This window comes from Moraxella sp. VT-16-12 (genome assembly GCF_002224245.2).
In the GTDB taxonomy this organism is placed as follows: domain Bacteria; phylum Pseudomonadota; class Gammaproteobacteria; order Pseudomonadales; family Moraxellaceae; genus Moraxella.
Genome location: NZ_NKHK02000007.1, coordinates 55287 through 140208, shown reverse-complemented (window position 1 = coordinate 140208; position 84922 = coordinate 55287). Strand labels below are relative to the sequence as shown.

79 protein-coding genes, 2 tRNA genes and 1 pseudogene (1 of these 82 running past the window's edge) are annotated in these 84922 nt (G+C 44.2%); 38 read left to right on the top strand and 44 right to left on the bottom strand.

Translation table 11 applies throughout. The features are described from left to right. Positions 1–197: 197 nt before the first annotated feature. Positions 198–2042 (top strand): glutamine--fructose-6-phosphate transaminase (isomerizing), encoded by a 1845-nt coding sequence (glmS, locus tag CEW93_RS07965; protein WP_089540790.1) that lies wholly within the window; start codon positions 198–200, stop codon positions 2040–2042. A 48-nt stretch (positions 2043–2090) separates the two neighbouring features. Here the strand turns inward: glmS and epmA are convergent, their stop codons facing one another. The 7 genes from epmA to CEW93_RS07930 all read right to left on the bottom strand — a co-directional run bounded on the left by epmA (position 2091) and on the right by CEW93_RS07930 (position 8554). Then, positions 2091–3056 carry an EF-P lysine aminoacylase EpmA gene (gene epmA / locus CEW93_RS07960; RefSeq protein WP_089540789.1) on the bottom strand — a complete coding sequence of 322 codons (966 nt, stop codon included), beginning with the start codon at positions 3054–3056 and terminating at the stop codon, positions 2091–2093. After that, the gene (locus tag CEW93_RS07955) at positions 3046–4110 is read right to left on the bottom strand and encodes a 4-phosphoerythronate dehydrogenase (protein WP_089540788.1); all 1065 of its coding nucleotides are present in this window, start codon (positions 4108–4110) and stop codon (positions 3046–3048) included. Before CEW93_RS07955 ends, epmA begins: the two co-directional genes overlap by 11 nt. Beyond that, entirely contained in the window at positions 4107–5225 is a 1119-nt protein-coding gene (locus CEW93_RS07950) for an AI-2E family transporter (RefSeq protein WP_089540787.1), read from the bottom strand. Before CEW93_RS07950 ends, CEW93_RS07955 begins: the two co-directional genes overlap by 4 nt. A gap of 39 nt (positions 5226–5264) precedes the next feature. Then, complete coding sequence (locus CEW93_RS07945) at positions 5265–5732, bottom strand: DUF188 domain-containing protein (RefSeq protein ID WP_089540786.1); 468 nt, start codon at positions 5730–5732, stop codon at positions 5265–5267. A gap of 150 nt (positions 5733–5882) precedes the next feature. Further along, a complete protein-coding gene (locus CEW93_RS07940; protein ID WP_089540785.1) occupies positions 5883–6977 on the bottom strand; it encodes a 5-(carboxyamino)imidazole ribonucleotide synthase in 1095 nt (364 codons plus the stop codon). Between the two features lie 33 nt (positions 6978–7010). Next, positions 7011–7550 (bottom strand): 5-(carboxyamino)imidazole ribonucleotide mutase, encoded by a 540-nt coding sequence (purE, locus tag CEW93_RS07935; RefSeq protein ID WP_089540784.1) that lies wholly within the window; start codon positions 7548–7550, stop codon positions 7011–7013. A gap of 50 nt (positions 7551–7600) precedes the next feature. Then, on the bottom strand, positions 7601–8554 hold the full coding sequence (locus CEW93_RS07930; protein WP_089540783.1) for a metallophosphoesterase: 954 nt from the start codon (positions 8552–8554) through the stop codon (positions 7601–7603). 104 nt (positions 8555–8658) lie between these two features. On the opposite strand from CEW93_RS07930, the gene CEW93_RS07925 reads away from it, so the two are divergent. The 5 genes from CEW93_RS07925 to CEW93_RS07905 all read left to right on the top strand — a co-directional run bounded on the left by CEW93_RS07925 (position 8659) and on the right by CEW93_RS07905 (position 13810). Then, the gene (locus tag CEW93_RS07925; RefSeq protein WP_089540782.1) at positions 8659–9114 is read left to right on the top strand and encodes a YcgN family cysteine cluster protein; all 456 of its coding nucleotides are present in this window, start codon (positions 8659–8661) and stop codon (positions 9112–9114) included. Positions 9115–9475: 361 nt separating this feature from the next. Further along, a complete protein-coding gene (gene petA / locus CEW93_RS07920) occupies positions 9476–10060 on the top strand; it encodes a ubiquinol-cytochrome c reductase iron-sulfur subunit (protein WP_089540781.1) in 585 nt (194 codons plus the stop codon). A gap of 23 nt (positions 10061–10083) precedes the next feature. Next, a complete protein-coding gene (locus CEW93_RS07915) occupies positions 10084–11301 on the top strand; it encodes a cytochrome bc complex cytochrome b subunit (RefSeq protein ID WP_186727939.1) in 1218 nt (405 codons plus the stop codon). Beyond that, complete coding sequence (locus tag CEW93_RS07910) at positions 11301–12020, top strand: cytochrome c1 (protein WP_089540779.1); 720 nt, start codon at positions 11301–11303, stop codon at positions 12018–12020. Before CEW93_RS07915 ends, CEW93_RS07910 begins: the two co-directional genes overlap by 1 nt. A gap of 107 nt (positions 12021–12127) precedes the next feature. Further along, positions 12128–13810 carry a formate--tetrahydrofolate ligase gene (locus tag CEW93_RS07905; protein WP_089540778.1) on the top strand — a complete coding sequence of 561 codons (1683 nt, stop codon included), beginning with the start codon at positions 12128–12130 and terminating at the stop codon, positions 13808–13810. Here CEW93_RS07905 and pgsA read toward each other — a convergent pair. Further along, the gene (pgsA, locus tag CEW93_RS07900; RefSeq protein ID WP_089540777.1) at positions 13807–14457 is read right to left on the bottom strand and encodes a CDP-diacylglycerol--glycerol-3-phosphate 3-phosphatidyltransferase; all 651 of its coding nucleotides are present in this window, start codon (positions 14455–14457) and stop codon (positions 13807–13809) included. The two genes, CEW93_RS07905 and pgsA, sit on opposite strands and share 4 nt — an antisense overlap. A gap of 130 nt (positions 14458–14587) precedes the next feature. On the opposite strand from pgsA, the pseudogene CEW93_RS07895 reads away from it, so the two are divergent. Further along, positions 14588–15806 (top strand): annotated as a pseudogene (locus CEW93_RS07895) (NAD(P)/FAD-dependent oxidoreductase). A 68-nt stretch (positions 15807–15874) separates the two neighbouring features. Further along, the gene (locus CEW93_RS07890; protein ID WP_089540776.1) at positions 15875–16225 is read left to right on the top strand and encodes a beta-lactamase hydrolase domain-containing protein; all 351 of its coding nucleotides are present in this window, start codon (positions 15875–15877) and stop codon (positions 16223–16225) included. Here CEW93_RS07890 and CEW93_RS07885 read toward each other — a convergent pair. Together CEW93_RS07885 and CEW93_RS07880 are read right to left on the bottom strand one after the other, a co-directional pair. Continuing rightward, complete coding sequence (locus tag CEW93_RS07885) at positions 16222–17283, bottom strand: DNA polymerase beta superfamily protein (protein ID WP_089540775.1); 1062 nt, start codon at positions 17281–17283, stop codon at positions 16222–16224. The two genes, CEW93_RS07890 and CEW93_RS07885, sit on opposite strands and share 4 nt — an antisense overlap. Before the next feature lie 9 nt (positions 17284–17292). Then, positions 17293–18048: a DNA polymerase beta superfamily protein gene (locus CEW93_RS07880; protein ID WP_089540774.1), complete on the bottom strand. Its 756-nt coding sequence runs from the start codon at positions 18046–18048 to the stop codon at positions 17293–17295. A 156-nt stretch (positions 18049–18204) separates the two neighbouring features. On the opposite strand from CEW93_RS07880, the gene CEW93_RS07875 reads away from it, so the two are divergent. Further along, entirely contained in the window at positions 18205–19059 is an 855-nt protein-coding gene (locus tag CEW93_RS07875; RefSeq protein WP_089540773.1) for a hemolysin family protein, read from the top strand. Between the two features lie 456 nt (positions 19060–19515). Here the strand turns inward: CEW93_RS07875 and rpsI are convergent, their stop codons facing one another. From rpsI to CEW93_RS07855, 4 genes are all read right to left on the bottom strand, one after another. Continuing rightward, positions 19516–19902: a 30S ribosomal protein S9 gene (gene rpsI / locus CEW93_RS07870; RefSeq protein WP_089540772.1), complete on the bottom strand. Its 387-nt coding sequence runs from the start codon at positions 19900–19902 to the stop codon at positions 19516–19518. 9 nt (positions 19903–19911) lie between these two features. Further along, entirely contained in the window at positions 19912–20343 is a 432-nt protein-coding gene (gene rplM, locus CEW93_RS07865; protein ID WP_089540771.1) for a 50S ribosomal protein L13, read from the bottom strand. Between the two features lie 204 nt (positions 20344–20547). Beyond that, positions 20548–20634 (bottom strand) — tRNA-Leu (locus tag CEW93_RS07860). Positions 20635–20640: 6 nt separating this feature from the next. Then, positions 20641–20714: transfer RNA gene (locus CEW93_RS07855), tRNA-Cys, on the bottom strand. A gap of 372 nt (positions 20715–21086) precedes the next feature. Between CEW93_RS07855 and CEW93_RS07850 the strand changes: the two genes are divergently transcribed. The 3 genes from CEW93_RS07850 to CEW93_RS07840 are packed head-to-tail and all read left to right on the top strand — an operon-like array spanning position 21087 to position 27396. Next, positions 21087–22649 (top strand): efflux RND transporter periplasmic adaptor subunit, encoded by a 1563-nt coding sequence (locus tag CEW93_RS07850; protein WP_089540770.1) that lies wholly within the window; start codon positions 21087–21089, stop codon positions 22647–22649. An 8-nt stretch (positions 22650–22657) separates the two neighbouring features. Next, on the top strand, positions 22658–25807 hold the full coding sequence (locus tag CEW93_RS07845) for an efflux RND transporter permease subunit (protein WP_146416655.1): 3150 nt from the start codon (positions 22658–22660) through the stop codon (positions 25805–25807). Further along, positions 25804–27396, top strand: a complete 1593-nt coding sequence (locus CEW93_RS07840; RefSeq protein ID WP_089539326.1) for an efflux transporter outer membrane subunit — start codon at positions 25804–25806, stop codon at positions 27394–27396. The genes CEW93_RS07845 and CEW93_RS07840 overlap by 4 nt, the downstream gene beginning before the upstream one ends. 45 nt (positions 27397–27441) lie before the next feature. Here the strand turns inward: CEW93_RS07840 and CEW93_RS07835 are convergent, their stop codons facing one another. Genes CEW93_RS07835 through mrdA form a run of 4 tightly spaced genes read right to left on the bottom strand, consistent with a single transcriptional unit; the run spans position 27442 to position 31930 of the window. Next, entirely contained in the window at positions 27442–27882 is a 441-nt protein-coding gene (locus CEW93_RS07835) for a GNAT family N-acetyltransferase (RefSeq protein WP_089539327.1), read from the bottom strand. Further along, positions 27875–29335 (bottom strand): DUF3482 domain-containing protein, encoded by a 1461-nt coding sequence (locus CEW93_RS07830; protein WP_255504030.1) that lies wholly within the window; start codon positions 29333–29335, stop codon positions 27875–27877. Before CEW93_RS07830 ends, CEW93_RS07835 begins: the two co-directional genes overlap by 8 nt. A gap of 40 nt (positions 29336–29375) precedes the next feature. Then, positions 29376–29933, bottom strand: coding sequence for a 16S rRNA (guanine(966)-N(2))-methyltransferase RsmD (gene rsmD / locus CEW93_RS07825; protein ID WP_089539329.1), 558 nt, complete (start codon positions 29931–29933; stop codon positions 29376–29378). After that, on the bottom strand, positions 29930–31930 hold the full coding sequence (mrdA, locus tag CEW93_RS07820) for a penicillin-binding protein 2 (protein WP_089539371.1): 2001 nt from the start codon (positions 31928–31930) through the stop codon (positions 29930–29932). Before mrdA ends, rsmD begins: the two co-directional genes overlap by 4 nt. A gap of 183 nt (positions 31931–32113) precedes the next feature. Here mrdA and CEW93_RS07815 point away from each other — a divergent pair, with 183 nt between their 5' ends. The 12 genes from CEW93_RS07815 to CEW93_RS07760 all read left to right on the top strand — a co-directional run bounded on the left by CEW93_RS07815 (position 32114) and on the right by CEW93_RS07760 (position 48153). Next, positions 32114–33421 carry a DUF445 domain-containing protein gene (locus CEW93_RS07815; protein ID WP_089539330.1) on the top strand — a complete coding sequence of 436 codons (1308 nt, stop codon included), beginning with the start codon at positions 32114–32116 and terminating at the stop codon, positions 33419–33421. Positions 33422–33557: 136 nt separating this feature from the next. Next, positions 33558–35558, top strand: a complete 2001-nt coding sequence (locus CEW93_RS07810; protein WP_089539331.1) for a heme lyase CcmF/NrfE family subunit — start codon at positions 33558–33560, stop codon at positions 35556–35558. Continuing rightward, a complete protein-coding gene (locus CEW93_RS07805) occupies positions 35559–36140 on the top strand; it encodes a DsbE family thiol:disulfide interchange protein (protein ID WP_089539332.1) in 582 nt (193 codons plus the stop codon). Continuing rightward, positions 36137–36619: a cytochrome c-type biogenesis protein gene (locus tag CEW93_RS07800; RefSeq protein ID WP_089539333.1), complete on the top strand. Its 483-nt coding sequence runs from the start codon at positions 36137–36139 to the stop codon at positions 36617–36619. The genes CEW93_RS07805 and CEW93_RS07800 overlap by 4 nt, the downstream gene beginning before the upstream one ends. Further along, entirely contained in the window at positions 36616–37878 is a 1263-nt protein-coding gene (gene ccmI, locus CEW93_RS07795) for a c-type cytochrome biogenesis protein CcmI (protein WP_089539334.1), read from the top strand. The genes CEW93_RS07800 and ccmI overlap by 4 nt, the downstream gene beginning before the upstream one ends. A gap of 61 nt (positions 37879–37939) precedes the next feature. After that, positions 37940–38593, top strand: a complete 654-nt coding sequence (gene adk, locus CEW93_RS07790) for an adenylate kinase (RefSeq protein WP_089539335.1) — start codon at positions 37940–37942, stop codon at positions 38591–38593. Between the two features lie 318 nt (positions 38594–38911). Beyond that, a complete protein-coding gene (trpS, locus tag CEW93_RS07785; protein ID WP_089539336.1) occupies positions 38912–39979 on the top strand; it encodes a tryptophan--tRNA ligase in 1068 nt (355 codons plus the stop codon). A 15-nt stretch (positions 39980–39994) separates the two neighbouring features. Next, the gene (locus CEW93_RS07780) at positions 39995–40846 is read left to right on the top strand and encodes a ScpA family protein (protein WP_089539337.1); all 852 of its coding nucleotides are present in this window, start codon (positions 39995–39997) and stop codon (positions 40844–40846) included. An 18-nt stretch (positions 40847–40864) separates the two neighbouring features. Beyond that, positions 40865–42001 (top strand): Mrp/NBP35 family ATP-binding protein, encoded by a 1137-nt coding sequence (locus CEW93_RS07775; RefSeq protein ID WP_089539373.1) that lies wholly within the window; start codon positions 40865–40867, stop codon positions 41999–42001. Between the two features lie 160 nt (positions 42002–42161). Further along, positions 42162–43688 (top strand): acetyl-CoA hydrolase/transferase family protein, encoded by a 1527-nt coding sequence (locus tag CEW93_RS07770; protein ID WP_089539338.1) that lies wholly within the window; start codon positions 42162–42164, stop codon positions 43686–43688. Positions 43689–43908: 220 nt separating this feature from the next. Further along, positions 43909–46374: a hypothetical protein gene (locus tag CEW93_RS07765; protein ID WP_089539339.1), complete on the top strand. Its 2466-nt coding sequence runs from the start codon at positions 43909–43911 to the stop codon at positions 46372–46374. 18 nt (positions 46375–46392) lie between these two features. After that, positions 46393–48153, top strand: a complete 1761-nt coding sequence (locus tag CEW93_RS07760; protein ID WP_089539340.1) for a hypothetical protein — start codon at positions 46393–46395, stop codon at positions 48151–48153. A 48-nt stretch (positions 48154–48201) separates the two neighbouring features. Here the strand turns inward: CEW93_RS07760 and dapF are convergent, their stop codons facing one another. Next, positions 48202–49098, bottom strand: a complete 897-nt coding sequence (gene dapF / locus CEW93_RS07755) for a diaminopimelate epimerase (RefSeq protein WP_089539341.1) — start codon at positions 49096–49098, stop codon at positions 48202–48204. 87 nt (positions 49099–49185) lie between these two features. Continuing rightward, positions 49186–49818, bottom strand: coding sequence for a hypothetical protein (locus tag CEW93_RS07750; protein WP_143822758.1), 633 nt, complete (start codon positions 49816–49818; stop codon positions 49186–49188). A 188-nt stretch (positions 49819–50006) separates the two neighbouring features. Between CEW93_RS07750 and CEW93_RS07745 the strand changes: the two genes are divergently transcribed. Then, entirely contained in the window at positions 50007–50447 is a 441-nt protein-coding gene (locus CEW93_RS07745) for an HIT family protein (protein ID WP_089539343.1), read from the top strand. Continuing rightward, a complete protein-coding gene (locus CEW93_RS07740) occupies positions 50444–50935 on the top strand; it encodes a pyrimidine dimer DNA glycosylase/endonuclease V (RefSeq protein WP_089539344.1) in 492 nt (163 codons plus the stop codon). Before CEW93_RS07745 ends, CEW93_RS07740 begins: the two co-directional genes overlap by 4 nt. Here CEW93_RS07740 and CEW93_RS07735 read toward each other — a convergent pair. The 3 genes from CEW93_RS07735 to CEW93_RS07725 form a co-directional block, all read right to left on the bottom strand. Continuing rightward, entirely contained in the window at positions 50932–51552 is a 621-nt protein-coding gene (locus tag CEW93_RS07735) for a murein L,D-transpeptidase family protein (RefSeq protein WP_089539345.1), read from the bottom strand. The two genes, CEW93_RS07740 and CEW93_RS07735, sit on opposite strands and share 4 nt — an antisense overlap. Positions 51553–51629: 77 nt before the next feature. Next, positions 51630–52028, bottom strand: a complete 399-nt coding sequence (locus tag CEW93_RS07730; RefSeq protein WP_089539346.1) for a hypothetical protein — start codon at positions 52026–52028, stop codon at positions 51630–51632. A 79-nt stretch (positions 52029–52107) separates the two neighbouring features. Next, positions 52108–52881: a ferredoxin--NADP reductase gene (locus CEW93_RS07725; RefSeq protein ID WP_089539347.1), complete on the bottom strand. Its 774-nt coding sequence runs from the start codon at positions 52879–52881 to the stop codon at positions 52108–52110. 161 nt (positions 52882–53042) lie between these two features. Here CEW93_RS07725 and tsaA point away from each other — a divergent pair, with 161 nt between their 5' ends. Then, complete coding sequence (gene tsaA, locus CEW93_RS07720; RefSeq protein WP_089539348.1) at positions 53043–53753, top strand: tRNA (N6-threonylcarbamoyladenosine(37)-N6)-methyltransferase TrmO; 711 nt, start codon at positions 53043–53045, stop codon at positions 53751–53753. On the opposite strand, the gene ruvA is transcribed toward tsaA, so the two are convergent. The 12 genes from ruvA to CEW93_RS07660 form a co-directional block, all read right to left on the bottom strand. Further along, the gene (ruvA, locus tag CEW93_RS07715; protein ID WP_089539349.1) at positions 53742–54374 is read right to left on the bottom strand and encodes a Holliday junction branch migration protein RuvA; all 633 of its coding nucleotides are present in this window, start codon (positions 54372–54374) and stop codon (positions 53742–53744) included. The two genes, tsaA and ruvA, sit on opposite strands and share 12 nt — an antisense overlap. A 68-nt stretch (positions 54375–54442) precedes the next feature. Beyond that, positions 54443–55480 carry a class II fructose-bisphosphate aldolase gene (gene fba, locus CEW93_RS07710; RefSeq protein ID WP_089539350.1) on the bottom strand — a complete coding sequence of 346 codons (1038 nt, stop codon included), beginning with the start codon at positions 55478–55480 and terminating at the stop codon, positions 54443–54445. Between the two features lie 85 nt (positions 55481–55565). Then, positions 55566–55778, bottom strand: a complete 213-nt coding sequence (locus tag CEW93_RS07705; protein WP_089539351.1) for a hypothetical protein — start codon at positions 55776–55778, stop codon at positions 55566–55568. 5 nt (positions 55779–55783) lie between these two features. After that, complete coding sequence (gene fdx / locus CEW93_RS07700) at positions 55784–56122, bottom strand: ISC system 2Fe-2S type ferredoxin (RefSeq protein ID WP_089539352.1); 339 nt, start codon at positions 56120–56122, stop codon at positions 55784–55786. Positions 56123–56155: 33 nt separating this feature from the next. Continuing rightward, entirely contained in the window at positions 56156–58015 is a 1860-nt protein-coding gene (gene hscA / locus CEW93_RS07695; protein WP_089539353.1) for a Fe-S protein assembly chaperone HscA, read from the bottom strand. A gap of 120 nt (positions 58016–58135) precedes the next feature. After that, on the bottom strand, positions 58136–58681 hold the full coding sequence (hscB, locus tag CEW93_RS07690; RefSeq protein ID WP_089539354.1) for a Fe-S protein assembly co-chaperone HscB: 546 nt from the start codon (positions 58679–58681) through the stop codon (positions 58136–58138). Between the two features lies 1 nt (position 58682). Continuing rightward, complete coding sequence (gene iscA / locus CEW93_RS07685) at positions 58683–59003, bottom strand: iron-sulfur cluster assembly protein IscA (RefSeq protein WP_089539356.1); 321 nt, start codon at positions 59001–59003, stop codon at positions 58683–58685. 26 nt (positions 59004–59029) lie between these two features. Beyond that, positions 59030–59416, bottom strand: a complete 387-nt coding sequence (gene iscU / locus CEW93_RS07680; protein ID WP_089539358.1) for a Fe-S cluster assembly scaffold IscU — start codon at positions 59414–59416, stop codon at positions 59030–59032. A 21-nt stretch (positions 59417–59437) separates the two neighbouring features. Next, on the bottom strand, positions 59438–59827 hold the full coding sequence (locus tag CEW93_RS07675) for a RidA family protein (RefSeq protein WP_089539359.1): 390 nt from the start codon (positions 59825–59827) through the stop codon (positions 59438–59440). Between the two features lie 18 nt (positions 59828–59845). Beyond that, a complete protein-coding gene (locus CEW93_RS07670; RefSeq protein WP_089539361.1) occupies positions 59846–61069 on the bottom strand; it encodes an IscS subfamily cysteine desulfurase in 1224 nt (407 codons plus the stop codon). After that, on the bottom strand, positions 61066–61575 hold the full coding sequence (locus CEW93_RS07665) for an Rrf2 family transcriptional regulator (protein ID WP_089539363.1): 510 nt from the start codon (positions 61573–61575) through the stop codon (positions 61066–61068). Before CEW93_RS07665 ends, CEW93_RS07670 begins: the two co-directional genes overlap by 4 nt. A gap of 216 nt (positions 61576–61791) precedes the next feature. Continuing rightward, positions 61792–63459, bottom strand: coding sequence for a BCCT family transporter (locus CEW93_RS07660; protein ID WP_089539365.1), 1668 nt, complete (start codon positions 63457–63459; stop codon positions 61792–61794). Between the two features lie 361 nt (positions 63460–63820). Between CEW93_RS07660 and gyrA the strand changes: the two genes are divergently transcribed. Together gyrA and CEW93_RS07650 are read left to right on the top strand one after the other, a co-directional pair. Then, positions 63821–66526 carry a DNA gyrase subunit A gene (gene gyrA, locus CEW93_RS07655; protein ID WP_146416654.1) on the top strand — a complete coding sequence of 902 codons (2706 nt, stop codon included), beginning with the start codon at positions 63821–63823 and terminating at the stop codon, positions 66524–66526. 111 nt (positions 66527–66637) lie between these two features. Further along, positions 66638–67306, top strand: coding sequence for a glutathione S-transferase (locus CEW93_RS07650; RefSeq protein WP_089539013.1), 669 nt, complete (start codon positions 66638–66640; stop codon positions 67304–67306). 10 nt (positions 67307–67316) lie between these two features. Here CEW93_RS07650 and CEW93_RS07645 read toward each other — a convergent pair whose 3' ends face one another. Then, on the bottom strand, positions 67317–69251 hold the full coding sequence (locus CEW93_RS07645) for a DNA primase (protein ID WP_089539014.1): 1935 nt from the start codon (positions 69249–69251) through the stop codon (positions 67317–67319). A gap of 2 nt (positions 69252–69253) precedes the next feature. After that, positions 69254–70288 (bottom strand): outer membrane protein assembly factor BamD, encoded by a 1035-nt coding sequence (locus CEW93_RS07640; RefSeq protein WP_089539015.1) that lies wholly within the window; start codon positions 70286–70288, stop codon positions 69254–69256. 226 nt (positions 70289–70514) lie between these two features. On the opposite strand from CEW93_RS07640, the gene CEW93_RS07635 reads away from it, so the two are divergent. The 4 genes from CEW93_RS07635 to CEW93_RS07620 are packed head-to-tail and all read left to right on the top strand — an operon-like array spanning position 70515 to position 73603. Next, positions 70515–71531, top strand: a complete 1017-nt coding sequence (locus tag CEW93_RS07635; protein ID WP_089539016.1) for an RluA family pseudouridine synthase — start codon at positions 70515–70517, stop codon at positions 71529–71531. A 17-nt stretch (positions 71532–71548) separates the two neighbouring features. Continuing rightward, complete coding sequence (locus CEW93_RS07630) at positions 71549–72346, top strand: polyphenol oxidase family protein (protein ID WP_089539017.1); 798 nt, start codon at positions 71549–71551, stop codon at positions 72344–72346. Between the two features lie 6 nt (positions 72347–72352). Further along, positions 72353–73276, top strand: a complete 924-nt coding sequence (locus CEW93_RS07625; RefSeq protein WP_089539018.1) for a bestrophin family protein — start codon at positions 72353–72355, stop codon at positions 73274–73276. A gap of 36 nt (positions 73277–73312) precedes the next feature. Then, entirely contained in the window at positions 73313–73603 is a 291-nt protein-coding gene (locus CEW93_RS07620) for a YeaC family protein (protein ID WP_089539019.1), read from the top strand. Positions 73604–73651: 48 nt separating this feature from the next. On the opposite strand, the gene CEW93_RS07615 is transcribed toward CEW93_RS07620, so the two are convergent. The 7 genes from CEW93_RS07615 to CEW93_RS07585 all read right to left on the bottom strand — a co-directional run bounded on the left by CEW93_RS07615 (position 73652) and on the right by CEW93_RS07585 (position 78939). Beyond that, complete coding sequence (locus tag CEW93_RS07615) at positions 73652–74116, bottom strand: hypothetical protein (protein ID WP_089539020.1); 465 nt, start codon at positions 74114–74116, stop codon at positions 73652–73654. 7 nt (positions 74117–74123) lie between these two features. Then, positions 74124–75761: an AarF/ABC1/UbiB kinase family protein gene (locus CEW93_RS07610; RefSeq protein ID WP_089539021.1), complete on the bottom strand. Its 1638-nt coding sequence runs from the start codon at positions 75759–75761 to the stop codon at positions 74124–74126. A 2-nt stretch (positions 75762–75763) separates the two neighbouring features. After that, positions 75764–76150 (bottom strand): hypothetical protein, encoded by a 387-nt coding sequence (locus CEW93_RS07605; protein ID WP_089539022.1) that lies wholly within the window; start codon positions 76148–76150, stop codon positions 75764–75766. A 2-nt stretch (positions 76151–76152) separates the two neighbouring features. After that, complete coding sequence (ubiE, locus tag CEW93_RS07600) at positions 76153–77031, bottom strand: bifunctional demethylmenaquinone methyltransferase/2-methoxy-6-polyprenyl-1,4-benzoquinol methylase UbiE (RefSeq protein ID WP_089539023.1); 879 nt, start codon at positions 77029–77031, stop codon at positions 76153–76155. A gap of 146 nt (positions 77032–77177) precedes the next feature. Beyond that, the gene (locus CEW93_RS07595; RefSeq protein ID WP_089539024.1) at positions 77178–77549 is read right to left on the bottom strand and encodes a hypothetical protein; all 372 of its coding nucleotides are present in this window, start codon (positions 77547–77549) and stop codon (positions 77178–77180) included. 9 nt (positions 77550–77558) lie between these two features. After that, a complete protein-coding gene (locus tag CEW93_RS07590; protein ID WP_089539025.1) occupies positions 77559–77945 on the bottom strand; it encodes a hypothetical protein in 387 nt (128 codons plus the stop codon). 49 nt (positions 77946–77994) lie between these two features. Then, positions 77995–78939 carry a LysR substrate-binding domain-containing protein gene (locus tag CEW93_RS07585; RefSeq protein WP_089539026.1) on the bottom strand — a complete coding sequence of 315 codons (945 nt, stop codon included), beginning with the start codon at positions 78937–78939 and terminating at the stop codon, positions 77995–77997. 293 nt (positions 78940–79232) lie between these two features. Between CEW93_RS07585 and CEW93_RS07580 the strand changes: the two genes are divergently transcribed. The 5 genes from CEW93_RS07580 to CEW93_RS07560 form a co-directional block, all read left to right on the top strand. After that, positions 79233–80834: an MFS transporter gene (locus CEW93_RS07580; RefSeq protein WP_186727937.1), complete on the top strand. Its 1602-nt coding sequence runs from the start codon at positions 79233–79235 to the stop codon at positions 80832–80834. Further along, positions 80831–81664, top strand: coding sequence for a peptide chain release factor N(5)-glutamine methyltransferase (gene prmC / locus CEW93_RS07575; protein ID WP_089539027.1), 834 nt, complete (start codon positions 80831–80833; stop codon positions 81662–81664). The genes CEW93_RS07580 and prmC overlap by 4 nt, the downstream gene beginning before the upstream one ends. Continuing rightward, entirely contained in the window at positions 81657–82415 is a 759-nt protein-coding gene (locus CEW93_RS07570) for a HesA/MoeB/ThiF family protein (protein WP_089539028.1), read from the top strand. The genes prmC and CEW93_RS07570 overlap by 8 nt, the downstream gene beginning before the upstream one ends. 15 nt (positions 82416–82430) lie before the next feature. Further along, on the top strand, positions 82431–83708 hold the full coding sequence (locus CEW93_RS07565; RefSeq protein WP_089539029.1) for an AarF/ABC1/UbiB kinase family protein: 1278 nt from the start codon (positions 82431–82433) through the stop codon (positions 83706–83708). Positions 83709–83909: 201 nt separating this feature from the next. Next, positions 83910–84922 carry the 5' portion of a DASS family sodium-coupled anion symporter gene (locus CEW93_RS07560; RefSeq protein ID WP_089539030.1) on the top strand. Its footprint extends 430 nt past the window's final position, so only the first 1013 of its 1443 coding nucleotides appear in the window; its start codon is at positions 83910–83912; its stop codon lies beyond the right edge, outside the window.

Sequence of the window (84922 nt, the reverse complement as noted above, 5' to 3'; positions counted from 1 at the left end):
ATACAACCCAGTCCTTGGTCGTAAGACAAACCCCTGCCTGATGGTGGGGGTTTTGGTGTGATGGGGTGCTTTAAAAATCTATTTGGATAAATGAGCATGCTGGGCTATAATGAGATGTTCATTTGAACACAGTCGCCAATAAAAAGCATAAGTGATATTGGTGGATTTTATTAATTTTTTGATACTAAGGAACGTCTATGTGCGGTATCGTTGGGGCTATTCGTAGCCAAGCAAATGTGGTGGATTTTTTAACTGATGGATTAAAACGCCTAGAATATCGGGGCTATGATTCATCAGGAATTGCTGTGTTTAGTGAGCAAGAAAATAAAATCAAGCGTGTACGCCGAGTTGGGCGTGTGGCATTGATGGAAGAAGCGGTCAAGCAAAAAGGACTGACAGGTCATATCGGCATTGGACACACTCGCTGGGCAACACACGGCGGTGTTACTGAGCCAAACGCTCATCCACACATCTCAGGTGGGCTGATTTCGGTTGTGCATAATGGCATCATTGAAAATTTTGAAGCTGAGCGTACACGATTGCAGGCACTGGGCTATGAGTTTGAGTCGCAAACAGATACCGAAGTCATCGCCCACAGTGTTCGCCATGAGTATGATAATAACAGCAAAAATTTGTATCAAGCGGTGCAAACGGCGTGCAGTCGCTTTCATGGCGCGTTTGCCATTGCGGTGATGTGTCATGATGACCCCGAGCATATGGTGGTGGCTCGTATGGGTTGTCCGCTATTGGTGGCGTTTGGTGATGATGAGACCTTTATTGCTTCTGATGTGTCGGCGGTGATTGCTTTTACTCGCCGTGTGAGTTATTTGGAAGATGGGGATATTGCCCTACTGTCTGCAAATGGCATTGAGCTTTTGATAGATAAAGATGGCAATCAAACCAACCGTGTGGTCAAAACTTCTGAGCTGTCTTTGGCAAGTTTGGAGTTGGGTGGATATAGCCACTTTATGCAAAAAGAGATTAACGAGCAGCCCCGTGCGGTGGCAGATACCGCAGAGATATTTTTGGATGGTGGTTTTGTGCCACAAAACTTTGGCGAGACTGCACCAGAGATTTTTAAACAGATTAACAGCATTAAGATTTTGGCGTGTGGCACGTCCTATTATGCTGCTTTGACAGGCAAATACTGGCTAGAATCCATCGCCAAAATCCGCTGTGATGTGGAGATTGCCAGCGAATATCGTTATCGTGATGTCATCGCTGACCCCAATGAGTTGATTGTTACAATCAGCCAATCGGGCGAAACACTAGACACCATGGAAGCGTTAAAATACGCGCAACAGCAAGGACATGAGTATAGTTTGTCCATTTGTAATGTGATGGAGTCGGCTTTGCCACGAGCAAGTACTTTGGCGATTTATACCCGAGCAGGGGCAGAGATTGGTGTTGCTAGTACCAAAGCATTTACCACGCAGCTTGTGATTTTGTTTGGGCTTGCAGTTACTTTGGGTAAAATGCGTGGCTTGGTCAGCGATGATGAGATGGTAGGATATGCCGATGATTTGCGTCAGTTGCCCGGTAGCATTCAGCACGCCTTAAATTTAGAGCCACAGCTTGCCACATGGGCAAAAGCCTTTGCTACCAAGCCATCAGCCCTGTTTTTGGGGCGGGGCATTCATTATCCGATTGCCTTAGAAGGGGCATTAAAGCTCAAAGAGCTGACCTATATTCATGCTGAGGCTTATCCAGCAGGGGAGCTAAAACATGGACCTTTGGCATTGGTGGATGAAAACATGCCTGTGGTGGTGATTGCCCCCAATGATAAACTGCTAGATAAGGTCAAAGCCAACATGCAAGAAGTGGGTGCAAGGGGTGGTGAGCTGTTTGTGCTGTCGGATTTGGACAGTGATTTTCATGAATCTGATGGCGTGCATATCATTCGTACACCACGTCATATCGGTGTGTTGTCGCCGATTGTACATACCATTGCGGTACAATTACTGTCCTATCATGTGGCACTGGTGCGTGGTACCGATGTGGATAAACCCAGAAATCTTGCCAAGTCGGTTACGGTGGAATGATGGTGAAGTGCAATCAAGCATTTATTGCTTGATTGCGTTTTGTTGTAGTTACGCCTTATCTGTGATAAACATCACTGCTTGACTGATGTCATCGAGCTTTTCACGCACCATAAACAGTCTATCAATCCCTAAGGCAATTCCGCTACATGGTGGCAACTTATCACACGCATGGATTAAATTCATGTCAATCGGCATGGTTGGCAGTCCCAAGTTGTTTCGCTCTGTGTTGTCTTGTAAAAAACGTGCCAATAATTCATCGCCATTGATAAGCTCATCATAGGCATTGGCAATCTCCAAGCCATTGATATACAGCTCAAAGCGTTTGGCGACATCAAAGCCATCATCATCGGTGGCGATTTTTGCCAAAGACGCTGTCGCCACAGGATAATCGGTGATGAGTGTGGGCAAATCAAATCCCAATTTTGGCTCTATCAAATGGCTAAATAACAAATCCAGCCAACCTTGTTTGTCATTACCCATATCTAAGCGGATGTTGTGTCTAAGAGCGGTCGCTTTTAGTGTGGCAATATCAGCACCAAATGGGTGTATGCCAAGTGTGTCCATAAAGGCTTGGGCGTAGCGATAGCGTTTAAAGGGCAAACTTTTGCCAAGTGTGATGCTAAGTAGCTCGCCAAGCTCATCGCCCAAATTTTCCAAACTAAAATTTGGGCGATACCATTCAAGCATGGTAAATTCTATATTGTGCCTATGTCCTTTTTCATTATCACGAAATACTTGGCAGATTTGGTAAATGGGTACCTGATAGTTTGCCAAAACTCGTTTCATGGCAAATTCTGGCGATGTGTGTAAATAGCCTGTTTTGGCTTGACCTTGATGGCAAAATTGAGCTGACACACTTTGAATAAACACATCGGTATTGCCTGCGTGTGATAAAATCGGTGTGGTGATTTCTAACACACCCTTTTTGGCAAAAAACACACGAATATCAGCAAGCATTTGGGCTTTTTGAATGGCAATGTCTAGGCTCATACTGGGGCGATGGTCATGATGCATAAATCCATTCTCTTTTTAGTAGGTAGTCTTTTCTTAAACGGTCAAAATCTGTACCAAGCACTTGGTCAGTGCAGGCATTTCTTAATGCCATATCATCACTTAAAATATCATAATAAGTGCTAAGCATATCAGGATTATCATATAGTGATACTTTTAGCTTTTGCCAATGATGGGGATTGTGGGGTAGTATGCCATCTAGCGTTTGTGTGATGGGCAGTCCAAAATACTGACAAAATGCTTGATAAGTCATATCCGTGCCACGCAATTTACCATCTAGGGTATAGCCTGCGATGTGGGGCGTGGCGATGGTAAGTTTATCCAGTAAAGATTTGTCAATGCTTGGCTCATGGGGAAACACATCCAAGATTGCGTCCAAGTGTTTATCATCAATGGCATTGATAAGAGCGGTTTGGTTGATAATCTCACCACGGGCGGTATTGATGAGTGTGGCGTGGTCTTTGATTTTGTCAAAACAGGCTTGGTCAAATAGCTGATGAGTGGGATACTCACCTGTTTTGGTGAGCGGTGTGTGAATGCTGATGATGTCGCTTGTGGCTAATAGCTCATCAAACGTGCTGTTATTGATGTCCGACTGTGCCAAATAAGGGTCAAAACCCAAAACGTGCCAATGTAAATCATGAGCATAGCTAGCAAGTGTGCTACCAATATTGCCCAAACCGATGATACCAAGGGTGATTTTTTGGTGCAATAGGTTGGGGTTTTTGGTGAGTAGGGCAGTGATGACGTATTGAGCAACCGAATGTTTGCTTGACCCTTTGGCGTTGGCAAAACAAATACCATGACTGTTTAAAAAGTTTGTATCCACATGGTCAGTACCAATTGTGGCAGTACCAACAAAGCGGATATTTTTGGTGTTGGTGATGGTGCCAGCGTTGATGGGTGTTACTGAGCGAATCAGCAGTGCATCAGGGTTGTGGGCATCTATGGCAGCTTGGGTGATGTCTCGTCCTTTGAGTTTAATCAAATTAAAATTGCCAAAATAATCATCTAAATGGGCAATGTTTTCATCCGCCAAAATGCTAAGTTTGTTCATGGATTTTCCGATTTTGTTGTGTTTGCTGTGGGCAGGTTGTTTTTGGTGGCAAAAATCTCGTTTTTGTGCTGACTTATCCATTCACGCCATACCGCTAAACCAATCGCCAACACCACAGGACCGATAAACAGCCCAACAAAACCAAATGCCGTCAGTCCACCAAGCACACCAATAAAGATGATGATAAAAGGAATTTGGGTGGCACCACTAATCACGATGGGGCGAATTAGGTTGTCCACCCAGCTAATCACCAGTGTCCCCCATAAGGCAAGCCCAATGCCTTCTGCGGTATGCCCTTGTGATAACAGCCAGACCGCCACACCACCCCACGCAAAAGGCGTACCAAAAGGCACCATGGCAATGACAAAGGTCAAAATGGTGAGCAAAATGGGATTTGGTACACCAGCAAAAATATAACCAAGCCCTGCCAAGATTGCCTGAGCCAATGCAGTCAGCCCAATGCCATAAACCACCGCTTGTGTGGTTGCACCTACCGAATCCAAATAATCATCAATCCTATCACCGATGATGTTACGCAAGGCTTGGCGGATTTGGCGAATCAAACTTTTGCCATCACGATAAAAGAAAAACAAGGTCATCAGTGCCATACCCAGTTTGGCAAGATTTTTTAGCACCACATCAAACGCCACTTTACCATAATATAAATGCGACTGTACCCACGCCCGCACGGCTTCCATGGTGGCCTCAGGATTTTTATTAATCTCCCATAGGGTGTCTTTGATGACTTGTCCTACTACGGGCAAATCTTTGATTTGTTCAGGCAAATCCACATAGCCAGCTTGCAGGCGACGAATTGCCATAGATACAAAGCTGACAACTTCATGTTGCAGATAAAAAATACCTAAAATCAAAGGAATACCAATCATTAGCGAGATACTAAACGTCATCAAAAAAGCACTAAAACTTGGGCTTAATCTGACTTTTGTATGAAAAAAAGTATAGACAGGAAAGGTAACGTACGCCAAAATCGCCGCCCATAATGCAGGTACAATAAAAAACTGCACCACTTTAAAACACAGGACAAACAGCACCACAAGCAAGCTAAGGGCAAGCAGTCGTTGTAGGATAAATTCTTTATTCCATTGTTCAATCATGTTGGCAAGTTAGGTTAAAAGTAGAATGATGTTAAATGCCTACTTATTGGGCAAATTGGGTCGTACAAGGCGATTTAGTCCATTGGCAAAGGCGATTTTGTCTTTTTCGCCATAGGGTTTTTGTCCGCCCATGCTTTTTGGGTCAAGTAGGTTGGTGCCACGCAAACTTTCCATAAAATCACGAGTGTTAAGTTTGGGTTTGATGTTATCAAGGGTAAACACTTCACCCCGTGCTGTCAAAACTTTTGCTCCTTTTTCTAGCACGTCATTTGCCAAAGGAATGTCGCTGGTAATCACCAAGTCGCCAACACCCACATTATCTACAATATAGTTATCTGCCATATCAAAGCCTTGGGACACCACCACTGATGTCAGATAAACAGACGGTGGTAGTTTAATCAAGCCATTTGCCACAAAAACGGCAACTGTCCGAGTGCGATTGGCAGTTTTGATAATCAGCTCTTTGGCGATGGTGGGTAGGGCATCAGCGTCTATGTAAAGTTTCATGAATGGTATTGGTCAAGTGCCTAAATGGTGGTGTGGACGTATGTTTGTCATGATGTTTGACAAATATTTTTAACAAGGACAAAAAGCCTTGATGTGATAAAAATTATGCCAACAACTTGATATTGATAGACAGCCTACAAAAACACAAGTTTATCTCAACAAACTTTCTACCTGTTCAATCGTTTTATCAAGCTCATCATTCATCACTGTGATATGTCCAATCTTGCGACCTGCTCGCTCATCTTTGTGGTAGTGGTGAAAATGCACACCTTTGATGGTAAGCAGTTCATTAATATTTGGGTATTTGCCAATGACATTAAGCATGACAGATGGTTTGATAATGCCTGTATCACCAAGTGGCAACCCCAACACAGCGCGCACATGATTTTCAAATTGACTGGTATTTGCCCCTTCAATGCTCCAATGTCCAGAATTATGCACACGTGGGGCGATTTCATTGGCAATCAGCCCAGTCTCCGTAACAAATAATTCCAGTGTCAGCACGCCAACATAGTCCAGCTTTTCCAAGATTTTTTTGATGTTGTGCTGAGCGTCTTGGGTTAAATGTGCCACATTTGGGGCGGGAGCAACTGTCTTGGCAAGAATGCCTTGGTGGTGAGTATTTTCCACCAATGGATAATAAACAATCTCGCCATCACGACCACGCACAGCAATGAGTGATACTTCTCGCTCAAAATCAATAAACCCTTCGGCAATTAAAGGGGCAGGCATCTCTTCATGTGTGGTGGCTCTACCAAGCTCATCCCAAGCGGTGCTGATGTCATCTGCTGTGCGTAGTACAAACTGTCCTTTGCCATCATAGCCGCCACGACTGGTTTTAAGCACCAGTGGCAAGCCAAGCTCATCACAAGCCAATGCCAGCTCATCTGGCGAATTGACCGCACGATAAGGCACGGTTGGCACGTCTAGCTCATTAAATAAGGCTTTTTCTTTTAGGCGGTCTTGGGCGATGTGTAGGGCATTTGGCGGTGGATAAATGCCTGCTTTTTGATTTGCCAGATGACTGGCGATAGCAACAGGGGTATTTTCAAATTCTAGGCTAAAAATGTCGCTGTCTGCAATAAACTGCTCTAACTGGCTACTGTGATAAACTTTGCCATACAAACTGGCAGGCGGGTTGGGGGTGTCTTCTAAAAAGACACATTGATGTCCTAATTGTAAGGCGGATTGGGCGAGCATCATGCCAAGCTGTCCGCCACCTAAGATACCGAGTGTTTGGGTCATGTCAAAACCGTTCAATTAAAAATATCAGAAAAATCAGGAATTTATAATGCCGGGGATTGGGCTGTTTAGGATGGTCTGAGTTTGGGTGTGGCGAAATTCATCAAGTTTGCTTGCAAGCTCATCATCATGCAACGCCAGCATTTGTACTGCCAAAAGCCCAGCATTAAACGCCCCTGCCGTCCCGATGGCGAGCGTGCCTACTGCCACACCTTTTGGCATTTGTACGATGGACAGCAGGCTGTCCCAACCAGAGAGCGTGCTGGATTTGACAGGCACACCAAGCACAGGCAGGGCGGTTTGAGACGCACACATACCCGGCAGATGAGCTGCACCACCTGCCCCTGCGATGATAATTTGTAAGCCACGAGCTTTGGCATTTTTGGCATAATCAAAAAGTTTGTCAGGGGTGCGATGGGCTGAGACCACTTCACATTCAAATGCCACCCCAAACTCTGCCAAAATCTGTGCTGTTTCATTCATGGTTGCCCAATCAGACTGACTGCCCATGATGATACCGACTTTTGGTGTGCCATCTGGTGAAACAATGGGGGCAGGGGCGGTAGTGCTTGACATGAAAAATCCTTAGAGATGATAAATTAAAGATGGCGTATTATAACAGATTTTCACCCAACTGGTGAAAGTGGCTCTATATATTGTATAAAATTGTTCGCCGATAAAGTTGGGTTGGTGGTATCAAAGCGATAGGCGGTCAGATGTCCGTCTTTGCCTGCTGAATAATCTGTGCAGACCACTTGTGATGACAATGGGGCGGGCGTATCATGTAGCCAGTAATGTCCGATAAAGATGGGTTTTGTGGTGTTGATATAAAAATTTGCCAGCATGTCAGATAAACAAGCTAGGGGCGTATTTGGCAAATCATCAGCAAACAGCACTTGACTCATGGGCTGATGTTGCCAGTCATTAACCCACCATTTGATGCGAGCATTTGTACGAGTAATGCCAGTTTTGTCGGTCATGGTCATGCCTTGGGGTAAGGTGGTTTCAAGCCCTTTTAACAAATGCTCTATCGCCAAAAAAGACGGCGTGCGATGTCTGCCAGTTGCTTGCAGAGCATCAGGTGTGAGCTGATTTTGTGTTGTTAAATAAGGTTTAAGAGCGTCAATGGCACGAGTATCATAGCAGGCATGAATAAAAATGCAGTCATCTGTTTCTAGCCAAAGTGGTAATTCATAAAAACGATTTAACCAATATTGATGTAAAGATGACCCAAAAGGTATCTCATCTAAAAAGGCTTGATGTCCAATGGTGTTGTGTAGGCTGTGCGGTCTAAGATAGCCACCTGTGGGGTTGTGAATGTCAGGTGTGGCATAGGCTAGGGCGTTGTATTCATGATTGCCCATGACCGCTTGGGCGTGGTGGTTGTCTAGCATGGCAAAGACGATTTTTAGGGTGTCTAACTGACGGCTGCCCCTATCCACAAAATCGCCAATAAATATCGCCTGATGACCTTTTGGGGGAACATGGCTTGTGCCATCGTGGTGATAGCCAAGTTTGTTTAACAGTCCGATGAGTTTGTCAGCTTGTCCATGTATGTCGCCGATGATGTCGTAAATCATGATAAATCATCAAAAAATTGCATAATAACCAAATTTTACCAATTTTTCACGATGATTTTTTATAAATTTGTTACAATAAATGTTTTTTGCATAAGATTAAGACAATGACCACACTTCGCCCCAATTTTTGGCAATTTGCGTTAAACAAGCTGACTAATGATGAATGGGAAGCTTTGTGTGATGGCTGTGGCGTGTGTTGCTTGATTAAATATCTTGACGATGATGATGTGGCACTGACTGAATATACGGACGTTGCTTGCCAACTGCTAGATTGTACCACAGGGCATTGCTCAAACTACCAGCACCGCAAACGCCATGTGCCTGACTGTATCCGTTTGACGCCAGAGATGGTGCCTGACATGATGTGGCTTCCTAGGCATTGTGCTTATAAACGTCTGCATTTGGGGCAAGGTTTGCCATCTTGGCATTATTTGGTGGCAGGACAGGCACGCCATGATAAGGCGATGGATAAAGTGGGTGTGCGTGGTCGTTGTGTGTCTGAAAAGGGGCTAAGCGATGATGTGATAGAAGAGCGTATTGTAACATGGGTAAAAATTTAGAAATAAACATATTTATACAATCATATTTTTCATAAAAATATCTTTAATCATTACTAAAAGTTAGAATTCTAATAAAAAACACCCAATTGATTTAGGTGATTTTTTATCAATATAAAATATAACGATAATCATTTATTAAAAATCCTTAGAAAGTAACGGGATTTTTTACACTTTTGTGAATTTTTTATAACTTTTTTGCAGAAGTTTGTACGATAAGAATTTATTTTATGTCAAAAATAGCTTAAAATAGACAGGTTAGTAAAAATAGGCACAGCAAATGTGGATTTTTTGATAAAGCTGTTTTATCATAGCCACACACCCAGTATGGGATTAGCCCATTCATTTTCTGGAGGAAGTTTTAATGAGCCATGCCGAAGGCGTGAATGTTAAACGCCGTAGAGTCCTGATTGCATCTACTGCCGCCATTGGTGCGGTCGGTGTCGGTGCGATAGCCACCCCATTTGTGCGTTCTTGGTATCCAAGTGCCAAAGCGGAAGCCGCAGGTGCTGCCGTTGTTACCGACATTAGCGGTATTGAAAACGGTCAGATGATTACAGTTAAATATCGTGGCAAGCCTATCTTTGTCGTTAAGCGTACCGAAGAGATGGTGGCAAATTTAAGTAAAATTACATCAAAACTTGCCGACCCTGAGTCTAATGGGTCTGTTCAACCTGAAAATTGCAAAAATGAGACTCGTTCTATCCAGCCTGAGGTTTTGGTGGTAGAAGGGGTGTGTACGCATTTGGGTTGTGCACCGCTATTTCGCCCAGAAGTGGGAGCGGCAGACTTAGGTGGGGCGGACTGGATGGGTGGCTTTTTCTGTCCATGCCACGGCTCAATGTACGACTTGTCAGGTCGTGTATATAGTGGTATGCCTGCCCCTTTAAATTTGCCAATACCTATCTACAAGATTGAAGACACCATCTTGACCGTTGGGGAGACATAATCATGAGTATTGCTAAGAAATTTATGGGTTGGGTAGATGCTCGCTTCCCTGCGACTGAAACCTATGAATACCATATGTCAAAGTATTATGCACCAAAAAACTTCAACTTTTGGTATTTCTTTGGCGTATTATCTATGGTGGTCTTGGTAAACCAGCTCGTTACAGGGATTTGGCTGACCATGATGTTTAACCCCAGTGCCGAAGGGGCGTTTGCGTCCTTAGAGTACATCATGCGTGATGTCAAAGGTGGTTGGCTCATTCGCTATATGCACTCCACAGGTGCGTCCGCATTCTTTGTGGTGGTGTATTTACATATGTTCCGTGGTCTGATGTACGGTTCATACCGCAAGCCCCGTGAGTTGGTTTGGATTATCGGTATGGCGATTTACCTGTGCTTGATGGCAGAAGGATTCTTTGGTTATCTGTTGCCTTGGGGCAATATGTCATTTTGGGGTGCTCAGGTGATTTTGAATTTGCCTGCTGCCATTCCTTTCATCGGCGATGGCTTGGCTGAGTGGGTTAAAGGCGACTATATCATCTCTGGTATTACGCTAAACCGTTTCTTTGCTTTGCATGTTGTTGCCATTCCATTGGTGTTGGTGGGCCTGGTGTTTATGCACTTGGTGGCATTGCACCATGTTGGTTCAAACAACCCAGATGGCGTTGAAATCAAAAAGCTCAAAGATAAAAATGGCGTACCACTAGATGGCGTACCTTTCCACCCTTACTATACTGTGCATGACATGGTAGGTATTGTGGTGTTCTTTATCTGCTTCTTTGCGGTGGTGTTCTTTGCCCCAGAAGGTGGCGGTTATTTCCTAGAAAAACCCAACTTTGAAGTGGCAAACGCTCTAAAAACACCTGCTCACATTGCACCTGTTTGGTATTATATGCCATTTTATGCCATGCTTCGTGCCACACCTTCTATGTTTGGCTCAGCTTTACCAGGGGTGATTGTGATGTTTGGGGCGATTCTTATCTTGTTTGTGTTGCCTTGGCTTGACCGCTCACCAGTAAAATCTATCCGTTATAAGGGTGCTTTATCAAAAATTGCTTTGGTGATTTTTGTGATTAGCTTCTTGATTTTGGGTTATTTAGGTGGTGTGGCATCTTCACCTGTAAATACCATTGTTGGTCGTGTTTGTACTATTTTATACTTCTTGTACTTTATCCTAATGCCATTTTATACATCAATGGAAACGTGCAAGCAACCGCCAGAACGTGTTACAGGAGGCCACTAATGAAAGCATTTAATCTAAAAACGCTTGGTGCCAGTCTTGTTTTGGCAACAGGTGTGATGGCAAGCTCATCCGCTTTTGGTGCAGGTGGTCATGGTTGTGGCGAATATACCGAAGCTGATGGCTCAAAAGTTACTCTAGAATGTAGCAAAGCTCCCATTGATTTGACCAATAAAGGTTCATTGCAACGTGGTGCTAATATGTTCATGAACTACTGTGTTGGTTGTCATTCAGCTCAGTATGTGCGTCATTCTCGTATTGCCCAAGACCTTGACATTCCACCAGAGTTGGTGGCAAAGTATCTGATGGTAACAACCGACCAAATTGGCGACCACATTACTGCCGATATTGACCCTGAATTGCAAGGGGCTTGGTTTGGGGCTGCTCCACCTGACCTATCACTAGAAACTCGTCTGCGTGGTGATGACTGGGTATATACTTATCTGTTATCGTTCTATGAAGACCCAAGCCGTCCTTGGGGTGCAAACAACCTAGTGCTTGCTAACGCTGCTATGCCACACGTTTTGCACAATCTACAAAAAGATTTGGGCAAAGAAGAGTACGAAGCTCGTGTGGGTGATTTGGTGAATTTTATGGCGTGGATGGCAGAGCCTGTCCGCCATGAGCGTAAAATCTATGGTGCGTTTGTGCTGTTATTTTTACTTGTGTTGCTCATTCCGGTATATCTTCTCAATAAAGAATTTTGGAAAGACGTTAAGTAACATACCAGCCAAAAAAAGCCGACTTTATGTTGGCTTTTTTTGTTTTTGCTCGTCAGATTATGATAAGATAGGGCGTTATGTTTTATTGTATTAATAAAGGATGAATGATGATTACCGATGAACAAATCGCCAAAAAAGCCCTAACTCATGCGGCAAGCATCGGACAAATTGCCCAAAAATTAGGCTTAACAGATGACATGATAGAGCATTATGGACGTTATAAAGCCAAAATAGACACAAATAAACTTTGTCATCTGCCCAATAAAAACGGCAAATTAGTTCTCGTAACTGCCATCAATCCTACCCCAGCAGGAGAAGGTAAAACCACCACCAGCATAGGTTTGGCGGATGCTTTGGCTCATCGCTTGGCAAAAGATGACAAAACAGCCATGATGGTGTTGCGTGAGCCATCTTTGGGGCCTGTATTTGGTGTCAAAGGCGGAGCAACAGGGGGCGGGCAAGCTCAGGTCATTCCAATGGAAAGTATCAATTTGCACTTTACGGGAGATTTTCATGCCATCAGCTCTGCCAATAACTTGCTGTCAGCGATGATTGATAATCACATTTATCAAGGCAATGAGCTGGGTATCAACCCCAAAAAAGTCGTGTGGAAGCGGGTTTTGGACATGAATGACCGCCAGCTTCGCCATGTATTAAGCGGTATTGGTAAGCCGACAGATGGTGTGATTCGCCCTGATGGTTTTGATATTGCGGTGGCAAGCGAAGTGATGGCGGTGTTTTGCTTGGCGAGTGATTTGGATGATTTAAAAAAGCGACTGGGTGAGATGGTGGTGGCATATCGTTTTGATAACACACCTGTTTTTGCCAAAGACTTGCACGCTCACGGGGCGATGACTGCTTTGTTAAAGGACGCATTTTATCCAAATTTAGTACAGAGCATGGCTCAAACCCCTGCATTGATACATGGTGGTCCATTTGCTAATATCGCTCATGGTTGTAATTCGCTTGTTGCCACAAAAACCGCCATGCACTTAGCGGATGTGGTGGTTACCGAAGCAGGCTTTGGGGCAGATTTGGGGGCAGAGAAGTTTTGTAATATCAAGTGCCGTATTGGTGATATTTCCCCTGATGTTTGTGTGGTGGTGGCGACTGTCCGTGCCTTAAAATATAATGGTGGCATGGTTAAGGCGGATTTGGCAGATGAAAACTTAAATGCCCTAAGTGATGGTTTGCCAAATCTATTAAAACACGTCCATACCATGCAACAAGTCTTTGGTTTGCCTGTGGTGGTGGCGATTAACCGCTTTATCACTGACAGTGATGATGAGCTTGCCATGGTTTTGTCAGCGTGTGAACAAGTAGGTGTTGATGTGGCTTTATGTGATGTGTGGGAGCAGGGCGTGGCAGGGGGTTTGGCACTTGCAGATAAAGTATTGCAAGCCATGGATAAACCCAAATCCTTTACATTTAGCTATGATGAGAGCGATACTATTGAACAAAAAATAACCAAAATCGCCCAAAATGTCTATGGGGCAAAAGGCGTGCAGTTTGGGGCGGATGCCTTGCGTGATATTAAGCGTCTTTATAAGTTTGGTTTTGATAAACTGCCGATTTGTATGGCAAAAACCCAATACTCTTTATCAGACAATCCCAAGCTTTTAGGTTGTCCATCAGATTTTGACATCACGGTGCGTGAGTTGGTGGTGGCACATGGGGCAGGTTTTATTGTGGTGATTTGTGGCGACATCATGAGAATGCCAGGGCTACCAAAAAGTCCTTCTGCCCAAGCGATAGATGTGATTGATGGACAAATTGTGGGGCTATTTTAGTTTTGTTTCAGGTAGGGCCAAGCCGCTTTTAGATAAATCATCATGGACCATAAAGTCAGCACCACTGCCACCAACATAAGGGCATAGCCAATGAGTTCTAGGCTTTGCCAGTTTAGTAGTAGTACGGTGATGGCGACCATTTGAAAAGCGGTTTTGAGCTTGCCCACATAAGAGACCGCCACAGACGTACGTTTGCCAAGCTCTGCCATCCATTCACGTAGGGCAGATACGGCGATTTCACGAGAGATGATGACGATGGCACTGATTGCCATGACGATATTGGCGTGCCACTGCACCAAAATAATCAGTGCGGCCGCCACCATCAGCTTATCTGCCACAGGGTCCAAAAATCGCCCAAAGGCAGATGTGATACCCATTTTGCGAGCCAAAAACCCATCAAGCCAATCGGTAATTGCCGCTAAAACAAAAACCAAAGTCAGCAAAAAATGCCGTAGCGTATTATCACTATACGCCATCATGCCAAATCGTGCGATGGCATTATCAGTGATGGCAGGCACACCAATCCCCAAAGCAGGTGGCCAATAAGCAATCGCAATAAAGAGCGGTATCATCAAAATGCGAGCGATGGTCAGGTTGTTTGGTAGGTTAAAGATGGTGCTAGACTGATGGTGATTTTGGTCAGACATGGCAAACGTGGTTTAAAATTTGTGGATATGATACCGTAAAATTAGCAATTTTTATACCTAAATCACACGAAAATTGCCTTTTTGGGGGATTTTTGAGTACAATACCACCATTTTTTATCAAAGACGGCTTATGACGACCAAAAACTCACAGCACAATCATGATGTTATCATCATCGGAGCGGGAGCATCAGGATTATTTTGTGCCATCAATATTGCCAAACACGGTAAAAGTGTATTGGTTATAGACCATGCCAACAAAGCAGGCAAAAAAATTTTGATGTCAGGGGGGTGGGCGTTGTAATTTTACCAACATGGACGTTGGGGCATCTCATTTTATCAGTCAAAATCGCCATTTTGTGCGTTCGGCATTATCACAATTTACGCCCCATGATTTTATGGCATATATTTACAAGCACAACATTGCCTTTCATGAAAAAACGCACGGTCAGCTATTTTGTGATGATTCATCAAAAGATATTTTAAATATGTTACTTGATGAATGTCGCACCCATCACGCCACTATACAGCTTAATACCACCGTACATACCATCACGCCTTGTGATGATGGATTTTTATTATCTACCCAAACAAGTCAAACCTTATCAGCACGCTCTTTGGTGATTGCCACAGGTGGGCTGTCCATCCCAACCCTTGGGGCAAGTGGTTTTGGCTATCAATTTGCTGAGCAGTTTGGACACAAAATCATACCCACCCAAGCATCCTTAGTGCCATTTACCTTTACAGACAAAGTGGGCGAGATGATAAAGTCGTTAAGCGGTGTCAGTCTTGATGTGGTGGCGTTTAATGATAAAATTCGCTTTGAGCTGCCCATGCTGTTTACTCATCGTGGACTGTCAGGACCTGCCATGTTGCAGTTGTCTAATTATTGGCAAATTGGTGAGAGCATTTGGGTGGACTTATTGCCACAGACAGACATTGGTCAGTTATTGTTATCGCACAAAAAATCTCACCCAAAACAAAAGATACGCACCGCTTTAACGCCATATTTTGCCAAAAATCTGCTGGTTGCCCTAGAAGGTCATTTTTGGCAGTCATTGGCACATATTGAGCTTGCCAACATTAAAGATAAAGAGCTTATCCAAATCGGTCAAAGCATGAACACATGGCAACTTAAACCATCAGGCACAGAAGGCTATCGGGTGGCGGAAGTAACCAAAGGTGGTGTAGATACCAAGGATATTTTTGGTAACACCATGCAAAGTCGCTTGCACGATGGTTTGTATTTTATTGGGGAAGTGTTAGACGTTACAGGACATTTGGGGGGTTATAATTTTCAGTGGGCATGGTCATCTGCCTTTGTATGTGCGATGGACATTATCAAAAGATGAGATAAAAAGGTTGTATCATCATCAAAATATGAGTAAACTATCTTATTTATTTTACATTAGGAGAAGCCATGAGCGATGTCGCCCCTGAATTTACCATCACCATCTCAGGACAAATCACCCCTGATGATGTCGCTACCCTTGCTCAGACGGGCGTAAAATCCATCGTCAATAACCGTCCTGATGGTGAAGAAGCAGGACAGCCTACGTCCGATGAGATTGCCCAAGCATGTCAAAAACATGGCATTGCTTATGGATTTATTCCTTTTGCAGGTGGTATGCTAGACATGAATCATGTCCAAGTCTTTGCAGATTTTTTTAATGATACCGAGCGTCCTTTGCATATGTTTTGTCGCACAGGCAACCGCTCAAACACCATTTTGGCGGCGGCTCGTGAAAGAGATTTGTTGGACGAAAACTAAGAACAAGACGCATACAGCTCATCACGCACGTTGATGAGTGTGTTTATGATGGCGGTGGTGTTTGGTGTATCTGGCAACTGACTTTTTGTAAATGCCATCTGTACATCAGCCATCAGTTCATCAGCTTTGATGAGTAATTCATCATAGTCAAATTGCCCTGATTTGATGGCAAGCAGTTCATCACGATTATCCCTTTTGGCAATCACTTTGCCTGTGCGAGCAATATCCAAAGCGGTGTATAGTAGCCGAAAAGTGTGCATGATGTTTTTGGCATCATAGCCTTTGCCATGCGTGATGGTGGATTGGTAGCGTTCATGATTGCGGTTATCCACCCATTGCCAATAGTCTTTATAGTCTTGACAGTATTTAGAATATCCCATTTTATTAAACGACAAATAGCCAACTGCCACCGAACCTTTTGGGATTGAGCTTAATGACACGTCATTGGCTTTGTCATCACTCATCACACCACAAAATTTATCACCAACAAACATGGCATACATATCACGGCTATGTGCCATTTTGGATAAGCCAATTTGTTGTTGGGTCAAATGATTTTGTGCCAACCAATCCATTAAAGAGATGCTTTTGTGATTATCAAACACCACACAAAATGCCAAAATATTCTTTTTGTCTTTACTTATGGGATTGACAATCTTTTTATTTAAGCCACGAGATTTTTTAATTTGGCTCATGGCAAATCCTGCAAAGGTTTTTTGGCATAATTTGCTCACAAACCAATCAGGATTAAATCTCTCCATCAGTGGGTGTTTGTACAGAATGTCATCATCAGAGCTGGCAAGCAGTTCCATCATATTGGGATTGTTTTGTAACAACAGCGCCACATATCGCCCAAGCTCATAGTAAACAATGTCATTGGTGGCATTGCTGATTTGGGGGATATAGTCGCTGTGTAGCCCATAATAATGGGTTTTTGGCAGATAAAATACGCCTTTAATGTCTGTATCCGATGTTGGCGTGGCAAGGTTATAAGCACGACTGCCAGAGAGACATTCTAATAAAATAAGACGGTTGTTTTTTAAATATGTGATGTCCATGGTGTGGTTTTATTTATCAAACGCCAATTTTTGAAAGATGTGGTTTAACAACTCAACATCGCTTTTTGGTTTTTTGTCAAATTTTAAATGCTGGGTATGTTGCCAAAGCTGATGGGTTAATTTTATCATGGGCTTGGGTAACTGATAAAGATGGCTTTCATGCTGATGTTGTTTGACATCAACGATGTGTTGTAATTCGTTTTGTTCATCATGACCTAGCAGGTGAAACATCTTTGTGATTAATACAGGTGGCATGGTTTGATATTCTTTGAGCCATAAACTTGCCAGCAAAGCACGAATAAGATAACACCATTTTTTAAGATGAATGGGCTTGGTCAAATCCATGCCTGCATTTATCTTTTTTGCCAAACCTTGATAGTGATGATAGATGGCTTGTGGGTTAAAAAACTCTATTAAAACAGGATGGATGGCATAGATAAACTCATCATCACAATGATAAATTATGGGTGAATATAGCCACTCAAAGATGACTACATTGGACTTGTGAATATGAATGAGTGCTTTTTTAATGTCCCAACCACCAACATCAAATGGCACATCAAATAAATCATGCGTGATAAATTCAAGGGTGTCTTTATTTTCATAAATGGACATATACCAATCAGGTGTGTGCTTATAAATCATTCGCACGTCAAAATCACTGTCAGAACTGGCAAATCCCCACGCACGACTGCCACTTTCACACGCATATAAGGGAGTGATGGCATGTTTTTGACAATTGGCATATAAAGTTTGAGCAATCATGGCGTTTATGATAAAGTTTGTATGTCATTCATTTGGTTATTGTAAAAACGTCCATGTGCCTTGTCAAGGCTGATGATTTTATAAAAAGGGCTTGAATATTTTGCATAATTGGGCTAAATTAAGTGAAATTTTATGGTTTTATAGGAACAAATTTTCATGTCTGATGACAATCCTAGTGGCTGGCGACGTGGCTTAAAACGCTGGCTTTCTACTGCCCCTGAAACCCGTGATGACCTACTAAATTTGGTTCAAAATTCTCGGCAGTTTTTAGATTCTGATATGGTGGATATGTTAGAAGGCGTGTTGGATTTGCCTGCCACCCAAGTGCGTGAGATTATGACTCCACGCCCACAGGTAAAAGCCATCGGCAGTGATGATGATTTGGCGGACATATTGGCATTGGTGCTAGACAGTGAGCATTCTCGCTACCCTGTGTTTGACACTCATGATGATAATACCGTGCTTGGGATTTTGTTGGTCAAAGATTTGATAGGGATTTTACAACAAAAACTGACAGACACAGATGTGCCACTGTCTTTGGATAAATTGGTGCGAAAGCCATTATACATTGCCGAAACTGCCCGTGCTGATACCTTGCTTCGTTCCCTACAAAAAGCTCAGGTACATATGGCGATTGTGGTTGATGAATTTGGTTCGGTGGTCGGTGTGGTTACGATGGAAGATTTGCTAGAAGAGATTGTCGGCGACATCGTGGATGAGCATGATGACATAGAAGAAGACAGTACCATCAACAACATCGTCCCCCACCCAAATCAAGAGCATACTTGGCTTGTGCAAGCATCCACGCTCATCAGTGATTGTAATGATGAATTGGGTACTGCATTTGATGATACAGACGTGGACACCATGGGTGGGTTGGTTATGCAGGCACTGGGGGCGGTGAGTTATTTACAAGGTGAAAAAGTAACGATTGATGATTGGCAAATCACGGTGGTGGATGTGGAGGGGCGTTTTATTCGTTTGTTGGAGCTGACACATCATCAGGATTGAGCATACAAAAGAAGATGGTTGATGTATATTGCCATAGGTGTTGTTGGTGAGTGTGTATTTGAGTTTGTAGGCATTTGCTCAAATATTATAGCTATCTTTAACCTTGATAATTAGGTAGGGTTACCTTAAAAAATGGCGTAAAACTGCCTACTTATCAAGTGTCTTTATTAAGGATTAGATGATATAATTTAGCCCAAAATAGTATATTAATAAAAGTCTAAGTCAAATAACGAGAGCTGTTACGACTGTGGTATTGTGTTGTCAGCCATGATTTTAAAGAAGCAGATGGGCTTGACCAAGAAGATTATAGTGGCAATGTTCAATATTGGAACATTTTACCAAAAATTAATCTGATGGACATTGTACGCAAAGTGGTCTTGCTATTTTGATATTATACCACCCCAATTTTAGCCAATAAAAAACCCCGCTAAAAGCGGAGTTTCAAGCGATAAGGAATTAACGCTTTGAGAATTGTGGGCGTTTACGAGCTTTGCGTAGACCCAACTTTTTACGCTCAACTTCACGAGCATCACGAGTAACAAAACCAGCCGCTTTTAGGGCAGGCTTGACAGTTTCGTCAGACTCAATCAAGGCACGAGTAATGCCATGACGGATTGCACCTGCTTGACCGCTAGCACCACCACCTGTTACGGTGATATATAGGTCGTATTTGTCAATAGCTTCTAGTAGTTCCAAAGGCTGACGCACAACCATACGAGAAGTTTCACGACCAAAGTATTCATCTAGGCTTTTGCCATTGATGACGATGTTGCCTGTGCCTTTTGACAAGAAGACACGAGCGGTAGAAGTCTTGCGGCGACCAGTGCCGTAATTGCGTTCCATAATGTCTCCTTAGATGTCTAGTACTTGTGGCTGTTGAGCGGCATGTGGGTGTTCTGTGCCAGCATACAGCTTTAATTTTTTAATCATGGCATAACCAAGAGGACCTTTTGGCAACATACCTTTTACCGCCTTATGTAGCACATCTTCTGGCTTGTGAGCGATAAGTTTGGTAAAATTAGTTTCCTTGATGCCGCCTGGATAACCTGTATGACGGTAGTACTTTTTATCTTGGGCTTTTTTGCCAGTAACTGCCACTTTGTCAGCATTGATGACGATGATGTAATCACCAGTATCAACATGGGGCGTATAAGATGGCTTATGCTTGCCACGCAAACGTGATGCGATTTCGCTGGCTAGGCGACCTAGCGTTTTGCCTTCTGCGTCCACAACATACCAGTCGTGAACCACGTCAGCAGGTTTTGCACTTACAGTAGTAGTCATAATAAACCTTTAAATCATTGAGTTTGAGAGTAGAACAAATAAAAAAATTCAAGCAGTTGCTTGATTTTATCTGTTTTAAGAGTGGGGAAACGAAGGCTCTCAAAAAACACACAATATTATACGAACTTTTTTTATAAAAAGCAAGGGTTAAAAGCACGTCTAAAAATAAAAACCCCTAACAAGGTTAGAGGTTTAAACTAAATATGGTGCCCGGGGCCGGACTTGAACCGGCACGCTCAAAAGAGCGAGGGATTTTAAATCCCTTGTGTCTACCAATTTCACCACCCGGGCAAACAATGGAGGCTGAGGTCGGAATCGAACCGGCGTACACGGAGTTGCAGTCCGCTGCATGACCACTCTGCCACCCAGCCATGTAAGTGGGTGCTATGATAGCAAAAATTTTTTAAAATGCAAGCATATTTTTAATAGTTTTAAGTGATGATAATATATTTTACATTTTAGCAATATTTTAGAAATAAAATGAGCAAGTTTATCCCAGCGGCTAAATTTTTGGTTTTTGGCGATGATGAGTGATGTGTTGTGTTTTATGTTTTGGGCGATAAATCCATAATTTTGTACACATTTTATTCATAAAGTCAAGCAGGAAAGATGAACCGTATGAGCAAAAATTTACAAAAACAACCTTTAAAAATGGTTTATAATAACTAACTTTTACTTTTTATTGCTTGTGTTGCAGGATTTTACATGAAATCACCACAAGCCAACAAAATAAAGGCGATTTTATGAACCAAAAACTAAAAATACTAAGCGTCATGTTGATGATGGCGATGGGTGTCGGTTTGGTTGCTTGTAATAAAAAGCAAAATGCTGAACAAGCCGCTGCCCAACAACAAATGCCACCAACCACCGTTGAGGTGCAAGTGGTGGAGCTAGGGATTGTGCCTTTAATACAAAATTTTTCTGGTAGGGTGTCCGCCATTGAGACATCGCAGGTACGTCCACAGGTGGGCGGTATTATTGATGAAGTGTTATTTAGAGAAGGCAGTTACGTTAAAAAAGGTCAAGATTTATACCGCATTAACCGCGATAATTATGTCAGCAGTGCCAACACGAGCCTTGCAGCCATTCATACGGCTGAGGCAAGTTTGGTGCGTGCCAATTCTGAGTTAAATGCACAACAAGCCAGCTTAGGTGCACAAGAGGCGAATTTAACCGCCGCCCAAGCCAATCTGACTTCTGCCCAAGCCACATTAGCCCAAGCCCAAGCGGATTTGGCCAGAGTGCAAAGTTTGGTGAGTATTGATGCGGTATCAAAACAAGTCCACGACCAAGCAAAAACCGCTGTAAAAACTGCCCAAGCAGGGGTGCAATCTGCTCAAGCGGGCGTAAAATCTGCCCAAGCAGGGGTCAATACAGCACGAGCTAATGTTGAATCAGCACGAGCCAATGTTGCCCAAGCCCAAGCATCTATTAACAGTGCCAAAGCGGCTCATGATGCCAGTTTGTTGGACATGAGCCGTACTGTTGTTAAAGCACCCATTTCAGGTCGGATTGGGATTTCAGCAGTAACCGCAGGGGCATTGGTGTCAGCATCTCAAACAAGTGCTTTGGCAACCATTTCTCGCACTGACATGGTGTATGTGGACATTCAGCAATCATCATCACAAATGCTCCAATTACGCCAACAGATTATGTCAGGCAAAGCAGGTCAAGGCTCACCAGAGGTGCAAATTATTTTAGAAGACGGCACAGTATATCCGCTTATTGGTCGGCTTGCCCTAGAAGATGCCAAAGTAGATGAAGCGACAGGTTCTGTTGTGTTGCGGGCGGTATTTGCCAACCCTGATGGCGTGTTAATTCCTGGTATGTACGTCAATGCCAACCTTGCCCAATCGGTGGTAGAAAATGCCACGATATTGCCAAAAACTGCGGTCAGTTTAACACCCAAGGGCGAAGCTCAGGTATATGTGGTTAATCAAGATAACAAAATTGAAGTGCGTCCAATCAAAACATCAGGCACACTTCAAGGTCAATGGGTGGTTACTGAGGGTTTAAATGCAGGCGATAAAGTGGTGGTGATGGGTGCTGCCAAGGTAAAACCTGACCAAGCTGTTGAAGTGCGTGTGGTGGCAAATCCCCACTTGCAAGGTGAGCAGTCGCAAAATGAACAGCCACAAGATGAGCAATCACCAGAACAAACACCAGCCACCCAAGCCCAAAACCAACCAAACAACCAAGCACCACAACAAGGTCAAAACAGCGTGATGGCACCTGCAAATCCAGCGACATCAGACGCCCAAAGCGAAGCTGAGGCTTTGGCAGACAGTGCAGAAGCTGGTAACTAGGGGGCGGTATGTCTAAGTATTTTATTGAACGCCCGATTTTTGCATGGGTGATTGCCATGCTCATCATGTTGGTGGGGGTCATCGCTGTGCGTAGCCTACCGATTGAGCAGTATCCACAGATTGCACCACCAACCATCTCTATCAATGCCATTTATCCGGGGGCAGATGCTGAGACAGTAGAAAACACCGTAACCCAAGTCATTGAGCAACAAATGAAAGGGCTTGATGGTCTGGCGTATATGTCATCTAACTCATCATCGTTTGGGACAGGTTCAGTTACTTTGACCTTTGATAATTCGGTCAATCCTGATACTGCCCAAGTTCAGGTGCAAAACAAGTTACAATCTGCCATGAGTAGTCTGCCTGCTGATGTACAGCGTCAAGGGGTAACAGTAGAAAAATCCAGCAGTAGCTTTTTGATGGTTGTATCATTTTTCTCCGAAGATGGTAACATGGATAGGTCGGACATTGCTGACTATCTAAATGCAAGCGTGGTAGATAGCATTAGCCGTGTCAATGGCGTGGGTTCTGTGAACGTGTTTGGTTCGTCTTATGCCATGCGTATTTGGCTAGACCCTGCCAAACTGGCTTCTTATTCGCTCATGCCATCTGATGTGTCAGCCGCCATTCAAGCCCAAAACGTACAGGTGTCAGCAGGTCAGCTTGCCAACACACCAAGCAATCTTAATCGTCAAGTCATCAACGCCACAGTCAGTGTACAAAGCTTTTTAAAGGCCCCCGAAGAGTTTGGTAATATTTTGGTAAAAACCGACTCATCAGGGGCTAAGGTGCGTATCAAAGATGTGGCAAAGGTGGAGCTGGGCTCTGAAAGCTATGCAGTAGAGACTTTTTATAATGGTCAGCAAGCGGCAGGTATCGGCATCATGCTGTCATCAGGGGCAAATGCCCTAGAAGTGCGTGAAGCGGTAGAGCAACGCCTAAATGAGCTGTCTGTTGGCTTTCCTAAAGGGCTAAAAACCGAAATACCATACGACACCACGCCATTTGTCAAACTGTCTATCAAACAGGTGGTGATGACGCTACTAGAAGCGATTGGACTGGTATTTTTGGTCATGTTCTTGTTTTTACAGAGCTGGCGAGCAACCATCATTCCAACGCTGGCTGTGCCTGTGGTGATTTTGGGTACGTTCGCTGTGTTGTCGGCGTTTGGTTTTACGATTAATATCTTAACCATGTTTGCGATGGTGCTTGCCATTGGTCTTTTGGTGGACGATGCGATTGTGGTGGTAGAAAACGTAGAGCGTATCTTAGAAGAAGACCCAAGCATCTCTGTTAAAGATGCCACCATTCAGTCTATGAGTGAGATTAGTAAAGTGGTGATTGGCATTGCACTGATTTTATCGGTGGTGTTTGTGCCAATGATTTTCTTTGCTGGGTCGGCAGGCGTGATTTATCGTCAGTTTGCTGCCACGCTCATCACCAGTATGTCGCTGTCGGCGATTGTCGCACTTGTCTTTACGCCAGCACTTTGTGTTACGATTTTAAAACGTCAAGCCCACAAGGACATTCATACCCAAAAAGGCTTTTTTGGCTGGTTTAACCGTTTGTTTTTTAAAGCAAGTCGTGGTTATGAAAACTTTGTTGGCAAAACCTTTAATGCCAGATGGCTTTTTGCCATTGCTTATGCGGTGGTGATTGGTGTGATGGTGCTGACGTTTAGAGCTTTGCCATCGTCTTTTGTGCCCGAAGAAGACCAAGGTTTTGTGATGACGTTGGTGCAACTGCCGGCAGGCTCAACGCTTGACCAAACCAAGCAAGTCATGGAAAAAGTGGACCATTATTTCCGTGAACAAGAAAAAGACAAAGTTGAGAGCGTTTTTGCCATCTCAGGATTTAGCTTTATGGGCAGTGGGCAAAACATGGGCATGGCGTTTGTGCGTTTAAAAGATTGGAGTGAGCGTACCACCCCTGACAGCTCTGCCAAAGCAATCGCTGGTAAAGCCATGGCTTTAAACATGATGATACCAGAAGCGACTTTGGTGTATCCACTTGCTCCGCCTGCCATTCAAGGCTTTGGTAATGCAAACGGCTTTGATTTGCGTCTTCAAGACATCGGTGGTGTGGGTCATGACAAACTACTAGAAGCTCGCAATATGCTGCTGGGTATGTCTGCCCAAAATCCCAATGTTGCAGGCGTGCGTCCTAATGGTCAAGAAGACGCCCCAAAACTTAAAGTCAATATCAATCAAGAGCAAGCGGCCGCCTATAATCTAAATATGGCAACGATAAATACCACAATCGCCCAAGCCTTTGGGGGCAGTTATGTCAATGATTTTATTGACCGTGGACGTATCAAAAAAGTCTATATGCAGGCAAACCCTGACAGCCGAGCCACCCCAGAAGACATCAACAAATGGCATGTGCGTAACGCCAACGGTCAGATGATTAGTTTTGGGGCATTTGCCACGAGCGAATGGCAATATGGTAGCCCAGGACTTGACCGTTACAATGGTTTGTCATCAATGAGTATCCAAGGTCAAGCCGCTCCCGGTAAATCCACAGGAGAGGCCATGCTGGCGATGGAAGAGATGATTGCCAAGCTTCCTGATGGCATTGGTTATGAATGGACAGGACTGTCGCTAGAAGAACGTAAAACAAGCGGTCAAGCCATGAAATTGTACATCGTTTCTATGGTGGTGGTGTTTTTGTGTTTGGCAGCATTGTACGAAAGCTGGTCTATTCCATTTTCGGTCATGCTGGTGATACCGCTTGGTGTTTTGGGAGCGGTTTTGTTTACCGCCAGTAAAGGCATGGCAAATGATGTGTATTTGCAAGTGGGTTTATTGACGGTGATCGGTCTTTCTGCCAAAAATGCCATTTTGATTATTGAGTTTGCCAAAGAACTCCAAGAATCAGGCAAAACGCTCAAAGAAGCGGTCATGCAAGCTGCTCGTATGCGACTGCGTCCCATTATCATGACGTCTTTGGCATTTGGTATCGGCGTTGTGCCGTTGATGATTGCCACAGGGGCAGGTTCAGGCAGTCAAAACGCTGTTGGCACAAGTGTGGTTGGTGGGGTCATCACAGCGACATTCTTGGGCGTGTTCTTTATCCCGATGTTTTATGTGTGGGTGCGTTCAGTATTTCCCTATAAGCCTGCCAAAACCACCGACGCTGTCAGTCAGGAGAAATTATGAAAATCATGCGTTTATTTGCGTTATCTGCTTTGAGTTTGGCGGTGGGGGCGTGTAATGTCATACCCCCAAAAGCGCCCCTAACGGTGGTCGCCAAGCCAAATATTCCTGTGGATGAAAGCTATGAAGTTTTGGACAAAGAAACCATCAGCACGCCCCAAAGCCCAAGCGTTGCGGCTGTGCGTTGGCAGGATTTTTATGCTGATGATAAGCTAAAATCTTTGATTGAGATGGGTTTGGCACATAACAAAGATTTAGAACAAGCACTACTTGCCATTGAATCAGCCAAAGCCAGATACCAAATCGCCCATGCAAATATGTTTCCTACGGTGGCAACATCAGCAAGTGCGTCTCGTTCAGCAAGCCCCCAAGACCGCAATCCTAGCTCAGGTTATACGGTTGGTCTGGGTATGTCTAGCTATGAGTTGGATTTTTGGGGTAAGGTTGCCAGTGCTAAAGAATCGGCATTGCATGAGTATTTGGGTAGTAATGCCAACAAAGATATTGTACAAATATCACTCATTTCTAACATTGCCCAAGGCTATGTCAATCTAAGCTACGCCATCGCCCAACGTCAGCTCGCCCTAGAAACGCTAAAAACTCGTGAGCACTCGCTGTTTATCAATAAAAAGCGTTTTGAAGCAGGTATTGATGCCAAAAACCCCAGTTTGCAAGCCGAAGCGTCCTTAGAAGCGGTGCGATTGGATATTTATAAGGCGGACACGTCCATTTTGCAGTTGCGTAATGCGTTGCAGTTATTGATTGGTTCGCCTGTGCCTGTGGAGCTGATGCCTGATATGGCGGTAAACAAAATCACCAGCCCATCAGTATTTAGTGCAGGATTGCCAAGCGAGCTGTTGTATTATCGCCCTGACATTGTCAAAGCAGAACACGCCTTAAAGTCAGCAGGGGCAAATATTAACGTGGCTCGTGCCAGTTATTTTCCGTCCATCAGGCTGTCAGGTGAGCTGGGTTATCGTTCATCTGGTTTGAATGATTTGCTGTCATCATCTGCTTTTGGTTGGTCTTTTGGACCTGCCATCAACTTGCCGATTTTTGATGCAGGTCTTCGCCGTGCCAATTATGAAGTTGCCCAAGTTGCCCAAAAGCAAATGCTCTCTGCTTATGAAAAAGCCATTCAAACGGCATTTTATGAAGTAAACGATGTGCTTGCTGCTCGTGCTACCATCGGTCAGCAGTTGCAAACGCAGTACCGCTTACAAAAAAACTATCAAGAGACTTATCAAATCGCTCATGCACGCTTTCGTTCAGGGTTGGATAATTATCTGAATGTGTTAGATGCCGAGCGTTCATTGTTTGCCAATCAACAAGCGATTTTGGCATTAGAACAACAGCAGGTCATCAGTCAAATTCGCCTATATCAAGTGTTGGGTGGCGGGGCAAGTTTGACCGCCGAGCAGGTGGCTGAATTTCAAAAACAAAGACAAGCCATGCAAACTGCCAGTCTTGCCAGTGAGCATGATGTGGTGGCAAGCCCTGCCGATACAGACGATGGTGTAAAACTGGTGCAGCCCAAGCCTGATAATGTGGCGGTGATTGAGCCTGCCAATGACGATGGTATTGCCAAATAGTTAAGTCGCCATTTTAAAAGCACCTATTTTGGGTGCTTTTGTGTTTTATAAAGGGCTTTTAAATAACATCAGCCCTTGTTCATCAGGTGCATGACATGGTAAAAATCCGCTTGGGTGAGTGCTGCCTGTGAGTGATAAAGTTAAGGCGTGAATGCCACGGCTTTTGGCATGGCGAGTAGCAAAGGTGCGTATGGCACTTAGCATGGTGCGACCAATCCCTTTGCCTTGCAGGTGTGGCAGTACAACCCAAGGATAAATGTGAGCATTGCCATCACAAAAAACCACCCCCACGCACGCCATAGGCTCTTTGGTAGCGGGGTCATCAACACAAAAGACGTAGCCTGATGTGATGAGCTGATGTAGTGTGTCCAAATGCTCCGTGCTACTTGGGTGGCAAGCGTGGATAAGTTGGTTTAATGCACTGATGTCGTTGGTATCGGCACGTCTTAGGCGGATATTTTGGGCGGTGATGGAGGAATTAGTCATGTGATTTTTCCAAAGTGCTAAGATGAGTATCTAGTATGATGGCAAGTTTGTCAGCAAGCTCGGCTCTTAGGGATTGATGGTCATCATAATTTGTGTCTAGGCTTGAATAATGTGGGTAGGCACGAGCTTTTTTAAGTGGGGCTGGCAGTTTGTCCGATTGCCAAGGTAGGGCGGTATCGCCATCTAAATGAATGACATCAAGACTGGCATGACCACGATGTCGCAAGGTGTGGTGCAAGTATTGTGATTGGGCAGACAGTAGCGTTAAGGTTTCATTGCTGATGGTGAGTGTTTTTATGCCCATGGCTTTGTCTTTGATGGTGCTACTGTTGGGCAGTAGCCCGCCAATCACACCCCCAATGGCAGTGCCCAGTCCCAAACTTGCCCCAAAAGTCGCCACATCAATCCCAGCACCGATAATCATACCTGCCACGCCCCCACCAACTGCCCGAATGCCATAGCGAGCCAGCAAGTCATTATCAAAAATGTCTTGGTTGCTGCCTTGTATGCTCATGGGTGTATCATCAATGTCAGCATGATAAAATTTATACAATTCAAGCAGGCGATGCTGCATGATGGTAAAGGCTTGGCGGGTGGCTTCTTGCATGGCGAGTAACACGCCTTGTTCATCATCACCATCTGAGATTTTTTTGCTAAAACTGGCAACATTAATCAAAAAATCAGCGATAATCATACTGCCTTCTTCTGCCATGTCATGCCAAATCTCTGTGCGTTCTGATTGAAGGGTTAAAAAACAAGGGGCGGACGTTAATGTGCCAAGATTTGCCCAAAGATTCATTTCTGCTTCAAAATCAAACGCCACCGTGTCAAAGGCGTTAATCACGTGCAAGGCTCGCCGAGAGAGCATTTCTTGCCATGATTGAGTAAAGGGACTGTTTGATTTGATAAAATTAAACACAGGCAGTACAGGCGTACCAGAGCTTGCCAAAATCGCCAGTTCATCTTTGTATTTGGACAACACAGGCTCACGCACGTCTATCACATAAATGGCGATGTCCACAGTCAGCAGTGTACTGACGACTTTGGCTTCTTGGGAAAAATCGCCAAGTAAGGCTTGGCTGTTGTTTTGGACGGCTTGCAAAAAAACATTGAGACGCTCTACGCCATCATGGCGGGGGTTGGTGTGCTCTTGTAAATAATCCATCACACCTGTGGCATCTTCTAAGCCGGGGGTGTCATAGAGCGTTACCAAAGGAGCACCGTATTTATCTAAGATTTTTACCGTTTCTACATGACGAGTGGTGGCAGGGGCGTTTTTGACTTCGCCAAAATCACAGTCTCTAAGCAGTGTCCGCATGAGTGAAGTTTTACCCGTGTTGGTGTGCCCGATGATGGCGATGCTGACCACGTCATTAAAATACATGGATTGGTGTTGTTGTTGCCATACTTGGGCTTGATGGGGGTTTGTGGGATTGAAACTTCTTTTTAGCATAAGTTTTTCTCGTCTTGTGGATTATGGATAAGGCGATGAGCTAAGGCTCAAAAATCCCTGCATATACTTGCCCAACTTTGGTGGTTTTGATGGGCGTGAGCGTGTGGCAGATGTCATCAAGCGGACGGTCGCTTTCTAGATAAATTTGAGTGTTGGCATGCACAAGATGGTGCTGTTTAATGAGCGTGATAAAGGTCTGCCATAGGTTTAGGGTGTATGGGGGGTCTATAAAAATAATATCAAAAGGCTCTGACAGTGTGGGTAGGGCGTTTTGGGCGGTGGCGTTGATGATGGCATAATCATCATCATTTAAATGTAAGCTTTTGGCACTTTGGCATAAGATGGTGGCTTGGGCGTGGTTTGACTCTATAAAAGTGGCGAATTTTGCCCCACGAGATAAAGCTTCAAAGCCTAGTACGCCTGAGCCTGCACATACATCTAGCACACGAGCATCTAAGGTGTCTGCCATTAACCAATTAAAAACCGTCTCTCTTAGGCGGTCAGGTGTGGGACGCAGACCATCGGTATCTATAAATAACAACTGACGGCGTTTAAATTTGCCACCGATGATACGCACTTGGTTGGTTGTTTTTTTCATGATTGGGTTTTTGGTTTGTTATCTTGGCTTGGTTTTTGCTGAGTCTGTTGGGCTTCTTTGGCTTTTTGCATGGCATCTATCTTGGCTTGCAAGATGGCGTGTTTTTCGGCACGCAATTTTGCCATTTCTTCTTCATTTGGGGGTTTGATGGGGTTTTTGTCCTTATGGAGTACCCAATAATCAAACAACGCTCGCCCAATGGGGGCGGCGACTTTACTACCACCACCGCCATTTTCTACAATGACTGCTAGGGCGATTTGGGGGTCTTCAACAGGCGCAAAACCTGTAAACCACGCATGGTCCCAATGGCGAGAATCCAAAGCAGCTTTGTTATAGCTTTTGCCTTGGGCGATGGATTTGACTTGGGCGGTGCCTGTTTTGCCAGCGATACGATAGACGGGTGTATAAATGCCCTTGGCTGTGCCACGTTTGACGGTATCTTCCATGGCGGTGTGCATATTTAGCCAGTCTTCTTCTGTGCCATTAAAGTCAATCACGCCATCAGGTTTGTCAATGATTTTAACAGGTGCTTCACCTTTGGAGCTTTTTAGAATATGAGGGGTTAGGTGCTTGCCTTTAATGGCAGTCATGGCGGTGGCGTTGGCGACTTGTAGGGGGCTTGCCAAAAATGCCCCTTGACCGATAGATACCGAAATGGTCTCCCCAGGTAGCCAGTCTTTGTTGTAGGTTTTTTGTTTCCACTGGGGAGATGGCATGATGCCTGCTTTTTCGTTGGGTAAATCAATGCCTGTTTTTTGACCAAAACCAAAACGGCTCATCCAGTCATGAAGTTTATCAATGCCCAAGCGATGAGCGTTTTTGTAATAATAAGTGTCCACACTCATGATGATGGATTTGCTCATATTGACCGTGCCATGACCGCCTTTTTTCCAATCACGAAAACGGTGGCTATCCCCTGGTAGGCTAAAATACCCAGGGTCAAAGATGGTGTCATTCCAGCCCATGATGCCATGATGTAAAAACCCCATGCTCTCAAAGGGCTTGATGGTACTGGCGGGCGGATATAAACCTTGCAATGCTCGATTATAAAGTGGCTGGTCAATGTCATCACGCAAAGCGGCATACATTTTTGATGAAATGCCAGAGACAAAAGGGTTGGGGTCATAGCTTGGATTGGACACAAAGGCAAGCACATCACCATTTTTTGGGTCAAGTGCCACAATTGCCCCACGCCGTCCAGCCAGTTGGTCTTGGGCGACTTTTTGCAGACCATAATCCAGGCTCAGGTACAAATCATTGCCTGCGATGGGGGCTTTGGTGTCCAGTTTACGTAACACATCGCCATGAGCATTGGCTTCTACGGATTGATAGCCGGGTTTACCAAGCAGCACTTCTTCGTATTGCTGTTCTATGCCAAGTTTGCCGATTAAATCGGTGCCTGCATACAAATCTTTTTTGATGGGGTCAGCTTTGATGGCTTTGGATTCTTTATCATTAATACGCCCCACATAGCCGATGACGTGAGCAAACAGTTCATCATGCGGATAAACTCGTGTCAGCTTGGTCTGAATGCTCACCCCCCGAAAAAATGGCTTACGCTCGCTAAATTTGGCGATTTGCTCTTCAGTTAAGTCCATTTTGATGGTAACGCTGTCGTTTTTTGATTTGTCAATCCGTGCCAAAATGTCAGTAATGTCTTCTTCTGTCAGCTCAAAAATTGGCGTTAAAAGACGCAAGGTATGAGCAGGGTCATCTATTTCATCAGGGCTGATGACGGCGGTAAAAACAGGCGTGTTGTCAGCAAGCAAAATGCCATTTCTGTCATAAATATAGCCACGAGAAGGCGGGTCAGAGATGAGTTTAATGCGGTTGTTTTCGGCGTTGGTGCGGTATTTTTCGTATTGGGTGATTTGTAGGTAGCCATAGCGTACAGCAAGCCCAAGCAGTCCTAACAAAATTAACAAAACTGCGATGATGATTCGTCTGTGAAACGTGGCGGTACTTTGGTCGGAGTCTTGTGTTAAAGGCTGGTTCATGAAACGGCGACAAATTGGCTGATGATAAATGTTAAATTTTACCACAATTTTTAAAAACAAAAGATTGATTTTGTTAATTTAAGCACACCTATCAGTTATGACAGTAAAAAACGCATGATAAAACAAGTCATTTGATGAATTTTGTGGTAAAATTATTGCCGTTTTTGCTGATAAATAAAACCCATGTTTGCGTCTTTGTGGCAACTGCTAAGCCAGCACCCTGAATTTATCGCCATGCTCACCATACCGCCTGTTACTGCTTTTGTAACGTGGGCTCATGTGTGGATGGCGTTAGAGATGTTGTTTCGCCCTATTAAGTTTTGGGGCATTGGTATTAAAAATATGCCTTGGGGCTTACAAGGTTTGGGCTGGCAAGGCATCGTTCCTGCCAAAGCAGGTAAAATATCAGGGGTGATTGTTGACCAAACGCTCTCAAAACTTGGCTCGCTTGATGAGTTTTTTCGGGCAATGGAGCCTGAGGAGATGGCAGAATTTATCACCGCTACGGTGGATAAAAATCTAGAAAGCTTGATTGATGAGATTATGCTTGAACGTTATTATGTGTTGTGGAGCAAACTGCCTTATGCCATCAAACGCAGAATTTACGCCCACGCTCATGATGAGCTGCCCCATATTATGAAAGCTTTGGTGCTGGACTTGACCTATCATGTGGAAGATTTGGTGGACATGCGTCAAATGATTGTCAGACGTATGGAAAACGACCGCAAACTCATGGTAGATATGTTTTTAAAGGTTGGCAAAAAAGAGATTAAATTTATCTGGAAAATCAGTGCCATCATTGGTTTTGGTTTTGGGATTATCCAGATGGGGATTTTTTATTTTGTGCCACAGCATTGGACAGTGCCATTTTTTGCGGCGATTTGGGGGGCATTAACAAACTGGATTGCCATTTGGATGGTGTTTAATCCTGTTGAGCCACGTCCTGTGTGGTTTTTGCGGTTATTTCGTTATGAACATGGGCGGATTGTTTTGATGTTTCCCCACATTCATCGCTATTTGTGGCAGGGTGGTTTTATGAAACGTCAAGATGAAGTCTCTACGGTGTTTGCCAATATTGTTGTCAAAGAGTTGGTTACCTTGGAAAATGTCATGCACGAGATGATGTACGGCACAAGAGCGGACAAGACACGTGAGCTGATGAAATCACATTTATACGAAATGCTAGAATCCCCTGTGGTTGCCACCACATTAAAAATGGGCATGGGCGACAGCTTAGATGAATTTAAAGACACCATCATAGATAAGTCCATAGATGCGACCATGGTGCCAATACGAGACCCTGAGTTAAACACTTCTCGTGCGTCTAAGATTTTTGGTTTGTTTGAAAGTCGCATTCGTGCTTTGACCCCCCATGAATTTCAAAATTTACTCCGTCCTGCCTTCAAAGAAGATGAGATGACCCTTGTGGTGCTCGGGGCGATTACAGGACTGCTGGCAGGCTGGCTACATTTGGTGGTGGTGTTCTTTTAGTTTTTATTATTTAAAATTTTAATCATTACAAAAAGTATTATTTGATAATATCAATTTATAAACTTGCTATACTACCGCATTGGCTGTCATGATTTTAGATGTTGATGGCGTGTTTTATTTAGGTTAAGGTCGTTTTATGCTCATCACAGAACTTGGGTACTTTGCTCTTTTGCTTGCATTGGTGCTTGCCATTTTACAGGCGGTATTGCCAACTTTGGGCGTATTAAAACACCAAGTGCCATGGCAACGTCTTGCCCCAAGTTTGGCGGTGGCAGGCTCTTTGGCGATGGGGTTGTCCTTTTTGGGGTTGGTGGCAGGCTTTTTGTATAACGATTTTAGCTTGGTTTATGTTGCGTCTCACTCCAACAGCTTATTGCCTTGGTATTATAAATTGTCGGCAACGTGGGGCGGTCATGAAGGCTCGCTGCTGTTGTGGGTGTTGATTTTGGCGACGTGGGGCATGATGGTGGCGGTGTTTAGCCGTGGTTTGCCACTTGACATGAGAGCCAGAGTGCTTGCTGTGCTTGGCATGGTACAAACGATGATGCTTTTAATGCTTGTCTTTACGTCCAGCCCCTTTAATCGCACCTTGCCAAATTTGCCTGTGGACGGAGCAGATTTAAACCCACTGCTACAAGACCCAGGGCTGATTTTTCATCCGCCCATGCTGTATATGGGCTATGTGGGGCTGGCAGTGCCATTTGCGTTTTGTATGGCGGGGCTATGGGCAGGTCGGATAGATGCGGTATGGACAAGATGGAGCAGACCTTGGACGGTGTTGGCGTGGGGCTTTTTAACTTTGGGGATAGCCATTGGGTCTTGGTGGGCGTATTATGAGCTTGGCTGGGGCGGTTGGTGGTTTTGGGACCCAGTAGAAAATGCTTCTTTGATGCCGTGGCTTGCCAGTACGGCACTCATACACTCGCTGGCTGTTACTGAAAAACGGGGAGTGTTTAAAGCATGGACGATGATGCTTGCCATTTTTGCCTTTGCTTTGTCTTTGCTTGGCACCTTTCTTGTGCGTTCAGGGGTCATCACATCAGTGCACTCGTTCGCTGCTGACCCAACACGGGGCATGGCGATTTTAGCCATCTTGGCGGTCATTATTGGTGGTGGATTACTTATGTTTGCGTTGCGTGGTTGGCGATTGACCGTAGAGAGCAGTTATCGTTTAAAGTCCAAAGAAACCTTGTTGGTGGTCAATAACATCGTCCTTTTGATTGCAACGTTGGTGGTGCTATTGGGTACGCTATATCCCATCATTGCAGATGCCTTTAAGCTTGGTCAAGTGTCAGTAGGACCGCCATATTTTAATGCTTTGTTTGTGCCTTTGACGTGGCTGATTTTGGCAGTCATGGGCGTGGGGGCGATGATACGTTATAAATCAGACAACCGACCTTTTTTTAAACTGCTCGTGGTTTGTGCTTTACTTAGCCTTATCATTGGGGCGGGCATGACTTATCTTATTGCACGGCTGGGCGATGGGGCATTTCATGGGTCTATTTATATCACGTCCGTTTTGTCAGTATGGGTGCTGGTGCTGATGGTTTATGACATTAAAGATAAAATCCGTCATGCCAAAGGTTCACGGTTTGCCAAATTTATCAAACTTTCACCAAGTTATCATGGCATGAATATCGCTCATGTGGGCGTTCTGATTACTGCACTGGGCGTGGCAGGCGTGAGCAGTTTGAGTGTAGAAAAAGACGTGGCAATGATGGTGGGTGATAGCACACAAGTGCAAAACTATGAGTTTTATCTGCAAGAGTTTAGCACCATCACAGGCAGTAATTACGATGCCACTCAGGCAACGATTAACGTCAAAAAAGACAAGACTTTTGTTACCACATTGTACCCACAAAAGCGTAATTATGTGGTCTCCATGATGCCAATGACCGAAGTAGGACTGTATCCTAGCTTATTTAATGAGATTTATGTGGCATTAGGTGAACCGATTGTTAAAGATGGCAAAACAGATACTTGGGCGGTGCGGGTGTATATCAAACCGATGGTGCGTTGGCTGTGGTTGGGGGCAATTATTATGAGTTTGGGTGGACTGCTGGCAGTATTAGATAAGCGTTATCGTTTGCAAGACAGACGCACCATGCCCAACCAAACTCAACAGGAGATAAAATAAATGACCGCCAAAAATAAAAAAATGCTCATGTTTTTGTTGCCCTTGGTGGTGTTTGGGCTGTTGATTGTGATGTTTTTATTTCGTTTGGGTAAGCCGACGGATGTGGTCATCACAACCAGCATGAACAAACCCTTGCCCGCCATGAGTTTGCCACTGCTGTCAGACCTTAATCGCACCATGACCAATCACGATTTGCCAAAAACGCCTTTTATCCTAAATGTGTGGGGGTCGTGGTGTCCATCTTGCGTGATAGAGCATCCATTTTTGATGGAGCTGTCTGGTCAAGGTGTGCCCATGGTGGGCATCAACTACAAAGATGAGCTACCAAACGCTTTGGCGTATTTAAACAAACACAAAGACCCTTTTGTGTACTCGGTGCAGGATTTAGATGGTAAATATGCCTTGGATTTGGGATTGACAGGAGCGCCTGAAAGTTTTGTGGTCAATGAAAAAGGCGTGGTTTATAAGCACATTGTTGGTGTGATTGACCAAAATAACTGGCAAAATGACATCAAACCTTGTCTTGATGCTCTAAATAACCCATCGCTTGATGACACCAAAAAAAGTGAGTTGTGCCAATGAAGCGTTTAGCCTTTGTGTGTTTGCTGATGGCATTGAATGTGCCAAGTTTTGGGGCGATTGAGATTTATGAGTTCAAAACTGCCGAAGATGAAGCTCGCTATAAAGCTTTGATAGAAGAGCTGCGGTGTCCCAAATGCCAAAACCAAAACTTAGCAGGCTCAGATGCACCCATTGCGGTGGATTTAAAAAACCAAACCTATCAGATGATTAATGATGGACGGAGCGATACCGAGATACGGGCGTATATGTTTGAACGCTATGGGGATTTTATCAGTTATAAGCCACCTGTGCGACCATCTACATGGATTTTGTGGATTTTTCCGCCCATTTTGCTGATTGTGCTACTGATGGGTTGGTTTTATAAAGCCAAACAGGGTCGCAAAATCAGTGAGCAGGTGGACGCATTGAGCGACAGTGAAGAAGCTCAGCTTAAAGCCATCTTAAAAAATCATCAAACACCTGATAAGGATTCACCATGACCCCAAGTTTGCTGTTGTTTTTTAGTGTGTGCGTACTGATGTGCGTGCTGCTGGCTTTTGTGGTGGTGTTTCCTTGGCTCAAAGGCAAAAAAGCAAGCGATAATCGCCTAATGGCACTTAATGTGCAAATTTTTCATGAGCGTTTGTCCGAGTTAGATGGTGATAGACAATCTGGTCTGATAGATGAAGCCACTTATACCTCTCAACAGACCGAGCTAAAACGTCAGCTCATCAATGCCCAAAGCCAAGAAGATGCGTATAAGGCGGTGGGTATCAAGGGTCGGCTGATTGTCATTGTGTGGATTTTGGTATTGACGGTGCTGGCGTATTTGACAGTTGCTGACCGTACGCCTGTGTTTAAACTTTGGACAGCCCAAGACACGGTAGGGCAGGTGGCAGATGATTTATTAACAGGCAAAATAGATACGCCCCCCCAATGGGCAACCGCCGATAGTACAGCACTCATCAGTGCCATGCAAGCAAACGTGCATTATCATGCTGATGACCCACAACGCTGGTTGAGATTGTCTGAGCTGTTTATGGCACTAGATGCCAAACCCCAAGCCTTAGAAGCATTGTCTCGGGCTTATCGGTTAAATCCCACCAATGAAGAGATTGTTTTGACTTATGCTCAAACGAGCTTTTTTGTCAATAACAATGCCCTAGATGCCAATGCCAAAAACGCTTTATTGGGAATTTTGGCAACCAACCCTGACCACGAAGGGGTGCAGATGATGATGGCGATGGGTGAGATGAGAGCAGGCAACTTTACCAATGCTAAGGCATGGGTGGCACGTTTGCGTTCTAGTATCGCCAAAAAGTCAGGCGATAGAAGCCAAGCCCTTGCCAGTCTTGATGAACTGCTTGCTAACATTAACGCCCAAGAACAAAAAGCTCAGCAAGGCGTTAATATTACCATTGGCGTATCAGACACGCTTATCCCCCAAATCAGTGAGACAGACGTGGTGTTTGTTTCTATATCAGGTGCTGATGGACAAGCCCCTTATGCGGTTAAACGTTTGCCTGTGAGCGAGATTAAAAATGGAACATTGATGGTAACGTTAAGCGACCTTGATGCTATGATGCCAAGTCGCACGCTATCGGCGGGAAGGGTGGATAACGAGACGTTGATGGTCAATGCTCGTATCAGTCGTACAGGTAATGCCATCAGTGAGTCTGGCGATTTATCTGCCAACCCTGTGGTTTTGTCAAAGACAGCAAATCAGGCGGATTTAACCATTTCACAGATTGTTCCTTAAAACAGCTTGAATAATGGGCAAATGTGGTTTATAGTGTAGTTTATTTAATTTGGAGAAAGTTATGCGTATTATTTTGTTAGGGCCACCGGGGGCAGGTAAAGGCACACAAGCCAAGCTCATCTCTCAAAAATTTAATATTCCTCAAATCTCCACAGGCGATATGCTCCGCTCAGCGATTAAAGCAGGCACACAGCTTGGTCAAACTGCCAAAGCCGTCATGGAAGCAGGTCAATTGGTTTCTGATGAGCTGATTATTAATTTGGTCAAAGAGCGTCTTAATGAGCCTGATTGTGCCAATGGTTGTATTTTTGATGGCTTTCCACGCACCATTCCCCAAGCCCAGGCCTTAGCAGATGCAGGCGTGGACATTGATTATGTGGTGGAAATTAGTGTGCCAGATGCGGACATCATCTCTCGTCTGTCGGGCCGCAGAGCACATTTGCCATCAGGTCGCACATATCACATCATTCATAATCCGCCAAAGGTGGCAGGCAAAGATGATGTTACGGGCGAAGAATTGGTGCAACGTGATGATGATAAAGAAGAAGTCATCAAAGACCGTTTGTCTGTTTATCATGCTCAGACCGCCACTTTGGTGGGGCATTATCAAGATGTTGCCAAGTCAGGTGAAAATGCCCCAAGTTATCACCAATTTGATGGCACCAAAGACATTAATGCAGTGCGTGATGAGATTTTTGCGGTGCTAAACGCCTGATATACACCAACAGACACACCCAATCAATTTGGGTGTGTTTTTTATGCCAATTTTATTTAACATAATCTTTTTACTTGCTATATGATTTATAAATAATCCATAGGGCAGTGCAACCAATTTACTCATCAGCACTTAACAAATCATTATATGTTTTTTATTAAATGGTGTATAATAATTCAAATTGCTAACAAAGCAATAAATAGCACCAAATTTGGCAATATGAATAATTTGACCACACATCACCATTAAAACTCTACCCCAAAGCATCATTTATCTTTGGGGTGATTTTATCGTTTTATCAATCAATTAAGGTCAGTCATGACAACCCAAACTTCTACCAAAAAACGCATTTTAACAGGCATTACCACCACAGGCATTCCCCATCTTGGCAATTATGTTGGCTCTATCCGTCCCGCCATTGCGTCTGCTAAGCAGGCTTTTGCTGATGATAGTGGTGATGCTTTTTTCTTTTTGGCGGATTTTCACGCACTTATCAAATGCTTTGACCCTGATGAGATTCATCGCTCCACACGAGCCATTGCCGCCACTTGGTTGGCGTGCGGTCTTGACCCTGAGCAAGTTATCTTTTATCGCCAGTCAGACATTGCCCAAATTCCAGAACTGTCATGGATTTTGAGCTGTTCGTGTGCTAAGGGGCTGATGAACAGGGCTCACGCTTATAAGGCAAGTGTGGACATGAACCTAGCAAAGGGCGATACTGACCCTGATTTTGGTATCAGTATGGGGCTGTTTAGTTATCCTGTTTTGATGAGTGCGGACATTTTGATGTTTAATGCCACTCACGTTCCTGTTGGCAAAGACCAAATTCAGCACATTGAGATGGCACGAGACATCGCAGGCACATTTAACCACAAATACAAAGAGCTGTTTACACTGCCTGTGGCGGTTACAGATGAAAATACCCCACTATTAACAGGACTTGATGGTCGCAAAATGAGCAAATCCTATGGCAATACCATACCACTATTTGGTGATGGCAGCCCAAATATTGACCCCCAAAAGGCACTAAAAAAAGCGATTGCTCAAATTGTAACCAATTCCCAAGCCCCCGAAGAGCCAAAAAACCCTGATGAGTGCAATATTTTTGAGATTTATAAGGCATTTGGCTCACCAGATGAGATAAATGAGCTTGCCGAGCGTTATCGCCGTGGCATTGGCTGGGGTGAAGCCAAAGACATTTTATTTCATAAAATCAATGATGAAATCGCCCCAATGCGTGAAAAATACCTTCATTTGATGAATAATCCCAAAGAGCTAGAAGAGATTTTGCAGATGGGTGCGGTTAAAGCAAGACGATATGCTGACAAACAGCTTGATAAAACACGCAGAGCAACAGGGATTAGACCACTCGCCAAACTAAAATAACACATCAAGGCAGTTATGGCACAAACTGGGCAAAACAACCACGACACAGGCGTTCGCATTTTTGATACGCCTGTGGTAAGTCTGCCAGATGATTTGTACATACCTCCCCATGCGTTTGCGGTGTGGTTGGAGCAGTTTGCAGGCCCTTTGGATTTTTTATTGTATTTGGTAAAAAAGAACAATTTTGATTTGGCGGATACTGCCATTTTGCCAATTACCGAGCAATATTTGAACTATATTCGTGAGTTGGACGACTCATATTTTGAATTGGCTGGCGATTATTTGCTCATGGCAAGCACATTGATTGCCATCAAAAGTGAGTTACTTTTGCCACAAAGCAAACCATCAGGCGATGAAGATAATCCCAAAGCACGACTCATTAGGCGACTAGAAGAATATGCTCAAATCAAAGAAGCCAGCATTCGCCTTGATGGACTGATTCGTTTTGAGCGTGATGTGTTTGTGGCATTTACCAGCTTGCCAAGTGTAGAAACCATGCAAGACCATTGCCATAAATTTTCAGCCGACATATTGGTAAACAGCCTTGTGGCAATGCAAATCAAGCCTGATTATCAAATGCACCACATTAAAACCGACCCTGTGCCGTTGTCTGAGCGTATTGCAAAAATCAGTCGGATTTTAAGTAAACAAGGTGGGGCGACTTTTCATGAGTTGCTGGATAAAACACAAGGGCGTGTGGGTGTGGTGGTGAGTTTTGTGGCGGTGTTGGAGCTGATGAAACGTGGGCTGATTGGTTTTGCTGATGATGGCGTAGATGTGGATTTAGCCATGACCAAAAATTTACCACAACATTCTACCAGCTCAGATGATGATATTGGCGGACAGATGTTGTATTGGTTGTGTTAAAGTAAAATGGGCGGTGTTATGTTTTCATTATTTAAAAAATCTAAGATTGATGTGAAAGCCGTAGATGAGATATTGGCTAATACCAAATTGTTTGGCAAGCCAATCACGTCTTTTATTACCGACAAATCTGCCCATGAAGATGTGCTTGATGTCTCCTTAAAGATAGACAATGCAGCAGATGAGCGTGAGCTTGAACGCAGTTACCATGCCTTACAAAGTCAGCTACAAGGCGTGGGCGTGGGTGAGCTAAATTTTCATGTGTCAAAAACTGCCAAAGTTTCATCAGCCAAAACATTTCACCCCAAAGAAACCACGCCTGCCAACAGCCCCCAAAAAACTGCTCCCACCCAAGATGACATTGCTCCCCACCCACGCATTCGCCACACCATCGTGATAGCGTCAGGTAAAGGGGGTGTAGGTAAGTCCACCACGGCGGTCAATGTGGCGTTGGCATTGCAAAGTTTGGGTCATAAAGTGGGTATGTTAGATGCGGACATTTATGGGCCTAGTGTGCCTGACATGCTTGGTGTGGCAGGTGTTAAACCAATTGTAGAGCATGAGCAATTTGTACCCATTGATGCTCATGGGCTTGCCATACTGTCCATTGGTAGCTTGCTAGATACCAACAGCACGCCTGTGGCATGGCGTGGGATTAAGGCAACAGGGGCGTTGATGCAGCTTTACAACCAAACCAACTGGCCAAACTTAGATTATCTTATCATAGACATGCCCCCCGGCACAGGCGACATTCAGCTCACTTTGGCTCAGCGTATTGCTGTTACAGGAGCAGTCATTGTAACCACGCCACAACACATTGCACTGCTTGATGTCAAAAAAGGTGTTGAGATGTTTGCCAAAACCCACATTCCCATCATAGGTATTATTGAAAACATGGCTTTACATACCTGCACCAACTGTGGACATACCGAAGCCATATTTGGTACAGGTGGGGCAGATGAGATGACCAAAAATTATGGCGTGCCATTTTTGGGGCGACTGCCTTTGGCAAGTGCCATTCGTGAAAGTGTGGATAATGGCGTACCAAGTGTTATCCAAGGTGATGATTTTGCTCATTTTTATTTGGACATTGCCAAAAACATAGAGGATAAGATTGGACAATATGCTAAAGTGCGTAATGACGGCAGAATTTTTTAAATGGTTTATTTTGTTGTCAAAATACCCAAATGCTTTGATTTAAAAAAATCATGATAAAACAACAATCGGCTATTTATTTTGTGGGTAATCGGTGTTAAAATCTTAATACTTGTGCAAATGATTATTTGCTAAGTTTTCATTTATTGGATAAGGAATGATTATGTCTATTGACCGTATTCGCCACGCAGGTTTGCGTGATAAAGTGATGAGTGCTGAGCAGGCGGCAGAATTTGTAAAAAACGGCATGATGCTTGCCATCACAGGCTTTACAGGGGCTGGATACCCTAAGGCTTTACCAACTGCCATTGCCAATAAAGCCAAAGATTTGCACGCCAAAGGCGAAAAGTTTAGCATTGGTATGGTAACAGGTGCGTCCACCGCTCCTGAGTGTGATGGTGTGCTGGCAGAAGCGAAAGCCTTGCATTTTCGCTCGCCATTTCAATCTGACCCAACCTTGCGTAACGGCATTAACGCAGGCGAGATTGCTTATCAAGACATGCACTTATCGCACGTTGAACAGCAAATGCGTCAAGGTTTTTATGGTAAATTTGACATTGCCATCGTAGAAGCTACCGCCATCACCGAAAACGGCGAGCTGGTTTTTGCCATGGGTATTGGTCATGGCGTAGAAGCGGTCAAAAATGCCGATAAAGTCATCATTGAGATTAACGCTGCCCTAAGTGCAGGCTTAGAAGGCATGCACGACATTTATGGCGAAGTGGGTCTGCCACCGCACCGCAAGCCCATTCCTATCACAGGAGCATTTGACCGTATCGGCACAGCAGGTCTTACCATTGATACCGATAAGGTTGTGGCGATTGTGCTGACTGATGCTGGCGACCGTAACTCTAAATTTGCTGAGCCTGACGACGTTTCTAAGCGTATCGCTGCCCAAGTGATTGATTTTCTTGACCATGAAGTCAAAGCAGGTCGCTTGCCCAAGAGCTTATTACCACTTCAATCGGGCGTAGGTAACGTTGCCAATGCGGTGATGGCAGGTCTTTTGGATGCACCATTTGAAGATTTGGTGGGCTACACCGAAGTACTCCAAGACGGTATGCTTGATTTGATTCTTGCCAAAAAGATGAAAACAGCGTCTGCCACCGCCTTGTCATTTAGCCCAGATGCCCTAGCTCGCTTTAACGAAAACATTGAGTTTTTAAAAGATAAAATCATCTTGCGTCCGATGGAAATCAGTAACAACCCTGAGATTATCCGCCGCTTAGGTGTGATTGGCATGAACTCTATGATTGAAGCGGACATTTATGGCAACGTAAACTCCACGCACGTCATGGGCACTCGCATGATGAACGGCATTGGCGGCTCTGGCGACTTTACGCGTAATGGCTTTTTCTCATTCTATGTCAGTCCATCAACCGCCAAAGGTGGTGCAATCTCTGCCATTGTGCCTATGGTCAGCCACCATGACCACACCGAGCATGATGTGATGTTTATTGTTACTGAGCAGGGCATGGCAGATTTGCGCGGTAAAGCACCAAAAGAGCGTGCCAAACTTATCATTGAAAACTGCTCGCACCCTGATTATCGTGATATGCTGCGTGATTATTATGACCGTGCCTTGGTGGCAAGCCAAAAAGCAGGTGGTATCCACACGCCACACATTTTGCTAGAAGCTCTGTCATGGCATCAGCGTTTTGTTGAAACAGGAGATATGCGTATCAAATAATCTTTTGATACAGTTATCCCAACCAGCACCCAAGATTATCTTGGGTGTTTTTTTGTGTAAAATGATGAATATTGGGGGTGTGATTAAATCGCCATCAAAAGTTTGTCAAATGATGAAAAAATGATGAATTAATTAACCGTCATATAAAAAAATCTTTTTTCGTTTTAAAAATTGTGTATAATTGCTGTGGTTATTGTTACTGATATTTTATGGAAATCTGATGTCAAAATTTTATTTAAAACCTGCCGTGTTGTCAGTGGCAATGGTGCTTCTTACTGCCTGTCAGCATACGCCTGATTTGACTGTCGCACCGACGACCACAAGTGTCATTCCCCCAAGTGCCAAAGCATTTTTTGATGAAACATCACCATCTGCCACCGCCAAAGCACAATTTACAAAAGCCATTAACGAATATCTGCTCAAAGAACGTCATACGGTTTCCACGCATTATTCACAGGTCATGCCACTATATGCTGATGACAGCCCAAATAAAAATGCAGACCCATTTTGGGGCAGTTTTGTTAAGGTGCAAGAGTTTCAGCGTAACCACCAAGACATTAATCACCAACCTTATCGCACCGAATCTGAATATTTAGATGAAGGCATGAGTGATGATGTCGCCATGGTTGATTTACCTTATTTGCGTTATAATGACCAAGATGACCGCTCAACTGTTGGCAGAACTGTGGCGATGACCGATGATACTTATTTGCAAGTAAATCATCAAATTAATGGGTTGGTGCAGGCTACTAATGAGACCATTAGCGATTTGGATGATGAAATTTTATCTGCCATCGCCGCCCGACGTGTGAGTGAGAAAGATGAAACAGGCAAAAACATCTTATCATCACTTAATCAGCTAAAAAAAGAGCATGATGCCGAACATAACGAGCTAAAAAAATCTGCCCAAGGTTATCAAATCCAAGATTTAAATGACACAAAAGCGTGCTTAGGTGATTATGAGACAGGGGTGCGTGAACTTTTAAAAAAATCTATCAGTGCAAGCGATGAACAAACAGTTCAGTTACTCTACCAAAACTACACCGTTTGTACGGTTGGTTATGGTTTAAACAAAACCATCACGCCTGCCACATATATTGCCAACGGTTATACAGAACATCATCTTAACGTTACAAAGGACTTATTGGCCTGTCAAAAGCAAGCAATACAAGGACAGCGTGCTTTGCGTGCATCAGGTCGTACTTATGCCAATGATGATAAAGCGTATTTGGACAATTATGTGGATTTTGCCAAATGTGCTGGTGAGCATTTGGGCGTTGATGATGAGATTGTTGATTTTGAAAGTGCCAAATATGCCACCTATCCCATGAGAAACGTGCGAGATTATGGTGAGTTTGATGAGTACCACACCCGAGTGGACAAATATCAAGGTTTATCTGGTTGGTTGCAAGCTTACCGAGACATGAAACAATACGGTCAAAATACAGACAGTAAGCCCAATGATGAGCTGTCTGTTTTAAACAGGTTTGGCATATATGGCAGTATGATGGCAAGCATGCTAGATTATATCAAACAAACACCTGAGCAGCTGACTGCCAAAAATCTTTATCAGTACAATAACACCACCATCACCAGCCTGAGTCATCATAATCCTGCCAATCGTCAGGCAACGATATTGTGGTCGCTAGATTTTGAGTCGCCCACCGCTCGTCAGTCAGCACAACTGCCCATACAGACAGACTTTGGAACGGGTGTGGTGAATGCGGACGTATCGGCGTTGTTGCCTTTGGCGGCAGCGATTGTGCCTAAATATGCACCTTTACCAAAAGATGTACCAAATGGTCAGATGTATTTTAAAGCACCCCATGAGCTTGCCCAAAAAATACCCAGCCATGTTATTTATGATGCCATCAGTCGTGGTGTGGTTGTGGCGATAAAAGAGCTAGACAGTGAGAGCTTTACCCCTGTGGCAGGCCAAGACGATTTTGCCAAACAAATTCGTGCCAGCCATACCATCAAAATTCATCTTGGTACTCAGCAGATGGGCGAGATGTACGCCACCATTGCCAAAATGGTCGTGCAAGATTTAAATGCTTATGTGGACGCAAACCCTGATATTTATCCTGACATCATCGCCACCAAGAACGATAAAAACAAAGGCATTAAAAAGGGTGAACATACCGCCGATACTGTCAAAAAAGCCATCAAGGACTTTGCCACGCTAACCATGGCTCATCGCAGCAGTGATGTTGGTGGATTGTTGCAGGCGATAGAAGGGTTTTTGCCTTTTAGCATGAATACTGCAAGCTATGTGTATTTAAGTGCTGATGGTAAACTATTGGGCTCACAAAGTGTGATGGAGTTGCGTGATGAGTTGCATGATTATCGCCTAAAAAATATCACCCAAACTCGCCACGACAAAGCCTTTTTTGATAGTCATGTTTTGTCAGGGCAGTTTTATCAGGCATTCAGTGAGCCTACTTCTGTTGATGGTGTGGCGTTGATAAAATCATCTGTTGATGATTATCGTTTTAAAAAGACCGCCCAGTCTGTCCGACAAGAATATGCTTTTAGTTTAGATGCTGTCAGCAATGACGATACGTCTAATGTTTCTAATCTTTGTATGCAAAATACAGACAACATCACAGAAACTGCTAACGATGATGTTCGTCAGATGGCAGAAGCATTTAAGCAAAAAGAATGTTCAACACGCCAATATAAATAAACCGCCTAAGGAATGATGATGACTTTACAAAAAATGACCTGTCTGATGGTGGGGGCAAGCTTTTTGACGGCTTGTGCCACAACATCACCAATCACCCATGATAATCCCACGCCATCTGCAATGAGTGCCAAAGATAGCCTAGCATCTGCGGTCAAATCACAGTTATATCATTCGTTTGGTTATCAAACAGATGTTTATGTCTCCAATCATGCTCACCGTGATGAACTTGCCAATGCTCCCCAAGATGACAGCGTGCCAACCGAAAATGACTGCAATAAAACCCATGATGATGCTTATGTGGCGTTGTTAAAAAAAGCCCGTGATGAACAGGGCGGTAAAAAACTTGATGAGTATTTAAAGAAGAATTATTCACAAGAACAACAAGCCATCAAATCTGCATATCAAACCTGTATGACGGCGGTGATTGGCGATAAAGATGGTTATGAGCCTTTTGATTTTGATGCATTTTATCAACAATATCATGCTTTAAATGCAGACGAAAAAGCCCAAGCCTTTTTGGCAGATACTGCCGCTCATGTGGTGGCACAAATGGCGATTGATGAAGTGGAAAATGATGAAAACTCAACAGACCATGCCTTAAACGCCAAAAAAGCTGAGCTGCTAAATGCTTACTTATTGCAGTCGGGTCGTGTATCTGTCATGGGCAGTTATCACCCCTTAAAGGGCTATATGACAGCATTGCCAAGTGTGCAATACAATGCCAAAAACCTACATTTTTCTGTCAATCAGCCCATACATATTGACATAAAAGCAGGCGGGATATATCTGTGGGCGGATAATTTTGCATTGGCGAACAGCCAGTTTTTAGATAAGAATTTGGGCGATAAGTGGCAAAATAAATGGTTGTTTTTACCATTAAATGATGGCAGTTTGCCTGATGATTTTATTAAAGATTTGACCCAAGCATATTTGACTGCCAAAAAAGAGAGTTTTTTGGTAACGCCAAATGAGAGTTTTGATTGGGTGAGTGCTGACAGTTTAAAAGGCGTGCCATTTTTGGTGGACAACCTTCCCCAAGCGACATTTGCCACCATGACTGCCACGCCCCGCATCATCAAAAATGAGCTTAGTGCAAAAGATAAGGCGTACCGTGATTATGTGTTTGCCGAAGTGCTGTATAATACCATCATTAAAAAATATCCAGATTTGGCATTGGAGCAGTTGCTAGGTTATGATTTACAAACGATGGAGCGAGATATTGTTGATGGCGAAAGTGTTGTTACGGTGCGTAATGCTGATAAGCCACAAAATGATGAGAGTGCCACGCCCCAAGAACCCAAAATAAACGCTCGCTTTTTTGCGGTCATGTTTTTATCAAATCTAAACCAACAAGTACAAAGCTACTATCATAGCCTAGATGAGCAAAATGCCACCCAAGATGATGTTGGTAATGATACAGGCACGCCCAGTTTGGTGTATTATGGCATTGATGGTGGCAAAGTGTCTTGGGTAAGTCAGCGTTATTATTTGAAAAACCAAGGTCGCTTGACAAAGAAACTGTCAGATGTGCCGATGATGGTTGATGTTTTTACCAAAATCCACCAAGATGCCAGCCAAACCAAAACCTTTGCTCGCCTGCCAAGTCATCTACAAACCCCAAATGCCAGTAACAGCATTAATTTGCTAGATTATAAAGATGAGTTTTTAAAGAACATACAATCAGGCAATGACAAGTATTTACAAACCTTAATGGGGCTGGTATTTGGGACAGATGTGTTGGACGGTGATGTTGAAGAGTTGGAGTTTGACGAGCCATAATGGGGCGACCAAGGCACAAGGGCGACTTGCCCTTGAATGCCAAGTTGATTATTCGCCATCATGACTGGGTGTTAGGTTAATCCCTGCTTGGGCGGCAAGACCATCAGGACTAAACACGCCTTCATACACAAACGATGTTGGACCTGTCATCATCACCGAGTAGCCGTCTTGATAGCGTATGGCAAGACTGCCCCCATAAAGCTGGGCTCTGATGTCCACGCCTTCATCAAGCCAGCCTTCACGCACGCCCACCGCAACTGCCGCACACGCCCCTGTGCCACAGGCTTGGGTTTCGCCCACGCCACGCTCATAAACACGCAAGCGGATATGACGCTGATTGACCACTTGTACAAAGCCAACATTGACCCGCTCTGGAAAGGCTTCGTGGCTTTCAATCAGTTTGCCAAGTCTTGACACATCGGCGGTGAGCACATCGTCCACTTGTATGACGGCATGGGGGTTGCCCATATTGCAAACATAAAACGATACAGGCGTATCATCTATCATCATGCGGTAGCTGTTACCAACTTTGGTGATGGCTTTGGGGGCAAAAGGTATCTCATCAGGTTCAAATTTGGGTTTGCCCATATCTACTTGTACCCAACCATAGCGGTCAGTAGTCAGCGTGATAATGCCACTTGCTGTCTCCACCCGAAGACGTTGTTTAAAGGAAAGTTTGCGAGCTTGGACAAAAGTGGCAAAACATCTAGCACCATTGCCACATTGGGAAACCTCTTGGCCATCTGCATTAAAAATCCGATATTTAAAATCCACATCAGGACGGCTCGGCGGTTCTACGATTAACAACTGGTCAAAGCCAACACCCAAATGACGATCAGCAAGCAATTTTACCAAATCAGTCGTTAGATTCATGCGTTGCGTTACTAGGTCAATCACCATAAAATCGTTGCCAAGACCATGCATTTTGGTAAATTCAATCAGCATTTGTTTATCCTTATTTTCGTCAAATTTGCCGTTTCATCTTACCACGTTATACCAAAATTATAAAGGATAATTTGGGGCTTGACCGTCTCAAAGGCTGTCCATTACCTTGGTGCTGATGACGTCTGCCAAATGTGCTAAAAACTGTGGCGACTTGTCTTTGGCGATGTTTAAAATCTGCGTGGTAGCAAGTGCGTGGCTGTTGGGTAGGCGAGTGTAGCTTTCATTTGGTGCGATGGTAAATTCATCATCGGATAAATCCACGCTGATGAGTGTTTTGGTGGTAGTTTTATGTAGGACGTGGACATTGCCCGAAAAAGCAAAAGCCTGAGCTTCTTTTTGCATTAATCTGCTTGGTTCGCCATCGTAGTGGGTCTGAAATTCTTTGGCGGTATTGGTGAATTGTAAATGCAAAGCAAGCGGAAAATCGTCCCAAACCAGTACGGTTGTGCCTGTGATTTTGATGTGGGTGGCAGGTTTGATGGTGTTTGGGGGTAGACCAAGCAAGGTGGCGGCTTCTTGGGTGGTCATTTTTTGGGTACTGTATTTTAAAAATGTCGCAAGTGGTTTGTCGGTTTTGATGTCATCAGGCAAGCTGTCATAATGTGCCAAAAACATCATGGGCAAATCACGCTCACAGATGAGCTTGTCTATTTTAACGTTGTGTACCCGAAAAGAAGTGTCATTGATGATAAATTCTTGAAGTATAAAAGTATCGGTCATGGCTGGCTCTTGATTAAAATAAGTTAATATATCATAAATCATTTAAAAGAGAAAATCATGTTTTGATAGACAAGATAGTGAAAAGTGTGCTTTTTTGGCGATGGTTTATTTGCCTTATCTGTGCGTAGAATGATTGTATTATCAAGCGTCTCTTGCTACAATGATGGTGTGTTTAGATTACTTTGGAAATGACGATGAGCTACAATTCTGATAATATTTTTGCCAAAATCCTACGTGGCGAGATTCCCTGCCACAAAGTTTATGAAGATGATAAAACTTTGGCATTTATGGACGTCATGCCACAGGCGACAGGTCATGTGTTGGTTGTGCCAAAATACCAAGCGGTAGAGCTGACTGATTTGCCCTTAGAATATGCCACCGCCGTGATTGCCACCGCCCAAAAAATCATCAAAGCTCAGCGTAAAGCACTTGGGGTCAATGGCGTGGTACAAATGCAGCTTAACCACCAAGATGCAGGTCAAAGCGTGTTTCATTATCACCTGCACCTAATCCCTAGCCATGTCCACGAACTTGGTAAGCATGAAGGTAGCTTTGCCGACCCAGATGAGCTTGCTTTGCTGGCAAGTAAAATCAGTGCCAAGATTGATGATGGTGTTGTAACAGCTTGAATATCTTTTATTTGGACAGCGACCCTGTCATTTGTGCTATGTATCATGCTGATAAACACGTGGTCAAGATGATACTTGAATATGCTCAGCTACTTTGTACCACACATCATTTATGTGGTGCAAAGACGTTTGATGATGAACAAAAAGCCATGTTGTATCGCCCCACCCATCAAAACCACCCATCTGCACTGTGGGTGCGTCAGTCTTGTTGGCATTATGGCTGGTTGTATCAGTTGTTTGTCTGTTTGTGTGATGAATATACACACCGCTATGGCAAGGTGCATCTGACTGACAAAAAACTGCGTGCCATATTAAGCACCAATCCCATTACCACAGACATGCCGTTTGTACCACCGCCACAAGCCATGCCTGATGAGTATCGCTGTGATGATGCGGTGCAGGCGTATCGTGAGTATTATCGTCATGCTAAAAAAGATATGTTGGCATTTACACATCGGCTACCACCCATTTGGTTAAACCAAATTTAGGGCAAAATATGAATGGGGGCATTGTCCACCACCGCCACAAACAGCTCGTCCATCTCACGGTCGGTAACGGCGATACAGCCATGTGTCCAGTCTTTTAATAAGTGATTTGCTCCGATGATGTCGCCAAGACCGTTTTTAATGCCATGAATTTTAATCGCTCCGCCTGCGGATTTGCCATGCGATTTGGCAAAAGCGACATCTTGGGCGTTTGGGTAAGAAATCCCCAAATTTTTATGATAAGCACTGTTTGGATTTCTGTCATTGATAGAATAAACGCCTTCGGGGGTTTTCATGTCGCCTTCAAATTGCTTGTGCCCTATGGGACTTTTTCCCAGTGAAATCGGATAAATTTTAATCAGTTTATCTTGATAAAAAGCGTGCATTTCCCGTTTGGATTTATAAACAATCAACTTGTCAATCTGCGTGCCTGCTGGTAGGGCGGGCTGATTAACCAGTTCTAGCTGTCTTGGCGATAGAGTGTGTTGGGCGATGGCAGACCCATGGGATGTGACTGATGGAGCAGTGGCTTGACTGGCAGGATTGGTGGGAGCTTGACTAAATACCACCGCAAAAGCAGATAAAATCAGTAGGGCAAACACAGATAGAGCGATTTTCATAAACAAACACCAATAATAAAAGGCTTGCCCTTAGTCTAACACGTCTTTTTTTGATGTCATGTGAAAAAATGATGAAATTATCGGAGCTGTTGGGAGTAAATTTCGGCAAAGGCGTTGAGTATGACAGGGTTAATCTCTGGGGCATTTGGATATTCTGCCTGCATTTTTTCAAGAGCCTGCGAGCAGATGGATAAGCTATTGTGATGGGTGTAAAATTTTTTAATGCACGCATCAATGGCTGTGTACTCTTGGGAGATGGCGTTTCTGGGAGTTTGGGGAAATAGGGCGTTTCTAAAATGGTATTCGTAAGCAAATAAGGCAATGATGATAAGTAAGATGCCTGTAATCACCGTTTTTAAAAGGTAGGCTAATAGGGGCTTTTTTTGTGCAACATGATGGGTTAATGTGGCATGACAGTTGATACACTCGGTGTTTATGTGATTGTTGGCGTGGCATTGTTGACATTCAATGTACATAAAAATCCTTCAATGGGCGTATTTGTTGATATCATTACTTGACTTGCAAAAAACACGCCCAAATTTGGATTTTTTTAAATTAGCCTACAAATGCTCGCTCTACCACATAATCAGCAGGCACACCCATACGCGGTGAAACAGTCAGACCAAATTCGTCCAAAATGGCAGACGTGTCAGCATTCATTGCCATGCTACCACAAATCATCACACGGTCATTTTCTTTGCTTATGGGGGGCAGCCCAATGTCTTCAAAGAGTTTGCCTGATTTTAAAAGCTCAGTAACACGTCCTGTGTGTTTAAATTCATCACGAGTAACGGTGGGATAATAAATGAACTTTTCACGCACCCATTCGCCAAAAATCTCATCATTGGGCAAGTCGTTTTCAAACATCTCACGATACGCCAAATCTTCCACATGACGCACGCCGTGTACCAAAATTACCTTTTCAAAGCGTTCATAGACTTCTGGCTCACGCACAAGCGACAAAAACGGAGCCAGCCCTGTACCTGTTGCTAACATATATAAGTTTTTGCCGGGTAATAAGTCATCGAGCACCAGTGTGCCTGTGGGTTTTTTGCTGACCAGCAGTTCATCGCCAACTTTGATGTGTTGCAGGCGTGATGTCAAAGGGCCGTTTTGGACTTTGATGGAGTAAAATTCTAGCTCTTCTGCCCAAGCAGGCGAAGCGATAGAGTAGGCACGCACGAGTGGTTTGCCATCAACTTCTAGCCCAATCATGGCAAATTCGCCACTACGAAAACGCAAACTGTCGCTACGCGTGGTTTTGATGGTGAATAGGCTGTCTGTCCAGTGGTGGACATAAGTAACAGTTTCTTTGATAAATTTTGACATGGCGTATCACTTTTATTTAGGATTGAGAATTATTTCGGTTGCTAAAAGTACCACAACATTGGGTAAAGACAAAATGTGTGTTATGATAATGATTTTTGCCACAGACAGTTACTAATGGTTGGCAACGCCCATCATTTTAGCACAAATCCCCTAAAAAATCCATGAACACCCATACACTTCCCATCATTGGTTACCATCATTCACCTTTGACCCAAAAATTTGGCATTCCCCGTCAGCCAAACCTTGTTGCCATCAAAAGCCACATTCGCTTTGTTGCTCCCTTTGATACGCCGGATGCTTTTGCGGGTATTGAGCAGTATAGTCATTTGTGGGTGCTGTGGCAGTTTCATCATAATAAAAGCCAAGCCAATTTTCGTCCACAGGTGCGTCCACCCAGATTGGGCGGTAACGATAAAATCGGTGTTTTTGCCACACGCAGTATGTACAGACCCAGTCAGCTTGGTTTGTCGGTGGTGGCTCTTGATAAGGTGGAGATGGTGGACAATCAAACGATTTTGCACATTACAGGGGCGGATATGGCAGATGGCACGCCCATTTTTGACATTAAGCCTTATTTGCCTTTTGTGGATAATGTCAGTGGTGCGGTGGGTGTGGATAGGCCAGTTACCAAAACAGTCATCATCAGTGAGCCAGCCAAGGCTAAGTTGGCTGATTGCGTGTCTGATGGCGTGCTACAACCACAAGATATGCAGATGATTAGCGATTTAATCGCCCAAGACCCACGCCCTGCCTATCGCCAAACAGAAACCGATAGCGTTTTTGTGATGCGTTATGGGGCGGTGGACGTGGAATTTTATATGGATGAGCGGGGCGTTTTGGTGCTGTGTGGCGTGCGACCATTAAAACCCTGACAAAATTTTTAGACTCGCCTTTAATAGGTTGGACGTGGTCAAATCATCATCAGGCAGGGTTTGTTTGGCGGTTTTGATGGCGGATTGGGCTTCTTTTTCTTTGTAGCCAAGGCTTACCAAGGCACTTTCGGTCTCAGCGATGACGTGCATGGGGTTTGCGGTTTGGTTGTTTTCTTGGCTTGGCTGGTGCTTGGTATCAACAAAATTGTCATCACCTATATTATCGAGTTTACCATTTAGCTCAATGATAAGGCGTTGGGCGGTTTTTTTGCCAATGCCTGCCACACGAGTTAGGGCGGTTTCATCACCATACTCTACGGCGTGGCGTAGCTCTTGGGCGGGCAGTGTGGAGAGTATGGCAAGTGCCATTTTTGTACCCACACCATTGATTTTAATAAGTTTTTTAAAAATTTCTCGCTCAGCTTTGTCGGTAAAACCAAAGAGCAGATGAGCGTCTTCACGCACATGAAGGTGGGTAAATAAGCTGACACTTGCCCCCACACTAAGCCCACAAAATGCCCCAATGGGCAGCTCAATCTCATAAGCCACACCGCCACTTGTCATCACACAAGCCACAGGAGCGGACAGGTAGGCAACTTGCCCTGTAATCATGCCAATCATAGCTTTCCTTATTTGGTATCAAAAAACAAAACCCAACATATCGCTGGGTTTTGCCAAAATGTGTACGATTATTTGTAATATTCTACCATCTTTTCTAGGCTGATGGGACGAATTTTACTGGCATTACCTGCACTACCAAAGGCTTCATAACGTGCCACACAGATGTCTTTCATGGCGTTGATGGAAGCCTGCAAGTATTTGCGAGGGTCAAACTCGGCAGGGTGTTCGTTCATAAACTTGCGAATTGCCCCTGTGCTTGCCAAACGCAAATCGGTGTCAATGTTGATTTTGCGTACGCCGTGTTTGATGGCATCTACCAGCTGTTCCACAGGCACACCATAGGTCTCGCCGATATTGCCACCATTTTCGTTGATGATTTTTAGCCACTCTTGGGGGACAGAGCTTGAACCGTGCATGACAAGGTGGGTATTGGGTAGGGCTTCATGGATTTCTTTGATACGCTCAATCGCCAAAATATCACCTGTTGGTGGACGGGTAAATTTATACGCACCATGTGAAGTGCCCACGGCGATTGCCAAAGCGTCCACATTTGTATCAGCGACAAACTGACGAGCTTCATCTACTGAGGTCAAAAGCTGACTGTGGTCAAGCACGCCTTCAGCTCCCACGCCGTCTTCTTCGCCTGCCATGCCTGTCTCTAGGCTACCTAGCACGCCGATTTCACCTTCTACCGACACACCGCAAGCATGAGCCATTTTGACGACTTCACGAGTAACGCCTACATTGTACTCGTAATCAGCAGGGGTTTTGCCATCTTCTTTTAATGAGCCATCCATCATCACCGAGCTAAATCCAAGCTGGATAGAACGTTGGCAAACGGCAGGGCTGGTACCGTGGTCTTGGTGCATGACCACAGGAATGTGTGGCCACTCTTCAATGGCGGATAAAATTAAATGACGCAAAAACGGTGCACCTGCGTATTTACGAGCCCCAGCAGAAGCCTGCACAATCACAGGGGAGTCAGTTTGGTCGGCTGCCATCATGATGGCACGCATTTGCTCTAAGTTATTGACGTTAAAGGCAGGCAAGCCATAAGCGTGTTCGCCCGCATGGTCTAAAAGTTGGCGTAAAGATACGAGTGCCATAGGTCGCTCCAATGAAAATTTATATATTGTAACAAATAATTTGACGTTGATAAATAGCCTGCTAAGATTTATCTGTCATCAGACATTAAGGCTGACTTTGATGTTTTTTGATAAGATGATAAATCACTGCAAATAAAGGCAATAGCAAAAACAACGCCCAAAAACTTGTCCAAAGCACAAAACCCACTAGCGTGCCAAGTATGCCAATCACAAGGGTTAGTGTCAGCTGAAAGTTGCATTCTGCCACAAACTCTGTCAGCAGTTCTTTGGTGGTGGGTTTTTTGTTGGGTGTTGTCATGCAGTTTAATGATTTTCTTTGGCGTGATTTAGGGTGTATTTGGGGATATGAATGGTCAAGTTTTCATCAGCGACAATACACTGGCAAGACAGACGAGAGTTGGGCTCTAAGCCCCACGCACGGTCAAGCAGGTCGGCTTCTATGTCGTCCATTTCTTCTAGGCTGTCAAAGCCTTGACGAATGACAACATGACAGGTGGTGCAAGCCTTTGACATGTCGCAAGCGTGTTCAATCTTGACCCCATGCTCATGCAAGCCTTCTAGTAGGTTGTCGCCTTCATTAAGCTCAACGGTCGCCCCTTCTGGGCAAATCTCATGATGGGGCAGTACGGTTACAGTTACCATAGTATTCACTTCTTTTTGATAAAAATGTCTAAGTTATCGCCAGTCGCTTGTTTTTGTGCCTGCCAATGCTTGTTTGATGTTTTGATTCATGATGACAGAGGCAAAGTGGTCTGACAAAGGTTTGAGCTGACTGACCGCACTATCTAGCACCGCTTTGTCGTCAGTGGCGATGGCGGATTTGACTTTGTTTATTTGTTCTTGTAAATCAATGACTTGTGTTTGTGTTAATAAATCAGCAAACTCTGCCAAAGCCGAATCTAATGCCAAAATCTCACGCTCAGCCTCTACTTGTGCTTCAATGAGCATGCGTTTTTCTTTGTCTGCTTTGGCATGAATAAATCCGGCTTTTAATAGCTCTTCTTGCTGACTTTCGCTCAATCCATAGCTTGGCACCACATCAATTTTGCTAGCAACTTTGGTGCTTAGCTCCATGGCAGAGACGGTAAGCTGACCATTGGCATCAATGGCAAAGGTAACTTCCACACGAGCAAGCCCCGCTTTCATGGGCGGAATGCCAGTTAAGGTAAAGTTTGCCAAGGTGCGACAATCTGCCACGGTTTCACGTTCGCCTTGCACCACATGAATCACCATGCCTGTTTGCCCATCTGTGTGCGTGGTAAAGGTTTGGCGACGTGCCACAGGAATGGGCGTGTTACGTGGGATAATCACTTCGGTCAGACCGCCCATCGTTTCAAGCCCTAGCGACAAGGGTGTAACATCAAGCAAAAGCAGATTTTGACTGTCGTTAGAGATGAGCTGATGAGCCAGTCGTGTTGCACCTAGGGCGACCACTTCATCAGGGTTGATGGAGCAAAGGGGGGTTTTATCAAAATATGCTTGCACCGCATCACGCACAATCGGCATGCGTGTTGAGCCACCCACCAGCACCACATCGTCAATCGTCGGTTTGTCAAGGCGAGCGTCTGTCAGTACTTGCCCAACAATCTGCATGGTTCTTTTGATGACAGGCTCACAGATTTGGCGTAGCTGTTCATGGGTTAAAAGCGTGGTAAATGGCGTGCCATTGATGTCAATATCTACTGATACCGCTTGACGGCTTGACAAGGTTTGTTTGTAGCTTTTGGCAAGGCGAGCTAGGGCGGATTTTTGGGTGCTATCTACGTCTTTGGGGTCAATGCCTGCTGATCTGATAAAAAAGTTGGCGATTAAACGGTCAATGTCATCGCCCCCCAAGGCACTGTTGCCCCCTGTTGCCAAAACTTCAAACACGCCATCATTTAAATGTAGCACAGACACATCAAAAGTGCCACCGCCCAAATCATAAATCAGATAGGTGCCTGTGGTGGCAGATTTGTCCAAACCATAAGCGATGGCAGCGGCGGTTGGTTCGTTAAGCAGGCGTAAGACAGGCAGTCCAATGCTGGTAGCGGCGTCTTTGGTGGCTTGACGCTGTGCTTCATCAAAATAGGCAGGCACAGTAATCACTGCCCCTTGTATGCTGTCAGCAGGCAAACTGGCTTTGGCGTGATTAAATAGCTTGGCTAGGATATGAGCCGATGTTTCCACAGGGGATTTTTCACCTTGGGCGGTGATAAATGCGGGCATGGCATTGTCTGTGCCAGTCAGCTCATAAGGGTGGCTAAATTTGATGTCATCAAGCGAGCGACCCATAAAGCGTTTGGCGGAGATGATGGTGTTTTTTGGGTCATCAAAAGACAGGGCGTGATGACCCACCACAGGCATGTCTGATTTGTCGCCATAATAGACCACGCTTGGCATCAAAGGTGAGCTGCCAAAGGGTAGCACGTCTGCTCGTCCAGATTTGACGACTCCCACCAAAGAATGCGTTGTCCCAAGGTCAATACCTAAGGCAAAACGATGTTCGTGGGGTTTGGCAGATTGGTTGGGTTCGCTGATTTGGAGTAAAGACATGGTAGTTTGGTCTGATAAATTGGCTGAGCAAATGGCACACGCTTTGTGGGCGATAAAATTGACTGGTAATCTTATGTGTTTAATGTTTTTGGTATTGGTGGCTTTTAAGCAAACTTAACATTAAACATATAAATCATCGTCATTGTCTGTGTTATCACCAAGTTTGGCTTGGGATAGGGCATGATGAATGTCATCATATAAATTAGCCAAAAACTTCATTTTTTGGGCGATGTTTTGGGCAATATCCCACTGTTTGTCATTAAATGCCTGATGAAATTCTTTGGCGGTTAGGGTTTGTGCTTGGCTGACCGTATGAGCGATGGCTTGGATGCTTGCGTGGTCTTTGTCAAGGATGGCATCTTCTAAGTCCATGCGAAATTGCATCATCTGCATCAAAAACGGCTCATCACAGATGGATTTGTCCAAATTAAATGCCACACCCACATATTCTAACAGATATACCGCACGACTGTCATCACGATTTAAGGTGGTGTAAGCGTGGTTAATCAGGGCGGTATTTTGTTCGGCGTGTTTAGTCTCATCACCCAAAAAATTATCTGGGTGGTGTTGTTTTTGTAGTGCTAAAAACTGCTGTTTTAGGGCGGTTTTGTCAATGTCAAATCTTACAGGCAGACCAAATAAGGCAAAAAAATCATTTTGTTTCATATCACACCGTAAAGGATTCGCCACAGCCACATTCACCAGTTTGGTTGGGGTTGGTGAATTTAAAGCCAGAGTTTAGCCCTTCGGTTACATAGTCCATCTGTAAGCCGTCTAGATAGACCAAACTTTTTGGGTCTACAAAAACACTCACACCATCATTGTCAAACCGCTCGTCGGTGTCGTTGGGTTCGTCCACAAATTCAAGCACATAGGCAAGCCCTGAACACCCTGCCGTTCGTACGCCCACACGAATGCCAACACCTTGACCACGGTTGTCAAGAAACTCTTTGACATGGCTAATCGCTCGCTTGGTTAGGGTAATCATACGCTCTCCTATGTGTTGATGACAAGTTAAACGGTGGCCGCTTTGGCTTGATAATCTTCAATCGCTGCTTTGATGGCATCTTCTGCCAAAACAGAGCAATGCACTTTGACAGGGGGTAGGGCAAGCTCGGTGGCGATGTCTTTGTTTTTGATGGCGGCGGCTTCATCTAGGGTTTTGCCTTTGAGCCATTCAGTAACCAGTGAGCTTGACGCAATCGCACTGCCACAGCCATAGGTTTTAAATTTGGCATCTTCAATGATGCCGTCATCGCCCACTTGGATTTGCAGACGCATGACATCACCACAGGCGGGAGCTCCGACCATGCCTGTGCCAACATTTTTGGCGTTTTTATCAAGATTACCGACGTTGCGGGGGTTTTCGTAATGGTCAATGACCTTGTCTGAGTATGCCATAAGTTTCTCTCTGTTGTCTGTTTATTTGGATGTTACTGCGGTTGCATTCATTGTCATCAATGCCCCTGCCTTAGGTAGGTCGGCTACCACAATCACTGTTCTGGCAGGATAATGCTCTTGAAAGATTTCAGCATAAGCACGGTTCATTTCAGCAAAATCTTCTACATTTTTTAAAAAGACATGAATGTGTAAAATATTTGTCAAATCAGCATTGACCATCTGTAACATATGCTCAAAGTTGAGCAAAATTTGTTTACTTTGTGAGTAGGCATCAGCACCTGCCATCTCACCCGTTTTTGGATTGACACCAGGTGTGCCAGAAATTTGTATAAAATTACCAACTTGGCTAAAATGACTATAAGGACCAATGGGGGCAAACAAATTTTTTGGGGTGTGATGAGAAATCGTCATAATGCCTACCTTGATTGATTAGTGTTCTTGCCACTCAACCTGACTAAAATCCACGCCTTCTTTAAACATGTCCCAAAGTGGTGACAGTTCACGCAATTTGTTTACCGCATCATGAATTTGAGCAAGCACACGGTCAATGTCTTCTTCGGTGGTGTAGCGACCAATACTAAAACGAATGGACGAATGAGCCAGCTCATCAGGGCGACCGATGGCACGCAGCACATAAGACGGCTCCAAAGTGGCAGACGTACACGCCGAACCTGATGACACCGCCAAATCTTTTAGGCTCATCATCAAACTTTCACCTTCTATAAAGTTGAAGCTGACGTTTAAAACATTTGGCACGCCTTGCTCAAGAGAGCCATTGAGATACACTTCTTCAATGTTTTGTAGTCCTTGCCATAGTTTGTCTCTTAGGTGAGAGATGTGAGCATGGTCTTCATCAAAACGTTGTACTGATAATGCAAAGGCTTCGCCCATACCCACAATCTGATGGGTAGCAAGTGTGCCAGAACGCATACCGCGCTCATGACCGCCGCCGTGCTGTTCGGCTTTGATGCGGACACGGGGCTTACGGCGTACATACAATGCACCGATACCCTTAGGACCATAAATTTTGTGAGCAGAAAAACTCATCAAATCCACTTTTAAATCATTTAAATCAATCTTGATTTTGCCAACCGCTTGGGCGGCGTCCACATGAAACAGCACGCCTTTTTCGCGTGTGATTTCGCCGATGGCTTTGATGTCTGTGATGGTACCAAGTTCGTTATTGACCGCCATCAGACTGACCAAGATGGTGTCTTCACGAATGGCATCTGCGACCTGTTGGGGGTAGATAAGCCCTGTGCCATGTTCTGGTTCAAGATAGGTGATGTCAAAGCCTTCTTCTTCTAGCTGACGGCAGGTGTCCAAAATGGCTTTATGCTCAATCTTGCTGGTGATGATGTGTTTACCTTTGCTTTGGTAAAAATGAGCCACACCTTTAAGTGCAAGGTTGTCAGATTCTGTCGCTCCGCTAGTAAACACAATCTCTCTGGGGTCAGCACCAACGGTTTCGGCAATCTGCAAACGAGCATTTTCAACCGCTTCTTCGGCTTGCCAACCAAAACCATGTGAGCGAGATGCAGGGTTGCCAAAGATGCCATCAAAGGTCATATAATTGACCATTTTATCAGCAACCTCCTTGGCAACAGGCGTGGTGGCGGCATAGTCTAAATAAATTAAAGAAGTCTGGCTCATGCTGGGCTTGCTCCAAATAAATTAATGGTGTTAATGGTGTCTTTTTTGTTGGTTTTGTGATGAACAAATTTTTCTTGACGGTCAGCGATGGTGTGTGTGTGGTGAGAGCTTAATAAATCTCCAAGTGTAACTTGGCTAAGATAAGCTTCAATATGAGCGGACAAGCCATGCCACAAATCGTGGGTCAGACACATCGCCCCGTCTTGACAGTCGCCTTTGCCACCGCATTGCATGGCATTAACGCTTTCATCTACGGCGGTAATGATGCTCATGATGTCAATTTCGTTGAGTGGCTTAGCAAGATGGTAGCCACCAGAAGCACCCCGTGTGCTACTGACCAAGCCTTTTTTGCGAAGTTTAGAAAAAAGCTGTTCAAGATAGGATATGGAGATAGACTGGCGTTTTGCAATGTCGGACAATGACACCGCTCCTTGATGGCGACTTTCTTGTACCGCCAAATCCAATAAGGCAGTAACGGCATAGCGTCCACGAGTCGTTAATCGCATATATACTAATTCCAAATTGCCTAGCCTAAATCACTAGGCGTGGGTAAATGATGGGTGTATTATAATAATCCCTAGTAAAATAGTCAAGATTGTTTTTAATGATTTGTGTGAATTTTTACGATTGAAAAATTTAATTAAAAATCATGCCTTTATAGAGAATGATAGGCTTTATCATTTAATAAGCCCATCATTGGAGATGGGCTGTGCTTGCTGATATTAAAGCTGTTTTTGTTGTTGTTCAAGTTCATCTTTGCTTGGATAGCTAAGCAAGTGTTCATCCACAAATTCATTGGCACTATTGTGTTCAGCAGATTCTTCGGTAATGTACCATTGGCTTTTGCGATACAAAGTTAGGCGGTCTCGCCCAAGACCACGAATCAAACAATACATCATCACAAAAATCACCACAGCAAAAGGAAATCCTGCCACAATCGCCGCCGCTTGTAGGGCGGACAACCCACCTGCTGCCAACAAAATACACGCGATAATCCCTTCGGACACCACCCAAAATAGACGCTGGATTTTAGGTGGGTTGGTGTTGCCCCCTGCTGTTAGCATATCTACCACAAGGCTGGCACTGTCAGCACTGGTAACAAACCATAGCACAATCATGATTAAAATCACCACCATCAAGCCTTGGCTAAAAGGATAATATTCTATAAATTTAAAAATCGCACTGCCTGTATCTGCCATGACGGCTGTGGATAGTCCAAAATCGCCTGTTAATTCCATATTAATGGCGACACCACCAAAGGTCGTAAACCATAAAAATAACAGCAGCATAGGCACAAATAACACACCAAAAATAAATTCACGCAACGTCCGTCCGCGACTGATACGAGCAATAAAAATACCCACAAAAGGCGACCAGCTTACCCACCATGCCCAATAAAATATCGTCCAAGAAGCCTGCCAATTGGTATCCATATAAGCTTCATTCCACAGACCAAGCGAAATCAGGTTTGATGTATAGTTGCCGACATTTTCAACAAAGCTGTCAAAAATAAATTGGGTAGGACCCATGATTATCATAAAGCCAAGCAAAATCAGCGTGCCAATGATGGTGATGTCGCTTAAAAATTTAACGCCTTTATCCAGTCCTGCCATGACCGATACCGTGGCACAAGCGGTAATGCCTGCAATTAGGGCGATTTTTAGCCCAAGACTTGATGGTATGCCAAACATTTGCCCAAGACCTGTATCAAGTTGCATGACTCCCAAGCCCAGTGAAGTTACCACGCCAAACATCGTCCCAAATACCGCCAAAATATCCACCACATGACCCCATTTGCCATAAATTTTTTGCCCGATGAGCGGAAACAATACCGAGCGGATGGATAAGGGTAAGCCACGCCGATAATGAAAATACGCTAAGGATAATGCCACCACTGCATACACCGCCCAAGCGTGCAATCCCCAATGTAAAAATGAGATGGTCATGGCATCTTTGGCACTTTGTACGCTGCTTGGATTGGACAAAGGTGGAGAAACAAAGTGATACAAAGGCTCAGCCGTCCCCCAGTACAGTAGCCCAATGCCAATCCCTGCCGAAAACAGCATGCCAATCCATGAACCAAAACTGTATTCAGGCGTTTCGGTTTGATGACCAAGGCGAATATCACCATAACCACTAAGTGCGATATATAAGCAAAACACCAAAGCAACATTCATCAAAATGACGAACATAAAGCCAAATTTTGTGGTAATAAAACTTTGCATGGTATTAAACATATGCCCTGCGGTTTCGCTAAATAATGCCCCAAAAATCATAAAGATAACAATCAATAGGGCTGATGTTACAAACACGGGCAAACTCACTTGTGGAAAAATAGCAAACTTGCTGATTTTAACCCTGTTTTGGGGTTCTTGCGTGGGCTTATTCATGAGAATATCCTTATAAATCTTACTAAAGTTTGGATGATATTTGGATAAAAATCCACAAAACCTTATCTAAAAATTTGTCAAAATATGGTGAAATTTATGTAAAAACCTTAACAAATATAAATAGTTATTTCAATAAAAAAGCGTATAAGTTGTGTAATATTCGCTAACAGTTATCAAAATATTGATAAGAAAAACAAATAAATTTTTTCTAAGCAGTTGTTTTTTTGAATAAAAATCAGACAGTAAAATGTTACTGTATTGTTGCCAAAAATCTATGACATATGGGCAGATTGCTACGCATTAGTCAAAATTTGCGATTTATGCTATAATACCGCCTTTAAAATAGTAATTTGGACAAATTATGACCGATAGCGTAACCCCCGTTGGTATTGTTGATGAATTAAAGCAGTCCTATCTTGACTATGCGATGAGTGTCATTGTTTCTCGTGCCTTGCCTGATGTGCGAGATGGTTTAAAGCCTGTGCACCGCCGTGTCATGTATGCCATGCATGAGCTGTCTAATGACTACAACAAGCCCTACAAAAAGTCCGCTCGTGTGGTGGGCGATGTTATCGGTAAATACCACCCGCATGGCGATACCGCCGTGTATGATGCGATTGTGCGTTTGGCACAGCCATTTAGTATGCGATATATGATGGTGGACGGGCAAGGCAACTTTGGTTCGGTGGACGGAGACCCGCCTGCTGCCATGCGTTATACCGAAGTGCGTATGCAAAAGCTTACCCATCAAATGCTAGGCGACCTTGATAAAGACACGGTGGATTGGGAAGACAACTATGATGGCTCAGAAAAAATGCCATCTGTGTTGCCTGCTCGTGTGCCAAATTTGCTCATCAATGGGGCAACGGGCATCGCCGTGGGTATGGCGACCAATATGGCACCGCATAATTTGACTGAGGTGGTTAATGCTTGTCTTGCCTATGCCAATAACCCACAGATTTCTGTTGATGAGCTGGCCAGTCATATTTTGGGGCCTGATTTTCCGACAGGCGGGATTATTTATGGGCGTAGTGGCATATCGGATGCCTATCGCACAGGCAAGGGGCGACTGCACATTCGTGGGCGTTATGTGATTGAAAACATGGAGGGTAGCAGTAAGGACAGGGAGCGTATTGTTTTTACACAGATTCCTTATCAAGTCAATAAAGCCAAACTCATTGAGCAGATTGCCAGTTTGGCCAATGACAAAAAATTAGATGGCATCACAGGTGTGCGTGATGAGTCCGACAAAGAGGGCATGCGTATTGCTATTGACCTAAGACGTGGCGAAAATGCCGAGGTGGTGGTCAATAATTTATTTTTGCAAACGCCCTTGGAGTCCAGTTTTAGTATCAATATGGTGGCACTGGATAATGGACAGCCCAAACTGATGACTTTGCATGATTTGATTGCAAGTTTTATCCGCCACCGTCAAGAAGTGGTTACTCGCCGTACGATTTTTGAGCTCAATAAAGTCAAAGTTCGGGGGCATCTATTAGAAGGTCTGACGATTGCCCTTGCCAACATTGATGAGATTATCAATACCATCAAGCATTCTGCCAATAAAAGTGAAGCTCGTGAAAACCTGCTAAAACGCATTTGGCAATCGGGAGGTGTGGTTGCCATGCTCAAAAATGCAGGAGCAAGCTCTATCCGTCCTGAGATGATTGAAGGCGAGGATTTGAACGCACCTTTTGGGCTGATAAATGATGATAAGCAGTATCGTTTGTCGCCTGAGCAGGTGGGGGCGATTTTGGACATGCAGCTTCATCGTTTGACAGGATTGGAGCAAGACAAACTTTCGGCAGAATATCAAGAGATTTTGGGTGAGATTGCACGTTTACAGCTCATTTTGTCTGATTTTGATAAATTGATGGGTGTGATTAAGGCGGAGCTTATCCAAATCCGTGATGATTTTGGCGATGAGCGTAAGACTGACATTGTGGACGCACGAGCTGATTTTAGCCGTGAAGATTTAATCCCAGAGCAAACAGTGGTGATGACTGTATCGCACACAGGCTATGCCAAGACACAGCCGATTGGTGATTATCAAGCTCAAAAACGTGGTGGTAAGGGCAAATCTGCCACCGCCATGAAAGAAGATGATGTGATTGAGCATTTGCTTGTTACCAGCACGCACGCACATATTTTGTGTTTTACCAATACAGGGCGAGTGTTTGGGCTGCGTGGTTTTGAAGTGCCAATCGCTTCTCGTGGCTCAAAAGGGCGACCATTGGTTAATCTTATCAATATTGAGCCTGATGAGAGTGTTACCGCCATTTTGCCAGTAGAGAGTTTGGCCGATGATGGTAAATTTGTCTTTTTTGCTACCGCCAGTGGGACAGTAAAACGGGTGGCTTTATCACAGTTTGCCAATTTGCGTGCCAATGGTCTAAGAGCGATTGACCTTGTAGATGGCGATAGTTTGGTGGGCGTGGCGATTACTGATGGTCAGCAAGAAATCATGCTGTTTAGTAATGAAGGTAAAGCCATTCGCTTTAAAGAGTCTGCCATTCGTGCGATGGGGCGTACTGCAAAAGGGGTGCGTGGCATTCGTGTCAGTCTTTTGGCAAATCTTGGGCTTGATGACGATGACACAACCGATGAGGTGAGCGAAGATGATGGCGGTGATAGCGTGGTATCAGTGAGCCGTGTGGTGTCGTTGGTGGTCGCTCCGCAGGCAGGCGAGATTTTGTGTGCTTGTGAAAATGGCTATGGCAAACGCACGCCCATTGATGATTATCCTACCAAAGGTCGTGGCGGTCAAGGGGTGATTGCCATCAAGACCAGTGAGCGTAACGGTCAGCTTGTGAAAGCGGTGGCAGTAACAGGCGATGAAGATGTGATTTTAATCTCAGACAAAGGCACACTTGTACGTACGCCTGTTGCTGATATTATGACCGCAGGACGTAACGCCCAAGGTGTTCGCCTAATTCGTATCGGAGAAGGTGAGACTTTGGTGGGGCTGGCGTGTGTGGAGCATGAAGACAGTGATGAGCATGAATTGGTTGAAAATGGCGAGATTGATGATTTGCCAAATGACGAACCAAATCTAAGTGAAGCATAAGTAATGACAAAAAGGCGGATGGAGATTCGCCTTTTTATCTATCATTTAGGCTTAAACTAGTATTGTTGGTAAATCTATAAAAACCCAAAACATCTCAAATTTAGGAATCTTATGCTCACACTTCATCATCTAAACCATTCTCGTTCATTTCGCATCCTATGGCTGTTGTGTGAATTAAATGAACAATATGGCACAACTTATCAGCTGATTTGTCATGAACGTACCAAAAATCATCTTGCCCCAAAAGAGATGGCAGACATTCACCCGATGGGCAAAGCTCCCATCTTGGTGGACAGCACTCGTGGGCAAACCTTGGTGGAAAGCGGATTTATCATTGAATATTTATTAAGATACTATGATAAAGAGGGTAAATTATCGCCCACCGATGATACTTGGGAAGATTTTGCGTTTTGGCTACATTTTTCAGAAAGTACCATGATGCCACCATTAGTCATGCGTTTGATTATGGATAAAGTCGCTACAAAATCACCCATATTTGTGCGTCCCATTGCCAAAGCGATTGCGAGTAAAGTTGAGACGCTGGTGATTTGTGATACCATTGCTCAAAGTTTTGGTTTACTTAACGAGCATTTGGCAAATCGTTTGTGGATTGCTGGTGATTTTACAGGAGCGGACATACAAGCATATTTTGCTGTAAAAGCCCTACAAAGCCGTGGTGGTTTAGATGGATGGGTTTGTTTACAGCAATGGCTAGACCGTTGTCAAAGTAGACAAGGCTATCAACGAGCGATAGAGCAAGGCGGACAAATATTTGTTTAGCCAAGCTGGTTTATGCTTTATCAAATTCACCAGCAAGACGAATTTTTTGTTCATTATCCCATTGATGTAGGGCGGTTAAGCGACGTTTGTGAATTTCAGAGATGACAAGATTTTTGCTGTGTTCACGAGCCTTTTTGATGGCATCTTGCAGTGCTTGGCATAACAGCTCATCAAACAAAGGGCGAATATCAGTCAGATGATGGTGTTGCGTTTGATGAAAAAACTCTCGCCATGCTTTGATGAGTTTGGCTTGTAGATTGGTATTGGTCAGGCTTGCCATGATAAAATGGGCTCGCTGGTCTATGATGGCAGGCGTGCTGTCTGATAGGTTAATCGGTGGGTTGGGGTGTGATAAAATTTTTTCAATGGCAATAACCAATTCACCAAGCTCATCATCTAACTCTTGCCAAGTGGGCAGTTTGGGTATTTCAAGATTTGTGTCATGTAGGCGTTTGGCATAGAGGTTGTGAGCCGTTTGTACGCCTGATACGCACAACAGTGTATGAAGCGGGTCGTTTGTTAGTAAAGTGGGGGCGTGCAACAAGCAAAGACACAGCTGCAAACCACTGTCAATCTCGCTGATGTATCTTTTGGTATCAGGGGCGTTGTTTTGGCGTTTTTGGTTGAGTTTTTGATAAATGTCATTGTTGAGCCACCATTTAAAACTAGACCCTTTGGGGAATTTGGTGGTCAGCTCTTTTAGATTTGCCATTGCCATGGCTTTGCCTTCTGGGGTGCTGATATCATGGCGAGCACTCAACACATCAAACACATAATCGGACGTGCTTTGGGCGTGGCTGATGGCTTGACGGGTTTTATCTGCCCCAAACGCTTTGATATGACTGTCAGGGTCATGCCCATCAGGCAAGGTTAAAAATTTAAGTTGTCTGCCATCATTTAGTATGGGGGCGGAGACTTCTAGTGTTCGCCAAGCCGCTCTTTGTCCTGCCGTATCACCATCAAAACACAAAGTAAGCGTGCTGTTGTATTTTAATAAATGGTCAATTTGCTGTTCATTGACCGCTGTACCCATTGGAGCGACCGCCCCATAAATCCCTGCTTGATACAAGGCGATAACATCCATATAGCCTTCCACCACCAAAAAATCAGTCGCACGAGCAAGACGAGCTTCATATAAGCCATATAAAATATGCTGTTTGGTGAATACGGGCGATTCGGATGAATTGATGTATTTTGGCATTTCATCACCCAGCGACCGACCTGCAAAACCCACCACTTTTCCTTGGCGGTTTTTGATGGGAAAAATCACTCGGTCTCTAAGCAAATCAAACTCTCGCCCCTTTTGAGATGTTCGCACCAAGCCCAGCATACGCAAACCTTCTATATCATGGGGAAAAGCCTGTTCTAGGTGTTGCCAATCTGCTGGGGCATAGCCCAAACCAAAAGTGGCTATGGTTTCATCGGTCAGTCCACGCAAGATAAAATATTGATAAGCAGAAGGGGTATTTTTAAGCTGTTGTTGATAATAAGTACATACCTGAGCCAATAAACTGTACAAATCACCATCTTGGTCGGCATCTGCCACGACTGGCGTATTTGGGGTGGGTGGTGTGCTAGGTATGGGGCTGATGGGGGGAGCAGGCTGTGGTTGTTGGGTTTTTTTGTAGCGGATTTTGTCAGCAAAACCATCATCTTTTGGTAAATCAATGCCTGTTTGGTCAGACAAATATTGCACCGCTTCCATAAAAGTCATGCGTTCAAACTCACGCAAAAATGTGATGGCATTACCTTTGACCCCACAGCCAAAACAATAATATAGGTTGGTTTGTGGGTTGATGTGAAAAGATGGTGTTTTTTCGCCATGAAAAGGACAGCACCCTTTAAACTCATGCCCTGCTGGTTTGAGCGAAGTGTGTTTTTTGATGATGGAGACTAGGTCTGCTTGATTGTTCAAGCGTTCTAGGGTGCTGTCTGGGATTTTCATGGTTATGGGGTGGCTTCATCAGGTAGCCCAAGTCCGATGGTGCGTGGTTTTTGGGTGGGCTGCGGTCGCTCGGTGGGAATTTCACTTTCAGGCAGCTGCATGGCGTTGGCGGTGGTGATGAGCTGGGTGCGAGTCTGACCATCATAATTGCCTTGATAGCTTTGGGTGTCTGTGGTACGTCCAAATTTACCAAAAGTCAAAGCTGATAGGGCTTTTTTGCCATAAGATAGCCCAAAATTGCTGTTAATTTTTACTGTGCCATCTGCGTTTAGGTATTGGGGGTAGTTGATTTGTAATAGGGTTTTATACTGATTGGCGGTATCGGTCAGCCCAAGTTTGGCATTGCTATACGCCAAAATCGCAATCGCTTCTGGTACTTGGTCAGATTGGGGGAAGTATTGGAACACCCATTTGGCACGATTGGCCGCTGCCACATAGGCATCACGTTTGATGTACCAACGAGCCGCTTCTAATTCATGATAAGCAAAGTTATTATACAAAGCGGTCATGCGTTGCACGGCATCAGGCACATAGGCGCTATTTGGGTATTGATTGACCAAATTGCTAAAATCACTAAATGCCAAACGCAAATAGGACGTATCTCGCTCTGCTTGGTTTAGACGAATAAGACGACCTGATTTGGGCGAGCCGTCCATGTTGGTAACGCCTTGTACATACAAAGCATAGTCAGCGTGTGGACTGGTTGGGTACGAACGCATAAATTCTGCGGTACTGGCAGTAACAGATTCATAATCTTTGGCTTGGTATTGAGCATAAATTAAATCAAGTAAGGCTTGTTGGGCGTATTTGCCTGTGGGATAAAAGGTGCGTACATTGGTTAAAGCAATGATGGCTTCACGATAGCGTTCTTTGGCTAGGGCATTTTGGGCAGACTGATAATAATCTTGCTCGCTTTTTTCGGCAGTTGTGATGACTTCTTTGTCTTTTTTTATTGCCCCTTTAATGCTGGCACAACCTGTTAAGCCCATGCTGATGCTTATAAAACTCAGAAATAGCAGTTTGGTGGGAGTGTTCATAAATTATCCTAATGCGATGTTTTATCAAAGTGTCAACTAGTTTACCACAAAAACGCCAAAGTTTTATAGGGCGTGTTAAACTTTTATTGTGAGTATCAACAAGGGGGTGCTAGTAGCTTGTGCTTTTGCATGACAGCGAAAATGCCTTGTTGTGTGGTTTAATCAAATAAAAAGTTAATTTGTTGAAATCATGGTAAAATACCTAAAATTTATTAAGTAGCGTACCATGAATAAGCCATTTTGTGATATTGACAGCAGTGATGATATTGATATTGACCATGATGGTCAAAATAGCTCAGCTCATGTATATACCCATACCACAGATGAGACGGATATTGGCACACGCCTTGATAAAATCGCCACCGAGCGTTTTGATGGTTTTTCACGGGTGCAGATACAGGGGTTTATTGATGATGGCAGTTTGACGGTCAATGGCATGCCCCAAAAAAGCAAATACCGTGTCAAATCAGGCGATGTGCTGACCTTAAAGGCGGTGCTGGATAATCATAGTGAGGATTTGCCTGAAAATATTGCACTTGATGTCGTTTATGAAGATGATGAGGTGGTGGTCATTAATAAACCTGCTGGTTTGGTGGTGCATCCTGGGGCAGGCAATCGCACAGGCACTTTGGTGAACGCACTGCTTTATCATTATCCAGACAACGCTTATTTGCCCAGAGCAGGACTGGTTCATCGCATTGATAAGGACACATCAGGACTGCTGATTGTGGCTCGCACCAAGTCCGCCCAGCTTGACTTGACCGAGCAATTAAAAGACAAATCGGTGTATCGTGAGTATGTGTGTGTTGCCACAGGCGTGCCAAGTGATATTTTGCGTCATGCCACCATTGAGTTGCCCATTGCTCGCCATCGCATTCACCGCACCAAAATGGCGGTTGTGGACGGTGGTAAACCTGCTATTACGCACATCACACACGCCACGTTGCTTGGCACACATTACAGTTTGCTTCATGTTTGCTTGGAGACAGGACGCACCCACCAAATCCGTGTGCATTTATCCCATGTTGGTCATGCTCTGCTTGGCGATAAAGTTTATGGCAGGGCACCAAAATCAGGACTTGACAGCCACATTCGTCAAGCGGTGCTAGATTTTCCACGTCAAGCTTTGCACGCTCATAAATTGGGCTTTGTTCACCCAACCACGGGCAAATCGTTGGTATTGAGTGCTGATTTGCCATCTGATATGGTGGAGATGATTGCGATATTGCAGGATAATTCTTAAATCAATTGGAAAATCAAATGTTTCATATTTTATATCAAGACAGCCATAGGCTGATTATCCAAACCCATGCAGGCAATTTTGATAAATGGGGCGATGATTTATATGGAGAGTTTAATGTTGCTTTGCATGTTTTGGATAATAACAAGCGTGTGTTAAGCAATCGTTTGGCTTTATTGGAAAATTTAAATAAACTAAATACCAGTCAGCCAATCCAAGAAATCCATTGGCTAAACCAAATCCACGGCGATAACGTGGTTTGTATTGACAAACATCAGTTCACGCCCCCAAATGCTGATGCGCTCATCACGGACAAATGTGGCGTTGGTTTGTCCATCATGACGGCAGATTGTGTGCCGATTGCTTTGTTTAATGATGGCACAATCACTCACCAATCACAAATCGCCTGTATTCATGCAGGTTGGCAGGGGCTGACAAAAGGTATTATCAAAAATACGGCTGAGCAATTTAACAACAAAGCCATCAAAGCGGTGATTGGGGCGTGTATCAGTCAGGCAAATTATGAGATGGATAACGCGTTGGCAAATGCCATCGTTCAAAGCGTGATTGATAAATCATTGGTGGGTTTGTCTTTTGATGAACTGTATCAACAGGTTGTCATGGATAAACCAGATGGCAAATGTCTGATGGACATTGTTAAGCTGACCAAATTACAACTGGCGCATTTAGACATTGAGCTGATAAATCATGATGTGCCATGCAGTTATGATGTGCCAAATTTATATTCTTACCGACAACAAACCCATGCCAAAAAATCTGCCACAGGGCGTATGGCGATGATTATTGCTCAATTTTAAAACCGCATGATTATCCGTGAAAAATCCAACAATCTGGCTTTGTTGTTTATGTGGCGTGGGACGATATTGCCCAAAGTGTTGCCCATGGTCATCATATTAATGTGTGTATCTGTCGTGGCGTGGGGATTGTCGCATTATCAAGTTTATACTGTAAAAAGTGTGCCTGTGATTGGTTTTACGGTGCTTGGTGTGGTGTTGTCGGTATTTTTAAGTTTTAGAAATAATGCCTGTTATGACAGATGGTGGGAAGGGCGTAAATTGTGGGGTGCGTTGGTAGCAAATACTCGCCATTTGACCAGAGACAGCCATTTTTTGAGCAAAGACGACCGCCAAGCGATATTGGTGGACATGCTGATTTTTGTGAATTTATTAAAAGACAGATTGCGAAACCAACGTCTGCCTGCTGATAATTTTGCCCGATATTTAAACCTTTGTGAACAACAAAAAGATGATCTAAACACACTTATTAGCACTCACCTTAATGCCCCACAAGTGATGTTGGAGCGTATGCAAATTCGCCTGATGAATGCCGTTAAAACAGGACAAATCAGCGACATGATTTATGTGAGCATGCAACGTCATGTGGTGGAGATGGGTAGCATTCAAGCAGGGTGCGACCGCATTCATAGTACGCCTGTTCCTTTGCCGTATTCGGTACTGCTACATCGGGCGGTGTTTTGTTTTTGTTGGTTGTTGCCTTTTGGGGTTGGTGGCGTGCTTGGGCTGTGGACACCACTTTTGGTGGGTTTGGTGGCTTATTTGTTCTTGGGGCTTGATGAGCTGTCCAAAGAATTAGAAGAGCCATTTGGTGTGGCACACAACGATTTGCCCTTAGATGCCATGACACGGCTGATGGAGCGTGAAACTTTGGCGTTATTGGGGTGTCAGCTACCGCCCGTCATCGTACCACGTCATTATTATTTGTCATGAATTGTGCTATAATCTGCCTTTAATTTGGAGTAACTTATGAACAAACAAGACATCTTAAACAGCCTGACCCCTGAGATTGTCGCCAAATTTCGCACCGCCATTGAGATTGGCAAATGGGATAATGGCGTGCGTTTGACCGATGAACAACGCCAAACGTGCATGCAGGCGGTGATGGTGTGGGAACATGAGTATTTGCCTGTGCATGAGCGTACAGGTTATATTGAAAAACCCAAAGACAAACAAGGCAACACAATCGGCGATGACTGCGATGTGGAGCATGAGCATCATTATCCTAATGCGGAGCAACCTGTCAATTTTAAGGCGTGATGGCAATTTTGATTAAATTTTATCCAAAAAGCGATGAATGATGGGGGATTATGGAGTGAGAATTTTTTCCAAAACTTCCCATGCGTATTCACCATCATGGATTGCCAAAACGTACTGGTTGGGGATAAACAGCACAAAATCATCATATTTGTCAAACCAACCATCTAAGTGCTGACAAAGCGTGGATAAAGAGATTTGTACAAAAAATTCAAAGCCATGCTGATTAAGCAGTATCCAGACGGCATTACCATGCAAGGCTTTGATTTTTTGGATAAAAAAACGCCGTGCGGTATTGTGCTGTGAGTGATACTGTTTGTGATTATCAAAGGCAAACGACACTATTGGTTGATTGTCATAATGCCAAATCCCTGATTGTCTAAAAGCAGTAAAAAGCACCTTGCCACTTTCGTCATCGGCATGGACAATGCTTTCAATATTTAAAAAGCCAAACTCTTGTTGCAGTATTTGTTTGGCACGGCGGATTTTAAGTTGTTGTATTGTTTGGTGAATCATTGATTGGTCATATTAGCACTCGCCACAGCACAAAGCCCATCGCCATCAGGTGAAAAATGACCCCCACCCACCACACAGGCACGGTCAGCCCTATGGCAATCAAGCCAAAAAACCCACCAAACGCCACCCAATCATGGCGTTTTTGATTTAAAAAATCCGCTCTTAGGGCTTGCAATTCACGTAAGTTTTTGTCTTGTCTTGCACCAAGTGTGGCAAGGGATTGGATGCTTTGAATGGCAAATTTGGGCAGTTCACTGGCAGATAATAAATGCTCTGGCAAGGTGTTGTGTAATGCTTCTAGGTGTTTGAGTGGGTCAAGCTGTTCTTTGACCCAAGTGGTGAGTATCGGTTTGGCAAGCGACCAAATGTCCAAATCAGGATACAGCTCACGCCCAAGCCCTTCTACATGAACCAAGGTTTTAAGTAGTAGCATGAGCTGGGGTGGTATGCTCATCTGATGACGCCGAGCGATGGAGAGAATCTCAAACAAAATCCCTGCAAAATCAAGCTCGCTCATCGGTTTTGACACCATGGGACTAACGGTGCGAGCCATGTCCTGAATCAAGGCGTGTTTGTCGGCTGATGGCGGTATCCAGCCTGCTTGACTGATGATGTCCACAAGTGTGGCGTAGTTGCCGTTCATGACTGACAGTAGCAGGCGAGCGACGACCAGTTGGTCATCTTTGGCAAGCTCGCCCATGATGGCACAATCTAACCCCAAATATCGTGGTTTTGCTACCGCTTGTCCATTTGGTAAAGTCTCTACAAAGATATTACCGGGGTGCATGTCCGCATGAAAAAAGTTATCACGAAATACTTGGGTAAAAAAGATGGTCAGACCATTTTTGGCAAGTAAAGCCCTATCATAACCAAGGGCATCAAATTTATCTGTCTGAGAAATCGGTACGCCAAAAATACGCTCTGACACCATGACCGATTGATTTGCCATGTACACTTCTGGCACATAAATCAGCGGTGAGTTTAAAAAGTTGTTACGCATTTTGGTGGCGTTGGCGGCTTCTAAGGTCAAATCAAGCTCATTGAGCATGATTTGCCGATAGTCTTCTACAATATTGATGATGTGTATCGCACGAGCCGACTCCAAGCGAGCCGACAGCCAGCTTGCCAATTCACGCAGTAGCTCAAAGTCTTTGATGATGATGGGTTTGATGTCAGGGCGGACGACTTTAACCACCACTTCACGACCATCAGGCAGGCAAGCGGTATGCACTTGGGCGATACTGGCGGCAGCAAGGGGTTTGTGATCAAACCGCACAAACAGTTCATCAACTGATTTACCAAGCCCTGTTTTGGGGTTTTGGATTTGTTGTTTTAGGACTGCCACATCAAAGGGAGCGACTTTGTCTTGTAGGAGCGACAGCTGAGCGATGATGTCGGGTGGCAATAGGTCAGAGCGAGTGGAGAGCAGTTGCCCCAGTTTTAAAAACAGTGTCCCCATCTCTTCAAAGGCAAACTTAATCCCCAAAGGCTCATGTGATTTGCCAAAACTGGCTGGGTGCAAACGAATCAGCCGTGCCAAAGGGGCAAGCTCTGGCATGTCATCAAGCGGTAGGTGCGTGTCTAGGCGGTATTTGGCACAAATGCGATATAGATTTAGTAGGCGTTTTCGGTGAGCGATGAGCATGATTAAAAATATAAATAAAAGCGGTCAAGTAGGGCTTGGCTTTTTGGGTGAGTGTGTATGATGTGGCGAATGGCGTGTATGATGGCTGTATCACCTGTGGTGGCGTATTGGCAAATGTCAGTATCATCGGTCAGGCACGCCATCAGCTCTTGTAAATTGGCGACACTTAATGTGCCATCTATGTCATCAAAAAGGGCAGATGGTGCAGGCTCAAAGCGTACTTTGTTGGTGTCAAACACCACATCAACCACCAAGCCATGCAGTAAAACCGCCCCAATGTGAACACGCAAAGTTTTGCCAACCAAAGAGGCTTTGTCATCATCGCTTAGGTCATCAAACAAGCGGTTAATGGCGGTTTCGGCAATGCCAAGAGCCAACACAGTCAGCATGATTATCCTTGACGGGGTTTAAAGCCACGATGTACTGCCACGATACCGCCCGTTAAATTGTGATAATCACAATTAACAAAACCTGCTTGCTCCATCATTTGTTTTAATGTGGCTTGGTCGGGGTGCATGCGAATACTTTCTGCCAGATATTGATAGCTGTCGCTGTCGCCTGCCACGATTTTGCCCATGAGTGGTAGGGCGGTAAAGGAGTACAGGTCGTAGGCTTTGGACAGTGGCTCAAACACAGGCTTACTAAACTCCAACACGAGCAATCGCCCACCCGGTTTTAGCACTCGCCACATGGCTTCTAGGGCTTTTTGTTTGTCGGTAACGTTACGAAGTCCAAAGCTGATTGTTACCAAATCAAAAGCATTGTCATCAAAAGGCGTGAGCGTTTCGGCATTGGCAAGCACAAAATCCACGTTGTTACAGCCAGCATTGATAAGGCGAGTACGCCCAACTTCTAGCATGGCTTCGTTAATGTCAGACAACACCACACGCCCGCTTCGCCCCACTTCTTTGCTAAATACTTTTGCCAAATCTCCCGTGCCGCCAGCAATATCAAGCACATTTTGACCAGCACGCACGCCACTCATTTTGATGGCAAAACGCTTCCAAAGCCGATGAATGCCAAAACTCATCAGGTCATTCATGATGTCATATTTGGTAGCAACAGATGTAAACACTTGTCCAACTTTGGCTGCTTTGTCATGAGCATTGACAGTTTGATAACCAAAATGCGTGGTTTCACCCACATTTTCAGAATAACGGCTTTGGGCGTCAGTTTGTTCACTGCTGGCAGGGGTCTGCATGACGGACTGTCCTTGGGGCGTGCCGGTGGGGAGAATGTTGGGGTTGGTAAAATCGTTGTCGTTGCTCATTGCCTATCCAAAATGATGATAAAGATGTGTCTATTATACGACAAATGAGCAGGGTTTTGGGAATTATTGATGAAATTTGGTTTGTCTGTACAAGCAAACCCAGCGATAAAACTGGGTTTGGGTTAATTTGGGTTGGTAAACTTGGGTCAATACACATCAAAATAGGCGTAATAGTCTATGTCAAAAACGGTGGATAGACGGTCTAAAATGGCAGCCGATTTGGCACTAAACGATAAATCCACTTTATCATTTTCATCATGAAATGGCACATAAAGATGAATGATACTTTGCTTACATTTTTCAAAAAATTTGATATGCTTATGATAGTCAATAACACCAATGGCATATTTCAGCCAATCACCAAAGTGGTCGCTTTCGCCTTTGATGTGCAGATAAATTTCATCACCATTTTTACAAAACGAAGTGCCAAAAGCATCATGGCTATTTGCATGGTTTAACACTTCTTTTTGGTGGCAAATGTCAAAAGCAATCACCCAGTCTATTTTAACAGTTATCATGATGGCGGTTCACCTTGGCAGTTTTTGATGGATTGGTAGGTCAGTAGTGTAATAATCCACATCAAACAGTGCAGACAGCTGACGCAAAACAATGGCGTGTGTGGCATGAAATGACAAATCGGCAGTTTGATGATTTTCATCAAACGGCAAATTTAAGTGCAAAATACCACGGTCTATTTTTTTAAAAAAGTCTTTGTGTTTGGCATAATCAATCAAAGACAGGGTTTCATCCAGCCAATCGGACAATTTGTCAAAGGATTTGTGGTTAAAGATGAGAAGTATATCGTCATTTTCTACACACAATTCTATCAAATGGGGATAGTGGTGATTTTTTAGCCAAGTTTCAACATCAGTACGATAGTCGGCTCTAAAACAAAGGGTTAAATCGGCTTTCATCTTCTTTATGGGGCTTGTGTTGGTTAAATTTGGTATTTGGTGAATTTGCTTATTTTTTATCAAACTGATTTTGACACAATTTAATAAACTCTTGTCCAAATTTGCGAATGTCGCTGTCATCACGCACCGCAATCCAACTGGTAAACCGACCAAAATGCGTAATCGGAATGGCGACCAAATCAGAATAATGATTAGGCTCATACGCCATCTCAGCAATGATGCCCACGCCAAGCCCTGATGATACATAAGTACTAATCACATCAGAATCCAAAGCAGCAAGCACAACGTCAGGAGTCAAACCTGCCTTAGCAAAGGCTTTATCTATCGCACTTCTGCCTGTAAATCCCCCATGATAGGTGATGATGGGGTAGCTTGCCAATGTTGGCAAATCCACGCCATTGACCACGCCTGCAAATTTGGCAAGCTCATGCTCTTTTGGGACGATGACAATATGCGACCAATCATAATAACGATGACAACGCAAAACGCTGTTATTAAGCAGGCTTTCGGTGGCTATGCCAATATCTGCTTGACCACGAATGACCATTTGGGCGATGCTTTCAGGGTCAGCTTGGGACAGCACCAGATTGACTTTGTTAAATTTTTCACGAAAGGTCTTGACGATTTGGGGCAGCACATAACGGGCTTGGGTGTGTGTGGTGGCGACCGTGAGCGTGCCTTCTTGGGCGTTATTAAAATCAAGGCTTAAATTTTCAATGGTGCGAATCTCAGCAAAAATCGCTTCAATATGGGGCAGCAGTGCCTTGCCAATGGGAGTCAGTCCCGTCAAACGTTTGCCTTGACGGGTAAAAACATCAGTTTTGAGCTGATTTTCCAGCCCTGCAATTTGTTTGGATAAGCTGGACTGACTGGTGTGTAAAAGTTCGGCAGCTTTACTGAGATTGTAGCCATTGACAACGGTGTGCCAGACAGTTTCAAGCTGTTTGAGCTGGATTTGCAAGTGTTTTTGATTGATGACAACATCTATGGCCATGCTTGTGCCTTTTTATATGGTTAATGGGTGGAATTATTATAAAACCCATCTACTCAAAACAAAATGCCAAATCTGATAAAGTTAATGAAAATAAAGAATATCAAACCATCATGAAACGCTCAGATGTTCATATGTACAGATATTATCTAAATGTAATTTTTTGTAAAATGGCAATGTTGCTTATTTAAGATTTATCAAAGTTTGTAACGCTGTTTTGTTATTTGTCGGTTTGGGCTTTTTATCTGATGAAATATGCTCTACAATGACACACTTTTAGTATTTGGTTGTTTGTCATGAGTTCAACTCCCCCGTCTGCTCCCCTAACTGGCTTTGAAGTCTTTAAACAGGCATATTTTAACCGACCTGCCATTGCCATGCTCTTATTAGGGTTTAGTGCAGGCGTACCGATTTTGCTTATTTTTAGCAGTTTGGGGCTGTGGCTGCGTGAAGCAGGCATTGATAGGGCGACTGTTACTATGTTTAGCTGGGCGGCATTGGGTTATTCTTTTAAATTTATTTGGTCGCCTTTGGTGGACGTGTTGCCTTTGCCAGTACTTGACAAACTGGGACATCGGCGTTCGTGGCTGTTGTTATCCCAAATATTCATCATCACCGCCATCATCATCATGGCGATGACCGACCCCACAGGAGCGACTTTAAAAATCATGGCGATGGGAGCGGTATTATTAGGTTTTTCGGCAGCCACCCAAGACATTGTGATAGATGCTTATCGGATTGAATCTGCCCCTAGTGAAATGCAAACGGCATTATCGGCCAGTTATGTGGGGGGCTATCGTGTTGGTATGATTGTCTCAGGGGCAGGGGCGTTGTATTTGGCGGACTTTTTTGGCTCTACCGAAAGCGTGTACAACTATGTGGCGTGGCAAAAAACCTACCTTATCATGGCGTGCGTGATGGGTGTGGGCGTGCTGACGACCTTATTTGTGTTGCGTGAGCCTGTCAAACAAAGCCCTAAACAGCCCCAAAGTACCGCCGATTATGCTCGCCTTGTGGCGGTGTTTGCGTTGTCTGTGGTGTCCTTTGTGATGATATATCGCATGATGGGTGGGGTATTGCCTGACAGCAAAGATGCTTTGTTGGGGTTTTTGCTTGGTGCGGTGCGGTTTTTACTAAGTGGCGTGGCAATGTTTGTGGTGGGTTATTTGCTTGTACAAATTGGTGTGGTCAAAAAAGACGTGGCAGTCAAAACATGGATTGCACCCATTACCGATTTTTTTTACCGTTATGGCAACCAAGCACTGATGTTGCTGCTGTTGATTGGCTTGTATCGCATTTCAGACATTGTGGCAGGTAACATCTCCAACTTGTTTTATCAAGATTTGGGGTTTAGTAAAACCCAAATTGCCAATGCCGTCAAAGTGGTGGGTGTGATTGCCAGTATTGGTGGGGGATTTGTGGGGGGTTGGATTGCCCAAAAAATCGGTGTCATGCGTGCAATGATGGTGGGGGCGTTATTGGCGTGTATTACCAATTTGATGTTTATTGGGTTATTTTATACTCCATCAGGGGTGGTGCTGGTCAATGAACAGTTGTCTTTGGCAAACCATGTGTGGACATTGCACATGGAGCTTAGAAATGTTGCCATGTATTCGGCGGTGATTGTGGATAATTTGGCGGCAGGGCTAGCAAGTGCGGTATTTATTGCTTTTTTATCGGCATTGACTTCCATTCGCTTTACGGCGGTGCAGTACGCCCTGTTTTCATCTTTGATGACCTTATCCCCCAAGATTTTGGGGGGATACTCTGGGGCGATTGTGGATGCTACCAGTTATCCTGTCTTTTTTATGATAACCTTCATCATTGGCATTCCTGTGCTGTACTTGGTGTATTGGGTGCACAAAAAAATCCCCTTAAATGGTGATGTCGCCCAATGATGACCGTTCAAGCACTCAAATCCCACTTTCGCCAAATCAGTCATGACACTTTGCCCTATCATTGGCTAGAAAGTTGGCTGTTGTTTGTCCTAAAAAAAGACAAATCATTTTTAATCACTGATGGTGATTATGTCTTGTCTGATGATGAATATGATGGGCTGACTGCTGGCATTAAAAAAATGCAACAAGGTGTGCCACTTGCTTATTTGATGGGCAAACAAGGATTTTTTGGTCATGAGTTTCTTGTAAATGAACACACCCTAATCCCACGTCCTGATACCGAGATACTGCTAGATGTGGTGTTGGATTTTACTGACCATCACACCCCAAAAAACAGCCATCTTTTGGATTTGGGTACAGGCTCTGGCTGCATTGCACTGAGTCTTGCCAAGGCGTTGCCTGATTGGTCGGTGTTGGCGGTGGATTTTTCGCAATCAGCGATACACATTGCTGGGCAAAATTGTGAGTTATTACAGGCAAATAATTGTCAGTTTGTCGTGTCAGATTGGTATAAAAATGTGCAGAGCAAGTTTGATGTGATTGTCTCAAATCCGCCTTATATTGCCAAAGATGATGAGCATTTGGGGCGATTGTCTGCTGAACCAATCACGGCATTGGTGGCTGATGATGACGGCTTATCAGACATAAAAATCATCATTGCAGGGGCAAAAAACCATCTTAACAAGGGTGGATTGTTGGCAATAGAGCATGGTTTTGACCAAGGCGAAAAAGTGCGACTGTTATTTGATGATGCAGGGTTTGTGAATGTCAAGACCGTCAAAGACTATGGCGGTAATGACAGGGTAACATTTGGGGTTTGTGATGAATGATGAGCTAAATGACGATGAGTTATTAAGATATGCTCGGCAGATTTTGCTGACGGATTGGGACATGGACGCTCAAATTTGCTTAAAAAATGCCAAAGTACTAATTGTGGGGGCAGGGGGTTTGGGCTGTCCTGTAGCACAAATACTAGCCAGAGCAGGCGTGGGTTATCTTCATATTGCCGACCATGATACGATAGACGACAGCAACTTACAACGCCAAACTTTATTTACCAAAGACGATGTGGGTAAATACAAAGCCGATGTTGCCAAATCCGCCCTAATTAGGCAAAATCACCTGATTGACATTGATGGCACCGTCATCAAGCTGACTTGTGATAACATTGATGAGCTGTTTGGTGTGGCAAAATTTGATTTGGTGATTGATTGTACGGATAATTTTGCGGTGCGTGATTTGTTAAACAAAAGCTGTATCCAAAAAAATCTGCCACTTTTGTCTAATTCAGCCATTGGCGAAATGGGGCAAATTGCCATGTTTAATAGACAAGCGGGCTGTTATCACTGTGTGTTTGGGGCGGAGATGGGTGATGACAATAACTGTGTTAATAGTGGCGTGTTGGCCAGTACAGTCAGTATCATCGGCTCAATGACCGCCCAAATCGCTCTTGATGTGCTTGGGCGTGGCAACAATCCCATACAAGGGCAGTTGCTACTGTGGCAGGGGCGACAGATGAGTCTAAGAAAACTGAATTTTCAAAAAAATAAAGATTGCCCAATTTGTGCAAATTTAGATTAATACCAAGAATATGTCATGAAAAAATCTCCCATAAATCTTGCCAAAAAAACCCTAAGTACAGGCATTCGTGTGTTGGGGCGTGTCCAAAAAACAGCTTCTGTGGCAGGTCTGTCTGCCCTAAGAGTTGCCAAAGGCGATACTGCTGATGCTCAACTGGTGCGTGATGCGTTCATGCAAATGGGCGTTACTTATATCAAACTGGGGCAGTTTATTGCCAGTACGCCATCTATTTTCCCCCGTGAATACGTCATGGCGTTTAATGATTGCTTGGATAAAACGCCACCTGTGCCATATCATCATATACAACAGGTACTCAAAGATGAGCTTGGCGAGCGATTTTTTGAGCTTGATATAGACCCTGTGCCTATTGCGTCAGCAAGCATTGCACAAGTGCATAAAGCCACTTTAAAAGATGGGCGAGTGCTTGCCTTAAAGGTACAAAAACCTGACGTATCAGCAGTCATTGCCACGGATTTGGAGGTGTTGCATGGGGCATTTTGGGCGATGGAAAAGCTTGTGCCATCCTTAAAAGCGGTCAATCTTGCTCCCATCATGGCAGAGATAAAACAAAGAATGCTTGCTGAGACAGACTTTTTGGCAGAAGCTCGCCATATTGATGAGTTTTTGGCGTTTTTAAAGCAAGCAGGTAACACTGCCGTAACTGCACCGAGTGTTCATCATGACCTAAGTACCAAGCGATTATTGGTGATGGATTTTTTGGTGGGCAAATCTTTGGTGGATGACAGTTTGGGTTTATCGGACGAAAAAGCCAGCCATGCGATGAGTGTGGTGTTAGATACTTGGTTTTTGTCGGTCATCATGACAGGTCAATTTCATGCAGATTTGCACGCAGGCAATCTGATGATGTTAGACGATGGACAAGTGGCATTTTTGGATTTTGGGTTGGTGGGGCAGATTGACCCCAAAAGTTTGCAGGCGTGTTTTACGCTGGTGCAATCCTTGCAAAACCAAGACCATCTAGCGATGGCAAATGCCATGATAGACATTGGTATGACCAAAGGGTCAGGCGTTAATGCTCAGGTTTTAGCACAGGATTTGCAAAAATTTTTAGACAGCGTTCATGCTGCTGACCCCACCAAGCAGACAGATGGTCTAAATGTGATGATGATGGAGCTTGGGCAGATTGGCAAACGCCACGGCATACATTTTCCCAAGGACTTTGCACTTTTAACCAAACAACTGCTGTATTTTGACCGCTTTATGTTGGCATTAGACCCACAGATGGAGCTGTTTGATGGAGAAAGGTTACAAGCATTAAAAACATTGTCTTAGATATATTTCATCTAAATGAAGGTATTTTTAAAATTTATTATCACAAACTGACCCAAAAATCAAGCCTGAAAATTGTATAAAAATTGTTTCTATATATTTCAAAACAGCAAATTTTTTGTTATGATGGCGAAATATTCTCGCTGAGAGTATGTTCCATTTATTCAGTTTAGTTACATTGATTTGGTAACTCTAAGGATAATTATGAGTACAAATAACAATCATTCAGGCGATTTGACGCTTGAAACAGACTTTAAAGGTGATAATGATACGCCACCACCATCGGGCAAACTGTCAAAAGACGCCGTTCGTGGTATGATTATCACGGCGGTGGCTGCCATTGTGTCATTTGTTTTATATACCCACGTCTTTCCTTTTGATGACATGGTTAATCGGGGCTTGGCACTTTTGGTGTTTGTGGGAACGTTATGGCTGACCGAAGCCATTCATGTAACAGCGACTGCCATTTTAGTGCCACTTTTGGCGATGCTGATGGGCATTCCTGAGTTTGAGACCAAGCAGGCGTTGGCAAGTTTTGCTGACCCAATTATTTTTGTGTTTTTTGGCGGATTTGCCTTAGCGGCAACTTTGCACGTTCAAAATTTGGACAAAAAAATCGCCTTTGGCTTGGTGAGAATGGCAGGCGGTAATCTGGGTGTGGCGGTTGTTTATATCTTTGTGGCAACAGCCGTGTTGTCCATGTGGATTAGTAATACTGCCACCGCTGCAATGATGTTGCCGCTTGCCATTGGTCTGCTAGGTCAGATTGATAAGGAAAAAGACCGCAACACCTTTATTTTTGTGCTTTTGGGCATTGCTTATTCTGCCAGTATTGGTGGTTTAGGTACGATGATTGGTTCTCCACCCAACGGCATTGCTGCCAAAGCATTAAACCTTGATTTTATGGGTTGGATGAAATTTGGTGTGCCAATGATGTTGGTGATGTTGCCTGCACTGCTTGGGGCGATGTACTTTTATCTAAAACCCAATCTAAAACAAAAAGTGCAGATGAACAACGAGGTCATTCCTTGGACCACATCAAGAGTGCTGACCGCCATTATTTTTGTGGTTACTGCAATTAGCTGGATTTTTGGCAAACAGCTTGGTGAGGCTTTTGGTTTTAAATCTCCTGATACGGTGGTTGCTTTGTTTGCGGCGGTGGCAGTATTGGCGTGTGGTTTGGTCAGTTGGAAACAAGTGTCAGACAACACCGACTG

Excerpts from the sequence above, each read along its gene's own strand:
- glmS (WP_089540790.1), top strand. The coding sequence starts at position 198 with ATGTGCGGTATCGTTGGGGCTATTCGTAGCCAAGCAAATGTGGTGGAT.
- epmA (WP_089540789.1), bottom strand. The coding sequence starts at position 3,056 with ATGCATCATGACCATCGCCCCAGTATGAGCCTAGACATTGCCATTCAA.
- CEW93_RS07955 (WP_089540788.1), bottom strand. The coding sequence starts at position 4,110 with ATGAACAAACTTAGCATTTTGGCGGATGAAAACATTGCCCATTTAGAT.
- CEW93_RS07950 (WP_089540787.1), bottom strand. The coding sequence starts at position 5,225 with ATGATTGAACAATGGAATAAAGAATTTATCCTACAACGACTGCTTGCC.
- CEW93_RS07945 (WP_089540786.1), bottom strand. The coding sequence starts at position 5,732 with ATGAAACTTTACATAGACGCTGATGCCCTACCCACCATCGCCAAAGAG.
- CEW93_RS07940 (WP_089540785.1), bottom strand. The coding sequence starts at position 6,977 with ATGACCCAAACACTCGGTATCTTAGGTGGCGGACAGCTTGGCATGATG.
- purE (WP_089540784.1), bottom strand. The coding sequence starts at position 7,550 with ATGTCAAGCACTACCGCCCCTGCCCCCATTGTTTCACCAGATGGCACA.
- CEW93_RS07930 (WP_089540783.1), bottom strand. The coding sequence starts at position 8,554 with ATGATTTACGACATCATCGGCGACATACATGGACAAGCTGACAAACTC.
- CEW93_RS07925 (WP_089540782.1), top strand. The coding sequence starts at position 8,659 with ATGACCACACTTCGCCCCAATTTTTGGCAATTTGCGTTAAACAAGCTG.
- petA (WP_089540781.1), top strand. The coding sequence starts at position 9,476 with ATGAGCCATGCCGAAGGCGTGAATGTTAAACGCCGTAGAGTCCTGATT.
- CEW93_RS07915 (WP_186727939.1), top strand. The coding sequence starts at position 10,084 with ATGGGTTGGGTAGATGCTCGCTTCCCTGCGACTGAAACCTATGAATAC.
- CEW93_RS07910 (WP_089540779.1), top strand. The coding sequence starts at position 11,301 with ATGAAAGCATTTAATCTAAAAACGCTTGGTGCCAGTCTTGTTTTGGCA.
- CEW93_RS07905 (WP_089540778.1), top strand. The coding sequence starts at position 12,128 with ATGATTACCGATGAACAAATCGCCAAAAAAGCCCTAACTCATGCGGCA.
- pgsA (WP_089540777.1), bottom strand. The coding sequence starts at position 14,457 with ATGTCTGACCAAAATCACCATCAGTCTAGCACCATCTTTAACCTACCA.
- CEW93_RS07890 (WP_089540776.1), top strand. The coding sequence starts at position 15,875 with ATGAGCGATGTCGCCCCTGAATTTACCATCACCATCTCAGGACAAATC.
- CEW93_RS07885 (WP_089540775.1), bottom strand. The coding sequence starts at position 17,283 with ATGGACATCACATATTTAAAAAACAACCGTCTTATTTTATTAGAATGT.
- CEW93_RS07880 (WP_089540774.1), bottom strand. The coding sequence starts at position 18,048 with ATGATTGCTCAAACTTTATATGCCAATTGTCAAAAACATGCCATCACT.
- CEW93_RS07875 (WP_089540773.1), top strand. The coding sequence starts at position 18,205 with ATGTCTGATGACAATCCTAGTGGCTGGCGACGTGGCTTAAAACGCTGG.
- rpsI (WP_089540772.1), bottom strand. The coding sequence starts at position 19,902 with ATGGAACGCAATTACGGCACTGGTCGCCGCAAGACTTCTACCGCTCGT.
- rplM (WP_089540771.1), bottom strand. The coding sequence starts at position 20,343 with ATGACTACTACTGTAAGTGCAAAACCTGCTGACGTGGTTCACGACTGG.
- CEW93_RS07850 (WP_089540770.1), top strand. The coding sequence starts at position 21,087 with ATGAACCAAAAACTAAAAATACTAAGCGTCATGTTGATGATGGCGATG.
- CEW93_RS07845 (WP_146416655.1), top strand. The coding sequence starts at position 22,658 with ATGTCTAAGTATTTTATTGAACGCCCGATTTTTGCATGGGTGATTGCC.
- CEW93_RS07840 (WP_089539326.1), top strand. The coding sequence starts at position 25,804 with ATGAAAATCATGCGTTTATTTGCGTTATCTGCTTTGAGTTTGGCGGTG.
- CEW93_RS07835 (WP_089539327.1), bottom strand. The coding sequence starts at position 27,882 with ATGACTAATTCCTCCATCACCGCCCAAAATATCCGCCTAAGACGTGCC.
- CEW93_RS07830 (WP_255504030.1), bottom strand. The coding sequence starts at position 29,335 with ATGCTAAAAAGAAGTTTCAATCCCACAAACCCCCATCAAGCCCAAGTA.
- rsmD (WP_089539329.1), bottom strand. The coding sequence starts at position 29,933 with ATGAAAAAAACAACCAACCAAGTGCGTATCATCGGTGGCAAATTTAAA.
- mrdA (WP_089539371.1), bottom strand. The coding sequence starts at position 31,930 with ATGAACCAGCCTTTAACACAAGACTCCGACCAAAGTACCGCCACGTTT.
- CEW93_RS07815 (WP_089539330.1), top strand. The coding sequence starts at position 32,114 with ATGTTTGCGTCTTTGTGGCAACTGCTAAGCCAGCACCCTGAATTTATC.
- CEW93_RS07810 (WP_089539331.1), top strand. The coding sequence starts at position 33,558 with ATGCTCATCACAGAACTTGGGTACTTTGCTCTTTTGCTTGCATTGGTG.
- CEW93_RS07805 (WP_089539332.1), top strand. The coding sequence starts at position 35,559 with ATGACCGCCAAAAATAAAAAAATGCTCATGTTTTTGTTGCCCTTGGTG.
- CEW93_RS07800 (WP_089539333.1), top strand. The coding sequence starts at position 36,137 with ATGAAGCGTTTAGCCTTTGTGTGTTTGCTGATGGCATTGAATGTGCCA.
- ccmI (WP_089539334.1), top strand. The coding sequence starts at position 36,616 with ATGACCCCAAGTTTGCTGTTGTTTTTTAGTGTGTGCGTACTGATGTGC.
- adk (WP_089539335.1), top strand. The coding sequence starts at position 37,940 with ATGCGTATTATTTTGTTAGGGCCACCGGGGGCAGGTAAAGGCACACAA.
- trpS (WP_089539336.1), top strand. The coding sequence starts at position 38,912 with ATGACAACCCAAACTTCTACCAAAAAACGCATTTTAACAGGCATTACC.
- CEW93_RS07780 (WP_089539337.1), top strand. The coding sequence starts at position 39,995 with ATGGCACAAACTGGGCAAAACAACCACGACACAGGCGTTCGCATTTTT.
- CEW93_RS07775 (WP_089539373.1), top strand. The coding sequence starts at position 40,865 with ATGTTTTCATTATTTAAAAAATCTAAGATTGATGTGAAAGCCGTAGAT.
- CEW93_RS07770 (WP_089539338.1), top strand. The coding sequence starts at position 42,162 with ATGTCTATTGACCGTATTCGCCACGCAGGTTTGCGTGATAAAGTGATG.
- CEW93_RS07765 (WP_089539339.1), top strand. The coding sequence starts at position 43,909 with ATGTCAAAATTTTATTTAAAACCTGCCGTGTTGTCAGTGGCAATGGTG.
- CEW93_RS07760 (WP_089539340.1), top strand. The coding sequence starts at position 46,393 with ATGACTTTACAAAAAATGACCTGTCTGATGGTGGGGGCAAGCTTTTTG.
- dapF (WP_089539341.1), bottom strand. The coding sequence starts at position 49,098 with ATGCTGATTGAATTTACCAAAATGCATGGTCTTGGCAACGATTTTATG.
- CEW93_RS07750 (WP_143822758.1), bottom strand. The coding sequence starts at position 49,818 with ATGACCGATACTTTTATACTTCAAGAATTTATCATCAATGACACTTCT.
- CEW93_RS07745 (WP_089539343.1), top strand. The coding sequence starts at position 50,007 with ATGACGATGAGCTACAATTCTGATAATATTTTTGCCAAAATCCTACGT.
- CEW93_RS07735 (WP_089539345.1), bottom strand. The coding sequence starts at position 51,552 with ATGAAAATCGCTCTATCTGTGTTTGCCCTACTGATTTTATCTGCTTTT.
- CEW93_RS07730 (WP_089539346.1), bottom strand. The coding sequence starts at position 52,028 with ATGTACATTGAATGTCAACAATGCCACGCCAACAATCACATAAACACC.
- CEW93_RS07725 (WP_089539347.1), bottom strand. The coding sequence starts at position 52,881 with ATGTCAAAATTTATCAAAGAAACTGTTACTTATGTCCACCACTGGACA.
- tsaA (WP_089539348.1), top strand. The coding sequence starts at position 53,043 with ATGAACACCCATACACTTCCCATCATTGGTTACCATCATTCACCTTTG.
- ruvA (WP_089539349.1), bottom strand. The coding sequence starts at position 54,374 with ATGATTGGCATGATTACAGGGCAAGTTGCCTACCTGTCCGCTCCTGTG.
- fba (WP_089539350.1), bottom strand. The coding sequence starts at position 55,480 with ATGGCACTCGTATCTTTACGCCAACTTTTAGACCATGCGGGCGAACAC.
- CEW93_RS07705 (WP_089539351.1), bottom strand. The coding sequence starts at position 55,778 with ATGACAACACCCAACAAAAAACCCACCACCAAAGAACTGCTGACAGAG.
- fdx (WP_089539352.1), bottom strand. The coding sequence starts at position 56,122 with ATGGTAACTGTAACCGTACTGCCCCATCATGAGATTTGCCCAGAAGGG.
- hscA (WP_089539353.1), bottom strand. The coding sequence starts at position 58,015 with ATGTCTTTACTCCAAATCAGCGAACCCAACCAATCTGCCAAACCCCAC.
- hscB (WP_089539354.1), bottom strand. The coding sequence starts at position 58,681 with ATGAAACAAAATGATTTTTTTGCCTTATTTGGTCTGCCTGTAAGATTT.
- iscA (WP_089539356.1), bottom strand. The coding sequence starts at position 59,003 with ATGATTACCCTAACCAAGCGAGCGATTAGCCATGTCAAAGAGTTTCTT.
- iscU (WP_089539358.1), bottom strand. The coding sequence starts at position 59,416 with ATGGCATACTCAGACAAGGTCATTGACCATTACGAAAACCCCCGCAAC.
- CEW93_RS07675 (WP_089539359.1), bottom strand. The coding sequence starts at position 59,827 with ATGACGATTTCTCATCACACCCCAAAAAATTTGTTTGCCCCCATTGGT.
- CEW93_RS07670 (WP_089539361.1), bottom strand. The coding sequence starts at position 61,069 with ATGAGCCAGACTTCTTTAATTTATTTAGACTATGCCGCCACCACGCCT.
- CEW93_RS07665 (WP_089539363.1), bottom strand. The coding sequence starts at position 61,575 with ATGCGATTAACGACTCGTGGACGCTATGCCGTTACTGCCTTATTGGAT.
- CEW93_RS07660 (WP_089539365.1), bottom strand. The coding sequence starts at position 63,459 with ATGAATAAGCCCACGCAAGAACCCCAAAACAGGGTTAAAATCAGCAAG.
- gyrA (WP_146416654.1), top strand. The coding sequence starts at position 63,821 with ATGACCGATAGCGTAACCCCCGTTGGTATTGTTGATGAATTAAAGCAG.
- CEW93_RS07650 (WP_089539013.1), top strand. The coding sequence starts at position 66,638 with ATGCTCACACTTCATCATCTAAACCATTCTCGTTCATTTCGCATCCTA.
- CEW93_RS07645 (WP_089539014.1), bottom strand. The coding sequence starts at position 69,251 with ATGAAAATCCCAGACAGCACCCTAGAACGCTTGAACAATCAAGCAGAC.
- CEW93_RS07640 (WP_089539015.1), bottom strand. The coding sequence starts at position 70,288 with ATGAACACTCCCACCAAACTGCTATTTCTGAGTTTTATAAGCATCAGC.
- CEW93_RS07635 (WP_089539016.1), top strand. The coding sequence starts at position 70,515 with ATGAATAAGCCATTTTGTGATATTGACAGCAGTGATGATATTGATATT.
- CEW93_RS07630 (WP_089539017.1), top strand. The coding sequence starts at position 71,549 with ATGTTTCATATTTTATATCAAGACAGCCATAGGCTGATTATCCAAACC.
- CEW93_RS07625 (WP_089539018.1), top strand. The coding sequence starts at position 72,353 with ATGATTATCCGTGAAAAATCCAACAATCTGGCTTTGTTGTTTATGTGG.
- CEW93_RS07620 (WP_089539019.1), top strand. The coding sequence starts at position 73,313 with ATGAACAAACAAGACATCTTAAACAGCCTGACCCCTGAGATTGTCGCC.
- CEW93_RS07615 (WP_089539020.1), bottom strand. The coding sequence starts at position 74,116 with ATGATTCACCAAACAATACAACAACTTAAAATCCGCCGTGCCAAACAA.
- CEW93_RS07610 (WP_089539021.1), bottom strand. The coding sequence starts at position 75,761 with ATGCTCATCGCTCACCGAAAACGCCTACTAAATCTATATCGCATTTGT.
- CEW93_RS07605 (WP_089539022.1), bottom strand. The coding sequence starts at position 76,150 with ATGCTGACTGTGTTGGCTCTTGGCATTGCCGAAACCGCCATTAACCGC.
- ubiE (WP_089539023.1), bottom strand. The coding sequence starts at position 77,031 with ATGAGCAACGACAACGATTTTACCAACCCCAACATTCTCCCCACCGGC.
- CEW93_RS07595 (WP_089539024.1), bottom strand. The coding sequence starts at position 77,549 with ATGATAACTGTTAAAATAGACTGGGTGATTGCTTTTGACATTTGCCAC.
- CEW93_RS07590 (WP_089539025.1), bottom strand. The coding sequence starts at position 77,945 with ATGAAAGCCGATTTAACCCTTTGTTTTAGAGCCGACTATCGTACTGAT.
- CEW93_RS07585 (WP_089539026.1), bottom strand. The coding sequence starts at position 78,939 with ATGGCCATAGATGTTGTCATCAATCAAAAACACTTGCAAATCCAGCTC.
- CEW93_RS07580 (WP_186727937.1), top strand. The coding sequence starts at position 79,233 with ATGAGTTCAACTCCCCCGTCTGCTCCCCTAACTGGCTTTGAAGTCTTT.
- prmC (WP_089539027.1), top strand. The coding sequence starts at position 80,831 with ATGATGACCGTTCAAGCACTCAAATCCCACTTTCGCCAAATCAGTCAT.
- CEW93_RS07570 (WP_089539028.1), top strand. The coding sequence starts at position 81,657 with ATGAATGATGAGCTAAATGACGATGAGTTATTAAGATATGCTCGGCAG.
- CEW93_RS07565 (WP_089539029.1), top strand. The coding sequence starts at position 82,431 with ATGAAAAAATCTCCCATAAATCTTGCCAAAAAAACCCTAAGTACAGGC.